Source organism: Streptomyces sp. NPDC028711 (assembly GCF_055565415.1).
The window spans coordinates 957358-1071827 of record NZ_JBVHUJ010000002.1 but is presented as its reverse complement, the minus strand read 5'-3'; the positions used below and the strand labels follow the sequence as shown (position 1 = coordinate 1071827).

Here is a 114470-nt window from a genome sequence, read left to right as displayed (position 1 = left end):
ACGTTGCTGAACACCAAGATAGATACCAGACAGTCTGTTCAGTAACTTGGAGTGGAGTGACGATGAACCTGGGGCGCTACATCCGCCGGACAGCGGGCCACCAGCCCGGTGCCGAAGCCGTGGTCTGTGGCACGAGTCGGCTCACGTACGCGGAAGTGGACGACCACAGCGACCGGCTCGCGGTCGCGCTGCGCGGACTGGGCCTGCGTCAGGGCGAGCGCGTGGCGACACTCGCCGGCAACAGGGCCGAGTTGGTCGTGACAGAGATCGCCCTGTACAAGGCGGGGTTGGTGCGCGTCCCGATCAACGCGCGGCTCGGCGCCCATGAGGTGTCCCACCTCCTGCGCGAGTCGGATGCGCGGGTGCTGCTCACAGATGCCGCCCACCTGGAGGATGTACGCGTCGCCGTGCCCGACACGGGAACGAAGGCCGTCATCGGCTACGACGGCCCCAGCGACCTCGGGCCCGCCTACCTGGACATGCTGTCTGGAAATGCTCCGGAACCTGTCGACGTCGAGTGCGCTGAGGGCGACGCCGCCGTTCTGCATTTCACCTCAGGCTCCACCGGCAAGCTCAAGGCCGCGATCCAGACGTACGGCAACCGTCTGGCCCTGCTGCGCAAGATGGTGATGAGCGCCGACACCCGGGTCGGCCCCGGCGACAAGAAGATCCTCGCCGGCCCCGTCACGCACGCCTCCGGCATGCCGCTGCTCGGCATCTTCTTCACCGGCGGCTGCGCGGTGATCCTGCCGCGCTGGGACCCCGAGGAGTTCCTCGCCACCGTCCAGCGCGAGCGTGCCACCCATGCGTTCGTCGTCCCGACGATGGTCAACAGCGTGCTCGCGCTGCCCGACGCCCGCACCTACGACACCTCCAGCCTGCGCCAGCTGATCTACGGCGCCGCACCCATGTCCGCTCAACGCATCCGCGAGGCATGGGAGTTCTTCGGCCCGGTGCTGTCCCAGGGCTACGGCTGCGGCGAGACGACCTCCGGGGTGCTGTTCCTGTCGACCGACGACCACCGCCGAGCCATCGAAGGCGAGGACGAGGAACTGCTGCTGTCCTGCGGGCGCCCGCTCGCCGAGGCCGAGGTGGCGATCCTCGACGAGGACGGAACCCCCCTGCCCGACGGGGAGATCGGCGAGATCGCCGTGCGCGGACCGGACGTCGTCCCCGGCTATCTGGGCGCGCCCGACCTGACCGCCGCGTCCTTCCGTGACGGCTGGTTCCTCACCGGCGATCTCGCCCGTCGCCGAGCGGACGGCTATGTCTTCATCGTCGACCGCAAGAAGGACATGATCGTCTCCGGCGGGTTCAACATCTACGCCGTCGAGGTCGAGTCCGCCCTGCACCAGCACCCCGACGTCTACGAGGCGGCCGTCGTCGGCGTCCCCGACGAGCAGTGGGGCGAGGCGGTCAAGGCGGTCGTCGTTCTGCGCGACGGAGCCACGCCGACCGAGTCCGACCTCGTCGACTTCTGCGCCGACCGGCTGGCCCGTATGAAGAAGCCGCGCTCGGTCGACTTCGTCGCCGCGCTGCCCCACAACCCCAACGGCAAGATCGACCGCCGCGCGATCCGCGACCCCTATTGGGCGGGCGCCGACCGCCGCGTCAACTGAACAGAAAGCACCCTCATGACCTTCACCCTCGAACCCTCCTACGACGACAACCCCCGCCTTCAGGACCTCATCGTCCGCCTGCGTTCCTACCTGCGTGACGAGCTCATCCCGTACGAGCGCGAGCACGGCATCACCGCCGAGACGAAGCTCGACCGCACCACTCTCGAACACGTCTGGAAGCGCAGCGCGGAGCTCGGCTTCTACGGGATCAGTCTGCCGCCGGAGCTGGGCGGCCAGGGCCTGAGCTTCTCCGAACTGTGCGCGCTCAAGGAGGAGCTGACCGCCTCAGGAGCCGCCCTCTCCCACTCCGTCCTCGGCGACATGGGCGGCCCGCTGCGCGTCGGCGCGATCGTCAAGTACGCCACCGAGGAGCAGCGGGAGCGCTACCTGATGCCCGTCGTCCGGGGCGAGCGGGCGTGCTGCTTCTCCATCACGGAGGAGGACGCGGGCTCCGACGTGCGCCGGATGACGACCACCGCCACCCCGGACGGCGACACGTACGTCCTCAACGGCAGGAAGGTGTTCAGCTCCGCCGCCCCGTTCGCGGACTTCGCCATCGTCGTGGCCCGCATGGCCGGCACCGAGGAGGCGTACAGCGCCTTCCTCGTCGACCTGGACACCCCCGGCTGCCAGGTCCTGGACGGCGAGGTCCCCATGTCCGGACAGCAGATGGAGGGCGACCTGCTCTTCGAGGACTGCCGGATCCCGGCCGCCAATCTGCTGGGTGAGATCGGGCAGGGCCTGCGCATCGGCATCGGCCGCATCACCCTCAACCGCCTCCTGCACTGCCCGTCCCTGATCGGCGCGGCCCGTCGTGCCTGGGACCTGTCCCTGGACTACGCGATGAACCGCGTCGTCTTCGGTCAGCCCCTGCTCGCCCACCAGGCCATTCACCACAAGATCGCCGAGATGGCCACCGAGATCTACGCCGCGCGCTCGATGGTGATGGCGACGGCGGCGAAGGCCGACCGGGGCGACAACGTCTCCGTCGAGGCGAACATGTGCAAGCTGTTCACCTCCGAGGCGTGCTTCCGCGTCGCCGACCAGGCCGTCCAGATCCACGGCAAGGCCGGGCTGACCCGGGGCAACGAGGTCGAGCAGATCTTCCGCAGCCTGCGGATGTTCCGGATCGTCACCGGAACCACCGAGATCCACAAGAACGCGATCGCCAAGGGTCTGATCTGACCCCATCCCCTTGGTGTCCCAGGACGGTGCCGCAGACCCTCGCAGCCGGGGGCTTGCGGCCACGGGATCCGCCCCTGTTCGCACGGCCCCCTGCCCCACCCGCACCCGCACCCGCACCCGCAGGAGTCGCCCATGACACCCAACCCCTTTGCGCCCTCGGCCCGGCGCGAGAACGCCGCCCCCACACCCGTCGGCCGCAGGGCGTGGCTGATCACGGCCATGATCGTGACCTTCATGGTCATCAACTTCGCCGACAAGTCCGTCCTCGGCCTCGCCGCCGTACCGATCATGGAGGAGCTGGACCTCAGCAACAGCACCTACGGACTGGTCTCCAGCTCCTTCTTCTTCCTGTTCAGTCTCTCCGGACTGCTCGTCGGATTCCTCTCCACCCGGATCTCCAGCCGCATCCTGCTCTTCGGCATGACGCTGCTGTGGGCCGTGGCCCAGCTTCCGGTCCTGGCCGTGGCCTCGATACCCACCTTCATGGCCGGCCGCATCCTGCTGGGCGCCGCCGAGGGACCAGCGGCCTCGATGTCGATGCACGCCCTGTACAAGTGGTTCCCGCCCGAGCGCCGCGGCCTGCCCTCGGCCCTCCAGATCGGCGGAGCGGCGCTCGGCATGCTCATCGCGGCACCCCTGGTCACCTGGCTGATCGAGGGCTTCGGCTGGCGCTCGGCCTACGCCGTCCTCGCCGCGGTCAGCGCGGCATGGGCGCTGGCGTGGTGGCGGATCGGGCACGACGGACCCTACGGCCACACGCGCGCCGGCTCCGCGGGCGGCGCCGGCCTCAGACTGCCGTACCGCAGGATCCTGCTGACCGGCACCGTCCTCGGCAGCGTCTCCAGCGCCTTCGGCGCGCAGTGGGCGCTGTCCCTCAGCCACGCCTGGCTGCCCGCCTACTTCAGGAACCAGCTGGACATGTCGGCCGAGACCACGGCCACCGTCATCAGCGTCATCTCCGGTTTCGGCCTGGTGCTTCTGTTGGCGGTCTCGCCCTTCGTGGACGCGCTGAAATCCCGGGGCGTAAGCAGTCGTTGGTCCAGCGGGGCGGCGCAGGGCATCGCCGTGTGCGTGTCGGGCTGTGCGATGGCGGCGTTCCCGCTCGTCGATGCGTCCGGTCTGCGCCTCGCCCTGATCGCGCTGGCCTTCGGCGGCACCGCGATCGCCATCCCCCTGCACTACATGACGACGGCCGAGGTCGTCCCGCCCGCACAGCGCGGCGCCGTCTTCGGCATCGTCGCCGCCACCGGCACCCTGCCCGGCCTCATCGCGCCGTTCCTGACCGGGCACTTCATCGACGCGGCCGACAGCCCGGCCGCCTGCTACACCACCGCGTTCCTCACCGCCGCCGCGGTGATGGTCACCGCCGGCGCCCTCGCCCTGACGGCCATCCGGCCGGAGGGCGACGCCCACCGCCTCGGCCTGGAGCACGCCGTGGCGGACACCGCGCACTGACCCAGCGGACCCCGCCACACGTGTGGGACCACCGCATGCTCGTATCACGGACCCGTGACCTGCGGCGCTGCAGACCGCCTCACAACGGTGGCCAGGCCCCTGTCTCAGGCCAGGGGCCGCGTGCGGTCAGGCGGGGGTGCATCCGGTCCCAGGCGAATGCCTCGGCCCGGCCGTAGCGGGTGGTGTCGCAGGTGGTGGCCTGGTCGGGGGTGTGCCAGGAATCGGGCTTGGAGAAGGTGAGGGCCCCGCCGTGCTTGCGGGGCTGCCCGCCGCGTGGGGTCGAGCGGCGCGGGCCGGCGTCCCGGAGCATCACCCGGTCCCAACGCAGTCGGCCGACCAGCTCGACGGGCAGGTCGGCCAGGACGTAGGCGAGGCGGATGACGTCGTAGCCGGAGTCCAGGACGATGAGGATGTGCTCGTCGCCCGGCCGCCACAGCCCGGCCCGCACGAGGCGGGTGAAGACCTCGCGGATCTGTGTGGCGGTCACCGCGGTGGCGTCGTCGGCCGGGCCCAGCCGGATCGCGTCCAGGACGTGCGGCCGGTCTCCAGGGCGGCGACCAAGGAGTACGGCCAGCCAGGGATGAACTGATCCGCGCAGCGGCCGTTCTCTCGCGCTTCCTGACTCGACATCTCGAAGCGTGGAGAACGGCCACCTCCGCAGTCCCGGGAAGAATCGCAGATCAGCAGGTCGAGTGACGTGCGAGGTCAAACGCCAAGCTCAGAAGCAGTAGCCGGGACTGGGGCTCACCAACGCTCGTAGGCGGTGAAGGCGCGGTCACCGCCTGACCCGGCGACGATGATCCGCCCGTCGTGCTCGAAGAAGTACGGGCCGGGCGCTTCGTCGCGGAAATGGCGCTCGTCGAGCTCCTCGCCGTCGCCCGCGTCGTACACGTACAAGTCCGTGATGGCGCTCGCCTGGGTCGACCACTCGCACAGGACGGTGATCCGGTCGCCCTGAATGTTCAGCCCGGCCGCCGGCTCGTCCAGCTTCTTACTCCACTGCTCTTCGCCGGTCTTCAGGTCGAAGGCCACGAGGCGGGAGTTCCGACCCTTCTGCCAGTGCCACACCAGCGCGTACATCCGGTCGCCGACGAACGCCGTCTGCGTCCGGTCAGCCGGGTCGATCTTGCCCTTGTCGCCGGTGGACTCGATGAGCGGCCGGGACTTCCCGTCCGGGCTGAAGGGGACGTACACGCCCGAGTCCTCGGTCGAGGGCCGCTTGACCCGGAGCACCAATGGGTCGGCCGACTCGATGACCACGGTGGAATCCAGCGCCACGGGGCGGCGGGCATCGATGGGGACGTTCCACTTCAGAACGCCGGTGGCCCGGTCGAACGCCGCCGCCATCAGCTCGGCGTCGCCGCCGCTGCCGGAGTCGGTGTCGTCGGAATCATCGCCACCGCAGGCCAGGACGGCGTGGATCTGCTCCTTGCCCACCGCGGCCTCCCACACGCCGCACGCGCCGGGTACGGCCGCCGTCCAGTGGGCCTTGCCCGTGCGGAGGTCGAGGGCGCGCAGGGAGCGGTTGCCGCCCGGGGCGAGCGCCTCCTGCTTGGTCCGCTCATGGAGGACCAGGGCCAGGCCGCCGCCCGCGTCCAGGAACCCGCCGCCGGGGAACCGGCCGTCCGAGACGGTCCGCGGGGTGGTCCACAGCTCCCGCCCGTCTTTCACGTCGAGTGCCAGGACGGTCGAACAGCCCTCACCCTTACCCGGGACGACGGGCTTGCCGCTGCTGTCCGTGGTCTCGCGCCTCTCCGTGCCGTACGCGACCAGGAGGACCGACTCGTCGGCGCTGCGTGCGCTACCGCAGATCTGGGTGCGGCCGGGCGGTACGAACTCCCAGAGCCTCTTGCCGTCGTGACCGTCGGAGATGCCGAAGCCGGTCACGGCGTCGAACCGGCTGCGGACGGCGACGTCCCCGACGACCCACCGGCCGTTCTCCTTGCCGTCGCCAGGCCGGTCCTTCGCGGTGGCCCAGGTCCGCACCATGGCGTCGCCCGGCAGGTAGCCCTCGGTCGACAGGAAGAAGGCCACGATGGACCCGATCCCTCCCAGTACGACCACGGCCGCCGTCAGGCACCCCGCCAGGCCTCTCCCAGACATCACGCATCCCCCGTACCGTGCATGGTGCAACCCCCTGCGGGCGGGGCCCTCGGCCCGGCCCGAAATCGTTGATCTTCGAACGACGGCCAGGGTAGGTCAGACGTCCCCCCTGGTCCATGGAGAGCCGGTGGACCGGCCCGGGGCTCCGTGCCCTTGGAAGGCACGCCCTCCGGGACTCTGGGCCCGGACTGTATCGGCACACGGACCGCGTGGCTGCATCACGAGCGACATCGACGTTCGCATGCAACGACGTCCACCGGGACGCAAGAACACCAGGCCCACCCCACGACATGACGTCCACACACCCCGTGGGCACTACAGCGTCCGGGAAAGCGAAGACGCCCCCCGGTCCCCGCACAGGTCCCCGCACAGGTTAAAGATCAAGCTCGGAAGCCGTTGCCATACCGATCATGGAGTCTGTCGATCGAACGGGAGTCTCGATCGGGTGATCGCGGGCCCAGCCCGGCATGAGAGCAGGGCCTGGCTACACACGGGGAAAATCCAGGGGGAGCGGACGGCCGCGCGCTGCTACGGTCGGGCACCATGAGCTGGCTTCCCGATGACTTCGTCCACCCCGTCCTGGTACCGCTGCCGGGCGGTGGCCATCACCTGCGGCCGATCCGGGAGGCGGACACCCCGCTCGACTACCCGGCTGTGATGGGTTCGCGCGAGCGGCTGTGGACCATCTTCGGCCCGGCCTGGGGCTGGCCCGCGGCCACCATGACCTACGAGGCCGACCAGGCCGACCTGTTGCGGCACGAGAAGGAGATCGCCGCACACCAGTCCTTCAACTACGCGCTGTTCGACGGGGCAGAGACAGCTCTGCTCGGCTGCGTCTACATCGACCCACCGGAGAAGTCCGGCGCGGACGGCGAGATCTCCTGGTGGGTGGTGGACGAACTGGTGGGCAGCAAGGTCGAGCAGGCCCTCGACGCGCTGGTGCCGCAGTGGATCGCCGCCGACTGGCCGTTCGAGCAGCCGCGCTTCCTCGGCCGCGAGATCTCCTGGTCGGACTGGCTCGCCCTGCCGAAGCATCCCGACACGTAAGAACTTTTCGATCTTGAGCGGTGGTGGTCGACCGTGCGTTCCCGGTCGGGTGATCCTGTCGAGGCCAGAGCATGAAAGCGGGGCCTCCTGAACAGCTCGTGGGTATCGAATCCATAGAGCAACAGGAGGCCCCTGTGCTGCACTTTTCCGTGCCGATCGCCGGGCGGTCCGACTCGGCCGCTCCAACGTGTGGTGCCTCGCGCTCGTGTACGGCAACGCAGCTGACCGGCTCGCCCTCCTCGCCGTGGTGGCCCTCGTGTGCTTCGGGCTCGCCGGATACGGCTTCGGCCGGCTCGGACGGATCGGGGTGTTCCGGGCCGACCGTCGGACCCTGCTGAGGTGCGCGGCCGCGCTGGCGGGTGCGGCTGCCGCGGCCGTGTACGGGTGGGGTCTGCTGAATCTGGGCTTGGCAGTGCTCGTCACGGACGACAGCGGCACCGATTCATTCCCGGTCCGGCCCTGCCGGGTGACGGGTGTTCCTGAGGCGGCGGACGTCGTGGGCCATCGGGTCGAGTACCTACCACCCCGGTACGTCTGTATCCGGCAGGGCGGTGGGAGCTACGCGACCGACGACGTGCCCGGCTTTGTGGGCCCAGGGGCGCTGGGCCTGGCGGCGACCGCAGGCGCCTGCGCTCTTGTCGCCGGCGCGATGTCACCGGCCTCACATCGGAGAGTCTCCCCAGGCTGACGCGGGCCGACCGGCGGACCGCCGTCGTACTGGTCCACGTCCTTGCCTCGGCTCGTGCCGGCCAGCACGTCGCGCGTTGCCTGGTTTCGCGCGGAGATCTTCCTCGTACGGCAGCCAGAGCCGTTTCGGGTGGCGGGGCGAGCAGCTGCGGTCGGTGCGTGCGTTCCCCCTTCCGGCGCCTACCTGCACGCCCTTGCGCTAGCCGCGTGATCAGAGCAGCCCCCCGCGCCCGGCTCTGGCCTTGCGCGAAACGAAGGCTTCCGCAACGCACGCTTCAGGTCAGGGCCGGATCGAAGGGCTTGGGCGGAACTGGGTTCCGTGTCCGGCTCGTCAGCAGCACTGGAAGAAGAACTCGGCGCTCTTGCCGTCCGGCGAGAGGAACAGGTAACCGACCCCCGTGTCGCCGAAGTTGACGTCGAAGGGCAGGTCGCAGGAGTCGAGCTGGGCCACCAGCTGCCAGCCCTCGCCCGGCAGCTCGTCGCGCTGCAGCCAGACCGGCACCACATCGGGGCCGCCGAGCTGGTTCATCCGGATGCTGCCTTCGGCGTCCTTCTGGCGCTCGGCGAGCAGTTGCTCCACCTGCTCCTCCCGGTCGTCCTCGTCCTCAACCGGCCCCAGCTCCCGCTCGACACGGGAGAAGTCGATCTCCTCCTCCACCCGGAGCAGGTGGACCCGTTCCAGGTCGGTCGGCCCGGTGGCCGTGCCCCGTGTCTCGAAGGACGCGGTGACCTGCCCGTCCGGCTGGACGACGGTGGCATGTTCACCCGAGAACCCGATGGCGAACAGGTACACCATCCGGTCCCCGTCCCCGCTTCCGTCTGGCGCCGGCACCCGGAACTGACCCATGAACGGCGCCAGTTCGTCCTCGTACGGGTCGACCGGCCACTGCGGCTCCTCCAGCCAATGCGGCTGGCCGCCCAGCCTGGTGCCGTCCGTGACGGCTGCCTCGGCGTCACTCGCCGGGTGGTAGGACGTGAAGCGGTACCGCATAGGGATCCCCCGTTGTCGATCGATCTTCCGTGCTGCCGCACAAGTTATCGGCCAGCACCGACAGCGGGGACCTCGCATCGAGTAGACCCGTCAGGGCCGGGCTCCGGGCCAAGAGCGTCCAGGCGCCGGTGAGAATCTGCAGGCAGAGCTGGGATGCCGTGGATCTGTCGGCTGCCAGGGGACGCGGACATACTTGGCACGGCACGGCACGGTACGGCACGGCAGAGGCTACGGCTCCTCGACGCTGGTCGGCGCAGTCGGTTGGTCGCTCTTCAGCCGCCGGGAACCAAGCGACCGGCCTGGGGCGCAGACCCGAGCCGGGGGTGCGGTACGGCCCGTCGAAGGCCGCCTGCGAGATTCGGCAAGGCCTACCAGCCGCGTCTGGTGCGCCTGCCGCCGGAACCCCCGAGCGTGCGTCCGGCCCACGCCGGGCACGCGCTGTCAGATCGGCACCCATCCGGGCCCCGAGCCGTCGCCCCCTCCCGTTGAGCTCCAAGGCCCGCGCCCCTTCGGCCTTGCCCTCGCCGTGAACCCTCATCGGGGCACGAGTGCGCCTGCGGTACGACACGACGCACCGCAGGAGGCGACGGCCGGCCGACGGTAGTCAGGCGCGGACGAGGGCGGCGGCGCCGAAGGAGACGTCGAAGCGGTCGCACCAGATGCTGACGCTCGGGTACTTCGACCAGTCGATTCCGGAGGGCAGCAGGTAGTTCTGGTTGCCCTTGTTTCCCTTGAGCTTGGCGAGGTTGACATACCGGCCGTCGTCGAAGACGCCCCAGCCCGCCCGTCCCTCCTTGACCGGTGCGTCGCTCAGCCAGACGCGCAGATCAGGGCCGTTGCTCGTGTCGAGTCCTTCCAGGCGGAGGGTGTGGCTCCCGTCGGCCAGGCGGACGACCTTCACGGTGCCCGTCGTCGCGTGCTCGTGGCTGATGAAGGAACCCTGGGCCAGCGTCACCGGTCCCGTGGGCGCGGACGTCGCGGCAGCCGACGGGCTCACGCCCGTCGACGGAGCCGCGGATGTGGCGGCCGGAGCGCTCGCGGCGGGCAGCGCTTCGTCAACGGTCTCGTCCACCCACAAGGCCCAGGGCTTGAACCACACCAGCCCCGCCGCCGCGACCACCACGGCGGCCACGACCAACCCCGCCCACAGCTTCTTCCGGCCCCCGCGTTCCACAGGACGTTCCCCTCTCACTCGTCGTCGGCTCCGACCGCTGCCCCGTGTCCGCCCTCAGCCTCCTCGAAAGAAGGGCCCCAGGGCCATACGGTCTCCGTCTCGGAACGCGGCAGGGCATTCCGAGACAGTATGAAGGTCGGTCGGTCGCGTGTGACAGCACCTGGCCCCGTCGCCTCCGGCGCGGGGCCCGCTCCGTGGGTGCCGGGCCGTGGAGATTGGGCCATCCTGGGGGTATGGGTGCCGAACAGAGCAGGGCCCTCCCCCAGAGCCCGCGCGGAGGGCCGAGCTCACGCTCCGCTCGGGTCGCCGCCACCGTCGCCGTCGTCACCGCAGTGATCATGGGCCTCGCCGCGCCGGCCGGATGCTCGGGCAGCAGCGGTGCCTCCCCGGGATCCCACGGCCCGACATCCGTGATCCCCTCCGCCACGACCCCTCCCGCTACTCCCGCCACGTCGCCGGCCCCCTCGCCACGGGGACCCGTCGCCGCCGAGATGTCCATACCGTCCATCGGCATCGAGAACCTGGACATCGTGCCGTACGAGGGCACGACCGACGACCGGGCGGGTACCCGCATCCAGGACCGTGGCGTGGCCGCGAGTCCCTACGGCGAGCGCGGCGGCGTGGGGCCCGGCGAGATCGGCAACTATCTCGTCACCGCCCACCGCCTCTCCGCCGGCGGGCCCCTGCGGGAACTGCCCTCGGTAAAGGCAGGCGACCGGATCCACGTCACCACCGAGGACACCGTCTACACCTACGAGATCACCGAGACCCGGACCACGTCCTTCCGCTCGGCCCGCTCGCTCGCCGAACAGCGCGCCCCGGTGCCGGGCGAACCCGGCGAGAAACCCACCCGGGCCATGATCACCATCTCCACCTGTGCCACACCCGAGGACAACGCCGCAGGCAACTTCTGGCGAGACGCCCAGAACAACCCCGAGCACCGCATCGACAAAATCGGCGTCCTTGTCTCGACACGGCCCGCCTAGAGCCGGAACCCGCCTCCGGACCCCAGTCGGCCATGGCCGAGTACTCCAGTGCGGTTTCGTCGTCTATCCAGTGGGGTTCGTCAGGCGATCGTCGTCAGTAGTGGCTACGGCGGGCTGTTGCCTGGTGGTGTCCCGATCACGCCGTGGCCGCGCCTGGTCCCAGCCGGGTCCGTCACAAGATCGCGACATCAGAACGGACTACCGGCAGCCCCGTTGCCCTCGACATTGGCCACCATCTTGCGCAGTACCTTGAGCGCGGCCACGTACTCCTCGTCGCTGATGCCCTGGTGGACCACGGCGCGTACCTCGGTCGCCAGCTCACGGAGCCGCGCTCTGGCGGCCTCCCCAGCGTCCGTGAGGTGCAGGCGCTGCCCGTCGTCGATCCTGAGCCACTCGCGGTGGAGCAACTGGTCGATGACCCTGGCGATCTCATGCGGCCCGTCGGCAAGGTGCGTCAGCTGAGCGACGACCTCCTCGCGGCTCGGCGCCGCAGGGCCGCCGTTCACGCGGTTGAGTACCCAGTACTGCGGCTGCGTGACGTCGATCTTGGCCATCGCGTCACGCAGATGCCGGGTGACGGTGGTATGGGCAAGGCCGCTCCAGTAGCCGACCGGCTGAGTGGCCAGCATGTCATCGGTGGTGGCCGGGTTCGCCGGCGCCTGGTCGGTGGTGTTTCCGATCAGTGATTCCATGATCGCGACGCTACATTCCCCCGGCGCGCCGGGCTATCGGAATGAGTAAGGGGCGATACGCAATCGCCCCTTCCCTATACGCGACACCGGGGTAGGGGCAGCGACGTGCGTGCCCGCGCCGGGGAGGAGTCTGACCTCGTGTGCGATTCTGCTTGCGCGCTACACGTCGCGGTCGTTCGTCATCTGGCTTTCACCCTCACGTTTCCTTCGTTCAGCCCGCTCTACCCTCAACGCCTCCCTCGCCTCGGCCGCCTCCCGCTCCAGCCTTTCCGTCAGCAGGCGTACGCGGGCTTCTCGCTCCGCGCCCGTCAGACCTGTGAGGCCCAATCGCGCATCACGTTCCTCCTGGGACACAGCGCCCTCCTCCACTTCCCGGGACCACCTCATCCTCCCATCGGCGGCGAACCGTGCTGCGGTGGTTTCGGGACGTTCCGCTGCCTAAGGGCTGTCCCGTAAAGATCTCGAAGCCACCTCGGGCATGGTGGTAGCCGCCTTGCAGCCCGCTGGCCTATCCGGCGAGGGCGAGGTTGTGCATGTGGGCGATGCCGAGCATGGCGTGGTGGACGCCGTCGCCTTTGAGGCGGCAGTCGCGGAGGATCTTCCAGGTCTTCATGCGGGCGAAGACGTGCTCGACGCGGGCGCGGACCTGCTTGTGGGACTTGTTGTGCTCCTCTTTCCAGTCCGGGAGTTCTCTCTGGCCGCGCTGTCGGCGGTGTGGGATGACGAGTCCGGTGCCCGGGTAGCCGCCGTCGGCGATCGTGACGGTGTTACCCACGGTGGCCTTGGCGCCTCACTCCTCCCATGCCTTGCAGTCGTTGCGGTTCCCGGCGAGCGGCCGGCCGACCACGACGACCAGGCGAGTGTCGGCGTCGATGACGACCTGGTGGTTGATGGAGTACCGGTAGTTCTAATAGGTCACCGGTGGCCTCGAGCGCGTAAGCGCAAGAGGCACCATGCGAGGCGGGAAGTTGCTTACCTTCCAGGACTGGTTCCACCTCGCACCTTGCCCTGCCGGGCGGAGACCTTCGGTAGTTCCGGGACCTTGATCTCTCGTCTAAGACCGGTCCCGTCCGGCAGAAGCTCGGATCAGCGGTTTTCATGTCCTCAGCCCGCCGACAGGGGCCACCTCTCAGCAGTTCGCGAGCCCCATGAGCTCTCCAGCAGACCGAGGTCCCTGTCGGTCGCTGGAGACACGAACGGCTCATGAGATGGCGTGCCTGGAGCACTTCTATTAGATCGCCGCGTGCTCCGCACGGGACTGACCTGCAGATTCGTACGGAGGTAACCGACTTGAAAAAGATCTTTTGCGGCATCGACTGGGCGGAGGGCCACCACGACATAGCCCTCGTCGACCAGGACGGAACCCAGGTGGCCAAGCTGCGGATCAGCGACGACAGCGCGGGCTTCCACGCACTGATAGAGCTCCTGACCCAGCACGGTGACAGCGCAGAGGATCCGATTCCTGTCGCCATCGAGACGCCGCGCGGGCTCCTCGTCGCCGGCCTGCGGGCCACCGGCCGCCAGATCTACGCGATCAACCCACTGGCCGCAGCCCGCTATCGCGATCGTGGCAGCGTCTCTCGAGCCAAGTCCGACGCAGCGGACGCCCGGGTGCTGGCCAACATCCTGCGCACCGATCGACACGCCCATCGTTCCTTGCCCGAGGACAGCGAGGCCGGACAGGCCGTCGCCGTTCTGGCCCGCGCTCATCAGGATGCAATCTGGGACCGGCAGCAGATGATCAACCGGCTCCGGTCACATCTGCGCGATACTATCCAGCCGCCCTTGCCGCTTTCCACGGCGCCGGCAAGCCCGGACTCGACTCACCACGCGCCCGCGTGATCCTGACTGCCGCACCCACGTCGGCCGACGCCGCCAGGCTGACCCGCAGCCAGTTGCGCGCGCTGCTCAAACGGGGCGAGCGCCCACGCTGCGGAATCGAAGCCGAAGCCGAGCGGCTTCGGGCAATCTTCCGAGCCGACTACCTGCGGCAACTGCCGCAGGTCGAAAAGGCTCTGGGACATCAGACAGTGGCGCTCGTCCGACAGGTGGACGCTGCCTGCCTCAGCGTCACTCAGCTCGCGGCGGCGACGGAAGAGGCATTCCTCGTACACCCTGACGCAGACATCATCACAAGCTTCCCGGGGCTGTCTGTGCTGTCCGGGGCACGCGTCCTCGCCGAGATCGGAGACGACCGCGAACGCTTCGCGGACGCCAGAGCCATGAAGGCATACGCCGGCGCGGCACCCGTGACGCGAGCCTCCGGTCGAAGCCATGTGGTCGTGGCCCGGACCGTCAAAAACCAGCGACTGGCCTCAGCCGGGCACATGTGGGCCTTTGCAGCCCTCCGAACGCAGGCTCCACGAGCCCACTACGACCGACGGAGAGCTGGTGGAGAACGCCATACCGCAGCTCTCAGAAACCTGTTCAACAAGCTGCTCGGCTGCCTCTACCACTGCCTGCGAAACCGCATGCCCTACGACCCCGAACGGGCCTTCGCCGCACCCGTCGCGCTCGCTGCCTAAAGCCGCGGGCCCACGAAGATGTCGACTGCGGCCGCGCTCCAGCCAGGCTCGTCAACAGCAACACGGATTTGCCGCCTGCCCCCTTCACCGATGAGGCTCACGAAGCGCGTCATACCCATGACATCACCGATGACCAACCGTCCGTCAGCCAACGAGATCGGCCCCTCGAAGACGGTCGCGAAGGAAGGATCCGGCCCTGGCGCCTCGTCGAGCGGATCGGTGAAGAGCCGGACCTTGATGAGGCGAACCTGAGCCTGAACCCGGATTGCCACATGAGTGTCACACCCGACCGCGGCCTCGCCTCTCAGCTCCAACACCGGCAGCCAGTCGGTCGACCCCAACGCCAGAACAGGATGATTTACCCGAATCTCCACGCCGGCGACCTGCATATTCGACCCTCTCTGGTGTCCGCCTTACGACGCGCCGCGATGTTATCGGGTGGCTCCGACAGACGAGGCACCTCACCTCCGACCACTGGGGTCGGAGGTGAGACTGCCACACACTGAGTTGACCTCCGACGACATGAGATGTCTTCGACCGTTCGGCCACGGTGTGGTCGCGAGTGGAAACCAGGGTTCCGTCCACGATGAGGACGGTGCTCTTGCGGAACCTTCTGCGGGGCTTGAGCGCGAGCAGCGGGCCGAGGTGGCTGATGATGCGGTTGGCCGCGGACTTCGAGACGCCGAACAGCGGTGCGAGCTGCCGTAACGTCAAGTTGGTGCGCCAGTACGCCGTGACTGACAGCACCCGGTCCTCCAGCGGCAGGCGCCACGGCCGGCCTCTGCGGACCGCGTTAGCTCCTTCATGCCGCAGCTGTGTCACCAACGTGCTGAAACAGCGAGGGCTCAACCCGGTGAACGGGGCTATCCAGGAAGGCTCCGACGCCGTAATCACACCAGACACCGCGAGATCTTTTCACGGGCCGCGGTGCCGGTCTGCGGGCAGTCAGGATGGACGTCGCTGCGGTTCCACAGCCCTGAGCAGGCACTCGCGGTCATCCACGCTGATCAGTCCGTCCGGAAGGGTCCCGTCCTCCAGCAACGCGCGCAAAGCGGAAGCGTGTACGGCGAAGGCGGCCCTGCACCACTCGCGTTCCGGGTGATCGGAGTCCTTGCCGAACAGCAGCACCTGGCGTTCATCGTCGGCGTCGACGGACGAAGACAGTTCCGCGGCGACGACCAGGAAGTCGACCAATCCGGGCCGCACCGCGATGTCAGGGACGGCTGCCAGGCGGATCAGGAAGGGCAGGACCGCCGGCATCACGGCGCTCACGTGGAAGACACTGTTCATCAGGACGTTCTCCAGCACGGGCAGAGCCGCAGGGCCGGCTACCTCATCCAGGAGACCGCGGAGCAGGACCGGGATCCCGGCAGGGCACCCGGGAATCTGCGACCAGTCGACGTCAGCGCAGCCCAGCAGCGCGGGGTGGTCGCATGCAGCTTGCTCCATCTGCGGATATTCGCGGAGGAACCGAGCAACGGCAGCCTCTTTGACCGCCGCGTCCATCACACACATCTCTCTACCCCTGCTCCCACGCCCCGCCCCGAACGACGTCCGCAGGACGGAACCCTTCCCGGGGCGGGCGTCGAACGCAAGCGTCAGGTCAGTAGCCGCCACCTCCCGCTCTGGGGTAGCGGCGCCCCAGCCCCGCACTGGATTCCGGGACAGCCCTTAGGTACGTGCCGCCTGTGCCCCTGCCGCTTCCCGTCCCAACTGCCTTCGCCCGCTCAGGTGGAGACCCTGTCCTGTAGCGCCGACTGCCAGGCGGGGGCCGGAGCGCTGGGCCGTCTCTCGGGGCGGCGGCCGCCCTGGGCGAAGAAGTCGACCAGGGGCAGCAGGGCCGCGCCTACCGTGACCGCCTCCGGGCCCAGCGTGCCCAGGCCGATGCCGGTGCGGCTGGCCGGGTACGTGAGCGCGTACTCCTTCGTGTAGCTCTTCACCGTCTCCAGGAAGCGGGTGCCGAGCTGGAGGCCGGCCCAGCCGCCGACGAGGATGCGTTCGGGCTGGAAGAGGTTGATGAGGTCGGCGAAGCCGGCGCCCAGGTACTCGGCCGTCTCCTCAAGCACCGTGCGCGCGGTCGCGTCGGGGGCCGCCGCCGGGTCCGCCGGATATGCGGCGGCGAGCATCGCCGTCAGGGCGGTCTCCTCGTCCGCCCCGGCCGGTGCCCGGCCCCCGGCCTCCCGCCACCGTTCCAGGAGGGCTTCCGCGCCCGCGTACGCCTCCAGACATCCCCGGGCCCCGCAACGGCAGCGGCGGCCCCGCACCCGTACCGTCAGATGACCCCACTCCACGGCCCGCCCCGGCCCCAGCGGATCGGTGACCACACAGGCGCCGACGCCCGAGCCGAACAGCACGATCACCGCGTTCTGCGCGCCCCGCCCCGCCCCGAACCACATCTCCGCCTGCCCCAGGGTCTTCGCGCCGTTGTCAATCCAGTACGGCACCTCGACCGGCAACTCGACCGCCCCACGCAGCAGACGCTCGAACGGGACCGCGTCCCAGCCGATCGTCTGACCATGAACGACCGCGCCGCCGTCCCCGGAGTCCCGGGCCACGATCCCCGGCACGCCCACGCCGACACCGAGGAGGCGCTCCGCGGGGACGTCGGCGGTGTGGAGTACCTCCGCGATGCCCTCGCGGAGGTGGGCTACGACGAGGTCCACGTCGTAGCGGGCCGTGCGCGGACCCGAGCTGGCCAAGGGGCGTTCCGTGCGCGCCAGTTCGGTGAGGGTGAGGTCGAACAGCTCGATCCTGATCCGGGTCTCGCCGATGTCGACGCCGATCATGAAGCCGCTGGCGGGGGTGATCCGTACGAGGGTGCGGGGGCGGCCCCCGGCGGAGTCGACGCTGCCGGCCTCCTCGACCAGGCCCTCCGCCACGAGTTCGGCGACGACGTTGCTGACCGAGCCGGAGCTGAGACCGGTGGCGGGGCCGAGCATGAGGCGGCTCATCGGGCCGTCGAAGTACAGCCTGCGCAGCACGGCGGTGCGGTTCTCGCGCCGCAGGTCACGCACCGTACGGCCAGTTCTCGCGTGCACGTGGGTCCCCGTCTCTGAAGTCGTTCGTCGCAACATACCCGCACGACAAGCCTTGACGCGACCTTCTCATGGGGTTTAACTCACATCCTAAATTAAGCCGGTGTGACGGCGAGGCTTCCAGACGCTCACCGCACCGGCCCCCCGTCGTCGTCCCCGAAAGGGCCCACGAGCCATGCGCAGAGTCAGAGCCGCTGTCACCGGTGCCGTCACCCTCTCCCTCGTCCTCACGGCCACCGCCTGTGGCGGCGGTGAGGGGAGCGAGGCGTCGCCGAAGACCCTCACCTACTGGGCCACCAACCAGGGCTCGAGCCTCGAGGTCGACAAGAAGGTCCTGCAGCCCGAGCTCGACCGGTTCGAGAAGCAGACCGGGATCAAGGTCAAGCTGGAGGTGATCCCCTGGTCCGACCTGCTCAACCGGATCCTCGCCGCGACCACGTCCGGCCAGGGCCCCGACATCCTCAACATCGGCAACACCTGGAGCGCCTCCCTGCAGTCGACGGGGGCGCTGCTCCCCTGGGACGAGAAGAACTTCGAGGCCATCGGCGGCAAGGGCCGCTTCGTCGACTCCGCGCTCGGCTCCACCGGCGCGGCGGGCAAGGACCCGGCCGCCGTGCCGCTGTACTCCATGGCGTACGCGCTCTACTACAACAAGAAGATGTTCAAGGACGCCGGCATAGCCAAGCCGCCGACCACATGGGACGAGTTGATCGCCGCCGGGAAGAAGATCAGCAAGGACGGGAAGTGGGGCATCGGCGTCGAGGGCGCCAACCTCTCGAACAACATCCACCAGGTCTTCGTGCTCGGCAAGCAGCACGGCGCCGACTTCTTCACCGCCGACGGCAGGCCGGACTTCACCTCCGACGGAGCCGTCGCCGCCGTCAAGCAGTACGTCGATCTCATGGCCGCGCAGAAGATCGTCGCCCCCGGCAACGCCGAGTACGCCCAGAACCAGTCCCTCAGCGACTTCGCCAAGAACAAGACGGGCATGGTCCTGTGGCAGACGCCGTCGCAGACCTTCGAGTCCCAGGGCATGACCCCGGAGGAGTGGGGCGTCGTCCCCGCCCCCGTCCCGTCCGGCAAGCCCGGCGCGGGCCGGCAGACCAACTCCATGGTCGCCGGCATCAACATGGCCGTCTTCAAGAACACCAGGAACCTCGACGGCGCGCTGAAGTTCGTGAAGTTCATGACCAGCGACGACGAGCAGATCCTCCTCAACAAGGCCTACGGCTCGGTCACGCCCGTCAAGTCCGCGCAGGACGACCCGGTGTTCGCCGACCCGTGGCTCGCCGTCATCCGTGACACCCTCGCCACCAGCGCCGCGGCCCTGCCGCAGGTCCCCGAGGAGTCGCAGTTCGAGACGGTCGTCGGCACCGCCGTCAAGGAGCTGTTCGCCGACACCGCCGCGGGCCGCGCGGTCACCACGGAGTCCGTACGGGCCAAGCTCGAAAAGGCCCAGCAGCAGATGCCCAAGAAGTAGGCCGGCCCCCTCATGACCGAAACCGTCGTCACTCCCCCGAGTGAGCGGACGGTGCGCAAGGCCACACCCGGAGAGGCGCGCGCACCACGCCGCTCCGGGCGTCGCCGCATCGCACTGCCGTATCTCCTGCTCCTGCCCGCCCTGCTCCTCGAACTCCTCGTCCACCTCGTCCCGATGCTCATGGGCATCGCCATGAGCTTCAAGGAGCTCACCCAGTTCTACATCCGCAGCTGGTCGGACGCTCCCTGGTCGGGGCTCGACAACTACACCGTCGCGATCGACTTCGACGCCCCCGTCGGCGAGGCGCTCCTGAAGTCGTTCCTGACGACGTGTCTGTTCACCGTCCTGTCCGTGGGGCTGTGCTGGCTCCTCGGTACGGCCGCCGCGATCTTCCTCCAGGAGAACTTCCGGGGCCGCGGCTTCCTGCGGACCCTGTTCCTCGTCCCGTACGCGCTGCCCGTCTACGCCGCCGTGATCACGTGGGCGTTCATGTTCCAGCGGGACAACGGCCTCGTCAACCACGTCCTCCATGACCAGCTCGGCATCGGCGAGAGCCCGGCCTTCTGGCTCATCGGGGACAACAGCTTCTGGGCCCTGCTCGTCGTCTCCGTCTGGAAGGGCTGGCCGTTCGCCTTCCTCACCGTCATGGCGGGACTGCAGAACATCCCCCGGGACATGTACGAGGCGGCCTCCCTCGACGGGGCCGGCGTCTGGAAGCAGATCCGCCACGTCACCCTGCCGTCGCTGCGGTCCGTCAACCAGGTCCTCGTGCTCGTCCTGTTCCTGTGGACGTTCAACGACTTCAACACGCCGTTCGTGCTCTTCGGCAAGGCGGCGCCCGAAGCCGCCGACCTGATCTCGCTCCACATCTACCAGTCGTCCTTCCAGACGTGGAACTTCGGCACCGGCTCGGCCATGTCCGTGCTGCTCCTGCTGTTCCTCCTCGTCGTCACGGGCGTCTACCTCCTGCTCACCACCCGCGGAAGGAGGACCTCCGATGTCTGAGCACGCTCACGGCCGTGGCCGGCGGGGGACCCCGCGCTCCCCCATGGCCGCGTCCCGGTCGTTCCTCTGGACCCGGCGGATCTTCCTCACCCTGCTCACCGCCTTCGTGGTGCTGCCGGTGTACGTGATGGTCTCCAGCTCGCTCAAACCCCTTGAGGACGTCTCGGGGACGTTCGAGTGGGTCCCGTCGGGGCTCACCCTGCGCCCGTACGTCGACATCTGGGAGACCGTCCCGCTCGCCGACTACTTCGTGAACTCGATCGTCGTGGCGGGCGCGGCCACGGTGTTCTCGGTGGTGGTCGCGATCTTCGCCGCGTACGCCGTCAGCCGCCACACCTTCCGGGGCAAGCGGGCCTTCACGGTGACGGTCCTCTCCACCCAGATGTTCCCCGGCATCCTCTTCCTGCTGCCGCTCTTCCTCATCTACGTCAACATCGGCAACGCCACCGGCATCGCCCTCTTCGGCTCCCGCGAAGGGCTGATCCTCACCTATCTGACCTTCTCACTGCCGTTCTCCATCTGGATGCTGACCGGCTACTTCGACTCGATCCCGCGCGAACTCGACGAAGCGGCCAAGGTCGACGGCTGCGGGCCGATCAGCGCGCTGTTCCGGGTCATCGTCCCGGCCGCCTCCCCCGGCATCATCGCGGTCGCCGTCTACGCCTTCATGACGGCGTGGGGCGAGGTGCTCTTCGCCTCCGTCATGACCAACGACTCCACGCGCACGCTCGCCGTCGGTCTCCAGGGGTACGCCACCCAGAACGACGTGTACTGGAACCAGGTGATGGCCGCCTCCCTCGTGGTGAGCGTCCCCGTCGTCGTCGGCTTCCTGCTCCTCCAGCGCTACCTCGTCGCCGGCCTCACGGCGGGTGCGGTCAAGTGACACCCCTTCCCATGCCGGCGCGCCTCCCCGCACCGGCACGCCTCCCGCCGTCGACGGCGCCCTTGTCCCCACCGACGACGTCCCCACCGACGACGCCCCTCTCCCGACCGAACACGAAGAGGTTCCCTGTGTCCGAATCCACCGATGCCGACTCCCTCGCCTCCCTCGATCTGGAGGCCTTTCCCCCGGACTTCGCCTGGGGCACGGCGACCTCCGCCTATCAGATCGAGGGCGCCGTCGCCGAGGACGGCAGGGCTCCGTCCATCTGGGACACCTTCTCCCGTGTCCCCGGCGCGATCGACAACGGCGACCACGGTGACACCGCCTGCGACCACTACCACCGCTGGCCCGAGGACATCGCCCTGATGAAGGAGCTCGGCACGGACGCGTACCGGCTGTCCGTCGCCTGGCCGCGCGTCGTCCCCGGCGGCGACGGGCCCGTCAACGCGGCCGGGCTCGACTTCTACGACCGGCTCGTCGACGGCCTCCTCGACGCCGGGATCACCCCGTCCGTCACCCTCTACCACTGGGACCTGCCGCAGGCCCTCCAGGACCGGGTGCGCGACAGCCACGGCGGCTGGACCGAGCGGGCCACGGCCGAGCACCTCGCCGCGTACGCCTCCGTCGTCGCGGAGCGCCTCGGCGACCGGGTCACCCGCTGGGCCACCCTCAACGAACCCCTCTGCTCGGGGTGGATCGGTCACCTGGAGGGCCGGATGGCCCCCGGTCTCACCGAACTCACGGCCGCCGTGCGCGCCTCGTACCACCTTCTCCTCGGGCACGGCCTCGCGACGCGGGCCATCCGCGCCGCCGTCCCCGGCGCCCGGGTCGGACTCGTCACGAACCACTCGACCGTCACACCCGCCTCCACCCGGCCCGAGGACATCGCCGCCGCGGCGCGCATGGACGGCCACACCAACCGCTGGTGGCTCGACCCGGTCCACGGCCGGGGCTTCCCCGCCGACATGCGGGAGCTGTACGGGGTCGAACTCCCCGAGCGGCAGGGCGACATGGAGACCATCGCCGCCCCTCTCGACTGGCACGGCCTCAACTACTACTTCCCGGTCACCGTCGCCGACGACCCGGCGGGCCCCGTCCCGTACGCCCGCGAGGTCCGTCTCCCCGACGTGCCCCGCACCGGCATGGACTGGCAGATCGACGCCGGCGGCCTGGAGGCCTTCCTGCTGCGGCTCACGGAGGAGTACGGCATCCAGGAGCTGTACGTCACCGAGAACGGCTCGGCCTTCCCCGACAGCGTCGGCCCCGACGGCGAGGTCCACGACCCGGAGCGTGCCCGCTACCTGGAGCAGCACCTCGCGGCGTGCGCCCGCGCCCTGCGCAAGGGCGCCCCGCTCGCCGGGTACTACGCCTGGTCGCTGCTCGACAACTTCGAGTGGGCCTACGGCTACGACAAGCGCTTCGGCCTCGTCCACGTCGACTACGCCACCCAGCGCAGGACCGTGAAGACGAGCGGCCGCCGGTACGCGGACCTCATCCGCGCGCACCGGGAGGCGACGGCGCGCTGACTCGGGGCCGCCCGTCGCGGGCGCGGGCCCTCGGCCAGGGTGACCTTCCGGGAGGGCGGCGGCGCTCCTTGCCCGCCCCCCTCCCACCGGCATGCGCACGCACCGTGGGCGGCTCGCCCGTTGAGGTCGACACTTAATGAAAGACAAAAGAAAAGCCATGTCCTATGCCTTGACCGTCAACTCGCCGCGCAGGCAAGGTTTCGGGGAGCGCGAGAGCGCTCTCCACCCTTCCCCCTGCATCCAGAGGAGACCCATGTCCTCCCTCGGGTCCCCGCCGGTCCCCCGGCGTCCCGCCTCAGCCGTCCGACGGGCCACCGTCGGCGCGCTCGTCTCGTCGCTTGCCGGCAGCCTGCTCGCCCTCGCCCCCGCCACCACGGCACACGCCGCCCCCACCCTGCTCTCGCAGGGGAAGACGGCCACCGCCTCCTCCACCGAGGGCCCCGCCTTCGCCGCGAGCGCCGCGGTCGACGGCAACCTCACCGGTACCCGCTGGGCCAGCTCCTGGCAGGACGCCCAGTGGCTCCAGGTCGACCTCGGCAAGAGCGCCACGCTCAGCCACGCCGTCCTGACCTGGGAGAACGCCTACGGCAGGAGCTACCAGATCCAGTCCTCCGAGAACGGCACCGACTGGCGGACCGTCACCTCCGTCGCCGCCGGCGACGGGGGCACCGACGACGTCACCCTCTCCGGAACCGGCCGCTACATCCGGATGAACGGCCTCACCCGGGCCACCGGATACGGCTTCTCGCTCTGGGAGTTCCAGGTCTACGGCTCCACCGACGGCGGCGGCCCGACCCTCCCCGGCGGCGGCGATCTCGGCCCCAACGTCCACGTCTTCGACCCGTCCACGCCCGGCATCCAGGCCAGGCTGGACCAGGTGTTCAAGGAGCAGGAGTCGGCCCAGTTCGGCTCCGGCCGGCACGCCTTCCTCTTCAAGCCGGGCACGTACAACGGCCTCAACGCCCAGCTCGGCTTCTACACCCAGATCGCCGGTCTCGGACTGCGCCCCGACGACACCACCATCAACGGTGACATCACCGTCGACGCCGGCTGGTTCAACGGCAACGCCACCCAGAACTTCTGGCGCGGCGCCGAGAACCTGGCCGTCGCCCCGGTCAACGGCACCAACCGGTGGGCCGTCTCGCAGGCGTCCTCGTTCCGCCGCATGCACGTCAAGGGCGGTCTCAACCTCGCCCCCAACGGCTACGGCTGGGCCAGCGGCGGCTACATCGCCGACTCCAAGGTCGACGGCCAGATCGGCAACTACTCGCAGCAGCAGTGGTACACCCGGGACAGCTCGATCGGCGGCTGGTCCAACAGCGTCTGGAACCAGGTCTTCTCCGGTGTCGAGGGCGCTCCGGCGACCTCCTTCCCCGAGCCCCGCTACACCACGCTCGACACGACGCCGATCTCCCGCGAGAAGCCCTTCCTGTACCTCGACGGCAACGAGTACAAGGTGTTCGCGCCCGCCAAGCGCACGAACGCGCGCGGCGTCAGCTGGGCCGGCACCCCGCAGGGCGAGTCCATCCCGCTGAGCCAGTTCTACGTGGTCAAGCCGGGTGCCACCGCCGCCACCATCAACCAGGCGCTGGCCCAGGGCCTGCACCTGCTCTTCACCCCGGGCGTCTACCACGTCGACCGGACCATCGACGTGAACCGGGCGAACACCATCGTGCTGGGCCTCGGCCTCGCCACGATCATCCCGGACAACGGCGTCACCGCGATGAGGGTCGCGGACGTCGACGGCGTCCGGCTCGCCGGCTTCCTGATCGACGCCGGGCCGGTCAACTCCCCGACCCTGCTGGAGATCGGGCCGCAGGGCGCCGGCGCGGACCACGCCGCGAACCCCACCACCGTGCAGGACGTGTACATCCGCATCGGCGGCGCCGGCGCGGGCAAGGCCACCACCAGCATGGTCGTCAACAGTGACGACACGATCATCGACCACACCTGGGTCTGGCGCGCCGACCACGGCGAGGGCTGGGGCTGGGAGACCAACCGCGCCGACTACGGCGTCCGCGTCAACGGCGACGACGTGCTCGCCACCGGCCTGTTCGTCGAGCACTTCAACAAGTACGACGTCGAGTGGTACGGCGAGCGCGGCCGCACCATCTTCTACCAGAACGAGAAGGCGTACGACGCCCCGAACCAGGCCGCCATCCAGAACGGCACCACGAAGGGATACGCCGCCTACCGCGTCGACGACTCGGTGAACACCCACGAGGCGTGGGGCCTCGGCAGCTACTGCAACTACAACGTGGACCCGACCATCGTCCAGGACCACGGCTTCAAGGCACCCGTCAAGCCGGGCGTGAAGTTCCACAGCCTCCTCGTGGTGTCCCTCGGCGGCATGGGCCACTACAACCACGTCATCAACGACACCGGTGCGTCCACCATCCCCGCCGGCTCCTCGACCGTGCCGTCCACCGTCGTCTCCTTCCCCTGACGGTCCCGCCGGGACGCGCCTCCGTCCGGCGCGTCCCGGCCCCCACCCCTTCCCTCCTCCGTCCAGGAGCCGCCATGACCGCGACCACCGTCCCGACGACACGAAGGCGTGCCCGCGCCCGTACAGCAGGCTCACTCATCTCCCTGGGTGCCCTGCTCGCCACCTCCACCACCCTGCTGACCTCCGCGCCCGCCACCGCGGCGGAGACCCTCCTCTCCCAGGGGAAGCCCGCCACCGCCTCGTCGACCGAGGGCGCGGCCTGGTCCGCGGCCGCCGCGGTCGACGGCGACCTCACCGGCACCCGCTGGGCGAGCCAGTGGACCGACGCCCAGTGGCTCCAGGTCGACCTGGGCGGCCGCACGGACGTCAGCCGCGTCGTACTGCACTGGGAGGGCGCCTACGGCAAGGCGTACGACATCCAGCTCTCCGACAACGGGACCGACTGGCGCACCGTCAGGTCCGTGACCGCCGGCGACGGCGGCACCGACGAGCTCGCGGTCACCGGTACCGGACGCTACGTGCGCCTCCAGGGCGTGACGAGGGGCACCGGTTACGGCTACTCGCTGTGGGAGTTCCAGGTGTACGGCGGCGGCGCCACGCAGCCCGGCCCGGGCGCGGTCAAGGTGGCCGGCTCGCAGGGCGACTGGCAGCTGACCGTCGGCGGACAGCCGTACACCGTGAAGGGCCTCACCTGGGGCCCGGCCATGGCCGACGCTCCCCGCTACCTGCCGGACCTCAGGTCGATGGGCGTCAACACCGTCCGGACCTGGGGGACGGACGCCTCCAGCAAGCCCCTGCTCGACGCCGCGGCCGCCCACGGCGTCCGGGTGATCAACGGCTTCTGGCTCCAGCCGGGAGGCGGACCGGGCTCCGGCGGCTGTGTGAACTACGTGACGGACACCGCGTACAAGAACACCATGCTCACCGAGGTCGCAAAGTGGGTCGACACCTACAAGTCCCACCCGGCCACGCTGATGTGGAACGTCGGCAACGAGTCCGTCCTCGGTCTGCAGAACTGTTACGGCGGGACCGAGCTTGAGGCCCAGCGCAACGCGTACACGACGTTCGTCAACGACGTCGCCAAGAGGATCCACTCCCTCGACTCCGACCACCCCGTGACCTCGACGGACGCGTGGACCGGTGCCTGGCCGTACTACCAGCGCAACGCGCCCGACCTGGACCTTTACTCGATGAACGCCTACGGCGACATCTGCGGTGTGCGGCAGGACTGGATCGACGGCGGCTACACCAAGCCGTACATCATCACCGAGGGCGGCCCCGCCGGCGAGTGGGAGGTGCCCGACGACGCGAACGGCATCCCCGACGAGCCCACCGACGTCCAGAAGGCCGACGGCTACACCAGGGCGTGGGGGTGCGTCACCGGACACCAGGGCGTCGCCCTGGGCGCCACCCTCTTCCACTACGGCCTCGAGCACGACTTCGGCGGCATCTGGTTCAACCTCGTGCCCGACGGGCTCAAGCGCCTGTCGTACTACGCCGTCAAGAAGGCGTACACCGGCTCCACGGCGAGCGACAACACCCCGCCGGTCATCACGAACATGACCGTCAATCCGGCTTCCGCGGCCCCGGCGGGGCGCGAGTTCACGGTGCGCGCCGACATCCGTGACCCCGACGGGGACCAGATCACCCCCAAGATCTACCTCAGCGGGAACTACGCCAACGGCGACAAGCGTCTCGTCGACGCGCAGTGGCGTTCCACCGGCAACGGCACGTTCGCCGTCACCGCCCCCGAGAAGCTCGGCGTGTGGAAGGTCTACATCCAGGCCGAGGACGGCCGTGGCAACGCCGGCATCGAGACGAAGTCCGTCAAGGTCGTCGCCCCGCCCGTCGCCGGCACCAACATCGCCCTGAACAGGCCCACCACCGCCTCCTCCGCCCAGGCCTCCTACGGCGACTGCCCCTGCCCCGCCACCAACGCCACCGACGGCAACACGGGCACCCGCTGGGCCAGCGACTGGAGCGACCCGCAGTGGATCCAGGTCGACCTCGGCTCGGTCCGCTCCTTCAACCGGCTCCAGCTGGTCTGGGACCCGGCGTACGCCCGCGCCTACGAGGTGCAGGTCTCCGACGACGGGACCAGCTGGCGGACCGTCCACTCGACCACCACCGGCAACGGCGACATCGACACCGTCGAGACGGCCGCCACCGCCCGGTACGTCAAGCTCCGGCTCACCGCCCGCGGCACGGGCTGGGGCTACTCGCTCCACGAGTTCGGCATCTACAGCTGACCCCCTGAGGAGAACGAGGAGTTCACGATGAGAATCCGTGGCCGGACCCTGTCCGCCTTACTGCTCGCCACCGCCCTGGGCGTCTCCGCCCTGACCGTCGACACGTACAGCGGCGCCACCGCGGCGTCCGCCTCCGCCCACGGCGGACACGCGGCCGGCACAGCCCCCGTGGCGCACGTGAGGGGCGCCTCCGCCCTCCCGTCGGGCGACGACCCCGACGGCGACGGGTACATCCCCGCCGACCCGCCGGTCACCGGCGTCACTCCGTCCCAGGCGGTCCCGCCCCCGGCCTACCACCACGAGTTCCAGGCCGGCTGCTCCGTCACCCACACCGCGGCGGACGACCCGATCGTCTACCCGGGGCAGTTCGGCACGTCCCACGACCACACGTTCATGGGCAACACCTCCACGAACGCCGCCAGCACCACCGGCTCGCTCTACGGAGGGAACACCACCTGCAAGGCGCCCGCGGACTCCTCGGCGTACTGGATGCCCTCGCTGTTCAAGGGCGACCAGAAGATCCTGCCCGTGGGCCCGCAGGTCATCTACTACAAGGCCGGCGTCACCGACTACCGGAGCGTCCGTCCCTTCCCCAAGGGGCTGCGGTTCGTCGTCGGCAACCCGATGCAGAGCGCCCAGGAGTTCCGCGGCCACAAGGGCTTCGTCGAGGGCTGGGAATGCGGTGACAGCTTCTTCAACACCGACTTCCCGGCGAGTTGTCCGAGCCGGCCCGACGTACAGCTCAACCTGCGTATGCAGGCCCCCAGTTGCTGGGACGGCAGGTACCTCGACACCCCCGACCACAAGAGCCACATGGCTTACACGGTCGTCAAGCCCGGCACCAACGACAACATGTGCCCGGCCTCCCACCCGGTCGCCCTGCCGATGATCGAGTTCAAGATGGCGTGGCCGGTCAACGGCGACATGTCCCAGGTCCGGCTCTCCAGCGGCCGGGGCTACTCCTTCCACTACGACTTCTTCAACGCGTGGGAGGAGCGCACCCTCAAGGCCCTGGTCGACCACTGCATCGTCGGCGGCCTGCAGTGCGACACGCGGGGCTTCGACCTGTACCGCCCCGAACGCGGTGCCGCGCTGACCGCGGACCACCGACTGCCCTGACCCGCATCCCGTACGGCCCGGACGCCCGGACGGCGTCCGGGCCGTACGCGCGCCGCGGCCCAGAGCTGTTCCGCCCGCCCACCGACCGAGGAGAAGGCCCCTCATGATCACCACCGCCGACCACGACGCCCTCATCGACCTCCTCCCCCCGGACTTCCGTTTCGGTGCCGCCACCTCCGCCTTCCAGATCGAGGGCGCCGCCGACGAGGACGGTCGCACGCCCTCCATCTGGGACACCTTCTGCCGTGTCCCGGGGGCCGTCGACAACGGCGACACCGGTGACGTGGCCTGCGACCACTACCACCGCATGCCCGAGGACGTCGCTCTGCTGGCCGCGCTCGGCCTGGACACGTACCGGTTCTCCGTCTCCTGGTCCCGTGTCCAGCCCCACGGGCGCGGTCCGGTCAACCCGGCCGGCATCGCCTTCTACGACCGCCTGGTCGACGAGCTCCTCGCGCGCGGCATCACGCCCTGGCTCACCCTCTACCACTGGGACCTGCCCCAGGAGCTCCAGGACGCCGGCGGCTGGCCCGCCCGTGACACCGCGTACCGCTTCGCCGACTACGCCGACCTCGTCCACGCGCGGCTCGGCGACCGCGTCACCCACTGGACCACCCTCAACGAGCCCTTCTGCTCGGCCGTCCTCGGCCATGTCGAAGGCGTCCACGCCCCCGGCGGCCGCTCCCCGGCCGACGGTGTGAGGGCCGTGCACCATCTGCACCTGGCCCACGGCCTCGCGGTCCAGCGGTTGCGCGCCGCCGCCCGCCGACCGCTCGACCTGGCCGTCACGCATCTCCTCGGCACCAGCGGGGCCGCCACGGACAGCGCCGCCGACCGCGAGGCGGCCCGCAGGGCCGACGCCCTGGGCTTCCGCTTCTACCTCGACCCGATCCTGCGCGGCCGCTACCCCGAGGACCTCGTCGAGGACCTGGCCGTGCGCGGCATCGAGATCCCGGTCCGGGACGGCGACCTCGCCGTCATCGGCAGCCCCATCGACACCCTGGGCGTCAACTACTACCGCTCGATGCGCACCTCCGGGGTCGACGAGCACGGTGCCACCGCCGATGCCCGGGGAGTCCCCGTCACCCGTCACCTGCCGCACGGCGGCCTCCCGGTCACCGGTCTCGGCTGGGAGGTGATGCCGCACGACCTCACCGAGCTGCTGCTCCGGGTCTCCCGTGACTATCCCGGCGTCCCGATGGTGGTGACCGAGAACGGCGCGGCGTACGAGGACCGTCCCGACGCCGACGGCTTCGTCGAGGACACCGAGCGGACCGCGTACCTCGCGGCCCATCTGGCCGCCGTGGCCCGGGCCCGGACGCTCGGTGCCGATGTCCGCGGCTACTTCGCCTGGTCGCTCCTGGACAACTTCGAGTGGGCGTACGGCTACGACAAGCGCTTCGGCCTCGTGCGCGTCGACCACGCCACCCAGAGCCGTACGCCCAAGCGCAGCGCCCTGTGGCTGCGCGACACCGCCCGCCGCGTCCGCGTCACTCCCGGTGGGTGACGCGGCCACGCGGACGGAGGTGCGTCAGGAGGGGAGCCACGTCCGCCAGGTGGATTCGTTCTCCTTCACCCAGCGGCCCGCCGCCTCCTCCGGGGACAGCTTCTGCTCGGCGATCATCAGCGCGACGTCGTTCTGCATCTCCGTCGTCCACCGGAACCTCTTCAGGAAGTCGGCGGCGTCACCTCCGCCGTCCGCGAAGCGGGCGTTGAGAAACTTCTGCAGCGGGGTGTGCGGGTAGGCGCAGGCCACCTTCTCCGGTTCGGCGTCGCAGCCCTCCTTGTAGGCGGGCAGCTCCACCTCCGTCATCGGGACCTTCTCGAAGAGCCACTGGGGCTTGTACCAGTAGCTCAGGAACGGCTTCCGTTCCTTGGCGAACTGCTTGATCTGGGTGATCTGCGCCGCCTCCGAGCCCGCGAACACGACCTGGTAGTCGAGGTCCAGGTTGTCCACGAGCGCCTTGTCGTTCGTGACGTAGGACGGGGAGCCGTCGAGGAGCTGGCCCTTGCCGCCGCTCTCCGCCGTACGGAAGGCGTCGGCGTACTTGTTCAGGTTCTTCCAGTCGGTGACGTCCGGGTGCTTCTCGGCGAAGTACGTCGGCACGTACCAGCCGATGTGGCCGGTCACCCCGAGGTCGCCGCCCCGGGTGATCGTCCCCTTGTCGTCGATGTACCGCTTCTCCTGTTCGGGGTGGCCCCAGTCCTCCAGGATGGCGTCGACCCGGCCCTGGCTGAGGGCGTCCCAGGCGGGCACCTCGTCGATCTGGACGGTGTCCACCCGGTAGCCGAGCTCGTGCTCCAGGAGGTACTGGGCGACGGCGACGTTGGCCTGCGCGCCCACCCAGGACTGGACGGACAGGGTCACCGTACGGGAGCTCTTGGCGTCGGCGTACGGGGAGGCCTGGCTGGTCATGTCGGCGGCGCCGCAGCCGGTGAGCCCGGCCGCCAGGGCGGCCCCGGTCACGAGTGCGACGATGCGTGTGCGAGCCATCTCAGGCCCCCTTTCCCGCGCGTGCGCGGCGTTCCGTCGGCTGGGTGATCCGGTCGAGCGTCAGTCCGAGGCAGACGATCGCCGCACCGGCCACGAGACCGGTCGCGAGGTCGCCCTGGGCGAGGCCGAAGACCGCGTCGTAGCCGAGGGCGCCGCCGCCCACGAGGCCGCCGATGACGACGACGGCGAGGACGAGGACCACGCCCTGGTTGACGGCGAGGAGCAGCGCGGGCCGTGCGAGGGGAAGCTGGACCTGGAGGAGCTGCTGCCGTCCGGTGGCGCCGAGCGAGCGGGAGGACTCCATCGCGGCCGGGTCGACCGCCCGTACGCCCTGGGCCGTGATGCGTACGACGGCGGGCAGCGCGTAGACGACGGCGGCGGCGACCGCGGGGGCGCGGCCCACACCGAAGAGGGCGACCACGGGGATCAGGTAGACGAACTGCGGCATCGTCTGGAAGACGTCGAGCACCGGGCGCAGGGCGCGTCCCAGGCGGGTGCCGCGGGCCGCGGCGACGCCGAGGGCGACGCCGAGCAGGAGCGTCACGGCGACGGCGGCCAGGACCTGCGACAGCGTGTCGAGTGCCGGGTCCCAGACACCGAGCGCGCCGATCGCGGCCATGGCGAGGACGGCGGTGGCGGCGGTGCGCCAGGTGCCGATGAGCAGGGCGAGTGCTCCGACGGTCAGCAGGACGGCCCACCAGGGCAGCCACTGGAGGCCGTCGCGCAGGGGGTTGAGGATCCAGGTGGTGAACCGTGCGGCCCAGTCGGCGGTACCGCCGACGAGGGGCACGCCGGAGTAGAGGTGGGCGGTCATCCAGTCCACCGTCCCGTTGACGGGTCCGGCGATGTCCACCGTCCACCCGGCGGGCCAGGAGAGGCGGTCGGTCAGGCGGCCGGCCACGGCGACGGCGGCGGTCGCCGCGAGGGCGACGGTCCAGCCGAGCCGGGCCCGGGGGGCCGGGGCCGTGCCGACGCGCTCCCCGGCCGCGGCGGTGACCCGGTCGAGGACGACGGCGAGCAGCACGATCGGCACGCCGGCGGCGAGAGCGGCACCGACGTCGACGGAGGCAAGGGCCTGGTAGACACGGTCGCCGAGGCCGCCCGCGCCGATGACGGAGGCGATCACGGCCATGCCGAGGGCCATCATGATCGACTGGTTGACGCCGAGCAGCAGTTCCTTGCGGGCCAGGGGAAGCCGGGCCGAAAGGAGCCGCTGCCTGCCGGTGGCGCCGAGGGAGGCGACGGCCTCCATGACGCCGGCGTCCGCGCCGCGCAGTCCGAGCGCGGTGAGGCGGGCCATGGGCGGGGCGGCGTAGACGACGGTGGCGAGGACGGCGGCGGGCACGCCGATGCCGAAGACCAGGACGACGGGGAGGAGGTACGCGAAGGCCGGCAGGACCTGCATGGTGTCGAGGACCGGTCGCAGGATCCGGTGCATGCGGTCCGACAGGCCTGCGGCCAGGCCGAGGAGCCCGCCGAGCAGGACGGACGCGGCGACGGCGACGACCATGAGGGCGAGCGTCTGCATGGTGGGCACCCACATGCCGAGCAGCCCGCACACCGCGAAGGCGGCGACGGACGTCAGCGCGAGCCGGACGCCCGCGACCCGCCAGGCCAGGAGCCCGGCGGCGGCGGTGACGCCGGCCCAGCCGAGAGCGAGCAGGACGAGGTAGACCGCGCGGACGGAGAGGACGACGGCGTTGCTGACGTGGCCGAGGAAGTAGAGGAACAGCGGGTGGCTGTCGCGGTTGTCGATGATCCAGTCGCTGGTGCGGTCGAGCGGTCCCGACAGGTCGACGGCGAGCGACGCCGGCCAGCTGCCGCCGCCCAGGAACAGGGCGCCGAGGAGGAGCGCGACGACGGTGACGGCTCCGATGAGCCGGCCGCGGTGGCGCGTGAGCGCGCGGAGCACACCGGGCTCGGCCTTGACCGGGGTCGTGGCCTTGTCCGCGGCGGTGGTCTTGCCGGCTGTCGTGGGGCCGGGCGGGGCGGGGGTGAGGGTGACGGTCATCGGCCCCACCGCCCGGGGGCGGGGGCACCGGTCGTGCCGCACGGCGGCGGCCAGGTCGTATGGGAGTACATCAGGCCACCGCCTTCCCGGTCACGGCCGGGACCCCGGCGACGACGCCGAGGAGTGCCGCGTGGTCGACGACGCCGAGGCACCGGCCGTCCTCGACGATCCGCGCGTTGGCTCCCGTACGGGCGACGGCCTCGATGGCCTCGTGGACGGTGGCGCTCGGGGCGAGCGCGGGGCCGGCGCCGTGTTCGCCGGCGAGCGCGGGGCGCATCGCCGAGCGGACGGTCAGTACCTGCTCGCGCGGCACGTCCCGGACGAAGTCCCGCACGTAGTCGTCGGCGGGGGCGCCCACGATCTCCTCGGGTGTGCCGAGCTGCACGACGCGGCCGTCGCGCATCAGGGCGATGCGGTCGCCGAGTTTCAGTGCCTCGGTGAGGTCGTGGGTGATGAACACCATCGTGCGGCCCTCCTCCTGGTGGAGGCGTACGACCTCTTCCTGCATGTCGCGGCGGATCAGCGGGTCGAGGGCGCTGAACGGCTCGTCGAACAGCAGGACTTCGGGGTCGACCGCGAGCGCGCGGGCCAGCCCGACCCGCTGCTGCTGGCCGCCGGACAGCTGGCTCGGCCTGCGGTGCTCCATGCCGTCGAGACCGACCTTGGTGACGAACTCCGCTGCCCGCTCACGCCGTTCGGCGCGTCCCAGGCCCTGGATCTCCAGACCGTAGGCGACGTTGTCGAGCACGGTCCGGTGCGGCAGGAGCCCGAAGTGCTGGAAGACCATCGACGCTCGGTGCCGGCGCAGCGCGCGGAGCCGGCCGGAGTCCATGGAGAGGACGTCCTCGCCGTCGATGGTGATCGTGCCCGAGGTCGGTTCGATGAGCCGGGTCAGACAGCGGACGAGCGTCGACTTGCCCGAGCCGGACAGGCCCATGACGACGAAGACCTCGCCCTTGCGGACGTCGAAGGAGACGTCGCGGACGGCGGCGGTGCAGCCGGTGCGTTCGCGCAGCTCGGCGGCGTCGAGGCCGGCGAGCTCCGGGTCGCCGGGCACGCGGTCGGCCTTCGGGCCGAAGACCTTCCACAGGTCACGTACGGAGAAGACGGGTTCGGTGGTGTCCAGCGTCAGGTCGTTCATCGTCGGGTGCCTCCCAGCAGGTCCACGCATTTCTCGCCGACCATGAGGACGCCGATCATGGGGTTGACGGCGGTCATGGTCGGGAAGACGGACGCGTCGGCGATCCGGATGTTGTCGAGTCCCCGGATCCTGAGATCGGGTGTGACGACGGCGAGTTCGTCGTCGGCGGCCCCCATCCGGCAGGTGCCGGCCGGGTGGTAGACGGTGTGCGCGACGTGACGGGCGTACGCGCCGAGCTCCTCGTCGGAGGTGATCTTGGGCCCGGGGCACACCTCGCGCTTCAGCCAGCCGGCCAGCGGCTCGCTCGCCGCGATCCGCCGGGCGATGCGGATCCCGTCGACGAGCGTGCGGCCGTCGTAGTCGTCCTCGTCGGTGAAGTACCGGAAGTCGAGCGCGGGCTTGTCCTCGGGGTCGGCGCTCGTCAGGTAGAGGCGGCCCCGGCTGCGCGGCTTGGGGATGTTGGGGGTCATCGACACGCCGTGCGCGGGCCGTTCGTAGCCCAGGCGCTCGGGGTTGTCGGTGAAGGGGATCTGGTAGAAGTGGAACATCAGGTCCGGCCCCTCCGACTCCGGGTCCCGGCGGACGAAGAGTCCGGCGTCGGAGTCCATGGCGGAGTTCTCGGGGATCGGTCCGTGCGTCTCCCACACGATGACCGACTCGGGGTGGTCGAGCAGGTTCTCCCCGACGCCCGGCAGGTCGTGCGTGACGGGTATGCCGAGCTTCTCCAGGTCGGCTCGCGGCCCGATGCCGGAGTGCAGCAGCAGACGCGGGGTGTCCACGGCGCCCGCGCAGACCAGGACCTCGCGTCGGGCGCGCACGACGTGCTCCGTGCCCTCCTTGGTGCGGATGTGCACGCCGGTGGCGCGGGTGCCTTCGAGTTCCAGGCGGAAGGCCCAGGTCTCCAGGGCGATGTGCAGGTTCGGCCGGTCCAGGAAGGGGTGGAGATAGGCGACGGAGGCGGACGACCGCTTGTTGTTCTCCGGGTGGTAGGCGAGGTCGAAGAACCCGGCGCCCTCGTGGAAGGGCTGCTTGTTGAAGCCCTCGACGCGCGGGACACCGAGCGCGGCCTGGGCCGCGTCGACGAAGTCACGGGCGATGGCGTTCCTGTCGGCCTCGTCGACGGGGACGATGTTGTTGCGCAGCCGGGCGAAGTACGGGTCCATGGCCGCCGCGTCCCACCCCTCGGCCCCGGCCTCGGCCCACTCGTCCCAGTCGGAGGGGAGGGGCTTGAACGCGATGAGGGTGTTGTGCGAGGAGCAGCCGCCGAGGACCCGCGCGCGGCTGTGCCGGATGTACGAGTTGCCCCGGGGCTGCTCGGTCGTGGGGTAGTCGTAGTCGAGCTCGCCGCCGAGCAGGCCCATCCAGCGGCGCAGGGTGAGGACGTCGTCGCGGCCGACGTCGCTGGGGCCGCCCTCGATGACGGCGACGCTGACGTCCGGGTCCTCGGTCAGCCGGGAGGCGATCACGGACCCCGCCGTGCCGCCGCCGACGACGACGTAGTCGTACACGTGCTGGTCGTTCATGCCTGGTCCTTCTGCGTCTCGCCCGCGAACCAGCGCACGGGGCGCGGAGCGAGGTTCTGGTAGATGTGCTTGGCCTCGCGGTACTCGGCGAGGCCGCTGGGGCCCAGTTCCCGGCCGATGCCGGACTTCCCGAATCCGCCCCACTCCGCCTGCGGCAGGTAGGGGTGGAAGTCGTTGATCCAGACGGTGCCGTGGCGCAGCCGGGCCGCGACCCGTCGGGCACGGTCCTCGTCGGAGCTCCACACCGCTCCCGCGAGGCCGTACTCGGTGTCGTTGGCGAGGGTGACGGCCTCCTCCTCGGTGCGGAAGGTCTCCACGGTGAGGACGGGGCCGAAGATCTCCTCGCGGACGACCCTCATGCGGCGGTGGCACCGGTCGAGGACGGTGGGCCGGTAGAAGTAGCCGGGGCCCTCGGGCTTCTCGCCGCCGGCCCGCAGGACCGCGCCCTCGCCGAGGGCGGAGGCGACGTACTCCTCGGTCCGTGCCAGCTGGGCGGCGGAGACCAGCGGGCCGCACTCGACGCCCTCGTCGGTGCCGCGTCCGAGCCGGATCCGTCCGGCGCGGCGGGCGAGTTCGGTGACGAAGCGCTCGCGCAGGGACTCCTCGACGATGAGGCGGGAGCCCGCGGAGCAGACCTGGCCGCTGTGGATGAAGGCGGCGTTGAGCGCCTGGTCGACGGCGGTGTCGAAGCCCCCGGGCGTGGCGCAGGCGTCGGCGAAGACGACGTTGGGGTTCTTGCCGCCCAGTTCCAGGGCGATCTTCTTCACGCTGTCGGCGGCTGCCCTGGCGACCTTCGTGCCGCTGACGAGTCCGCCCGTGAAGGAGACGAGGTCGACGTCGGGGTGCTCGGCGAGCCGGGCGCCGACGGTGTGGCCGGGACCGGTGACGATGTTGGCCGCGCCCAGCGGCAGTCCGGCCTCCAGGAGCAGTTCGATCAGCACGACGGTGGTCAGCGGGGTGATCTCGCTGGGCTTGATCACGAACGTGTTGCCGGCGGCGAGGGCGGGTGCGATCTTCCAACTGGCCTGGAGGAGCGGGTAGTTCCAGGGGGTGATCAGGGCGCAGACGCCGACCGGTTCGTGCACGACGACGCTGTGGATGTCCGCCGAACCGGCGTCGACGACCCGTCCGCCGTCCTCCTTCTCGACGAGGTCGGCGAAGTAGAGGAAGGCGTCGCGGACGCAGTCGACGTCGACGCGGCCCTCTTCCAGCGTCTTGCCCGCGTCCTGGCTCTCCAGGGCCCCGATCCGTTCGCGGTCGCGTTCGAGCAGGGCGGCGACGCGTCGCAGCAGGGCGGCCCGGTCGGCGACCGGTGTGCGCGGCCAGGCGCCGTCGTCGAACGCGGCGCGCGCCGCGGCCACGGCGTCGTCGGCGTCCTGGGCACCGCCCTCGGCGACGACCGCGAAGACGGTCGCGTCGACGGGGTCGATGATGTCGCGCGCGTCGCCGGAGAGTGCTGAGCGCCACTCTCCACCGACATGGATGGTCTGTTGTACTGCGGTCACGTCGTGCACGGCCTTTCGTTCCTTCGAGTCCCCCTGCCGGCAGCACCGGCGGTTCGGCCGCCTGCCCTGGGCCTGGGGATCCATGCGCAATACCTTGCGGAGAGTGCTGTGCCTCACTCCCAGACAGGGAGTTAAGGGCACATAACGGACATGACTTCGTGGGCTGCCGGGCGACGGCGGGCCTCCCGGAAGCACCCGCGTGGGGAGGCCTGAGACGTGGGCCACTCGGCCGACATCCCGGGTTGATCCTTGGGCGGCGGGGTAGCGAAGCGGCATGGCCTCCGACAGCGCGACCACCCCTGCGACCGGCTACGTACGGCCCGAGATCGACGTCCGGACCCTGGCCTCGGTGCTCGACGGCGAGTACGCCGGGATCCGCGGCCTCGTCCGGACCAATCTGACGACGTACGCCTCCGTCCTCGCGGAGGCCGACGACCTCGGCATCGACGCGTTCCGCGAGCGGGTGCGCGAGGTGGTCGTCGAGATGGCCGCGACGGGCCAGACCGGCATGGGCTTCCCGGAGGCGTACGGCGGGGGCGGCGACGTCGGCGCCTCGATCGCCGCGTTCGAGACGCTGGCCTTCGGCGACCTGTCGGTCCTGGTGAAGGTCGGTGTGCAGTTCGGGCTCTTCGGCGGCGCGATCCTCCACCTGGGCACCGAGCGCCACCACGACGCCTATCTGCCGGACCTGATCACCGGGGAGCTGATGGGCTGCTTCGCGATGACCGAGACCGGACACGGCTCCCATGTGCAGGCGCTCGGCACCGTCGCGCGGTATGACGCCGCACGCCAGGAGTTCGTCGTCACCACCCCTGACGACCAGGCGCGCAAGGACTACATCGGCAACGCGGCCCGGCACGCCGAACTGGCCGTCGTCTTCGCCCAGCTGGAGGTCGGCGGCCGGTCCGAGGGCGTGCACGCCTTCGTCGTACCCGTCCGGATCGGCGGCGAGCCGGCGCCGGGCGTCCGTATCGAGGACGACGGCCGCAAGATGGGGCTCAACGGCGTGGACAACGGCCGCATCTGGTTCGACGGGGTGCGCGTGCCGCGCGAGGCGCTCCTCAACAGGTTCGCCGACGTCAGCCCCGAAGGCGTCTACACGAGCTCCATCGACAACCCCGACCGGCGCTTCTTCACCATGCTCGGCACGCTCGTGCAGGGCCGGGTCAGCGTCGGCGGCGCCGGGATCAGCGTCGCCAAGGTAGCCCTGGCGGTGGCCACGAAGTACGCGGTGCGGCGGCGGCAGTTCGCGGCGGCCCCGGGCGCCGAGGAGCAGGTGCTCCTCGACTACGGCCTGCATCAGCGCCGGCTGCTGCCGCTCATCGCCCGGACGTACGCCCTGCACTTCGCGCAGGACGTGGTGCGGGCGCAGCTGCACGACGTCTTCTCGGGCGCCGAGGAGGACGCGCGGGCGCGGCGGCGGCTCGAGTCACGAGCCGCCGGCCTCAAGGCGCTCGGCACCTGGCACGCCACCCGGGTCGTCCAGGAGTGCCGCGAGGCCTGCGGCGGCGCCGGCTATCTCGCGGTGAACCGGTTCGCGGCGCTCAAGAGCGACAGCGACGTCTTCACGACCTTCGAGGGTGACAACCACGTCCTGCTGCAGCTCGTGGCCAAGGGGCTGCTCACGGATCACGCGAGCGAGTTCGAGGGTCTCGACCAGCGCGGCATGGTCCGGTACGTCACCGGCCTCGCCGTCGAGACGGTGATCGAGCGGACCTCCGCCCACAAGCTGCTCGAGCGGGTACGCGATCTGCTGCCCGGCGGGGAGGAGTGGGACCGGGAGGCCGGTCTGCTCGACCCCGAGTACCAGCTCGCCATGGTCCGCTTCCGGGAGGAGCACATGCTCGCCGGCGTGGCCCGCCGGATCAAACGCGGGATCGACCAGAAGCGCGATCCCGGCGCCGTCTTCTCGCAGGTGCAGGACCATGTCATCGCGCTCGCCCGCGCGCACGTCGAGCGGCTGGTGACGGAGGCCTTCGTCGACAAGGTGCGCGCGATGCCCGAGGGCGGCGAGAAGGCGGCGCTCGCCCTGCTCCGCGACCTGTTCACCCTGTCGACGATCGAGGCGGACCGGGCGTGGTTCATGGAGCACGGCCGGCTGACCGTCCAGCGTTCCAAGGCGATCAGCCGTGAGGTGAACGACCTCTGCCGCAAGGTCCGGCCCCTCGCGGTCGACCTCGTCGACGCGTGGGGCATCCCGCCCGAGCTGCTGCGGGCGCCGGATCTGGTGGGCTGATCCGGCTCGGGCATTCCCCCTGGGTGCGGAAGCCCGGGGCCTCGTCTTCTGAAACCGAAGGCCACTCCGGCCACGCCGGCTCCTGGTCAGCGCCGCAGCAACGCGCAGACGAACTCCTCCTGGACGGCGCGGACCTTGGCCAGGAGCTCCGGCTTGACGCTCTTGCTGGTCTGGGTGTTGATCGAGAACGTGAGGGCCCGCTCGCCGTCCGCCGTGCCGACCGCGAGCTGGGTGTAGCCCGGGAAGTTGCCGGTGTGGCCGTAGACCGTGCCGCATCGTGTCGTGTAGCGGAAGATCGCCAGTCCGCCCGCGTTGACGCCGGGGCCGGCGGGCTCCGAGGCCGCGCCGGGGATGAAGCTCCGCTGCCGGCGGCGGATCTCGTCCGACAGGAAGCCACGGCCGCCGGCCCAGGCGCGGGCGAAGGCGCTGAGGTCCTCGGGTGTCGAGACGATCCCGCCGGAGGCCCAGACGCCCGACGCGCCGAGGACCTCGCTGATGTCCTCCGGTGGGGCGGGCGGCGTCACGTCGTAGCCGTGCAGATACGGTCTCGGCAGTCGGTGGCCCTGCGGCAGGCTGGTCTCCCTCAGGTCGAGCGGCCGGTACACGAGCTTCTCGAGCAGCTTTTCGTACGGCTCTCCCGTGACCGCCTCGGCCATCAGCGCGACGGCGATGTTGTCGGAGTTCGAGTACTGGTACCGCGATCCCGGCGGGAAGAGCAGGTCCTCGCCGGCGATGAAGTCGAGCAGGCGCCGCGAGTCGAACCGGTGCCTGGGGTCCGCCTGGACGATCTCGACGAACGCCGGCGCCCTCGAGAAGTCGGGAAGACCGCTGGTGTGGGCGAGAAGCTGGCCGAGCGTCACACGATGCCACGCCGCGGGCAGCGACGGCAGCAGCTTGCCGATGGTGTCGCCGAGGTCCAGCTTGTGCCGGTCCACCAGGCGCAGGGCGACCGCTCCGCTGAAGGCCTTGGCGACGCTCGCGATCCGCATGTGGTCGGTCGTACGGGGCGGGCGACCGGTCCGCGTGTCGGCGACGCCCGCCCGGTGGGCCACCATCCGGTCGCCCAGCCGCATCAGCGCGATCACTCCGGGCGGTCCTCCGGGCGTACGAACGAGGTCGTCCAGCCGCTTCTGCAGGGCCTTGTCCGGGGCCGGGGGCGTGCCGCCGGCCTGGACGGGCTGAACGAGGACGGCGAGCGCCGCGGACGCGGCCAGGGCGGCGACGGCCAGACGCGGACGTACGCGCGAGCGGGAGCGGACTCCAGAACGTGCCGACACAGGGGCTCCTTCACGGTGACACGGGCGGGCGGGTACCCCTGTCCAAGGGGTCCGCACCAGCATCTGCCGCACCGCGGGGACCCGCCCTTCCGATGCTCCAACCGGCCCAGGGGCACGGTTGCGGTGTATCGCGGGCGTATCGAAAACCTCATACGTCACCGCAACGCCGCTCCGGCTCTCATGGGTGCATGAACGACAACGCATCCCTGTCGGCTCCGCCTCGCCGCACGCGCGGGACCGTCCTTCTCGGCCTGGCGGTCCTCGGCCTGGTGAGCACCCTGTTCGTCCTGCGGGGGCCGCTGCTGATGGCCGCTCCGAGGTGCATGGCCGGGCGGTGGCACGGGTGCTACGACACGTTCAACGGCGTGGTACTCATGACGCTGGTCACGATCCCGTTGGCCCTGCTCGTGACGTGGGCCCTGGCGCGCCGTCGGCGTGCCGCGGGTGTCGCGTCGGCGTGGCGGATGTCGCTGGCCGAGGTGGGCATGGTCCACGGGACGGTGCCGTTCGTGTGGCTGACGATGATGCCGGGAGGCGGGGCCGGCGTCGTCCCCGCCCGGGTGAGCCTGGTGCCGCTGCGGGACCTGGTCACGATGGGTCCGCTCGGGATCGGCGGCAACCTGCTGGTCTTCGCGTCGCTGGGGTTCTTCGCTCCGATGCGGTTCGCGGCGCTCGCGTCGCTGCCGAGGGTCCTCGCGCTCGGGGCGGGCTGCTCGATCCTGGTGGAGACGGCACAGTACGTCCTCCGGCTCGACCGGGTGTCCTCGGTGGACGACGTGCTGGTCAACGCGGCCGGCGCCGTACTGGCCGCGCTGGCGTCGCGCCGCTGGTGGCGCGCGACGGAGGAGACGCCGTCGGACCGGCTGCGCCCTGTGCCTGCACGGGCGGGCTGAGTGGCGTCGGTCCGGCGGGCCGAGTCGCGTGTCAGGCGGGTCGGGTCGCGTGTCCGGTGTGCGTACGTCTTGTTGCATACGTCGGCGATATGCCGTGCTGCTTAGGCTTCGGTCATGCGCGTACTGATCGTGGAGGACGAGCCCTACCTGGCCGAAGCCGTCCGGGACGGCCTGCGGCTCGAGGCGATCGCGGCCGACATCGCCGGCGACGGCGACTCCGCCCTGGAACTGCTCAGCGTCAACTCCTACGACCTCGCGGTCCTCGACCGTGACATCCCCGGCCCCTCGGGCGACGAGGTCGCCCGGCGTATCGTCGCGTCCGGCAGCGGCATCCCGATCCTCATGCTCACCGCCGCCGACCGGATCGACGACAAGGCCTCCGGTTTCGGGCTCGGCGCCGACGACTACCTCACCAAGCCGTTCGAGCTGCGGGAGCTCGTCCTGCGGCTGAGGGCGCTCGACCGCAGACGCGCGTACGCCCGGCCCCCGGTGCGCGAGATCGCGGGCCTGCGGCTCGACCCCTTCCGCCGGGAGGTCTTCCGCGACGGGCGCTACGTCGCGCTCACCCGTAAACAGTTCGCCGTCCTGGAGGTCCTCGTCGCCGCCGAGGGCGGGGTGGTCAGCGCCGAGGAACTCCTCGAACGGGCCTGGGACGAGAACGCCGACCCCCTCACCAACGCCGTACGCATCACCGTCTCCGCCCTGCGCAAACGGCTGGGCGAACCGTGGATCATCGCGACGGTGCCCGGCGTCGGCTACCGGATCGGCGCCGACCCCGCCGCCAACCGTCCGGGCAGCACCCATGCGTAGACGTTCAGGGCTCAGCGCCCGGCTGAAACTCGCCCTCAGCTATGCCGGGTTCCTCGCCGTCGCCGGTGCTCTCATGCTGGCCGTGGTGTGGATGTTCCTGCTGCGCTACGTACCCGACAACTCGCAGGGACTTCTCTGGACCTCCCCCAACCGCTTCCTCCTCGTGCGTGCCTTCGCTCCCGCCGCTGCCGTGGCGATGGGGTTCCTGCTCGTGTTCGGCCTCGTCGGGGGCTGGATCCTCGCCGGGCGGATGCTCGCGCCGCTCACCCGGATCACGAGCGCGGCGCGGACGGCCGGGACGGGATCGTTGTCCCACCGGATCCGTATGGAGGGCCGCCAGGACGAATTCCGTGAACTCGCCGACGCGTTCGACACGATGCTCGAACAGCTCGAGTCGCACGTCGCCGAGCAGCAGAGGTTCGCGGCGAACGCCTCGCACGAACTGCGCACCCCGCTGGCGATCTCGCGGGCGCTGCTCGACGTCGCCCGCAAGGACCCCACGCGGGACCGGGGCGAACTCCTCGAACGCCTGCACGTGGTCAACACGCGGGCGATCGACCTCACCGAGGCCCTCCTGCTGCTCAGCCGTGGCGACCGCGGACACTTCAGCCGCGAGAGCGTCGAGCTCTCCCTCGTGGCCGAGGAGGCCGCCGAGACGCTGCTTCCCCTGGCCGAGCGGCGCCGGATCACGCTCGACGTCACCGGCGGGGCGGCTCTGACCAGCGGGTCCCCGGAGCTCCTGCTGCGGATGGCGACGAACCTCGTTCAGAACGCCATCGTCCACAACATCCCCGACGGCGGCACCGTGACGGTCCACACCGGGGCGCACGGCGCCACGAGCTCGCTGCGGGTCGAGAACACGGGCCCTCTGCTGACACCGGAGCTGGTAGCGACCCTCACGGAACCCTTCCAGCGCGGAACGGAACGCGTCCGCACCGGTGAGCACGCGGGCGTCGGCCTGGGCCTGGCCATCGTGAGCAGCATCGTCCGGGCCCACGACGGAACCCTCGACCTCGTCCCCCGCCCCGGCGGCGGTCTCGTCGTCACGGTCCGGCTTCCCGGCGCGCCGGCGTAGGCGTCGTCGCGTGCGCATCGTGCCCGCGGAGCCGGACCCGTTCGTGGCAGGATGACGTCATGCTGATCAGAAAGGGCGATGCCGCGTAGGCGCCCCAAGGCCGTCCGCGCCGAGCGATGGCGGCCTCGCAGACATGTCGTCGTGCGGCGGATCCCCGGCGTCTCCGCGAGGACGCGTGCCGCTGTCCGCCGCGTCGAGCACGAGCGGCTGTGGCCCGACGCGGTGGCCCACGCCTTGGCCCGCATCAGGGAGGCGTTCGACCAGCCCGGCCGCTATCTGCCCGCGCCCCAGGTCTGGCAGCCCGGACTCGAGATCGAGTACGCCCGCGACGACCTGGCGGAGGCCATGCTCCACCTCCCTCGGGGTGCCCGGCGTGATCTCGGCCGGCTGATCGCTCGCCTCGACGAGGAGTTCGAGCGGCGTACTGTCCAGGCCCCTGGGGCGGTCAGCGGACGGACGGACGACGGCTTGTGGTGGTCGAGGCTCCGCGAACACTGATGCCGTCACCTCTTCCAGCCCGTGACGACAGGGCCTCGGCCGGTCGGGCGGAGGCGATACTGATCCTGACCGTCGCCTTGCCACCGAGCCGGCTGCCGGTATGAGCCGGACGCGGTCGGCGGGGACGTACCCATGTCGATGTCTCCGAGAAGGAGCCGTTCATGACCACGGCGAAAGACCTGTTCATCATCTCCATGGAGCCGAGGCCGGAGCCTGCCGTGGTGGGGCAGGGCGACCTGTCGCTCGCGCTCGCGGGAGCCGAGCTGATCGACCTCCTCGGCATGGGGGCCGTCTCCCTGGACGGCGACCGCATCGTGCCGGGCGGGCCGCCGACGCCGGACGATCGGCTCCTCGGCGAGGCCGCGGCGCAGGTCACTCGGCAGCCGCCGTACGAGCGGATCGAGGACTGGCTGTGGCGCCGGGGCCGCGATCTCTCGGCCACGTACCGGGCCGTGCTGGAGGAGGACGGTGAGCTGACGCGGAAGCGCAGCGGCCTGTTCTCCTTCGGCTCACAGCGCGTGGAGCCCGTCGACACGCCCACCCGCCGCCGGGCGGTCGAGCGCCGGGACGCGCAGGAACCCGTCCTGGCCGCCCTCGCCTCGGCCGTGGGCATCGACAACGGACGCCCCGACGACGAACCCGGCCTCGACGACGAGGCGGTGACGACCGTGGTGGCCGCCGTCCATGACGCGGTGATGGAGCTGGAGGCCGTACGACAGAGGCGGAACATCGAGAACGCCGCCTTCGCCAACCTCTGGCGCGGACCCTGAGTCGAATTCGGCGTACGCCCTGCGCCGCCCCCACCTCCCGGCCCGGGCCGTTCGGCGTCCGCCGCATACACTGCGCCCGCGGGCCCGCCGCTCAGGTGCGGTCCGCACCCGTACCGACGCAGGTCAGGAGCCACCCCATGCGGCACTTCGATGTCGAGACGCTGACGGCGGGCCGGTGGCGCAACGGCGGTGGTGCGACCCGGGAGGTCGTCTCCCGGCCGGTGGACAGCCAGGCGTTCGGGTGGCGTGCGAGCATCGCCGACATCGACAGGGACGGGCCGTTCTCCACGTTCCCCGGCGTCGACCGGACGCTCACCCTCCTCGCGGGCAACGGCGTCCGTCTGACCTGCCCCGGTGTGTTCGACCAACTCCTGACAGAGGCGGGCGAGCAGGCGGCGTTCTCCGGTGACCTCGCACTCGACGCCGAACTCCCGGCGGGTGCCTGCCGGGTGCTCAACATCATGGTCAGGCAGGGGCGTTGGACGGCCCGGGTGGAGCAGGTCGTGGGCGCGCTCGTCCCGCCGTACGGACACGCCGGGGTGTTCCATGTGCTGCGTGGCCGCTGGCAGGCCGGTGTCGGCGGGCGTGTCCTGACCTCGGGTCAGGGCATGTGGTGGGACGAGGACGAGCCCGCGTCGGGCGAGCGACTCGTACCGCTCTCGTCCGACGCCTCGGCCTTGTGGGCGGATATCGCACCGGCGGGATGATGTGTGGTCACCCGCCCGTCGGCACCGCAACGGCCCCCGTCTGAATAATCGTTCGACCGACCGCGGTGGGCCGCTCTAAGGTCGGCGACGTGGCAACGAAACTCAATCAGATCATCGCAGTGGAGAAGGGCGTCAAGTCCCGGGCGCACCAGGACCTCACGGCGGCCCATCACGGCCTGCAGAAGCCCGCGTTGCTCGCCGGCATCTCCCGTACGTACCAGCCGAAGGACGAGGAGGGCGAGCAGCTGCCGCCCGAGTCGACGCTGGTGCAGGTGAAGGCGGAGGACGTACTGCGCGACACCGCGCGGGCGCTGACCCGCCTCTTCGATGTGACGGCCACCAAGGACTGGGCGAACTGCGAGGCGCGTGCCGACGTCACGGTCGACGGGCGTGTGCTCGTGGGGCAGGTGCCCGTCGCGTACCTCCTCTTCCTGGAGAAGCAGCTGACGGACATCAACACGTTCGTCCGCAAGCTTCCGGTGCTCGACGCCGCCGAGTCGTGGACGCAGGACCCGTCGACGGACGCGTGGAAGACCGAGGTCGTCCGCACGGTCCGTACGAAGAAGGTGCCGCGCAACCACGTCAAGGCGGAGGCGACGGACAAGCACCCGGCTCAGGTCGACGTCTACTACGAGGACGTGCCGGTCGGTTACTGGACCACGGTGAAGTTCTCGGGCGCGCTGCCGGCCCGGCGGGTCAACGAGCTGCTGGAGCGGGTGGAGAAGCTCCAGCAGGCGGTGAAGTTCGCCCGTGAGGAGGCGAACAGCGCCGAGGTCACCGACCAGCGGGTCGGCGACGCCGTCTTCGGCTACCTCTTCGGGTAGCCGGGACACCACAGACTCCCCGGCCACAGAACACGGCCGGGGTGCGCGAGGAGCGCAAAGCTGAAGCTGAGCCTTGTCGTGACATCCGCGGTTCCAGTGGAGGTTCGAGTCCTCCTCCCGGCTCTTCCCGCCGGGATGGCCCAACCAGGCAGAGGCAGACCGCGGTCAATCTCAGACTATTGCTCCAGACTCAGCATGCGCCGCTCATCGCCGGATCAACCGGGCCCGGGCCCTGGTGCGTCGAAATGCCAGTTCGAATCTGGTCCGCCGAGCTCGATCGGCGGTGGTCCAACGGCAGGACGCGACGCCATGACGAATGACCCGGGTCCTCAAGCGTGCCGGCGTGTGATGTGAGCGGCATCGACAGGGTCCGGGGGCAGGCTACGCCCTCGGACCCGCTCCTTTTTCCTCCCTCGCGGGGCTTCGCGAGGCCCCGTTCGAAGCCTCGGGTCGCGGAGCCACAGCAGCGCGTACGAGGGCATGGCCCGTGAGCCGGTACGAGCCTCGCGCCGCCGGCTCCGCTTCCCGTCACGGCTCTGTGCTGCCGGAGCGGCGCTGGTCGCTCTCGTGGCGGAGGTGGGCCGTGCGGCTGGTGAGGGTGCCGACCCGCTCGGCCAGGTCGGGATGCGGGCCCGCGAGATGGGTGAGGCTGTGGGCGAGCGGCTCCAGGAGGAGGGCCGCGTCGCTGTCGGCCAGGGCCTCGGACAGGGCGTCCCTCGTGGGTGCGGGAAGGGTGTCGAGGGCCGTGATCTGTCCTGCCAGCTGACGCAGTTCGGCGGCGTTACCCCGGGCCCACGCGGTCACCGACCGGTCGGCGGCGCGGCGGTCCCGGGTGGCCTGGACGCGCTGCTCCGCGGTGGTGCCGGAGCCGCCCGGACGTACCCGCAGGTAGCGCCGCTCGGCGGCCTGCCGACTGGTGACGCCGAGCGGGTGGGCGAGTTCGGCCCAGCTGGCGCCGGCGTCCCGGGCGGCCTCGATGAATCCGGGCTCCCATTCGGCGAGCTGTTCGCGGAGCTCGCGCAGGAGGAGGAGCGCGGTGAGCGCCTCCTCCGGGGAGGCGTGCGGCGCGGCGTCGGGGGCCGTGGCGGTGCGGGCCGTCCGTACGGCTTCGTCGATCGCGGCGAGGGCCGCGAGGGCCGCACGGAAAGCGACCGGCTGGTCCGCTTCTGTCACGGATCGCATCCTCTCCGTCATGTCGTCCATTCGTTGACACACAACTTGTCGTCGTTTGGATGACATGCTACAACGGAGTCAGATGAAGCGCATTGGCAGTCACTGCCCGACTCGACTGGAGGTGTTTCGCGATGTTGATGCGCACCGACCCGTTCCGCGAGCTCGACCGCCTCACTCAGCAGCTGCTGGGTACCACGGGGACCTGGTCACGGCCTTCCGCGGTACCGATGGACGCCTATCGCGAGGGTGACGTCTACGTCATCGCCCTCGACCTCCCCGGCGTCTCGCCGGACGCGATCGACATCGACGTCGAACGGAACATGCTGACGGTCAAGGCCGAGCGCCGACCGGTCGCGAAGGCCGACGACGTCCAGATGGAGCTGTCCGAGCGGCCCCTCGGCGTCTTCTCCCGGCAGCTGATGCTCGCCGACACCCTCGACACCGAGAGGATCGCGGCCGACTACGAGGCCGGAGTGCTCACGCTGCGCATTCCGATCGCCGAGCGCGCGAAGCCCCGCAAGATCACCATCGGCAGGGGCGACGACCACAAGCAGATCAGCGGCTGAGTCCTCAGGAAGAGGAAGCCGGGAGCGGAGGGCGGAAGCCCTCCCCCTCCTTCGCCCTCCGCTCCCCGCCACCCCGTATCCCTCCCTGTGAAGGGAACCGTGATGAGACTGCGATGGCAGGCGTTCCTCGACAAGGTCATGGAACGCGGCGACTACAGCACACCCCACGAGGCCGAACGCGCCGCCCGCACCGTGCTGGCGCTGCTCGGCGCGCACCTGGTCGGTGACGTACGGGCCGCGCTCGCCGCCCGCCTGCCGGAGACCTTCGCCATCGTGCTCCTCAACCCGCTCCAGGCGGCCGAGCCCCTCCCGCCGGAGCGCTTCGTGCGCGCGACGGCCGCCTGGATCGAGGGAGCCACCGAGCAGACCGCGGCCTGGGACGTCAGCGCCGTCCTCAGCGTCGCCGCCGACGCGGCCGGCGAGGAACTCACCGGCCGGATCCTCCTTCAGCTTCCCCCCGGCTACGACCTCCTCTTCGGCCGGCCGCAGCACCCCGCGTCCGCCGACACGCCTTGACACATGTTCGCTCCGCCCGGTCAGCGGACCGGGCCCGAAGAGAACGGCGATCACCAGCAGCATGACTCTTCAGACCGAGACCCTGGCAGCCCCCGCGTCCCACGGCATCACCGTCGCGGCGTCCTACTCCGACCTGCTCGAGCGGGTGCGCTACGAGGGCGCCTACCCGACGCGTGAGCGCGCCGAGGAGGTCGTCCACTCCGTACTCGCCGCTCTGGGACGACAGCTCGTCGGCGACGAACGGGTCGACCTCGCCGCCGTACTCCCCACGGAGGCCGCCCTGGTCTTCACCGCCCAGGTCCCCGCCGTCACTCCCCTCACGGGGTGGGAGTTCGTCAAGGACCTCGCCCAGCGCACCGGCGGCACGCCCGCCACCGCCCGCTGGAACGTCGGCGCCGTCCTCGCCGCCGTGTCCCGGCTCGCCGGACCGGAACTCGTCGACCGCGTCATCGGCCGACTCCCCTCCGGCTACGCCCTCCTGTTCGGAAAGGCCGAACTCCCCCGGCCGTGGCGCGGCTCCGGCGCGTCGTCAACCTGACGCCCGGCTCGGTGACGTGTCGCCGGTGAATATGGCGACGCGTCGGCGTCCGCACCCTCGCAGGAACCATTCGCCACACAACGGGCACGAGATGATCCGCTTCGGTGGAGCGCTGCGGAGTCGCAGCTGCTTCCCCTCCCCCGACGCGAGACCACCTCGGAGCCTGACCATGAGTTACGGGAACACACTGCGCGACGTCATCGCCGAGCCGGGCACCACGCCCTTGATCGGCGTGTACGACATGTACTCGGCGTCTGTGGCGGCCGGGCACTACGACGGACTGTTCGTGTCCGGGTTCGGCTTCGCGGCCTCCCACTACGGGCTGCCCGACATCGGGTTCATCGCCTGGCCGGACATGATGGCGTTCGTACAGCGGCTGCGCGGATCCTTTCCGTGCCACCACCTCCTGGTCGACATCGACGACGGGTACGTCGACGCCGAAGTGGCCTGCCACGTCGTGGAGGGCCTCGAACGGATGGGGGCCTCCGGCGTCATCCTCGAGGACCAGAAGCGGCCCCGCCGTTGCGGGCACGCCGACGGAAAGCAGCTGCTGCCGCTGCCGGAGTACCTGGAGAAGCTCGAGAGGGTTCTCGCGACACGCAAGGACCTGGTCGTCGTCGCCCGCACCGACGCCACGGAAGAGGCCGACATCATCGCCCGGGCCGGGGCGCTGGCCGCCACCGACGCCGACGTCGTCCTGGTCGACGGCGTCCGCAGCGTCGAGTGGATCGAGCGGATCCGCGAGGTCGTCGGCGGAAGGCCACTGCTCTTCAACCAGATCGCCGGCGGCAGGTCCCCGCTGCTCTCGCTCAGCGAACTCGACCGGCTCGGAGTCGACGTCGCGATCTACAGCACCCCGTTGCTGTTCGCCGCGCACCGGGCGATGGACACCGCCCTCACCGAACTCCGGCTCGCGGACGGGCGCCTGCCCGCCGCCGACGGAGGCGACGAGGTCGGCGTGGCGGAGTCCACTCGACTGCTTGCCGGGAACATCGCCCGGCACCACACGGTCCCCGCGGGGTCCGGGACAGCACGACCGTGAGCGCCTGACCGGTCCGTGGGACCTCGCCGGTCGGTCGGACGGGTTCCGCCCGACCGGCGCCGGGCCTCTCACCTGCCGAGGAGCGGTGGTGCCCACGGCCGAGGCCGTTGCGGCTGGTGTCCGTGACGTGGTGCTTCAACCGGGACCGCGCTGGTCGCGTACTGCCCGGTGCCCACTGCCACTGCCGTACGTCGGCGTTTCGGCCACCCACCCGTCAGGGCACGACCCTCGCGCCGCAAGGGTCGGTGCACCCGGCACGAACGTGCTTTCGCTCCGGCACGGGGTTCGTACGGCGTCCGAAACACGTGTGTTCGACAGGCCGGGCCTCGTCGTTGAGCTCTCCGACACCCCGAATCGGCCGTCCTGGAGAACGCCATGCACCCCCTTCCCGACCGTCTCTCCGCTCCCCGCCCCGCCGGTCCTCCGCGGCCCCGCGGCGCTCGGAGCAACCCTGCGAGCCGCCGCCAAGGCCCCGGAGCGTCCCGTTCGCCACGTTCGAGTACGAGGTGGGGGGCATGACGACCACGCCGCACGACACGTCCCCGACGGCCGGGGCGGAGACGCTCTCGGCGTCCGAGAAGTTGCTGTTCGGCGGTGAACTCGCCTTCGACCACGGCTGGAGTACGCACCGCGGCACCTGGGTGAAGCTGGGCATGTGGAGCATGGCGGTGAGCTTTCCCCGGCAGGTCGGGGTCGCCGTACGACTGGCCCGGCGGGCCGACCGGCGCGCCCTGTACACCGTGGCCGTCAGCGAGGTCGGCCGGGGCGTGGCGCAGGCGTTCTCCCTCGTGGCGGTGAACTCGCTCCTGACCGAGCTCCTGGCGGCGGGCACGCTGGTGGACCGGCTGCGCGCCTCGGTGCCCTCGCTGGTGCTCGTAGCGGTCATGGGGGTCGTCGCCTCCCTCCTGAAGTCGGCGTCGACCGCCTCGACGGGAGTCCTGGAACCGAAGGTTCAACGGGTCGCGACCGAGCGGTATCTGGGTCTCGTCGCCCGGGTGGAGATGGACGCGATCGAGGACGACGCCTTCCACAAGCTGATGGACTCGGCGCAGTGGGGCGCCGAGGGGGCACGGCGGATGGTGGGTTACTGCACGGCCGTGGTCGCCTCGGCGATCTCGCTGATCGCCGCGGCGAGCGTGCTGACGGTCCTGCACCCCGCGCTGCTGCCCCTGCTGGTCGCGATGGCGCTGCCCAGCGCCTGGGGATCCCTGACGATGGCCCGGGCGCGGTACGAGAGCTGGCACCGGTTCATCCAGCACGCGCGCGCCGCGCAACTGCTCAGTCGGTTGCTGATCGACCAGCAGGCGGCGGGCGAGGTGCGGGTCCATGACGTGGGCCCCTTCCTGCTCGAGCACTTCCGGGGCATGGCGGAGACGAGCGAGCGGGAGCAGACCCGGCTCGCCTGGATCGGGGCGCGCACGGGCCTGACCGCCGACGGGGCCCGTGGTCTGGCGACGGCCGCCGCGTACGGGGTGCTCGGTCTGCTGCTGTGGAACGGGCAGATGGCGCTCGCGGTCGGCGGCACCGCCGTGCTCGCGATCCGCGCCGGGTCGGCGAGCATCACGGACCTCGTGCTACGGGTCGCCGACATCCAGGAGGAGTCCCTCTTCGTCGCCGACCTGGAGCGACTGTGTGCCGAGGCGGAGCGGCGGGCCATCCCCGACGAGGGACGGGATCTGCCGGAGGACTTCGACGCGATCCGGTTCGAGAAGGTCACCTTCTCCTACCACGGCGCCGACACACCCTCCCTGAGGGAGGTGGACCTGGTCATCCCCCGCGGCAGGACGGTGGCGCTGGTGGGCTCGAACGGATCGGGGAAGACCACGGTGTCCAAGCTGCTGTGCGGCCTCCACATGCCCGCCTCCGGGCGGGTGACGTGGGGCGGGGTGGACGCCGCCGAGATCCGCCGCGCCCAGCTCTTCTCGCAGGTCGCGATGGTCGCGCAGAACTTCCAGCGGTGGCCCTTCACCGCGCGGGTGAACATCGGGATCGGCCGCCCCGGCCGGGTGATCGACGACCTCGCCGTCGGCGCCGCGGCCGCCTACGCGGGCGCCGACGCGGTCCTCGCGAAGCTGCCCCGCGGCCTGGACACCCTGCTGGCCCGCGGCTACCGGGGCGGCCAGGAGATCTCCGGCGGACAGTGGCAGAAGGTCGGCCTGGCCCGGGCGAGATACCGCGACGGGCAGGTCCTGGTCGTCGACGAGCCGACGAGCGCCCTGGACCCGGTGGCCGAGCAGCGGGTCTTCGACCAGATCCACCGGCTCGCCGGCAGCGGCCAGACCACTGTCCTGATCACCCACCGGCTCCACAGCGTCCGGCACGCCGACCTCATCTACGTACTGGAGGACGGGCGGGTCATCGAGCACGGCTCGTTCGAGGAGCTCATGGACCCTGCCACCGGCGTCGGCGCGTTCCGCGAGGCGTACGAGCTGCAGGCCCGACAGTTCCATGTGCCGCCCGCTGTTCCGGGGCAGGCGGGGCCCGCCGACGAGGAAGCCGCGGCGGAGGCGACGACCGCATGACCGACGCCATGTCAGGCTCCGCCGGCGCGTTCGGCTCCACCGACGTTTTCGGCTCCGCCGACATCTCCGGTTCCGTCGACATCTCCGGTTCCGCCGAAGTCTCCGGCCGCGCGTCGGGCGAACCGCGGATCGTCAGCCTCCTGCTGGCCTCCGAGTTCGGCATCGTCCCCACGGCGGTCTCCCGGGGGCCGTCGGGGACCGCGACCCGCAACTACGTGGCGACGACGGACGCCGGAGACACCTGGTTCCTCAAGACCTATCCGGCCGGCGCTGACGTGAGGGCGGCCGAGAGCGCCGCGGCGCTGAGCGAGTACGCGCGCCTGTGCCGTGTACCGGCAGCCCGCGCGCGCTACACGGTCGACGGGGAACGGCTGGTCGTCTCCGGCAGCGGGGTGACGATGTCGGTGACCTCCTGTCTGAGCGACACGGTCACCGCCGACGGACGGCTCACCGGGGCGCGGTGGGAAGCGGTCGGCGAGGCGATCGGCCGGCTCCACCGGAGCCTCGCCGACCACCGGTTCGGGCCGCCCCGGCTCGACGCCCGTGACAGGGCGGTCGACCCCGTACGCAGCCGCGCCCGGCTCCACGAGCTCGTACGCCGCTACGAGGCGGACCCTCCCCGTACCGGGTTCGAGCGGTGGGCGCTGGAGACGGCGCGGGAGCGGCTGGCGGGGCTGCCGGCCGTGGAGCGGCTGCTGGAGAAGGCGCCGGAGCGGACGGTCTCCCAACTGGTCCACGGGGATTTGTCGGGTCCGAACGTCCTGCTGCGCGGCGACCGGGTCGCGGCGGTGATCGACTTCGCACCGCCGGGACGGCGCAGTCCCCTCTGGGAGCTGGGCCGGCTCGCCCTCGATCCCCGCACGGTCCTCGGCCATCCGGACTGGCCCGACGGACTGGGCCGCCTCGCGGCCGCCTATCACCGGCTCCATCCGACGGTTCCTGTCGAGGAGTTGGTGAGCCTGGTGCGGCTTACGGCCGCGTACCTGGGATGCACGGTGTACCCGCTCAACACCGTTTTGGACGGTCTCGGGCCGGTCACCGAGTCAGTGGAGTGGTATGCCCGAGCCCGCGTCCAGGCCGCCGTCGTACTGCGTGAGCGGCTGGACGAGGCGGAGGAGGTGCTGCGTGAGCACCTCCGGTGACCGCCCGGCTGCCGATCCGTACGGGACGAGGCACACGGTACCGGTGGACGTGCACCTGATCGCCGTCCGCGACGGGGAGAAGGGCCCGGAGGTGCTGCTGTCCCGGCGGGCCGGTGACGTCTACGCCGCAGGGCACTGGCACTTTCCGTCCGGTCACGTCGACGGGCCCTTCGAGGACGTCGTCACCGCGCTCGTACGCGAGGCTCGGGAGGAGACCGGCCTGGTCGTGGATCCGGACGACGTACGCGGCGCGGTCACCGTGCATCACCGCTCGCCGGCCGGAGGGGCCCGCGTCGGCTTCTTCTTCGAGGTCCGCCGCTGGACCGGGACGCCGAGGGTCATGGAGCGCGACGTGTGCGACGGCATGGGCTGGTTCTCGCTCGACGCGCTGCCGGAGCCGATGGTGGCCTACTGCCGCGCCGGACTGGACGCGTACCGGGCAGGTGTCGGGGTCGCCCTGCACTTCCAGGAGCCGGGGGACCCGATCGGCTACGACCCGTCCGTGGACCGGCTTCGGCCGACGCCCGCAGGCGGTTCCGCCGGGCGTCGACCGGGGCCGTGAATACGGGAGTTCGTATCTGACGTCCCGGCGACGAGGAGCACGTGCGGGCGGTGGTGGGGCGGTCCAGGCCGCTCCACCGGTCGGGGCGGTCGTGCCCCACGGCGACTGCCGGCTCCGCGGCCTCCTCCTCGCCGACGACGGACCCCTTCGGGTCACCGACTCCGAGCGCAGCGAACCGCAGCCCGATGACGCGCGGCCCGGTCCCCACCGCGAAATACCCCCGCCTGCGCCGCGCCGGTCCGGTCCGGTCCGGTCAGGTCAGGTCAGGTCAGGTCAGGTCAGGTCAGGTCAGGTCAGGTGGTCGGCGACCAGTTCGGCGAAGGCCTCCGGTGTCAGGACCTCGACGCCCAGTTCGGTGGCCTTGACCGCCTTCGAGCTCGGCTTTCCGTTCGCGGACGGTGCCGCGACGAGTATGGATGTCCTGGCGCTGACGCCGCTGCCCGCCCGTCCGCCGGCCTTCTCGATCAGCGCGTTCATCTCGGACCGGCCCAGGCCCTCCAGCGGCCCGCTCATCTTGCCCGTGACCACGACCACCTTGCCCTCCAGCGGCCCCCCGCCCGGCGCCGCCGCCGGGTCCGTGGGCTCGGTCATGTTGACTCCGGCCGCGATCAGTTTGTCGATGACGGAGGACAGCGCGGCGACCTGCTCGATGACGACCGGCGCCTTCTCCGGCCCGATCCCCTCCACGTCCTGCATCCCGGCCGCGTCGGCCCCGCGGATCGCTTCCATCGTGCCGAAGTGCCTGGCGATGCGGCGGGACATGCTGCGGCCGGTGCCGAGCACGCCGAGGGCGCAGAAGACACGGTTGAGGGGGCGGGACTTGGCGGCCTCGATCTGTTCGGCGAGCTTGGCGGCACGCTTGGCACTGCCCGAAGCGGCGGTGAGCTGGTCGATCGTCAGGGTGAAGAGGTCGGCGACGTCGCGGACGTCTCCGGACTCGACCAGGGCCGCCACGTACGTCTTGCCCAGACCGTCGATGTCGAGCATCTCGCGGCCGGCGGCGTACTCGATGAGTGCCGGGAGCGCGCAGGAGGTGCCCTGGGCGCACCGCCACCGCTCCTGCGCCATGTTGATCTCGCCGCCGCAGCGCGGGCACTCCTCGGGCAGGGGCACGGGCGTCGCCCCGGCCGGACGGAGCTGGACCACGGCCGCCTGGACGCGCGGGATGATGTCGCCGGCCTTGTACACCGTCACGGTGTCGCCGAGGTGCAGGTCCCGGCGGCGGATGTCCGCCGGGTTGTGGAGGGTGGCCCGGGTGACGGTGGACCCGTCGATCTCCACGGGCGCGAGGATCGCGGTGGGGGCCAGGACTCCGGTTCGGCCGACCTCCCAGACGACGTCCTGCAGCACCGTCTGCCGCTCGACCGCGGGCAGCTTCACCGCGATGGCCCAGTACGGGAAGCGGGAGCCGAAGCCGATCTCCTCCTGCTCGGCGGAGTCGTCCAGCTTGATGACCACGCCGTCGATCCCGACAGGGAGTTCCGCACGCATCGCGGCGATCGCGTCGACCCGCGCCTGGGCCTCCGCGAGGTCGGGAACGACGAGGAGCCCGGCCGCGGTGGCCGCAGTCGTCTGCACCCCGGCCGCGGCCACCGCGGCCAGCGCCTCGGAGTGCGTCGCGCCGGCGGGCAGGAACGGCACGCCGTCCAGCTCGACCACGCCGTAGGCCCAGAACGTCATCCGGAGCCGGTACGGGCGGTCCTTGGCCCTCAGGGTGCCCGCCGTGCCGTTGCGCGGGTTGACGAAGACCTGTGCCCCGTGGGCCGTACGGACCTCGTTCGCCGCCTCGAACTGCCCCTGGGTGAAGGCGACCTCGCCGCGCACCTCGACGGTAACCGGCTCGGCGAGCTTTTCGGGCAGGCCGTCGATCTGGCCGATGACATGGCTGACGTCCTCGCCGTGGCTGCCGTCGCCCCGGGTGATGATCTGCACGAGGCGGCCTTCGCGGTACCGGGCGGCCACGGCCGCGCCGTCGATCTTCGGCTCGACGGTGAAACCGCCGGCCGGAGCACGGCCGAGACGGCGCTGGACGGATGCGCCCCAGGCCACCAGGCCCTCGGCGTCGAAGACGTTGTCCAGGCTCAGCAGCCGCGTGGTGTGCGCGACATCGCCGACCGGGGCGGCGCCGTCCGCGACCAGACCGGTGGGAGAGTCGGGCGAGACCTCGGCCGGGTTCTCTTCCTCCCAGGCGAGGACGGCCAGCCGGAGCCGGTCGTACGTGGTGTCGTCGCAGACGCTGTCGCCGTCTCCGTAGTACGACCGGGAGGCGTCGTGCAGACGCTGCAGCGCGGCCTCGTACGCGGCACGGGTGGACAGGCTGGTCAGCGCCTCATCGGCGGGAGAGATCGTCATGTGGAGATCCTCTCGCGAGGGTCTGACAATGGCCCTGGAGCGCTCGTGGCCAACCCTTGCCGTGCCGCAGCGCTTGCCCGAACGCGGTCCTTGCCGGGGCCTGCGCTTGCCGTGGCGCCGTCGCTTCCCCGGCTCCCGCGTCAGAGATGTGCGTAGGCCCGGGCGAGGCTCTCCACCGTGGCGGCCATGGCCCGGCGCAGTTCGGGGGGCGCCATGACCTCGACGTCCGCACCGAGTCGGAGCAGCTCGCCGAGGGCGTGATCGGTGCTCTCGGTGGGGATGACCGCCTCGATCCATCCGAGGTCTCCGGTGGGGGTCGCGGTGGACTCGACGGCCCGCACCACCTCTTGGGGGACGTTGTCGGCGAGACGTCCGCGTCCCGCCGGGGACAGGCGGATGGTGGCGGTTCCGGTGTAGCGGCGTGCGTGGAAGTCTTCGAGGTAGGCGGCCCAGTACGCGCCGAGGTCGAAGTCCTCGGGCCGGTCGAACCGCTCGTCGCCCAGGGCCGCGTCGAGGACCTGGGCGACGCGGTAGGTCGCGGTCCCCCGTTCCGTGGCGGCCACGACGTACCAGGTGCCGGATTTCAGGACGAGGCCGTACGGGCGCAGGCGGCGGTCCACCTCCTGCGGGGCGCGCCAGCGGCGGTAACGGACGTCCACCACACGCCGGGTGAGCACCGCGTCGACGAACACGGCGAGGTGAGGCGTCTGTTCGGGATCCCGGTACCAGCCCGGGGCGTCCAGGTGGAACATCTCCGCGAGCCGTGACGCCTCTTCCCGCAGTCCCGCGGGCAGCGCGGCGAGCAGCTTGAGCCGGGCGGCCGTCGCCTCGGCGGCGAGGCCCAGGTCGGCCGCGGGGCCCGGCAGTCCGGCGAAGAACAGAGCCCGGGCCTCACCCTCGTTCATCCCGGTCAGGCGGGTGCGGTAGCCGTCGACCAGCTGGTAGCCGCCCCCGGGGCCGGGCTCGGCGTAGACCGGAACGCCGGCGGCCTGCAGGCGAGCCAGGTCGCGGTAGGCGGTGCGTACGGACACGTTCAGTTCGTCGGCGATCGTCCCCGCGGACACGCGGCCACGCGATTGCAGCAGGAGAAGGACCGAGAGGAGACGACCAGCGGGCATGCGCGCATTCTCCTCGAAAACCCTGACAGAAACTGTCACACGATCCTCCTATCGTCGGACCAGGCCCGGATCCGACCGAACGAACCGGGACACTCACCCCTGAATGCCGAACAGGAGTCCCGCTGTGCCCACCGACCTCTCCGGTCCGTCGCTCGCCGTGATCGAACTCCGTCAGTACACGCTGCGGCCGCGCCGCCGCGACGAGCTCATCGAGCTGTTCGACCGGGAGTTCATCGAAACGCAGGAGGAGGCCGGGATGAGCGTGCTCGGCCAGTTCCGCGACCTCGACGACCCGGACCGCTTCGTGTGGCTGCGCGGTTTCACGGACATGGCGGCACGTCACCGCGCGCTCACGGCCTTCTACGGGGGTCCCGCCTGGTCCGACCACGGGCCCCGGGCGAACGACACCATGATCGACTCGGACGACGTCCTGCTGCTGCGCCCCGTGACGGCCGGCAGCGGCTTCGCCGTGTCCCCGGCCGCCCGGCCGCCGGTCGGCGCCACGCCACCGGACCGGTTCATGGCCGCCACCCTGTGGGCGTTCCCTCCCGGACGGAACGACGGCATCGCACTGATCCGGGACGGTGTCCTGCCCCTGCTCGCGGAGACGGGGCCCGCGCCGCTCGCCCTCCTGGCCACCGAACCCGCGCACAACACGTTCACCAGGCTGCCGGTCCGTACCGGCGAGAACGTCGCCGCGGTCTTCACCGCGTATCCCGACGAGGCCGCGCACCGTCGGCACCTCGCCGACATGCGGGCCCATCCCCCGCTGCGGGACGAGATCCTGCCGGCCGTCGAGCGCGAACAGACGGCGCCGCCGCAGATACTTCGACTGTCGCCCACCGGCCGCTCGCTCATCGCCTGACGCCCGGGCCCCGACCTCATCCCCGCCGAGGCGGTGCCCGGTCCCGGCGGGAACGGCTCAGGCAGCGGGCCCGGTATCCGGAGGGCCTGTCGTACGAGGTGGACGCCACCCCTATCTGCACCGGCCCGGGCCACGGAAGTGCGCCTTCGGCCTGGACGCCCGGAAGAGAGGTCCGGCCTCCGCCCCGCGTTGACGACTGAGCGTCGCCGCCGACCGGGCACGCAGGCCGCAGAACCGGCTCCGTCCGCCTCGCCGCTCTCGACCTCGCGGGCGTCATCGGCTGGTGCGCGCGGTGACACGACAGGAGCCGTCTAGATGTCCGAGCCGGTGGCCGACGGAGGTACCTCGACCACGAAGAACAGGAAGCAGGGCTTCGTCGACAGGGCCTCGAAGTCGTCGGGGAACAGCTCACGGGCCGCCGGGTCGGGCTGTGGCTCGCTGATGGCGGTGAGGCGGAAGCCGGCGGTGGTGAAGGCGTCGGTCATCGCGTGCAACGGCCTGCGCCAGAACCTCATCGGGGTGGACCGGCCGTTGAGCCTCCAGTCGAACGTGTAACTGGTGGTCGCGGAATAGTCGGGGCGGGGTTCACTGAACGTATAGGCCACGAACGGGTGGTCCACCGACGCGATCAGGCGGCCGCCGGGCTTGAGTACCCGCCGTATCTCGGCCAGTGTCGGGCCCCAGTCCTCCAGGTAGTGCAGCACCAGCGACGCGACCACGTCGTCGAACGCGGCGTCGGCGAACGGCAGGGGGTCGCTCAGATCGACCACCTGCAGGGCCGCGTCGTCGCCCAGCCGCCGACGGGCCAGCTCCAGCATCCCTGCGCTCGCGTCGATGCCGGTGACGACCGCACCCCGGTCACGGAGCGCGGCGGACAGGGCGCCCGAGCCGCATCCGGCGTCCAGGATCCGGCGTCCGGCCACCTCTCCGGCGAGGGCCAGCATCGCGGGCCGCTCGTAGTGCGCGTTCACGACGCTTCGCTCGTTCACCGCGGAGTACGCCTCGGCGAAGCTGTCGTAGTCGTTCGCCCGGACCGGTGCCAAGGGCCGGGTGCGGCTCTCGGGCGTAGCGGATAGGTGTTCCATCGTCGCAGTCTAAAACGTGTTGCAGAAGCCTGCGAAGCGAGCATCTTTCTTGCGCGCGTGGGGTGTTGAGGGCCGATCTGTTGTGGGCGGAGGCGTTCACGGGTCTGCGGGTGCGGCAGTTCGAGCGGCTGGTGAAGGTCGTGCGGGAAGGGGGCGGAAACGGGCCCGGTGGCGGTCGGCCGTGGTGCCTGCCGCTGGCCGCCCGAGTGCTGCCGGCGGCCGTCTACTACCGCACGAACCTCACCATGCGGCAGCTCGCGCCGCTGTTCGGCGTCTCGCCTGCGACGGTCTGCCGCGTGATCCAGCGGCTGCGGCCACTGCTCGCGATCGAGCCGGCCCCCGCCCCACCGACGCGGTCGACCGGCTGTGGATCGTGGACGGCACGCTGATCCCGGTCCGCGACCGCACCACCGGCGCGTCCTCACGCACCTACCGGTTCTCGGCGAACGTGCAGGTCATCATCGACGCCGACACCAAGCTGGTGATCGCGGCGGCCCGGACGGTACCCGGCAACACCGCGGATACGAAGGCCTGGGGGGACTCCGGCCCGGCCGCTGTCTGCGAGGGCATGACCGTGCTGGCCGACGGCGCCTACATCAACACCGGTCTCGTCATCCCGCACCGCAAACGCCCAGGCCGGGCCCTCCTACCGGGAGAGGAGGAGGACAACGCCGAACACCGGAACCTCGCCCTCGCCGCATGACCAGACCGGCACCAAAACCGGCCCTGACCTGCCCGGACACAGCCCGACCCCACGCTGGGAGCCGGTGATCCGTTGCCGTCGGCCATGGCGGGCCATTCCCGGGTGCGCACGGCACGGGCGTAGCAGACGGCGTCGGCCTGGACACGGGCCCGCTCGGCCGCCGGGGCGTATTCGGCGGTCTCGACGAGCTGGTCCAGGGCACGGGGCTCGCCCCGGGAGGCGACCTCGGCCTTGCCGTAGGAGCCGTTGGCGGTGACCAGGACGAAGGAGAGCAGCAGGACCGTCATCGTCAGCAGCGGCCCGACGAGATCCTGCCGATGCTGGGCGTACTTCGGCCTCAGACACCGAGCTTCGGCTCGAGACCACAGAAGTTGTGCCAGAGCCGATTACGGGACAGAGCCAGAACCAGAAACGGTGTAACTCCGATTATCGAGATTGCAGCTGGGGCCAGCGCGGCAACACGTCCCGCGGTGACGGCGACCGACCGGCCGCGGAGTTTCCAAACCTCCCGGGACGAAGTATTGGGATCCTCGCAGGTGGGGGGGCTCAGGATCACTCGGATGGCTCCGTTCGGGGGAGTATCGGGCGGGTGGGGCTGACAATCGAGAGGGCTTCGTCCCAGCTTCCGTCGGACGAGAGGACAGTCATGTCATCTGCAGCGATCCCTCGGTCTGTCATCGAACGGGATCTGCGCGGCATCGTGAACCGGCTCGGCCCGGCCCCAGGTCCGGAGCTGCCCGAGCGGGTGGTGCGGCTGGTGCTGTCGCGTGTCGCAGGCCAGGTGGCCGAGGACCTTGCCGCGTTCGCGGGGCGCGATGCCGCGGCGCACGGCGATCAGTGGTACATCTACTCCGGCTACCTCAGTTTCCGGTCGGTGATGGCCCACCGGCTGGCGCACGCCGTGGGGACCCTGCGCATACCCGGGCTGCCGGCCGGCCTCCTGGCGGCGCAGGCCCGCCGGATCTCCGAGGAAGCCCGGCGCGCCACCGGGGTAGAGATCCATCCCGGTGCCGCGATCGGCCGCCGCTTCGTGGTCGACCACGGTTCGGGGACGGTCATCGGCGAGGACTGCGAGATCGGCGACGACTGCTACTTCCTGCAGAACATCGTCCTCGGGGCGAGGGACATCGTCACGCGTTCCGACGGGTTCCTCCGCCCGCGCCGGCACCCGCGGATCGGCAGCCGCGTGCAGATCGGCGGCGACGTGTGCGTGTTCGGGCCGGTGTGCGTGGGCGACGACTGCGTGATCGACCCGGGGGCGCGGATCACCACGGACGTCCCGGCCGGGGCGAGGGTGCGGGTGGTGTCCACCACGCAGATCAGCCTGACGGACCGCGCACCGGTGGTCCACGGGGTGGCCGTGGTGGCGGGGTGCCTCGTCATCACCGGCTACCGGCTCCATGAGACGGTCCCGGTCATCCTGGACGAGGAACGCACCCCCTGCGGGTCGCTGACCGTGGTCAGGGCCGGTGACACGGAGATGCACTGCCGGCCGGCCGGCACCTGGCCGGCCCGGCCATCCTCCCTCGGGCTCCTTTCCCGGGGACAGCTGGCCTGCTACGTCCGGCCCGTCGCCGAGGTACTGAACCAGTGCCGCGCGGACGATCTGGGCCATGCGCGGGCGACGTCCCTCAGCTGAGATCCACCCGGGCGCACAGACGCCCGACCAGTGCCCGCCTTCGGCGGCGAAAGGGCGGTGTGCCGTGCCCACTCCTGACATCAGTCAACGGATCGAACTGTTCGAGCTGTACCTGGCCCGCCATCCACAGCTGCGGCTGCGGATCTCCTGTCCCTCCCAGGAGTTCTCGGACCTGGAGATGGCCCAGGGAGTAGGCCGCTGGTATTCCTGTGTTCGGGGACTATGGGAGTCTCTGGACGTCGGGACGCAGCCGGACCTGGCCCTGCTGATGTTCCAGGCACCAGCGGTGCCGCGGTCCGTCGAACAGTACGTGCTCGGACTCGTGCCGCCGGGCGGTCCCGGGTCCGGTGACCGGAGGCTTCGACACGCCCTCCTCGCCGTCGACGACGACTCCGACCGGCACCTGAGCGAGAAACTGCTGGAGCGACCGGACCTGCTGCGGCAGGTGCGGGACCTGCTCACGCGCACCAGGGAGCGCGGCCAGACGGTCGAGCCGCTGTCGTGCTACCAGGCCAGCGCCCGCATGGACGAACTCGCGAACCGCCTCGGCCTGGAATGCCGGGAGACTCCCACCCGGACCCTGGAGCTGGGATCCAAGGCGGGCAGCAGGCAACTCTTCCGCACTGCGGGTCTGGCCCACGCTCCCGGCACCTACACGGCCGCCTTCGAACTGCCGGAACTGGCCCGGCAGATAGCAGACCTGACCCGCTCCCACGGGCCCGGCAGATGGCTGCTGAAGATCAACGAAGGCTACGGCTCGGGTCACGGCCTGGCCGTCGTGACGGCCACCGAGGCCACCCATGCGGCAGCCCTGGCGGCACTGCAAGCGCTCAGACCACTGACCGGGACCATCTCACGCGGCCAGTTCCTCGCGGGTCTGTCGGCCAACGGCGCAATCATCGAGCAGTACCTCGACACCCCACCGGAGGGAGAGAAGAGATCCCCGAGTGCCCTGCTGTTCATCGGCCACGGCACAGACGGTGAATCCGGTGTACAGCTCCTGGGCACCCACGAGCAGACCCTCGGCGAGGACCTGCAGTACCTCGGCTGCCGCTTCCCGGCCTCCGCCGCCTACCGGGAGGCCATCAGCGCGATGTCCCTCACCGCCGCGAGCCACCTCGCCCGGGCCGGCGTGCGCGGGCACATCGGCGTCGACTTCCTCGCCCGTAAGGACCTCAGCGGCCAGTGGGACGTGCGAGCCGTCGAACTGAACCTACGTCAGACCGGCACCACCCACCCCCACCGCACCGTCCGTGCCCTCGTCCCGGGAACCTGGCACAACGACGGCCGACTGACCCACCGCGGTGCCGAGGTGCATTACACCGGGACCGACGGCCTGGTCTCCCCGGCCTACCGGGGACTCAGACCCTCCCACGTGATCCGCGCCCTCAACGGCCGGCCGGACCTGGCGTTCGACCACACGCGCGCCCGCGGAGTGGTCCCCCACTTCTGGACCGCCCTCGAACCCTTCGGCAAGCTCGGCGTCACCGTCCTGGGCAACTCGCCGGACGACTGCGCCTTCCTCCAGCACCGCTTCGTCCAACTCCTCGACGACCTCGCCACCCGCGCTGCCGAGGCCGGGCACCGGGCGCCGGGAGCGGCAGGACGCCACGACCCCGAGCCCCTGATCCCGAGCGCGTACCGGATCTAGACGAGGCGAATAGTAGCCGCGTGAGCTCCAGGCGCGACTCGTAGATCACGTGTTCCTGTGTCGTCGCCGACCAGCTCCCGTCGACTCTGGCACCTTCATCGAGGCGGGGAGCGTGCGCCGGACGTACGGGGTTGCTCCGTTCCCTGGTTGCACCACCTGCGGCGGGTTCCGTACGCCATGGTGGAGACAAGGGAGTTGACCGGGGGGAGCTTTCGTGATCGAGCAGGCGTACGTTCACGCCGGGGACGTGACCACCCCGGCGATCGCGACACTGCGGGCTCGGATCTCGCAGGCGATAGACGACACGGAGGCGGCGACGGTTCTCGACCGCCTCAAGGTCTGGCTGCAGATGCCGCGTGATGCCACAGGCAGGGCACCGGCTACCACGTGATCGTGGTCGGCAGCGCCTTCTCCTCCGGCAGCGCCGCCTCGTACCGGCAGGACGGCGAGCTGACCCTCGCCGGCGCCGGGGCGGAAACCGCGTGGCCTTCCCCTTCCCGCCGCCGGTATCGTCCCGCCTCACCCGCCACAGCGGTTTCACCATCCAGAGAGCGATGTACACACCATGACCAGCCGGCAAGCGACGACGACCCTCTGGCGCCCCACCGGGCCCGAGGAGCTGGACCTGGTCCGGCGGCTCAGCTGGCGTGCCTGGCCGCCTCGGCTCCCCGAGCAGCCGATCTTCTACCCCGTCCTCGACGAGGAGTACGCGATCCGGATCGCGAGGGACTGGAACGTGAAGCACGACGGTGCCGGCTTCGTGACCCGCTTCGAGGTCGACTCCGCGTTCCTGAGCCGTTATCCCGTCCAGCAGGTCGGGGGGCGGACGATCCTGGAGCTGTGGGTCCCTGCCGAGGACCTCGACGAGTTCAACGCTCATCTGGTCGGTGAGATCCAGGTGGTCCACGAGTTCCGCTGATCCACGTCGGCGTCGGCGCCGCCCTTCGCATCGGCCTCCGGTGAGCGGGTACTCCGCTCAGTGGAGGCCACCGTGAGGTACAGCGACTGGATGCTCACCGTACGTGAACGTGGGAACCGCTCGACCCGGCTCGACCGGCGCCATCCCGACCGGGCCGCATGGACCTGCGGCAACGACGTCCGGCCGTTGGTCCACGGCTCGGTCTACTTCGCCGAGCTCCTCCGGGCGGTCCGGGCGCAGCGCTCCGGTGACCTGATGCTCTTCACCGACTGGCGCGGCGACCCCGACGAACGTCTCGACGGCCCCGGTACGGAGATCAGCGCCGTCCTGCGTGAGGCGGCCGGGCGGGGAGTGATCGTGAAAGGGCTTGTCTGGCGCTCCCACCTGGACAAGTTCCAGTTCAGCGAGAGCGAGAACCGCCACCTGGGCGAGAAGCTGGAGGAGGCCGGGGCCGAGTGCCTGCTCGACATGCGGGTACGGCCGGGCGGCTCGCACCACCAGAAGCTCGTCGTCCTGCGCCACCCCGGGCGGCCCGGCCTCGACGTCGCGTTCATCGGCGGCATCGACCTGTGCCACAGCCGCAACGACGACGCCTCCCACCGCGGCGACCCGCAGGCGGTGCCGTTCGCTTCGGCCTACGCCCGCCGGCCTCCCTGGCACGATGTCCAGCTGGCCATCCGCGGCCCGGCGGTCGGCGACCTGGAGGCCACCTTCCGCGAGCGGTGGGAGGATCCCTCGCCCCTCAGCCGCAGCCCCCTGGTCCGCCTCCGGGAGATCGTGCACCACGAGGACACCGCCGCCGGGGAGCTGCCGCCCCAGCTGCCCGACCCCGAGCCGTGCGGCGACCACACCGTGCAGGTGCTTCGCACCTACCCGAACCGGCTCCTGCGGGGCTATCCCTTCGCTCCCGACGGCGAGCGCAGCATCGCGCGCAGCTACCTGAAGGCCCTGCGCCGGGCGCGGTCGCTGATCTATCTGGAGGACCAGTACCTGTGGTCGCCGAACGTCGTGGGGTTCTTCGCCCGGGCCCTGCACGAGAACCCCGGATTGCGTCTGATCGCCGTCATACCGAGCGTCCCCGAGCAGGACGGACGGCTCACGCTGCCGATGAACCTGGTCGGACGTGTCACGGCCCTTGAGCGGCTGCGTCGCGGGGGCGGCGGGCGGGTGGCCGTGTACGGCCTCGAGAACGCCGCCGGGACTCCCGTGTACGTGCACGCCAAGGTGTGTCTGATCGACGACGTGTGGGCCTCGGTCGGGTCCGACAACATCAACCTCCGCTCGTGGACCCATGATTCGGAGCTCAACTGCGTCGTCCTGGACGACCGTCCCGACCCGCGTGAGCCACGCGACCCCGGTGGGCTCGGGGACCAGGCCCGCCGTTTCGCGAGGGACCTGCGGCTTGAGCTCTCCCGCGAGCACCTGGGCGACCCGGGCGGCGGGGAGCCGTCTCCCGGCTCCGGCCCGGAGCAGCTCTGCGATCCCGCGCGGGCCTTCGACGCCTTCGCCGCGAGCGCCTCGGCCCTGGACGCCTGGTACGAGGGCGGCCGCCGCGGTCCCCGGCCGCCCGGCCGGCTGCGGGCCTACCGCCCGCCGGACATGTCCCGCCTGACCCGTGGCCTGGCCATGCCGCCGTACCGCCTCCTGGTGGACCCGGACGGACGCCCGGCCAAGCTCCGGCGACACAACGCGTACTGAGTGAGGCACCGCGGTCCTCGCCTCCCTTCACGGGCGCGGGCGGCTACCGTGGCCCGAGACACCACACGACGCAGGGCAGGGGAGGAACATGGACAGCTCGCTCTGGCTCGTGGTGGCCGTGGTGGTCGTGCTCGGGGTGGCGGCATGCGCGGCCGTGCTGCTCGTACGCGTCTTCCGGGCCCGCAAGCTGCTGCTCGACTCCGGTGTCCCCCTGCAGTCCAAGGCCCTCTTCTGGACAGCCGTGGTGTACACCGTCTCGCCGATCGACCTGATCCCCGACCCGGTCTACCTGGACGACATCGGCGTCCTCCTGGTGGCCCTCCGCGCGCTGCACGCGGCGGCCGCCAGGAGCGAGGACGCACGCAAGGGGCTCCCCGGCTGAGGCGAGGGCGGCCCGTTCCCGGGTCAGCCCGTCGGGTCCACGAGCGTGATGACCTCACGGCACACCCGGCGCGGGCGCTCCGAGGACACCTCCAGGATCCAGAGCCCCGGTCCGCCCACCAGCTCCACGCGCATGCCGCCGTCCCCGTCGCCGTCGGGGGCGAAGGAGACCGGTGCGGTGGGGGTGTGGCCCTCGCGGGTGAGGGTGGCCCGGAGGTTGCGTGCGGCGAGGTCCGGCCCGGTCGCGAACACCTCGAAGGGCTCCCCCGCGAGCGCGCACTCGGGCACTTCGAGGCCGAATTCCTCGTCTCCCGCCAGCATGTCGCGGGCCTGTCTGCCCTCGCGGATCACGGAGAGCTGGTGGCCCACGGAGCCGCCGCCCGCCATGTCGGCGTGGCGGTATCCGTTCCAGACGCCGTCCTCCTCGTAGTCCAGCGCCCACCCGGCGAAGGACGAGTCCCTCGGCACCGTCCCGTCCCCGGACCAGGGGCGGTCCGGGTCCAGCCGGGTGGTGAACCTCAGCTTGTCGGGCGAGAGGATGACGCCGTGCACCGTGGGGTGCGCCATGCCGCCGAGGCTGTGCACCCGGTACGGCAGCCGGCCGCCGGGGTCGGTGCGGCGGTTCGTCTCCCGCGCGGCCTCGAACTCGTCGTGGAAGGCGAAGGCGTCCCGGACGAGCGCCGTCGGCAGGTCCGGGACGGGGTGGCGGCGGTCGTCGAGGGTCCGCCGCCGCTCCTTGCCCGGGACGAGGACCGCTTCGTACACGGGGAGCAGCTGCGCCACGGACGGCAGGGTGAGAGCCAGTTCGCGCAGTGCCTCGTTCACCAGTCTCCCGGCCGCGCCGAGAGCGGCGCTCCGTATCCGGCCGTCGCCGACCAGGGGCCCGACGCCGTTGCCCGTGAGGAACGGGACGGCCTTCGCCGCGCCCCGGTGCGGGGTGCCGAGCGTGACCAGCGACCTTGCCGTCTCCCTGCCGCCCAGGCACTCCAGGTAGTAGCGGCCGACGAGGCCTCCCATCGAGTGGCAGACGAGCATGACCTTCGGCTCGTCGGTCCTGTCGGGGTAGTACGTGTCGACCCGCTCGCGCCAGCGGGTGAGTGCGCGGGTGACGTGTTCCTTGAGGTCGTGGGCGGTGAGCCGGTTGGAGAGCCGCCAGTCGTAGGCGAAGGGCGCGTACTGGCCGTCGGCGAGTTCCCCGAGGGCCGCGCGGACGTCGGGGTAGCCCAGGCAGGAGAGCAGGCCGGGCAGGGAGTCGGGGGACTTGAGCAGTCCTTCGGCGACCAGCGCGCTGCCGGGTTCGGGGCGTTCGTCGCCGATGTCCGGGGGCAGGGCGATGCCCACGAGGGCGCGGCCCGGGCGGCGGAGCGAGAACAGGGCCTGGCGGGACTGGTTCCAGACGTCCCTGCCGTCCCGGCTCAGCCTGCTGCCCAGGATGCCCGGGACGAACACCACGAGGTCGTGCTTCATCTCTGTCTCTCCTCCGTCACCCGTCGCGGGGTTCCTGCGTGTGTCGGAGGGCGCCGTCGGCGCCCCGGTCGAAGAAGGCGTGCGGCAGCCGGATGAGGTCGCAGCGGTGGTCGCCCTGCAGGGCCACGACGAGGCCCTCCTGGTCCGCGGCGGCGTCCGCGGCCCGTACGGCGTAGCCCCGTGGCGGGACCGCCGCCTCGCCGTCCCGCCAGGCCTTGGCCCGTACGTCCCACAGGCCTGGGGCGCGGCGCTCGTCGCAGACGAGCAGCAGCGGCCGTTCGGGGGGCCCGGCGAAGACCAACGAGGTGACGCCCCGGACCGGGCCGGTGAGACGGTGGCGTTTCCCCCGGGGCAGGCCCTCGGCGACGTGCACCGCGCCGGCGTCGACCCAGGCGAGCAGCGGGACGGACTCCTCGTCGTCGGTGTCGTACCACTCGCCGAGTGCGAGCCGGGTGCCCTGGTGGTCCTCGGCGCGGACGGGCAGCAGGTCCCACTCCTCCGGCCTGGCCGGCCGGGCGTCGCGGCCTCCGCCGGTCCCGTCCTCGCCCCGGCCGGGCAGGGCGATCCGAAGGGTCTGGTCGAACTGTCCGTCGCGGTGTTCCCAGAGCAGCAGTTCGTCGCCGAGGTCGGCGGCGAGCCAGCTCGTACCGTCGCGCATGGTCCGCGCGTCGACGGCGTGGGAGCGCAGTCCGGCCGGCAGGGGCTCGCCCCTGCGCCAGTCGCGTGCCGCGTCGAGGGGCAGCTCGGCGTGGACGATCCACTGCCGGTCCGGGGCGTACACCCGTATGCGGCCGGTGGTCTCGTCGACGACGAGGCCGAGGGACGGCACGCGCTCGCCGGCGTCGCCGCCGAGCCGGAGGTCGTGGGTGGCCCGTACGGTCAGGTCGTCGGCGAGCTCCCAGAGCCGTACCGTCCGCCGGGCCGCCGCGGCCACGATCCACGTGTCCCCGCAGCGCGCGGCCCGCACGGCGGACACCGGTGCGAGGTGGGTGAGGGTCTCGGCCGGTGCTGCGGCCGGGGCGTCCTGGGCGGGCCGTGAGACCAGGATCCGCTCGCCCCACACGCGGCACAGCAGCGGTGGGCCGCCGGGGGCGTCGGCGAGGGCCACCACCGGGCGCTGGTCGTGGGCGCGCTGGGGTACGCCGTGCCGGGACGCGAGCGCGGAGCCCACGTGGAGCATGCGGAGGTCGGGGCCGTCGGCCACGGCGAGGACGCCCTGTCCGTCGGGGTCGAAGGCCATCGCCTCGTCCCTCGGGTCGCTCACCGCGAACCGGGCCTCGCGGCTCGGGTCCAGGAGGTCGCGGACGCGGACGACGAACTCCTCGTGGACGGCGAGGAGCGTGTCGTCGCCGTGCCGGCCGAAAGCGAGGCCGCGGGCCGCCGAGTCGAAGCCGAGCACCTCGTGGACCTGGGGCGGCGCGGAGGGCGCCGTGCGGTTCGTCTCGCAGAGCCAGACCGTGACCCGGCTGCCGTCCGCGACGGCCAGCCAGCCCTGGGCGCGCCCGTCGGGGCCGCCGGGTGGGGCCGCCGCCGCGGCCGCCGCGTACGCGGGCGCCGTCAGCTCGCCGAGTTCGACCCCCGCGCCGAGCAGCCGGCCGGTGGCGCGCATGCCGCGGTCGATCTCGTGCAGCGTCGCCTTCCGGCCGGCCGCCAGGACGAAGAGGCGGGGTCCGAGGGTGAGCGCCGCGAGCCGTTCGGTGTCGGACATGCGGATGTCGACGAGGCTTCCGCCGCGTTCCCGTGCGGCTCCGCGTCGCCACCGCCACGCCCAGACGCGTTCGCCGTCGGCCGCGAGGACCACCGTCTCGCCGCGCCGTTCGGCCGCGGCGAGGGTCCGCACCGTTCCGCCCCACCGGTAGACGGACTCGGGCAGCCGGGCGCCGGAGCGCCAGAAGTACAGGGCCTGGTCGTCGCGGGCGACGGTGGTCCGGTCGGGGCCGGTGCCCACGTCCCGTACCTCGGTGAGTGCCTCGCCCCTGGCGCGGTCGGCCGTGCGGGTGCGCCGGGTGAGGAGCCGCTTGCCGGACTCCGCGTCGAGGACGAGCACCTCGCCGCGGCCCGCGGCCGTCAGGGTCGCGCCGGCGAGGAGGTCCGCCGCGCCGGAACCGCCGTGCCAGCTGAGGGCGCGGGCACCGCCGAGGGGGGCGGGTCTGCGCCATTCGAAGGGGTCGGGCGGCTGGTCCGTCCAGTACTCCTGCCAGGGCAGGAAGCCGGGGTCGCGGGTGAGTGCGGCGTATGCCGTGTCCCGGTGGCTCACGAACGCCGCCGCCCGCAGCAGCGCGCGGCGGGCCCGCTGGTCGCCGTCCTCGGGGAGGGCGCGGAACGCCGCGCCGACCCTGCCGTACACCGCCGCCCCCTCGCTCTCGCGGGCGAGACCCGAGGCGAGGGGCAGCATGACGTCAGGGTCGGTCCGCAGCAGGAACTCCACGTCGTCGAAGAGCGCCCGCAGTTCCTCGGGCCCCGCCTGGGCGGCGTGTGCGCCGAGGTAGTGCCGGGTGTACGTGTCGGCGTGCTGCCAGCCGTCGGCGGCGCGGGCGCGGAGGGCCGTCACCACCTTGCGGTGTGCCTCGGGGGCGTCGAACCCGGCGCGTCGCAGGAAGTGTGCCCCGTAGCTGGGGTGCGCCAGGTGGTGGGAGGTGTCCTGCGCTTCGGGCACGTGCTGGGCGGTGACGATGCCGCCGGCCGAGGTGAGGGCCACCCGGTGGAGGTCGCCCGTGGTCAGCTCGGGGGTCCCCTCGTCGCGCAGGGCGTTGGCGAGCGCGAGCCACGGTCCGCGCCGGGACAGGCCCGGCTCCTGGCAGACGGCGAGGGGGCGCAGGATCTCCTCGGCGCGCTCGGCACCGGGCTGGGAGGTGAGGTGCTCGATCTCCTCGGCGAGCCGCTCGTCCAGGCCCATGCCGCCCTGGGCCATCCAGTCGGCGAGTTCGTTCTCGGTCACGGGGCGGGGGCGGCGGGCGAGTTCGCGGGCGGTGAGCCGGGCCACCAGGAAGGATCCCCTGCTGTGGGCGGCGACGAGGCGGGCGGTCCAGCGGCGGTCGTCCTCGGGGGCCGGGTCGGAGGTGTCTGTGTCGGAAGCGTCTTCGGAGCCGGGGGCGGGGGCGTGCTGCTGCCCGTACGGTGACCCCGGCGCCGAGAGCAGGGAGTGCACCATGGTCTCGATGCTGCGGCCCGCCTCCTCGTCGTCGCCGAGGACGAGCGGCGCGGCCGACTGGTCGAGCGTGTCGAGCAGTGTCTCCTCCAGGACGCGGACCGTGGTCCGGCGGCGCGGTTGGGGGCGGGTGCCGACGACCACGCGGACTCCCCACAGCGCCGAGAGCGGGTTCAGCAGGTGGCGGGCGATCTCGTGGGCCTGCTCGGGCATCGCCTCGTCGAGGGCGTCGAAGAGCAGGTTCAGGGAGCCGGCGCGGCCGACGAGCCGGTCGACGGCGTCGCGGCACTCCTCCGGTGTCGCCGTCCCCCGAGGCGGCGGTTCCATGCCGTCAAGGCGGGCGAGCACCTGCCACAGGGCCGCGGTGAGGGAGTGGAGCGACCGGCCCCGGCAGGACAGCGCCGCGTGGACGGTGCCGGTCCTCGGCAGGGTGGCGGGCGGCAGGTCGGGGCCGAGGGCGTCGCGCCACTCGGACAGCGAGGTCAGGGCGAGCCGGCCGAGCAGGGCCGTCTTGCCCGTGCCCGCGGGGCCGGTGACGGCGAGCAGTCCCCTGGGGTGGGTGTCCATCCACCGGACGATCCGGCTGAGGGCCCCGGTCCGCCCCGCGAAGTGCTTTCGTACATGGCCGTCGTCCTCGAGACCGAACTCCTCGGTGCCGAACCAGGGGGTGCGGTCGCGGAGCACGGCGGGGGTGTGGATCGTGCGGCGGGGGTCGACGAAGTACGGGTTGGCGAGGAAGTTGTTGGGCAGCGCGCGCACCTCGATGTGATGGGGGCGCTGTGCGGCCTCGTCGATGCCGGAGGTCTCGGCGGCCGCGTCGACGGCTTCGAGCAGGTACGGCACGGGGAGGTAGAGCGCCGCCGGGTCGAAGGGGCGGGCGTGGTCGGCTGCGGTGAACTCGGGTGCGCCGAGGACCTGTTCCAGCCATTCGACCCAGCGGCCCTCGGGGGCGGAGGCGTCGAGGCCGGAGGTGCCGACGACGACGAAGCCGTTCCTGCGGTGCCGGCGGGCCCGGTCGACGCTCTCGCGCTGTACGGCGAGTGCGCGGTCGAGGGCGGCGGGCAGGTGGCCGTGGGAGAAGCAGGCGTCGACGACGAGGAGGGTGTCGGTGTCGGTGTCGGACCGCAGCAGCCGGTCCACGAGGTCGGTGAGGGCGACGGCCCGCGCGGGGTCGAAGGGGCCGTCGGCGCAGGAGTCCTCGCAGGCCAGGTAGTAGCCCTCGCGGCCCCGGTCGAGGCCGTGGCCGGTCCAGTAGAGGATCTTCCGTTCGGCGTCGTGGGCGAGGAAGCTGTCGAGGCCCTCCCAGACGGCGCGCCGGGTGGCGCCCTCGCCGTCGATACGGACGTGGTCGCCGAATCCGAGCTTCGCGCGGGTGACGTCGGCGAACCGTTCCCGGACCTCGGCCACGTTGCGCAGGTCGGGCAGGAGTCCGCGGGTGCCCGGGGGGTGGGCGTGGCGGGCGACGGCCACCGTGCCGACCAGCGCGGCGGAGGCCCGCTCGGATCTGATCATCGCCAGGTGCTCGACCACATCACGTCCGTATCATGTCCGGGTCACCGTGCCGACCTCTGCACAAGTCCATGTGAAGACAGCTTATTTAAGGGGTAGTTGATGAGTCGAGACAGATTCACGCTGCTTGGCCGGGAGACGGACTGCCACATCTTCGAGGGTGAGGGCGTCCGCCCCATCAAGGAGGACGACGTCCGCATCCGCTACCGTCCGGTGAGCGTCGGACTCCCGGCCGAGATCGCCGGGTGGCGGCATGCCGTACAGGAGGCCGAGGAGCGCAAGGAGGCGCTCGGGCAGCCGTACCGCTGGAACAACAAGCGGTTCGCGGTGGACCGGATCGTGGTGACGCGGACCCATCTCGCCGAGGACCCCGTGGTCACGATGACACTGCAGGACGCCGACTACTACGACTTCCTCACGACGTCCATCAACCTCGACCGGCGCCAGGAGAACGGCCTGACCCTGCGTCAGCAGTACATGGAGGGCCGGGATCCGGTCGACGCGCCCGCCTTCATGAACTGCAGCTTCGGGGTGAACGTGGCGGTGGAGACGGGCCGGGACGGCAGGATGCTCTTCTCCCACCGCAGCGTCAAGGTCGTCGGTCTGAACAGCGACCGCTGGAACTCCTCCGCCAACGAGGGCCTCGCCCGCGATCACGACCTGCCGGCCGACGGCGGTCCGATCAGCCTCCACGCGGTGGCCCGCCGGGCGCTCTTCGAGGAGCTGGCGATCCACGCCTCCGACGAGGTCGACCTGGAACTCCTGGGGTTCGGGCTCGACCTCGGCAACAACCAGTGGGCGGCGTTCTTCCGGGCGGTCCTGCCGGACCTGGACGAGGAGACCCTGCGGCGGCGCTGGTCGCGCGGTGTCGCCGACAAGTGGGAGCACGACCGCTTCGCCTTCGTCCCCGCGGACCCGGAGTCCGTCCTCGGCTTCATCGCGGACCAGCCGGCGGAGGCCTGGACGCCGTGCGCTCCGGCGCTCTTCTACCTCGCTCTCGTACGCGGCGCGGTACGGCGCGCGGGCGGTGACGCCGCCGCGCGCTTCGAGGTGGAGGAGGCCGAGCAGCGGGTGATGGAGAGCCGGGGCCTGTAGGACGTCGGCGGCGCTTCGGGGCCCCGCCTTTTTGGCGGGTCCGGTAGTCGCGGGCGGCGCTTCGGGGCCCGGTGTGTTTGGTGTGGGGCACGGCGGTGAGGCGGTCAGGAACGACCACGTTCCACTCATCGACTGGGGAGCCATGGAAAGCGTTGTTCGACTGGCGATCGTCCTCGGCGGCTCGGCACTGCTCGCCCTCGCCGTCGGCCGCGCGGCGGACCTCTTCGCGGGGTACGCGGACGCGCGTCACCCCGACACCCCGCTGTGGGGGCTGCTGCGGCGCTGCCGTACCCCGCTGTACGTCGTCCTGCTGACCGCGGCGTTCCGGTGGACCTACCGTGCGACGGAGTGGCCCGCGCTCCTCGACCACACGGAAGGGGTGGACCGGTTCCTGCTGTTGTGCCTGATCGGCGGCGGCGCCTGGCTGACCGTGCGGTTCGTCTCGGCCGTCGTCGAGTCCTCGTTCGCGCGGTACGCGGCGCGTGCGCGGGACGCGGCGCGGCTGCGGCGGGTGCGTACGCAGGTCACGCTGCTCACACGGGTGATGGCGGTCGTCATCGGCGTGCTAGCCACCGCCTTCGCCCTCGTCACCTTCCCGTCGTTCCGGGGGCTCGGCACGTCCCTGCTCGCCTCGGCCGGGATCATCGGCATCGTGGCCGGTGTGGCGGCGCAGTCCACGCTCGGCAATCTCTTCGCCGGTTTCCAGATCGCCTTCGGCGACATGGTGCGCCTGGGTGACACCGTGGTCGTCGACGGGGAGTGGGGCACGGTGGAGGAGGTGACCCTCACCTTCCTCACCGTCCGGACCTGGGACGAACGCCGGGTGACCCTGCCCGTCTCGTACTTCACCTCGCGGCCCTTCGAGAACTGGACGCGGGGCGGCAACGAGCTGACCGGGTCGGTGTTCGTCCACTGCGACCACTCCGCGCCCGTCGCGCTGATGCGGGCCCACCTGCGGGAGTTCCTCGGCACCCACGCCGCCTGGGACGGGCGGGGATGGGACCTCGCCGTCACGGATACCTCGCCCACCGGCATCACCGTGCGCGGCATCGTGACCGCCAAGGACGCCGACGATCTGTGGACGATCCGCTGTGCCGTACGGGAGGAGCTCGTCGACTGGCTGACGCGGGAGCACCCCGGGGCCCTCCCCCGCATCGTCACGGCGCCGGCGGCCGACGTGCCGCGGCGCTGACCCGGGGCCACGGCGCCGATCCCGGCCACGGCACCCACCCGGTCCTCCCGACGGACGGCTACGCGGACCTGGTGGCGCTGCCGATGAGCTTGGTGGGGGTGATACGGACGATGACGCGGACGTGCTCCGCCGGGGCCTCCAGGTACTCCTTGCCGCCGCCCGGGCCGAGGTACTCCTCGGCGACGCGGACGGCGAACGCGCGGCCGGTGTCCTCCGTGACGGCGGCCGTGCCGCGGATCTCGACGTACAGGTCCGGGTCGGCCGGGTCGAAGACGGTCAGGCCGACGCGGGGGTCGCGGAGTATGTTCCGCTCCTTGCGCCGGCCCCGTGTGGTGGAGATCAGCAGCTCGCCGCCGTCACGGCTGACCCAGACCACCGAACTCTGCGGAGCGCCGTCGGGGTTGAGGGTGCACAGGACGCCGGGGTGGGGGGCGTCGAGCAGGCCGCGAACGGCGTCGTTCATCTCAAGAGGCATGCGGGGAAGGCTAGTCGGACACTCCTGTCCACGCACCGGAATAACCGCTGGTGAACAGCGCCTCACCGCCGCTCGCCGACGGTCGCCATCGCGTCGGGCGTCTCCTCTTCCTCCACCGCTTCCCCCTCCTCCTCCGCCTCCCAGCGCAGCAGGTCTCCCGGCTGGCATTCCAGTGCTTCGCAGAGGGCCGCGAGGGTCGTGAAGCGCACTGCCTTCGCGCGGCCGTTCTTGAGTACGGCGAGGTTGGCCGGGGTGATGTCCACGCGCTCCGCGAGCTGCCCCACGGACATCTTGCGCCGGGCCAGCATCACGTCGATATCCACGACGATGGGCACTCAGATCACCTCGGAGAGCTCGGCCCGCATCCGGGCCGCCTCGACATCGCGGTCCACGGCCTGGGCGAGCAGCATCCTCAGGACGAGCACGATCAGCGCGATGCCGAGCACCGCGAGGCTCGCGCCGCAGATCAGGAGGACGATGCCGGGGGCGACCGCCTCCCCCGGTGCCAGGACGACAGCGAAGGCGAACACCAGGACCGCGCCCACGGCGAAGGCGCCGGTGATGACGTCCACGTACCGGAAGGCGGCGGGCGAGAACACCGTTCCGCGCCGCACCATCGTCACGAGGCGCCACACGGAGACCAGGATGGTCTGGGCCGTCAGCAGGCCGAGGACCATGATGACGAGGAACGGCGTGCGCAGATACGCGTACTCGGGCCTCAGCCCGTTCAGGTCGCTCGCGAGCAGCGGGACCATCACCGCCTCCACGAAGACCGAACCGGCGAACAGCATCGCGAGCACGGCGCGCAGGGCGAGCACCTTCAGTTTTCCCATGACGTCTCCTTCTATCGACCAGCGATAGCAATCTATCGATATTCGATAGGTCCGGCAAGCCGCACACCCGTCAGGGCCGGCCGCGGAGGAGGAGCAGAGCCACGTCGTCGGTGCGGTGCGCGGCGTCCTTGACGTGGCCGATCAGGCCGTCGGCCAGGGCTTCGAGGTCCTCGGTCCGCGACCGGGAGAAGCGGTCGGCCAGCCGGGCCGTGGTCGTCCCGATGTCGAGACCGGGCCTCTCCACGAGTCCGTCGGTGTAGAGGGCGAGGACGGAGCCCGGCTCCCAGGGCACCTCGGTGGTCACGTACTCGATCTCCGGGGCGATCCCGAGCAGGAGGCCCGGCGGCACGTCCACCAGCCGGGTACGGCCGTCGGGGTGGCGCAGGAGCGGTGGCGGGTGGCCTGCGGTGGCCAGCCGGAGCCGGTGGTGAGCGAGGTCCAGCTCCGCGATCAGGCAACTGGTGAACCGGTCGGGGTCGAGGTCCTTCAGGAGCCGGTTGGTGCGGGCGAGGATGTCGCCGGGAGACGCGCCGGCCGTCGCGTGGGCGTGGACGGCCGTGCGGACCTGCCCCATGAGGGCGGCGGCGTTGGAGTCGTGCCCCTGGACGTCGCCGATGACGGCGATGACGGCGGCGGGCGTCGCCTGGATGAGGTCGTAGAAGTCCCCTCCGACGTCCATGCCGTGCCCCGCGGGCAGGTAGCGGGCGGCGACGGAGACGCCGGGGAGCGGGAGCAGGCTGTGCGGGAGGAGACTCGTCTGGAGGCTGCGCGCGAGGGAGTGCTTGGCGTCGTAGAGCCGGGCCCTGGCGACCGCCTGCGCGATCAGTCCCGCCAGGGAGGTGAGCAGCGCCCGCTCGGCCGCGGGGAAGGGACGCGGCCGGTCGTACGACAGGATGAGGGAGCCCACGGGACGGCCGGAGGCGATCAGGGGCAGGAACGCCCAGGCGTTCCGCCCTGGATAGCGCGGGGAGTTCGGGTGGGCCCGGAGGAGGTCGTCGGGCGTCGGGAAGAACGCCGGCAGGCCGGTGGAGAGCACCTGCGCGTCGGCGACGTCCGCCGTCAGGGGCGTACCGTCGAAGCGGTCGATGAACGCCAGGTCGTAGCCGCGGTGACCGATGATGCGCAGCCGCCCCTCGTCGGCGCTCATCAGGACGAGGCCCTGCGGACCGAAGGCGGGCACGATCTGGTCGGCGACGAGTTCGACGACGTCGTGGACACCGGCCGCCTCGGCGAGGGACGCCGCCAGGTTCATGAGCTGGTACACGGCGGCCGCGCCGATGGATTCGGCGTACCGGGGGGCTTCCACCGCGGCGCCGGCCGCGACGACGGCCTCCCCGGCGGCGTCCGTCGCCGCCGGTCCGGGCACACGGGTGATGTGGAGGCTGATGCCGGTGTTGTCCGGATAGAGCGTGAAGAGGAGCGAGGTGTGCGGTCGCCCGACCGTGAACGACGTCGGACGCCGGGTGACCACGGCCGCGCGGTAGCGGTCCTCGAAGACGGGGTCGTTCAGCCACAGCAGCACCTCCCACGGCCGCCGCCCGAGCAGCGCGGCCGCCCCGGCGTCCACGAGTTCGGCGGCGGCGGTGTTGATGAAGGTGATGCGGCCGTCGAGGTCCAGGGCGCAGCAGCCAACGGGCAGCCGCTCCGCGAAGTCGACGGCGGCCACCGCCACGGCGGGGTCCTCCTCGGCGGGCCGGGAGGCGTGCACGACGCGGGGCTCGGCGGGGTCGAGCGCGAGGCCCTGGTCGGCCGCCTCCCGGAGGGCCCGCGCCGCCCGGCGGCAGTAGCCGTCGAGCATGGCGCGCTCGTGTTCGTCGAGATGGGGCGCGTGCCAGACCGGCCACAGGAGGACGAAGCCGCCCCAGGTGGTCGTGGCGTCGGCGATCGGGGCGGCCGCCAGCATGAAGTCGTACGGCAGCACGATCCCGAGGCGCGGGTAACGGTGGGCGACCTCCTGCCGGCCCCCCAGCCAGACGAGTCTCCCGTCCCGCATGGCGTCCGCCACCGGGATCGGGGCGTCGGCGGGAATGCGTACCCAGGGAGCGGCGATCGCCCGGGAGACGCCCGACACGAGTGCGAGGCGCAGCATCCGGTCCCCGGGAACCCGGAGGTAGACCATTCCGATCGAGGCTCCGGTGCCCGCCATCACGTCCGCGAGGACGGCGTCCATGCGCCCGGAGCCGAAGGCGTCCCCGGCGTCCGCATCCGTGGGCTCAGCCACGTCGCTCACCCACCCGCGTCGGCCGACGTCGGTGCGTGCGGGCACGGGTACCGGGAGCCGACGGCCGGACACCATGGCGGCGGCGGGGGTACTGACCCATATGCGGACCATACGTCCGCCCGCGCACGACCGCCCGACGAGCTCCGGACGAGCTCTGGACGACCGCCCGACGAGCTCCCGACGGACTCCGGACGACCGCCCGACGAGCTCCCGCCGAGCTCCGACCGGGCGGAACGGTCCGCGGAGCGGCGCGGGAGACCCTGGAGCGGTTCCGCCGGACGGCTCCCGGCGAGCTCGACGGGCCCGGCGCCGGGGGTGTGAACCCGCCTCCTCGTGAGGAAAGCGCCGCCCCGTGCGCATGAAGTGCCCGGGAAGGGGTCAGACGCGGCTGCATGAGACTGCGTGGCACGGTCCGCAGGCGGCGCCCCCCGGTCGTCGTGGTCACCGGCGCTTCCAGCGGGATCGGACGCGCGGTGGCCCTCGCCTTCGCCGGGCAGGGTGCCCGGGTCGTGCTCGCCGCGCGCAGCGCGGCCGTCCTTGACGAGGTGGCCCGGCAGTGCGCGGACGCGCACCGCGCGGCCGACGCGCTCGCCGTTCCCACCGATGTCACCGACGCCCGGGCCGTGGAGGCTCTCGCGGCCGCGGCGACGGCGCGGCACGGCCGGATCGACGTCTGGGTGAACGCCGCGGGCGTCGGCATCCTCGGCCGGGCCGACCGGACGCCGCCCGAGGACGTACGCCGACTGTTCGACATCAACGTGATGGGGGTGGTCCACGGGGCCCGTGCCGCCGTCCCCGTCATGCGCGGCCAGGGCAGCGGCGTCCTCGTCGACATCTCCTCGGTCCTCGGCGGCGTCGTGCGGGCGCCCTACATGTCGGCGTACGCGATGTCCAAGGCCGCCCTCGTCACGTTCGACGACGTGCTCCGTCAGGAGCTGGCGCTCGCCGGGGAACGCGGTGTCTCCGTCTGCAGCGTCCTGCCGGCCGGGGTGGACACGCCCTTCTTCCGGCACGCCGCCAACGTCACCGGTCGCCGGGTGCGGGCACTGCCCCCGCTCATCCGCCCCGAACGCGTGGCACGGGCCGTCGTCCGCGCCGTTCGGCACCGCAGGAGGCGCGTCACCGTCGGCGGCTCCGGGCGCCTCCTCACCTGGGGGTACGCCGTGGCCCCCGGCCTCGTCCGTACGGCCATCGGCCTCCGTACGGAACACCGCTATCTGTCACCACCCGGCGAGACCCCCGCCACGACCGGCATCCTCTACGCCCCGTCCGGCACCACGGCGGCGCCGGACGGCGGTCGTGGCGGGTGAACGGACACCGCTCACGAGTCACAGGAGGCCTCTCATGGCCGTGCGCCATCAGCTCATCCGCAAGTCCCCCGCCGAGGTCTGGTCGGTCCTGCGCGACGGCGACCTCTACACCCGGTGGGTGGTCGGCACCGACGACTCCTGGAACCGGGACGGGCGGTGGCCCGCCGAGGGTTCGGAGATCGGGTACACGGTGCGGTTCGGGCCGCTGGAGTACCGCGGCCGTACCGTCTCCCGCGTGTACGAGCCCGGCGAGCGCCTCGAACTGGAGTCGATGGGCGGCAGGTCGGGGAGCGTCCGCATCGCCCTCTCGGTCCAGGCCTGGGGAGAGGACACCCTCGTCATCGTGGACGAGCACCCGCTGAGCGGGCCGGCGGCACGCTGGCACAACACGGTCCTGGACGCCGCGCTCCAGCTGCGCCACCGCACCATGCTGACCCGGCTGGCCCGACTCGTGGAATCGGAGTCCGCGTCCGGGCCGGAGGCGGACCCTGACACCGAGGCGGGGCCGGGGAGGAAGGGTCCCCGTGTCGACGCCTGACGCGGTGGTCGTCGGCGCCGGTCCCAACGGTCTGGTGGCGGCCAACGTGCTCGCGGACGCCGGGTGGCGGGTCGTCGTCCTGGAGGCCCAGGACGAGCCGGGCGGAGCGGTGCGCAGTGACCGCGGTGTCCATCCCGACTACACCCACGACCTGTTCAGCGCGTTCTACCCGCTGGCCGCCGCCTCCCCGGTGATCCGGGACATGCGGCTCGAGGACCAGGGGCTGCGCTGGACGCACGCCCCGACCGTCCTCGCCCATCCGCTGCCCGACGGCCGGTGTGCGCTGCTCTCCCGGGACCTCGAGAGGACGACCGCGTCCCTGGCGGGCTTCGCGGCGCCCGACGGTGACGCCTGGGAACGGCTCCACCGCCTCTGGCGCCGGGTCGGCGACGATCTGGTCGGCTGCCTCTTCACCCCGTTCCCGCCGGTCCTGCCGGGGCTGCGGCTCGCCGCCCGCACCGGCGCGTCCGACGGTCTCCGACTCGCCAGGGCCATGCTGCTGCCGGCCCGGCGGTTCGGCGAGGAGCACTTCGCCGGCGAAGGCGGCAGGCTCCTGATCGCGGGCAACGCGCTCCACTCCGACCTGGGGCCCGAATCCGCCCTCGGAGGCGGCTTCGGCTGGCTCATGTCCATGCTCGGCCAGGCCCACGGCTTCCCCGTGCCGACCGGTGGAGCGGCCGCTCTCACCCGTGCGCTCGTCCGGCGGCTCCAGGCCCGCGGCGGAGTCCTGCACTGCCGTCGTACGGTGACGGGCGTCGTCGTGCGCGCCGGCCGGGCCGTCGCCGTCCGCACCGAGGACGGCATGGAGGTCCCCGCACGCCGCGCCGTCCTCGCCGACGTGCCCGCACCGCTGTTGTACGGGCAGCTGGTCGCGGAGGAGGACGTACCGCCGCGGCTCCGCGCGGATCTGCGGCACTTCCAGTGGGATCTGTCCACGGTCAAGGTCGACTGGGCCCTCGCGCGTCCGATCCCCTGGACGGCCGAGGGAGCGCACGGCGCCGGGACCGTCCATGTCGCCGACGGCGTCGACGCTCTCACCCGGTACTCCGCCCAGCTCGCGACGGGGCGGGTGCCCGATGTGCCGTTCACCGTCCTCGGCCAGATGACCACGGCCGACGCGACCCGCTCCCCGGCCGGCACCGAGTCGGCCTGGGGCTATACGCATGTGCCGCAGGAGATCAGGGGCGACGCGGGCGACGACGGTCTCCGGGGGCGGTGGGACGAGCGGGAGAAGGACATCGTGGCCGCGCGCGTGGAGGCGGGCATCGAGCGCCTCGCGCCCGGGTTCCGCACCTCGGTCCTCGCCCGGCGCGTCCTCGGTCCCCCCGACCTGGAACGGCTGAACGCCTCCCTCGTCGGAGGCGCCGTCAACCAGGGCACCGCCAGCCTGCACCAGCAGCTGTTCTTCCGTCCCGTGCCCGGCACGGGACGCCCCGGGACGCCGATCCGCGGTCTCTACCTCGCCTCGGCCACCGCCCATCCGGGCGGCGGCGTCCACGGCGCGCCCGGCGCCAACGCCGCCCGCGCCGCCCTTCGCTCCCACCGGCCGGTCCGGGCTCCCCGCCGGCTCAGGGCCCGGCCCTTCCGCTGAGAGGTCCCGAATTCGCTCACCCACTGCCTACCTCGACCCGATTGGCTCAATTCCGCACACTCTCCCATTTTCAGGGCATTTGTGACGGGGCAGGCGTGAAGAGCGAGACACCTCATCGGACCATCGCAACAGGAGCGGCCCCACCATGACAGCGAATCCGACCCCGGACCCGTCCCCCGAGCCCGACGTCCCCGGCCGGCCCGGTGCCAAGCCCTCGTCGCTCGAGGAGCCCACTCAGCCCCACGGCCCTCTGCCGCCCAAGCCGGACCAGAGCGGCCCCGAGACCGTCAGCCCCACGGGACAGGCCACGGGTGAGGACCCCGCCAGGTCGGCGCAGAGCGGCGCGTACCTCACGACGGCGCAGGGCGCCCGGCTGTACGAGACGGATCACTCGCTCAAGGCCGGCAGCCGGGGACCCGTACTGCTCCAGGACCACCACCTGCGCGAGAAGATCACCCACTTCGACCACGAGCGCATCCCCGAGCGTGTGGTGCACGCGCGCGGCGCGGCGGCCCACGGAGTGTTCCGGAGCTACGGGACGGCGAGCCGGCTGACGAAGGCCGCGTTCCTCGCCGACGACGTCGAGACGCCCGTGTTCGTACGGTTCTCCACGGTCCTCGGCTCACGCGGCTCGGCCGACACCGTCCGCGACACCCGCGGCTTCGCGACGAAGTTCTACACCGAGGAGGGGACGTTCGACCTCGTCGGGAACAACATCCCGGTCTTCTTCATCCAGGACGCCATCAAGTTCCCCGACATCATCCACGCCGGCAAGCCGCACCCCGACCGGGAGATCCCGCAGGCGCAGAGCGCCCATGACACCTTCTGGGACTTCGTGTCCCTGCACACGGAGGCCACCCACCACACGCTGTGGAACATGTCCGACCGGGGCATCCCCCGCTCGTACCGGATGATGGAGGGCTTCGGCGTCCACACCTTCCGTCTCGTCGACGGCGACGGCGGGACGACGCTGGTCAAGTTCCACTGGAAGCCCCGCCTCGGCGTGCACTCGCTGGTCTGGGAGGAGGCGCAGCTCATCGGCGGCATGGATCCGGACTTCCACCGGAGGGACCTGTTCGACGCCATCGAGGCGGGCGCCCATCCGCAGTGGGAGCTCGGCATCCAGACGTTCCCCGACACGCCGGAGCAGACCTTCGAGGGCATCGACCTGCTCGATCCGACGAAGATCGTGCCGGAGGAACTGGCCCCCGTGCAGCCGATCGGTCTGCTGACGCTCAACGCGAACACGAAGAACTTCTTCGCCGAGACGGAGCAGGTGGCCTTCCATCCCGGCCATCTGGTGCCCGGTATCGACGTCACCGACGACCCGCTGCTCGCCGGTCGTCTCTTCTCCTACCTGGACACCCAGATCAGCAGGCTCGGCGGCCCCAACTTCGGCCAGATCCCCATCAATCGCCCGCACGCGCCGGTCAACGACATGCTGCGTGACGGCATGCACCAGACGGCCGTCCACACCGGAGTCGCCCCCTACCACCCCAACTCCCTCGACGGTGGCTGTCCGTTCCTCGCCGGGGCGGACACCGGCGCGTACATCGAGGCGCCCGTCCCGGTCCCGCACTCGACGAAGGGACGCGAGGCGCCCCAGTCGTTCTCCGACCACTTCGGGCAGCCCCGTCTCTTCTGGCTGAGCATGACGCCGACGGAGCGCGAGCACATCATCGCGGCGTACACCTTCGAGCTGAGCAAGTGCTACGAACAGGCCGTGAAGGAGCGCGTCCTGACGGTCCTCGCCAACATCGACCCCGTCCTCTGCGAAGGCGTCGCCGCGGGCCTCGGTCTCTCCGTGCCGCCGGCGACGGAGCCGTACGCCGAGGTCCGTCCCAGCCCGGCGCTCTCGCAGCTCGGCGAGGCGTGGCCGCTCGACGGGCGGGTCATCGGCATCGTCGCCGACGAGACCGACGCGGCGGGCATGGAGGCCGTACGGTCGTTCCGCGAGGCCGCCCTGAGCGCGGGCACGGTCCCCCTGGTGATCGCCGCGGCCGGGGGCGTCCTCGACGCCGAAGGGGACGCGGTCACGGTGCAGCGGACGTTCGCCGCGGCGCGCTCCACCGAGTTCGACGCCCTGTACGTCGCCGCGTGCCCCGCTCCGGGGCTCGACGCGCAGGGGGTACGGGACGCGAAGGCCGGCCATGTCGCCACCGACGCGCCGCTCCTCGACCCGCGGGTGGCGCTGCTGCTCACCGAGGCGTACCGCCACGGCAAGGCCGTCTGCGCGACGGGCGAGGGGGCGACGGCGCTGGAGGCGGCCCGGCTGCCCGCGGACGCGCCGGGGGTCGTCCTGGGCGAGGACCCGGGTCAGGTGTTCTCCGAGCTGACCGGGCTGCTCAGCCGCCACCGGGTGTGGCAGCGATTCCCCGCCTCGGTCTGACGCACACACATACCACGCGCACGCACGCAGGAGGGCAGGCACAGTCATGGACACGCACCACGGAGAGACGGGGGCGGGCTCGTCCGCCGTACCGGACGGGCTCGCCTTCCGCCCCCTCACCGCCCTGGTCACCGGTGCGGACTCCGGCATCGGGCGGGCCGCCGCCGTCCGGCTCGCCCAGCAGGGCCTGGACGTCGGCATCACCTGGCACAGCGACGAGGAGGGCGCCCACGCCACCGCCGAGGAGGTACAGGGGCACGGCCGCCGTGCCGTGGTGGAGCATCTGGATCTCACCCGGCTCCCTGAGGCGGCGGATGTGGTCGACCGGCTCGCGGACGCGCTCGGCAGGATCGACGTCCTCGTCAACAACGCCGGGACCGGCACCGCCACGGCCTTCCTCGACCTGGATCTGGCGACCGTCCGGCAGGTGCTCGACGTGGACCTCGTGGGGCCGTTGCTCTGCTCCCAGCGCGCGGCCCGGCGCATGATCGCCCAGGGCGGCGGTGGCCGGATCGTGAACGTGACGTCCGTCCACGAGCACCAGCCGCGCGTGGGTGCGGGGCCGTACTGCGCGGCCAAGGGCGGCCTCGGGCTCCTCACCCAGGTCATGGCCCTGGAACTGGCCGAGCACGGCATCACGGTCAACGCCGTGGCCCCCGGCGAGATCGCCACGCCGATGACCGGGCAGGAGGACACCGACGTACGACGGGAGTCCCGGCCCGGCGTGCCGCTCGGGCGCCCGGGGGACGCGCGTGAGGTCGCCGCCGTGATCGCCTTCCTGGCCGGCCCCGACTCCTCGTACGTGACGGGCGCGTCCTGGGCCGTGGACGGCGGCATGCTGCGCATGGGTCCCATGGCCGGATCGCATCTGCGGGAGGACGACTGGCGGCGCCCCTGACCCCCTGCGGATGGGGCGATGACGGCAAGGTCCGGGCCGTGGCGCAGAATTGACGGCCCGGACCGGAACACGTATCGAACAGGGGGTCGCGACGTGCGGGTGTTGTCGGTGACGTACGGGTCACGCGGAAGCGTCGAACCGATGGTGGGGCTCGCGGTGCGGTTGCGGGAACTCGGTGCAGAGGTGCGGGTGTGCGCGCCGCCGGACGAGGAGTTCGGAAAGCTGCTCGCCGGTGCCGGCGTGCCGACGGTGCCGATGGGGCAGCCGGTGCGCCCGCTGGTGTCCACGGTGAAGCCGGGGTCCGCGGTCGGCCTGGCCCAGCGGGCGGCCGACCTGATCGCCGCCCAGTTCGGCACGGTGGCCGCTGCCGCGGAGGGGTGCGACGCGATCGTGGCGACCGGCCCGCTGCCCGTCACGGCCGGCGCGCGGTCGGTGGCCGAGAGGCTGGGCATCCGCTACGTGCACGCGAGTCACCAGCCGGTCATCCTGCCGTCGCCGCACCAGGCGCCGCCCGCGCGGCGGGGCAGGCCGCTGCCCGAAGGTGTGGACGACAACCGGGTGCTGTGGGAGCAGGACGCGCGGAACGCGAACGACATGTTCGGTGCGATGCTCAACGCGTTCCGGGCGTCGGTCGGACTGCCCGATGTGGACGACGTCCGCGACTACGCGTTCACCGAACGCCCGTGGCTGGCCACCGACCCGGTCCTGAGCCCGTGGCGGCCGACGGACCTCGACGTGGTGCAGACCGGCGCCTGGCTCCGCTCGGACGAACGCCCGCTCCCCCCGGAGGTGACGGCGTTCCTGGAGGCCGGAGCGCCTCCGGTGTACGTGGGTTTCGGCAGCATGCCCCTGGCCGCTCTGCGGGATGTCGCCCGGGTGGCTGTCGAGGCGGTCCGCGCGCGGGGTCTTCGCGCGATCGTCTCCCGTGGCTGGGCGGGGCTCGACCTGGCCGACGACCGGGACGACTGCCTCGTCGTCGGCGAGGTGAACCATCAGCAGCTGTTCGCGCGGGTGGCCGCCGTCGTGCACCACGGCAGCGCGGGCACCACGACCACGGCCGCTCGGGCGGGGGCACCCCAGGTGGTGGTGGCGCAGGGGGCGGATCAGCCGTACTGGGCGGAGAGGGTGGCCGACCTCGGTGTGGGCGTGGCGCACGACGGCCCGGTGCCGACCGTCGCGTCCCTGTCGGCGGCGCTCGAAACGGCTCTGGACACCGAGACCCGGGCGCGGGCCACCGCCGTGGCCGGCACGGTCCGCACGGACGGGACGACGGTGGCCGCGCGCCTGCTCCTCGACGGGGCGGGCTGAGGGGGAGGTGGCGGCCTATTCCGAGGGGGTCCGCCGGGGCTGAAGGGGAACAAGAGCGGCGAGTTCGCGCCACTCCCGCTCCGGCAGCGTGGTCGGATCCGCGCTCAGCACCTGAAGACAGACGTGGTCCGCTCCGGCATCGAGGTGCTCCTGCACACGGCGGCGGATCGCCTCCATGTCTCCGTAGGCGACGATCGCGTCCACCAGCCGGCGGCTCGGGCCGCCGGTGATGTCCTGGTCGCCGAAGCCCAGCCTCCGGACGTTCGCCCGCTGGTGCGGTGCCGCCGCGACATACATGGCGACGTGCGCCCTGGCCACCTCCCGCGCCCGCCCGAGGTCGGTGTCGAGCACGACGGCCTGCTCGACCCCGAGGAACGCGTCCGGCCCCATGATCCGGCGCGCCTGCTCGGTGTGCTCGACGGATACGAAGTAGGTGTGCGCGCCCCAGGTGCTCTCGCCGGCCAGTTCGAGCATCTTCGGGCCGAGGGCCGCGAGGACGCGGCGCGGAGCCGGGTCGGGGACGGGGCCGTGGGCAGGGGTGGCGTCCATGGCCCGGAGGTAGGCGCGCATCGTGGTGAGCGCCCTGCCGCGGGCCGGGACGGGATAGCCGTCCACCTCGTGGACGGTGTCGTCGACCCGGTGCCCGCCCAGGCCGAGTACGTACCGTCCGGGGAAGGCGTCGCCGAGCGTCCGTGCCGCGGCGGCGGTGGCTATCGGGTCCCGGAAGGCGATGTTCGCGATGCCTGACGCGACGGTGATCCGGCGGGTCGCCGAGAGCAGTAACCACGCCTGGCCCACGGTGTCGCGACCGAACCCCTCTCCGTACCAGATCGCCCCGTAGCCCAACTCCTCCAGTTCCGCGGCCGATTCCCGCACGCGTCCGGCGGGCTGTCCGTCGTAGGCGAAGGTCCAGATACCGACGCGGCCGAGCCCGGCCGGTGTCCCCTTTGTCATCCGTACTCCTCAGATAGGCGGTTCGGGCGGGCGATCCGGAGAGGTTCTCCGGTTTCCCGGCCGCTACGATACGGAGAACCTCTCCGGTTGGCTATCCCGGGAGTCGACCGAAGGACACGACGATGACGATCACGCAGGGCCGCACCCCCGCCGAGCCCCCGCGGCGCACGGACGCCCGCCTCAACCGGGAACGTCTGGTGGCGGCCGCGCGGGACGTGTTCGCGGAGGCCGGTCCCGGCGCGTCCCTCAACGAGATCGCCCGCAGGGCAGGGGTGGGCCCGGGGACCCTGTACCGCCACTTCCCGAGCCGAACGGCCCTGCTGACCGCCGTACTCGAAGACCGGATCGAGACGTTGTGCGCGCAGGCGGAAGGGCTGCTCGCCTCGGAGAGCGCCGACGACGCCCTGGAACGATGGCTGCGCGCCTTCCTCGCGCACGCCCGGGTGAACCAGGGCATGGGCAGCGCCCTGATGGTGGAGACGGCGGGTCCACCGGGCCTCGACTGTCACCGGCGCATCCTGGAGGCGGCGAGCGGTCTGCTCACCCGGGCTCAGGAGCGGGGAACGGCCCGCGCCGACCTGACCGCCGGCGAGCTCGTTCACCTCGTCGTCGGCGTCGCGCTCTCCACAGCCGGCGACGAGCACACGGGGCCGCGGCCCGACCGGCTCCTTGATCTGGTCCTCGACGCGGCGCACGGGATCCCACGCCGGAAGAGGTGACGGGGTGCCGCACGGAGGCCCGGGCGGGCGTGCGTCCACGGGTCGAACAGCCGCGTCCCCTCGCCATGTCCGGCGCCGGAGCGGGTAGTCGCCTCCTCGGCCGGGCTTTCGTGCGGGTCCCGGCGGGTGGTGCCCGGCCGCGTAGAAGGAAGGATGATCTCCGATGCGGTTCCACGATCACCGACAGGCCGGCCAGGAACTGGGCGCCCGGCTCGTCGAGCGGGCGGCCCACGACGGCCTCGCCGATCCCGTCGTTCTCGCCCTGCCGCGCGGCGGGGTACCCGTCGCGGCCGAGGTCGCACGGGCGCTCGGCACCACGATGGACGTGCTTGTGGCACGCAAGATCGGCGTGCCGGGCCGGCCGGAGGTCGGTGTCGGGGCCGTCGTGGGCGAGGATCCGCCCGTGTTCGACGAGGAGAGCCTGGCCATGCTCGGAATGAGCGAGGACGAGTTCGCCTCCGAGGTCGCGCGCCAGCGCACCGAGCTGCACCGTCGCGAGGATCTCTACCGGCAGGGCAGGCCCGCGCCGGAGACGACCGGCCGGACCGTCGTCCTCGTCGACGACGGGCTCGCCACGGGCGTGACCGCGCGCGCGGCCCTCCGCCATCTCCGGAGCACGCGCCCGGCCCGGCTCATCCTCGCCGTACCGGTCTGCTCGTCGGAGGCTCACGCCGCCATGCTCCGCGAGGCCGACGAGGTCTTCTGTCTGTACCGGCCGGATTCCTTCCGGTCGGTCGGCGAGTGGTACGAGGAGTTTCCGCAGATCACCGACAACCAGGTGATCTCCACTCTGCGCACCCCACGGATCAGCCCCGCCGGGCCGACCGGACGTTGATCCGGTCGCCGGTACGGGGCGTGTCGATCACTCGCCCTTCTTCTCCCGACGGCCCTTCTTCTCCCGGCCGCTCTTCTTCCCCCGGCCGGGGGCCTGCTCGGTCGTCTCGTCCACGAGCGGTTCGGGGTCGTGCCATTCCTCCACACGCGTGGGCCGGCCGGACCTGACCATGCCCTCGACTTCCTTCTTCCGTTCGTCGTCCAGCTTCGGGCCGGACTTGGAGCTTCCTCGATCCGGGCTGTTCATCTCCGGTCTCCGTTCGCACGCGTACCCATCGAAAAACGGATCGGACGCGACGCGCGGGTACGCGGTGTGCGCTCGCGCCGGTCGGCGCCTGCCCTGCCGGGGGCGCCGTAAACGGTCGGGGCGGCGGCCCCCGCCCCCACCCCGTTTGGGGCGCGGTCGCGGGGGCACCGCTGGGGGTGGTGCACCCCGCACCGCCATGTCCGTTCGTCACCGGAGGTGACCCATGCCAGGGCGAGAGGAGCTTCCTTCGACGCTCGAGCGTTCCCCCGCGCATGCGCGGCGCACCTGGATCGAGGCGCACGACTCGGCCGTTGAGCAGTACGGGGAGGGCGAGCGGGCCCATCGGGTGGCCTTCAGCGCGCTCAAACACTCGTACGAGAAGGTCGGCGACCACTGGGAGCGCAAGGAGCACGGCCGCAGGGGGCCTTCCGACCCCCGCGCCACGACACCCCGGGAGCGGCCGGCCCGCAGCGGTGAGGGCGTCGACGAGCAGGCCACCAAGGAGCACCTGTACGAGCTGGCCCGGCGTCTGGACATCCACGGCCGTTCACGGATGAGCAGGCCGGAGCTGCTCGAAGCGATACGCAAGGAGAACCGTTCGAGGACGCGCGAAGCCCGTTCCCGGTAGCGGTCGGCGCGCTCCGGGCCACCGTTCGCCGGAGTGCTCCGTCCGGGGCGGTACGGGCCGCCCCTCGGACCCGTGTGAAAGGACCCCCTCATGACCGCGTCCGCCACGACCACCGCGCTCGGCCCCGACAGCGATCTCGCCCAGGTGTTCGAGCTCGCGCAGCAGCTGCGGGTGGACTCCGTACGGGCCAGCACGGCCGCGGGGTCCGGGCATCCCACGTCCAGCCTGTCCGCGGCCGACCTGATGGCGGTCCTGATGACCCGCCACCTGCGCTACGACTGGGACGCGCCCGACAACCCGGCGGCCGACCACCTCGTCTTCTCGAAGGGGCACGCCTCGCCACTGCTGTACGCGATGTTCAAGGCGGCGGGCGCGATCGGGGACGACGAGCTGATGACGACCTACCGCCGCTTCGGTCACCGCCTGCAGGGCCACCCGACGCCCGTGCTGCCCTGGGTGGACGTGGCCACGGGTTCGCTCGGCCAGGGCGTGGCGTACGGCGTCGGGATCGCGCTGGCGGGCCGTGACCTGGAGAAGCGCGACTACCGGGTGTGGGTGCTGTGCGGCGACAGCGAGATGACCGAGGGCTCCGTGTGGGAGGCCCTCGACAAGGCGGGGCACCACCGGCTGACCGGCTTCACCGCCCTCGTCGATGTGAACCGCCTCGGTCAGTGCGGTCCCACCGAGCTGGAGTGGGACACCGACGCCTACGCCCGCCGTGTCGAGGCGTTCGGGTGCCGGGCGCTCGTCGTCGACGGCCACGACCTCGAAGCGATCGACGGGGCTCTGACCACCGCCGCGGACGGGCGGGCGCCCACGGTCGTCGTCGCGAGGACCGTCAAGGGGCAGGGCGTCGCCGAGGTCGCCGACAAGAACGGCTGGCACGGGAAGCCGCTGCCCGAGGACATGGCGGAGCGAGCCGTCTCCGCGCTCGGGGGCGTACGCGATCTGAGGGTGCGCGGCCCCCGGCCGCCCGCCACCCCGCCCGCGACCGAGCGCACCGGCGGCGTGGCCGCGCGGACCACCGACGGCGCCGAGGGCCGGGGCGCCGAGTCCGCTCCCCCGCCCCGCTTCGACGTCGGCGACAAGGTCGCCACCCGCGTCGCCTACGGCAGCGCTCTCGTCGCTCTCGGCGCTCGCCCCGACGTCGTCGTCCTGGACGCCGAGGTCGGCAACTCCACGCACACCCAGGATTTTCGGGACGCCCACCCCGAGCGGTACTTCCAGACCTACATCGCCGAGCAGCAGATGATCGCCGATGCCGTCGGGATGGCCGTGCGCGGCTTCCGTCCGTACGCCACGACCTTCGCCGCCTTCCTCACGCGCGCGCATGACTTCATCCGCATGGCCGCCGTCTCGCAGATCAGCATGGCCCTGTGCGGCACGCACTGCGGCGTCGAGATCGGCGCGGACGGCCCCTCGCAGATGGGTCTTGAAGACCTGGCCATGATGCGGGCCGTCCTCGGCTCCACCGTTCTCTACCCCAGCGACGCGACCTCGGCGGCGGCCCTGACCGTCGCCATGGCGGATCTCGACGGCATCTCCTATCTGCGCACCACCCGGGGCGCCCACCCAGTGCTCTACCCGGACGGCGAGGCCTTCCCCGTGGGGGGCTCGAAGGTCCTCCGTCGGAGCGAGCAGGACGAGGTCACCCTGGTCGGCGCCGGTGTCACCCTCCACGAGTGCCTCGCCGCCGCCGAGCGGCTGGCCGACGACGGTCTCCACGCGCGCGTGGTCGACCTGTACTCGGTCAAGCCGGTCGACACGGAGGTTCTCGCCCGCGCCGCGCGGGAGACCGGTGCTCTCGTCGTCGTCGAGGACCACCACGCCGAGGGCGGAATCGGTGAAGCGGTGCTGTCCGCCCTCGCCGAGGCCGGACAGTGTCCCGACTTCGCCCATCTCGCCGTGACCGGTCTGCCGGGCTCCGGCATGACCGAGGAGCTCCTCGACGCCGCCGGGATCTCGCGCGGGCATGTCGTAAGAGCCGCGCGCCGGCTCATCGGAGGGTAGCCCTCGTCGCCCCGGTGCCGTGCGCCGGAGCACGCACCGGTGCCGCTGCCCGGCAGGGAGGGGAAGCATCCGGGCAGCGGCACCGGGCGGCTGCCCGGACGCCACCCACCCATGCGCAATCGTTTCTCCGGAAATATCCGTATCCGGTGAGTAGCGCTGCTCGGCGCGGGTAACCGCACGACCGGACTCCAGGGGGACGCTCCGGGACATCTGGCCCGGCCCGGGAAACGCCCGGTGGGCGCCCCCGATCCGTCCCCGACCTCTCACTCCGCTCCGCGTACCGGGACAAGCCCGTCCGCCGACACCGGAAAGGTCTCCCATGCGTGTTCTCGGCGTCAACGCCCTCTTCCACGACCCCGCCGCCGCCCTGGTCGTCGACGGCATCACCGTCGCCGCGGCCGAGGAGGAACGGTTCTCGCGCCGCAAGCACGGCAAGCGGCCCGTACCGTTCTCGGCCTGGGAGCTGCCCGAGCAGGCCGCGCGATGGTGCCTGGACCTGGCCGGGCTGCGCCCCGAGGATCTGGACCTGGTCGCCTACTCGTACGACCCCGCTCTGGCCCGTCCCGCCGAGGAGATGGCCCTCGACGACCCCTGGGACAGCCTGCGCCAGGCATACGCCCGGCACGCCCCCGGGTTCCTGGCGACCGCGCTGCCGGGCCTCGATCCGGCGCGCGTCCGGTTCGTCGGCCATCACCTGGCACACGCCGCGTCCGGCGCGTTCGGCGCGGAGGCAGCCGAGAGCTCGTCGGCCCTGGTCCTCGACGGACGCGGGGAGTCGGCCTCCCACCTGGCCGCGCGGCGGCTCGGCGACCGCCTCGAACCGCTGCGCGCGCAGGCGCTGCCCGATTCGCTGGGGCTCGTCTACGAGGAGCTGACCGAGCACCTCGGCTTCCTGCGGTCGTCCGACGAGTTCAAGGTGATGGCGCTCGCCTCGCACGGGACGCCCCGGATGCTCGGGGAGCTCCGGCGGTACGTCCACCCGACGGGTGACGGCGGGTTCGTGGCCCATGGGGTGCCCTGGGCGGAGCTGTGCCCGCCCCGGAGGGCCGACGAGCCGTGGACCGGCGCGCACGCCGACGTGGCCGCCAGTACCCAGGCGGTCCTGGAGGAGACGCTGCTCGACCTGGTGCGATGGCTGCACGGCCGGACCCACGACGAAGTGCTGACCCTGGCCGGCGGCGTCGCCCTGAACTGCGTGGCGAATTCACGTATCGCCCGGGAGGGCCCGTTCTCCCGCGTCTGGGTGCAGCCGGCCGCCGGTGACGCCGGTACCGCCCTGGGCGCCGCGCTGCTGCTCGCGGCGGAGGCGGGCGAGGACCCGGCCCCGATGCCGGGCGCCGCCCTGGGCAGGGAGTGGACGGACGCGGAGCTCGCCGGGCGGCTCAAGACGGCGGCCGTTCCCTTCGAACGTCCCCCCGACATCGCCGTCACCGTGGCGGAGACCCTGGCCGCGAACGGGGTCGTGGCCTGGTTCCAGGGGCGTTCCGAGTACGGGCCGAGGGCCCTCGGCCACCGTTCGCTGCTCGCGCACCCGGGGCACGCGGGGAACCTGGAGCGGCTCAACGACATCAAGGGCCGCGAGCAGTTCCGGCCGGTCGCCCCGATGGTGCTGACGGAACGGTCCGCGGAGATCTTCGACGGTCCGCTGCCGAGCCCGTACATGCTGTTCGTCCACGACGTGGCGCCGGCCTGGCGTGAGCGGATCCCGGCGGTCGTGCACGTCGACGGGACCGCGCGGATCCAGACGGTGGACCGGCTGCTCGAACCGCTGGTGGCGCGGATGCTGGAGGAGTTCGAGCGGCGGACCGGGCTGCCCGTCGTGGTCAACACCAGCCTCAACACGGCGGGCCGGCCGATGGTGGACGATCCCAGGGACGCCCTTGAGTGCTTCGGTTCGACCCCGGTCGACCTGCTGGCGATCGGCCCGTTCGCGGTCCGCAGGGCCGACATGTTCCAGGCCGGCCGCCAGGAGTGGAACGCCGGGACCGGCGAGGGCGGTGTCCGGTGAACGGCCGCGCGCCGTCCCCGCGTTACGCGGTGGTCATCCCGACCACCGGGCGCCCCAGTCTCACCCGCTGCCTCGACGCCCTGGCGAGGTCGACCGGCCGGCCGCCGTCCAGGGTGGTCATCGTCCACGACCGGCCGGACAGCGGCGGTGCCGTGCCCGAGCTGTCCGTGCCCGAGGCGCTGCGCGCGATCACCACGGTCGTGCCCGGGCGGGCCAGGGGCCCGGCCGCCGCACGGAACACCGGCGCCCGCCGGGTGGGGAAGGTGCCCTGGATCGTCTTCCTCGACGACGACGTCGTGCCGTCCGCCACCTGGGGCGAGGACCTCGCCCGCGACCTGGCGGCCGCTTCCCCCCGTACGGCCGCGGTGGCGGCCCGTATCGAGGTGCCGCTGCCCGCGGGGCGGCCGCCGACCGACGGGGAGCGGAACACCGCCGCCCTTGCGACGGCCCGCTGGATCACGGCCGACATGGCCGTCAGACGACAGGCCCTGAACGCCGCCGGAGGATTCGACGAACGTTTCCGCCGTGCCTTCCGTGAGGACGCGGACCTCGCCCTGCGGCTGCTCGCCGGAGGCTGGGAGCTCGCTCAGGGGACACGGCTCACCGCCCATCCCCCGCGCGAGGCCGACCGCTGGATCTCGGTCCGTCAGCAGGCGGGGAACGGCGACGACGTCCTGATGCGCTGCCTCCACGGTCCGCACTGGCGTGATCTGGCCGGAGCGCCCCGGGGCCGGCTGCCCCGTCACCGGGCCGTCACGGCCGCCGCCTGCGCGGCCCTGGCCTGTGCCCTGGCCGGACGGCCACGCGCCGCCGCGCTGTTCGGGGCCTGCTGGTCGGCCGGTACGGCCGAGTTCACCCTCGCGCGCGTCCTGCCCGGCCCGCGTACGCGCGCCGAGATCGTCGACATGGTCCTCACCAGCGCCGTCATTCCGCCGGTCGCCACCTGGCACTGGCTGCGCGGGTCCGTCGCGCACCGGGCGGAGCGCCCCCGCGGCCCGGCCCGTCCACCGGTCGTGCCGGTCGGGCTTCCCCACCCCAGCGAGCGGCCGGAGGCCGTCTCGTGAGCCCGGGGCGGCCCCTGTCATCGGCCACGCGCGCGCGTACGGCGGTCGGCGGCGGGCCGGTCGAGGGCCCCTGGGTGTCCGCCGGTCCCCCGGCGGCCGCGGTCGGGAGCCCGGCCCCGTCGGTACGCGCCCGCGTGACGGGCCCCGACGCCGTGCTGTTCGACCGGGACGGCACGCTCATCGCGGACGTGCCGTACAACGGGGATCCGCGCCGGGTGCTCCTCCTGCCCGGGGCCGAGGAGGCGGTGGCGCTGCTGCGGTCGCTCGGGATCGCCGTCGGAGTGGTCAGCAACCAGTCGGGGGTGGCGCGCGGTCTGCTGACCCGGGGTCAGGTGACGGCGGTACGCCGGCGCGTGGACCGGCTCCTGGGGCCTTTGGGGGTATGGGCGGTGTGCCCGCACGGCCCCGGGGACGGCTGCGGTTGCCGGAAGCCCGCGCCGGGACTCGTCCTCGCCGCGTGCGACCGGCTGCGGGTACGGCCCTCGCGTTCCGTCGTGATCGGGGACATCGGCAGCGACATGGAGGCCGCCCGCTCGGCGGGGGCCCGGGGAATCCTCGTCCCGACGGAGGCGACACTGGCCGACGAGGTCGCCTCGGCCCCCCGGACGGCGCCGGACCTCGTCGCGGCCGTACGGATCGCCCTCGCGATGCGGTTCTCGGACGCGGGGGCCACGGGCGGTGGCCCGTGAGAGCCGCCCCGCGCACGCTCGTCGTGCGGCTCGACAGCGTCGGCGACGTGCTCCTGGCCGGGCCGGCCGTGCGGGCCGTCGCGGCGGGTTCCTCGTGGACGGCGATGCTCTGCGGCCCGGCGGGCGTCCCCGCCGGGCGGCTGCTGCCCGGCGTGGACGAGGTCCTTGAGCACGAGGCGCCGTGGGTGGGCCTCGATCCGCCGCCCGTCTCACCCGAGGCCTGCCGTGCGCTGATCGACGCGCTGGCCGCGCGCCGCTTCGACCGGGCGCTGATCCTCGTCTCGTACCACCAGAGCCCGCTGCCCGCCGCGCTGCTGCTCCGGCTCGCGGGCGTTCCGTGGATCGGCGCCGACAGCGAGGACTACCCGGGCGCGCTGCTCGACCTGAGGCACCGCCGCGGTGACGGGCGGCACGAGGCGGAGGCGGCGCTCGACCTGGCACGGGCGGCGGGCTTCGACCTGCCGCCGGAGGACGACGGCGGGCTCCGGGTCGCGCACCCGCCGGACACGGCGGGGCTCACCGGCGCCGGACCGTACGTCGTGGTGCATCCCGGGGCCGCGGTGCCCGCGCGGGCGTGGAGCCCGGAACGGGCGGCGCAGGCCGTGGCGGCCCTGCACGAGGCCGGGCACCGGGTGGTGGTCACCGGGGCCCCGGCGGATCGCGCGCTCACGGCCCGCGTGGCGGGCCGCCACGGCCTTGACCTCGGGGGTGCGACGGTCGGCCTGGGCGCCCTGGCGGGCGTCCTCGCCCGGGCCGGCGCCGTGGTCGCGGGGAACACGGGTCCCGCGCATCTGGCCGCCGCCGTACGGGCCCCTGTGGTGTGCCTCTTCGCACCGGTCGTGCCGGCCGAGCGCTGGCGCCCGTACGGCGTCCGGCACGTGCTGCTCGGCGACCAGCGGGCGCCGTGCGCGCTGACACGGGCGCGTGTCTGCCCCGTACCGGGACACCCCTGTATCGACGGGGTGCGGGACGAGGACGTGGTGGCCGCGGTGGCCTCACTCGTGGGCGCCCCCGGACCGAGGGGTCCGGAGGCGGCCGGCGACCCGGACGACACCGACGCCGGGCCGCGCCGGACCGAGCCGACGCTCGACGAGCGGGGGCGGCGCAGCCCCGAGCCGACGCTCGACGCGCACCGCGCGGGAGGGAGCGTCCGCATGTGAACAGCCCGCTCCTCGAAGGCCCTTCTCCCCCACGGAGGCCCGCTCATGTCTTCCCTCGCCCCGCACCCCCTCTCCATCGCGCTCGTCTCGGAGCACGCGAGCCCGCTCGCCACGCTCGGCGGCGTCGACGCGGGAGGCCAGAACGTGCACGTCGCCCAGCTCGCGGGTGCCCTCGCCGATCGGGGACACCGCGTGACGGTGTACACCCGGCGCGACGACGCCACGCTGCCGACCGTCGCCCCGCTGCGCGACGGGGTCCGTGTCCACCACGTCCCCGCCGGTCCGCCGGAGCAGCTGCCGAAGGACGAACTCCTGCCGCACATGCGGGCGTTCAGCCGGTATCTGGCCGATCAGTGGCAGGCGGAGGCCCCCGACGTGGTCCATTCGCACTTCTGGATGTCGGGGCTCGCGACCCTGTGGGCGACGCGGGGATCGCCGGTCCCGTTCCTGCACACGTATCACGCCCTGGGCACCGTGAAGCGACGTCATCAGGGCGCGGCAGACACGAGTCCGCCGACGCGCATCGCGTACGAGACCGACGTCGGCATGGGGTGCGACCGCGTCCTCGCCACCTGCCGGGACGAGGTCGAGGAGCTGGCCGCCATGGGGATTCCCCGTGCCACGTGCGACATCGTGCCCTGTGGCGTCGACCCGGCCGCCTTCCGGCCCGACGGACCGGCCGTGGCCCGTGGCCCGCACCGCTACCGACTCCTGCACCTGGGGCGTCTGGTGCCCCGCAAGGGCGCGGCGGTCTCCGTGGCCGCCCTGGGCAGGCTGCCCGACACCGAGCTCGTGGTGGCCGGCGGTCCGCCGCCGGGTGAGGTGGACGCCGATCCGGAGGTCCGGCGGCTGCGGGCCGTCGCCGAGGAGGCCGGTGTGGCGGACCGCGTACGGTTCACCGGAGCCGTGCCGCCCTCGATGGTCCCGACGCTCATGCGGGGCGCCGACGTCGTGCTGTGCCCCGCGGACTACGAGCCGTTCGGCATCGTGCCGCTCGAGGCCATGTCCTGCGGCCGGCCCCTGGTGGCGAGCGCCGTGGGCGGCCAGCTGGACTCGGTCGCCGACGGCGTGAACGGGCGGCTCGTCCCGCCGGGGAACCCGCCCGCCCTCGCGGCGGCGGTACGGCTCCTCCTCGCCGATCCGGCGCTGCGCGCGGAGTACGGGAGGGCCGGGCGGCGGCGCGTCCTCGAACGGTTCACCTGGTCGCGCGTCGCGGCCGCGACGGAGGAGTCCTACCGGGCGGTCATCGCCGCCCACGCACCGATGGCCGCGACGCTGTGAGGCACCCGGCGCGGCGGGAGACGGGAAGGTGGCAGCGATGAAGGCGGTCACGTGGCAGGGCCGGCGGAAGGTCTCGGTGGAGACGGTGCCGGACCCCGTGATCCAGGAACCCACCGATGTGATCGTACGGATCACGTCGAGCGGGCTGTGCGGATCCGACCTCCATCTGTACGAGGTGCTGGGGCCGTTCCTCGATCCGGGGGACGTGCTCGGGCACGAGCCGATGGGCGTCGTCGAGGAGGTGGGTCCCGAGGTGAGCCGGCTGCGGCCGGGCAGCCGTGTCGTGGTGCCGTTCAACGTCTCGTGCGGCACGTGCGCGATGTGCGCGCGGGGGCTGCACTCCCAGTGCGAGACGACGCAGGTGCACGCCTACCACTCGGGTGCGGCACTGTTCGGGTACACCAAGCTGTACGGGCAGGTGCCGGGCGGGCAGGCCGAGTACCTGCGCGTCCCGTTCGGGAACAGCCTCCCGATCCCCGTGCCCGAGGGGCCGCCCGACGACCGTTTCGTGTACCTCTCGGACGTGCTGCCCACGGCGTGGCAGGCGGTCGAGTACGCGGACGTGCCGCCCGGCGGTTCGGTCGCGGTCCTCGGCCTCGGGCCGATCGGGGACATGGCGTGCAGGATCGCGCTCCTGCGGGGCGCGGACCTCGTCATCGGCATCGATCCCGTGCGGGAGCGGCTCGACCGCGCGGCGGCCCGCGGCGTGCACGTCCTGGATCCGTCCGAGGCCGGTGGCGAACTGGTCGACCGCATACGGGATCTGACGGACGGCCGGGGGCCGGACGCGGTCATCGACGCGGTCGGCATGGAGGCCCACGGAGCGCCGGTCGCCAAGGGGCTGCAGACGCTGGTCGGCCATCTGCCCGACGCGCTCGCCGGGCCCCTGATGCGCCGCTACGGCGTCGACCGGCTCTCCGCGCTGCACCTGGCGGTCGAGCTGGTCCGCCGTGGCGGCACGGTGTCGCTTGCCGGGGTGTACGGGGGTGCGGCCGACCCGATGCCGCTCCTGGCGATGTTCGACAAGCAGCTCCGGCTCCACATGGGGCAGGCGAACGTCCTGCGCTGGGTCGAGGAGCTGCGGCCGCTGCTCACCGACGACGACCCGCTGGGCGTGGACGACTTCGCCACGCACCGACTTCCGCTCTCCGTGGCGCCGGACGCCTACGAGATGTTCCAGACCAAGCGGGACGGGGCCGTGAAGATCCTGTTCACGCCGTGAGGCCGCGGTGAGGACCGCGCGGCGGCCCGCGCGCCCGCTCGGGAAGCAACCACTCCGCGGGCGAGTGCGGGCCCCCGCAACGGGTACCCGCCGCGGCGAGACGACCGCGCACGAGAGGCGCGTACCGAGGAGGTGGTGCGTGATGCCCCCGAGGACCGTACGAAGGGCCGTGGGCCGGTGGCGCCGGACGGCACCGGGCGTCCTGGTGGCCGCGAGCGCGGCAGTCGTGCTCGCGCTCGCCGGTTGCTCCGACGGCGACGGCGGGGACGGCGCCGCCGAGGAACGGGCGGACGCCAACGCGGCCGTCTGCGAGGAGCTGACCGACCTCCAGGGCCACAGCAGCGAGATGCGGAACGTGGACAGATCGGAGACCGTTCAGGGCATCCAGGACATCAGGGCCGACATGACGGACGACATGGGCGGCATCCGGGACGCCGCCGAAGAGGCGGGGGTGAACACGGACGCGCTCCAGGCCGCCTTCCGGGAGCTGGACGTCAGCATGGACCGCCTGGACCGGAACATGAACGCTCCGGCCGTGCTCGACCAGGTCCGGCCGCACCTGGACAAGCTGGACAAGGAGATCATGAACACGGAGGATCTGGCCGGCTGTGTCCGGGAATGAGATCCGGCGATCGTGACCGACGACAGGACGGCCGGCCCCGAGGGGGCCGGCCCGCTCCGTCACGTCGTGCCGTTCGTCCCTCCCGGTCCGGCGAGGACCACGTTCAGGATGAGTAGGAGCGTGCTACCTCCTTCTTGAGCCGCAGCCCGCAGAGACCAAACGAAGTATCGGCGGCACCGGTGAGGCATGGCCCGGCATGCCGTGGGTAGCGGCAGGAGGCGTCAGGAGACGTAGCTCCCCGTGAGCGGTCTCCGTGAGGACGCCACCGGCAGTGCGCCGGTCCGGGCCGCGGGGCCGTCGTCCCCGGTTTCCCCCGGCGCGGCCCATCCCTCCCCGCTCCCCCTCGGAGGAGACACCATGGCAATGTCCTTCCCGCCCCGCTGGCAGCACGCCGTCGTCACCGGCGGCGCCGGTTTCGTCGGTTCCCACCTGTGTGCCGCGCTGCTCGACTCGGGTGCGACGGTGACCTGCGTCGACGACTTCAGCACCGGTCGCGTGGCGAACATCGCCGGCTTCCTCCCCCACGGCGGTTTCCGCCTGCACGAGGCGAACGTCTCCGAGCCGTTCCGGGTCGACCCGCCGCCCGATCTCGTCCTGCACTTCGCGTCCCCCGCCTCCCCCGCCGACTATCTGCGGCTTCCGCTGCACACGCTGGAGGCCGGCAGCCTGGGCACCCGTAACGCCCTGGCGCTCGCCCGCGCCGCGCGGGCCCGCTTCGTGCTCGCGTCGACGTCGGAGGTGTACGGCGATCCGCGGGAGCACCCGCAGAGCGAGCGCTACTGGGGCAACGTCAACCCGGTGGGTCCACGCAGTGTCTACGACGAGGCGAAGCGTTTCGGTGAGGCGCTGACGACGGCGGAGGCGTCGGAGCACGGCACCGACACCTGTGTCGTGCGCCTCTTCAACACGTACGGGCCGCGGATGCGCGGATACGACGGCCGCGCCGTCCCGACCTTCATCCGTCAGGCGCTGGCGGGAGAGTCACTGACGGTCACGGGCGACGGGCTGCAGACCCGGTCCCTGTGTTACGTCGACGACACCGTGCGGGGCATTCTCGCGGCGGCTGCGCACGGGATGAGCGGTCCGGTGAACCTCGGCAACCCGACCGAGATCACCATGCTGGACCTGGCCCGCTGGATCGTGGACCTGACCGGTTCCCGCTCGGAGGTCCGGTTCATCGAGCGTCCCACGGACGATCCGGCGGTCCGCTGCCCCGACATCACCCTGGCCCGGGACAAGCTCCAGTGGGAGCCGCTGATCCCGGCCGAGGAGGGTCTGCGGCGCACGATCGCGTGGTTCCGGGAGCTGCGGGACGGCTGAGCCGGCCGCCGTGTCGCGCAGGAACGTGCCGGATCTTTCCGGTTCCTCCCTCTTCTTCCGCACCCGAGCATCCCACCCGAGGTTCCCGAGGAGCGCCGCATGAACATTCTTCTGTGGCATGTACACGGTTCCTGGACCACCGCCTTCGTGCAGGGTCCGCACACCTACCTGGTTCCCGTCACCCCGGACCGGGGGCCGGACGGGCGGGGCCGCGCGGAGACGTTCACCTGGCCGTCGTCCGTGCGGGAGGTGACCCCGGCCGAGCTCGCGGAGACCCCGGTCGACCTCGTCGTGCTCCAGCGGCCGCACGAGGAGGAGCTCGCCACCCGTCTGCTGGGCGGCCGCCGGCCCGGCCGTGAGGTCCCCGCCGTCTACCTGGAGCACAACACGCCACGCGGGGACGTGCCCGACACCCGCCACCCGGTGGCGGACCGGCCGGATCTGACCCTGGTGCACGTCACCCATTTCAACCGGCTGTTCTGGGACAACGGATCCACCCGCACCGCCGTCATCGAGCACGGCATCGTCGACCCCGGCCACCTCTACACCGGCCGGCTGCCCCGCGCGGCGGTGGTCGTCAACGAACCGGTGCGGCGCCGCCGTTACGTCGGTACGGATCTGCTCCCCGGGCTTGCGGAGGCCGCGCCGCTCGACGTCTTCGGGATGCGGACGGAAGGTCTCGCCGAGGAGCTGGGGCTTCCCGCCGACCGGTGCCGGTCGGCCGACCTGCCGCAGAGCCGGCTGCACGCCGCCATGGCCGAACGGCGCCTCTACCTGCACCCGGTGCGGTGGACGTCGCTCGGTCTCTCGCTCCTCGAGGCCATGCACCTGGGGATGCCCGTGGTGGTGCTCGCCACGACGGAGGCCGTGGAGGCCGTCCCCGCCGGGACCGGCGTCCTCTCCACCCGCCCGGAGGAGCTCGCGCGGGCCGCCCGGCACTATCTGGCCGACCCGGAGGCCGCGGCGCGGGACGGCGCCCGGGCCCGGCAGGCGGCGCTCGAACGGTACGGCCTCAAACGCTTCCTGGACGACTGGGAGCGACTCATCGCGGAGGTGCGGTCATGACGTCATCGTTCTCTTCCTCGTTCTCGTCCCCGACGTCGTCCTTTCCCGACGGCCGCCCCCTGGACCTCGCCCTCGTATCCGAGCACGCGAGCCCGCTCGCGACCCTGGGCGGGGTCGACGCCGGCGGCCAGAACGTGCATGTCGCGCAGCTCGCCGGGGCGCTCGCCGACCGGGGTCACCGGGTGACCGTGTACACCCGGCGCGACGACCCCGGCCTCCCGGTCCGGGTGCCGCTGCGCCCCGGGGTGACGGTGCACCACGTCCCCGCCGGACCGCCCGAGCCCGTACCGAAGGACGAACTCCTGCCGTACATGGAGGAGTTCGCCCGCCATCTGGTCGCCCAGTGGCGGTCCCGCCCCCGGAGCACCGCACCCGACCTGGTGCACGCGCACTACTGGATGTCGGGGCTCGCGTCGCTGTGGGCGACCCGCGAGACGGGTCTTCCACTGCTGCAGACGTACCACGCGCTCGGCACGGTGAAGCGCCGGCACCAGGGCGACGCCGACACCAGCCCCGTGGGGCGCGTCGGCTGCGAGACGGACGTGGGCCGGGGGTGCGACCGGGTGATCGCCACCTGCCGGGACGAGGTGGACGAGCTCGCCGCCATGGGCGTCGACCGTCGCAAGGTGGACGTCGTCCCCTGTGGGGTCGACCCGGAGGTGTTCCGGCCGGACGGCCCGGCGGCGCCCCGCGGCCCGTACACGTACCGACTGCTGCATCTGGGCCGGCTCGTGCCGCGCAAGGGCGCCGGGGTCGCCATCGCGGCGCTGCGGCGGCTGCCGGACACGGAGCTCGTGGTGGTGGGCGGACCGCCCGCCGACCGGGCGGGCGGCGACCCCGAGGTACGGCGGCTGCGCGCCCTCGCCAGGGAAGCGGGGGTGTCGGAACGCGTCAGGCTCCTCGGCGGCGTGCCCGCCGCCCGGGTGCCCGCCCTGATGCGGGGCGCGGACGTGGTGCTCTGCCCGGCGGACTACGAGCCCTTCGGCATCGTCCCGCTGGAGGCCATGGCCTGTGGGCGTCCCCTCGTCGCCTCCGCCGTGGGCGGTCAGCTGGACAGCGTCGCCGACGGCGTCAACGGTCGCCTCGTACCGCCCCGGAACCCGGAGGCCCTCGCGGCGGCGGTGGCGGACCTGCTGGCCTCGGCCGAACTCCGCGCGGTGTACGGGGCCGCGGGGCGGCGGCGGGTCCTCGAACGGTTCTGCTGGACGCGGGTGGCCGCCGCCACGGTGGCGTCCTACCTCGGTGTGCTCGGCGACCGCGCCGGGCAGGCCGCCGGGACCGCCGGCGACCGCCGTGCCGACCACGCCGACCGGAGCCCCGTGGGCCCGGCGGGCCGTACCCCCACGGGCGTCTGACCCGTCCCGAAGCCGGAAGGAGGTGGGCCGGGCCGTCCACCGGACGCCCGACCCGCGCACCATGAGCGAATCACTCACGTACGGGAGCGCCGAGCGCCACTGCCGGTCGCTCCAGGTCGCCCTGGAACAGCTCCGCGGCCACGGTCTCGAACGCCTGGAGCGCTGGGGCGGACGACTCGCCGAAGTGCTGCCCCCGGGCGCCCGGCTGCTCGCGGCGGGGAACGGCGGCAGCGCCGCGCAGGCCCAGCATCTGACCGCCGAGCTCGTCGGGCGCTATCTGCGCGAGCGGCCCGCCTACTCGGCGATCTCCCTGCACGCCGAGACGTCGAGCGTCACCGCCATCGGGAACGACTACGGCTTCGAGCAGGTCTTCGCCCGTCAGGTCGCCGCCCACGGCCGCGCGGGGGACGTGCTGCTGCTGCTCTCGACGTCGGGGCGCAGCGCCAATCTGCTCTCCGCGGCGATGACGGCGCGTTCCGCCGGTATCGCCGTCTGGGCGCTGACCGGCCCGTCGCCGAACCCCCTCGCCGAGGCCGCCGACGACGCGCTGTGTGTGGACGCGGACACGACGGCGACCGTCCAGGAGGTCCATCTCGTGGCGGTCCATCTGCTCTGCGAGTTCTTCGACGCGGCCATCGCCGACGGTGCGGGCGCCCAGGACCGGCCGGCCGGCACGCGGGCCGGGACGGAGACCGCCGGACGCGGGGCCCGTACGAGGACCGGGGCGGACGCCGGTCACACGGCGGAGCCCGCCGTGCCGACGGGCGTACCGGCGCGGCCCTCGGTCAACGGTGCGCCGCATCCGGCGCCGCTTTCCTCGATCCACGCCCTGAGGAGGTCCTCGTGACCGTGAACGGACCGCTCGTCGTCGTAGGAGACCTCCTCCTCGACAGGGACATCACGGGTGACGCCACCCGCCTGGCCCCGGACGCTCCCGTGCCCGTGGTGGACGTCGGAGAGGAGCGCGCGCGGCCGGGAGGCGCCGGGCTCGCCGCCCTCCTCGCCGCGCGGCACCGCTCCGACGTCGTCCTCGTCGCCGCCCTCGGCGACGACGAGGCCAGCGCGGCCGCCCGCCGGCTCCTCGGTGACCGGGTGGGCCTCGCGCCGGTCCCGCTGGCCGGGACGCTGCCGGTCAAGACCCGGGTCCTGGCGGGCGGGCGCCCCGTCGTGCGGTTCGACCAGGGCGGCGGCATCCCGGGCCGCCCCGACGCCCGGACCCTGGCCGCGCTCGCCGGGGCCGGTGCCGTCCTGGTCGCGGACTACGGGCGGGGGACGGCGGACTCGCTGCGGCCCGCGCTCGCGGCGGCCGCCCAGCGGGTGCCCGTCGTCTGGGACCCGCATCCCAGGGGCGGTCCGCCGGTGGCGGGGACGCGGCTTGTCACCCCGAACGCCGCCGAGGCGTGCGGTCCGGACGATCAGCGGACCTCTCTGCGGGCGCATGCGGAGCGCGGCGCCGAGCTCGCGGCCCGCTGGGGTGCCGTCTGCGTCGCCGTCACGCTCGGCGAACGGGGTGCGCTCCTCACCCGGCCGGGTGGTACGGCTCCGGTGCTGGTCCCCGCGCCCTACCGCGCCGACGGCGACCCGTGCGGGGCCGGTGACTGCTTCGCGGCGACGGCGGCGACGGCGCTCGCGGCCGGGGCCCTGCCGGAGGAGGCGGTGGAGCGGGCGGTGGCCGAGGCGGCCGCGTTCGTCCGGGCGGGCGGCGCGGGGAACCGGTTCCTGTGGGAGGGGGCACCCCCTGCGGAGGAGGAGGAGCCGGCGCCGAGGGACGCCTTCGAGCTCTCCCGCCGCGTCCACGCGCGCGGGGGCACGGTCGTCGCGACCGGCGGCTGTTTCGATCTGCTGCACGCCGGCCATGTGGGGCTTCTGGAGAACGCCGGGCGGATCGGCGACTGCCTGATCGTCTGCGTGAACTCCGACACCTCCCTGGCCCGGCTCAAGGGCCCCGGCCGGCCGCTGAACCCGCTGTCCGACCGGATGAGGGTCCTCTCCGCCCTGGGCAGCGTCGACGCGGTCGTCGCCTTCGACGAGGACACTCCCGTACGTCTCCTGGAGTCGCTCCGGCCCGACGTGTGGGTCAAGGGCGGCGACTACCGGGCCGACGGCCTGCCGGAGGCGCGGGCGCTGCGCTCGTGGGGCGGCCAGGCGGTGGCCCTGCCCTATCTCGACGGCCGCTCCACGACGACCCTGGCCCATCGTGCCGCCCGCTCCCTCCCGGCCCGGGAGGCGGTGTGACCGGCCCTCGCGCGGCGGGCGGGGAAGCCGGAGGCGGACGGTCGCCCACGGGCCGCGGGAACGGCGCGCGGCCCACGGTCCTGGTGCTGCGCGCGCTGGGGCTCGGGGACGCCCTTACGGGACTGCCCGCGCTACGGGCGCTGCGCCGGGGGCTGCCCGGCCATGAGCTCGTCCTCGCCGCTCCGGCGGGTCTCGCGCCGGTCGTGCGGGCGACGGGCGCCGTGGACCGGCTGCTGATCACCCGCGCCCCCGGGCGTGAGGTTCCGGCGGTGCTGCCGTGGGCGGGGCGCCCGCCGGACCTCGCGGTCGACCTGCACGGCCGGGGGCCGCTCAGTCACCGGCTGCTCGTCCGCCTCGGGCCCGGCCGGATCTGGGCGTTCCACCATCCGGAGGTTCCGGAGGTCACCGGGCCGGAGTGGGACGCCGGGGAGCACGAGCGGGACCGCTGGTGCCGCCTCCTGCGCTGGTACGGGCTCGAAGCGGACCCGGGAGACCTGCGGCTGGCGCCGCCCCCACGGCCCTCCCCCGCGCCGGACGCCGTGGTGCTCCATCCGGGGGCGGACGCGCCCGCTCGCCGCTGGCCCCCCGACCGGTTCGCGGCCGTCGCGCGGGCCCTGCGCGCCGCGCGGCTGCGGGTCGTGGTGACGGCGGGCCCCGGCGAGGAGGCGTACGCCCGTGACGTGGCCCTGCGGGCGGGGCTGCCGCCGGGGTCGGTACGGGGCGGACGGCGTGGGGTGCCCTTCGGGGAGCTGTGCGCACTTGTCGCGGGGGCGCGCTGCGTGGTGGTGGGCGACACGGGCCTTGCGCATCTGGCCTCGGCGTTCGGCACGCCCTCGGTGGTGCTGTTCGGCCCGGTGTCGCCGCTGCTGTGGGGGCCGCCGGCCGAGGGGCCGCACCGGGCGCTGTGGCATCCGGCCGCGGGCGACGGCGAGGTGCTGAGGCCGGGCGACGCCCATGGCGCCGTGCCCGACCCGCGTCTGCTGCGGGTGACGGTCGACGAGGTGCTCACGGCCGTGGGCGACGTGGCCCGCGGCTCCGCTCCGGGGCGCCCCGCGGCCTTCGGGAGCGCCCCGTGAGCCGCCGCGCTCCGGAGCTCCGTGGGCCGGGCGCCGGGGTGGCGTCCGGGTCAGACGGCCGTGCCGAGCTCCGCACGGCCGGCCGGACCGACGGCGGGAGCCGTCAGGGATTCGGGCACGCGGGCCGCCGGAACCAGGGGCCGTACGGCGGAGCGCCCGACGACGACCGGAGCCGGGAGGTCCATGACGGCGACCGGGGCCGTGTGGGCCCCCTTGACGGCGACCGGAGCCGGGAGGCCCCTGTCCGCGACCGGGGAGGCCGCGACCACCGGCGATCCGCTCTCACGGACGTCGGAGACGGCCGGGGCCTCGGCCCGCGCCGTGCGGCGGGCGTGGGTGAGGAGGCCCGAGGCGACGAAGGCCGACACGAGCAGGCCGCCCGCCACCAGGGCTCCACGGGCCCCGAGCAGCTCCATGAGCAGGCCGAGGGTCGGGGGCGCGGCGAGCCCCCAGAGCGTACGGATGCTGCTCCAGGCCCCGAGGACCCGTCCGCGCATCGCGGGCGGGGGGTCGGTCTGCAGGACCGTGTTCTGCGCGGTGTCGGCGACGGACTCGGCGACCGCCATGGGCAGGACGAGGACGAGCAGGACCGCGACCGAGGGCGCCAGGCCCGCGAGGACCTGGAGCAGCGCGCCGGCGAGGGTGAGCAGCGCCACGAGCCGTACGGCGGGACGGCGCAGCCGGGCGCCGAGCACAGCACCGAGGATGCCTCCGACGGCGAGCACGGTGGAGACGGTGCTGAAGGTGCCCGCGTCGCCGGCGAGCGGGCCGGTGACGAGCACCACGAGGGTCAGCGAGTAGTTGCGCCCGAAGAGGGCGCTGACGCCGTTGAGGCCGGCGAGGGCGACGAGACGCGGGCGCCGTGCGAAGAACGTGAGCCCCTCGCGCACCCCCGTACCCGTGGATTCCGGTGCCTTCGGGGTACCTCCGACGGCCTTTCCGGCACCGGCACCGGCGGCGACGACGCGCGCCGCGGCCGTGCGGGCCGGCTTGAGGAAGGGGATGACGCAGGCGACGAAGAGGAACGAGAGTCCGTTGACGCCGTAGGCGGCGCCCGTGCCGAGGAGCGAGACCGTCACACCGGCGAGCGCGGCGCCCGCGAGCCGTCCGCCGCTGTGGGCGAGGGAGCCGATGCCGATGGCGGAGGGCACGTCGTCGGTCTCGACGAGGTCGTTGCCGAGCAGCGCGCAGGCGGGGCCGTCCACGGTGGCGATGATCCCGGTGAGCGCGGCGAGCGCCATCAGGAGCGGCAGGTCGAGGCGGTCGGTCGCCACGAGCACGGCGGTGACGACGGCCACGACGGCGAGGAGGACCTGTCCGGCGGCGGCCGTCAGCTTCCGGGGCCAGCGGTCCACGGCCGCTCCGCCGAGCGCCCCCATGAGCAGGCCGGGAGCGGCCTGCACGGACATGGAGAGGCCGGTGGCGGCGGCGGAGCCGGTGATCTGGAGCACCAGCAGGTTCTGGACGGTGAGCTGCATCCAGGTGCCGGCGTTCGAGACGAAGTTGGCCACGGCCCACCAGCGCATGCTGCGGTGACGCAGCGCGCGCCAGGGAGACCGGTCGGCGGACGGGGCGTTCGAGGGGGCGCGGGTGAGCCCGCGAGCAGAGAAAAGAGGCACAGGAGGGATACCGGGGAAGAGCGCGGCAGCGCGGAGGGTGGGGTCGGACGGGGCCCTGAGAGGCCTCCGCGCGCCGGAGAGGTGATGCACGAGGGCGGGGAGACGGTGGCTGTTCTGGCCCGGCGCCCATCGTGGCAGACGGTTCCCGGGAAGAGGGGGGAGCAGCGCGCGGAGGCGCGTGCCAGGAGCCCCTGAATCCCCCAACTCCTCGGCCGGGAGGAGGACTTGGACTTCTGGTGTGCTTGCTCACACGCGGCGAGGAGGACACCCGCACAGGGTCGGACAGTGGCACGGCAACGGAAGGGGATGTCATGAACAGCGGGATTCAGGTCGGACTCGAAGGCAGGCGGGCCCTGGTCACCGGCGGCGGCCGGGGGCTGGGCGCCGCGATCGTGCGGAGGCTCGCCCGCTCCGGTGCCGGGGTCGTCGTCGCCGATGTGCGCGAGGACCTCGCCAAGGAGCTGTGCGAGAGCCTGACCGCCGAGGGGTGCCGGGCCGTGCCCGTCGTCCTGGACGTACGGGATGCGGAGGCGGTGGCCGAGGTCTTCCGGGACCTGGACGAGACGGGGCAGCCCGTGGACATCCTCGTCAACAACGCGGCGGTCGACGTCACGAAGGCGGTGAAGGAGCTGACGGCCGAGGAGATGACCCGGGTCGTCACCACCAACCTGCTCGCCCCGATGTACCTGTGCCGGGAGGGCTACGGGCGCATGATGGCGCGAGGCGGCGGCCACATCGTGAACATTCTCTCCACGGCGGCGCTGCGGACCTGGACGGAGGCGGGCCCGTACGCGGCCGCGAAGACGGGGCTTCGGGCCTTCACCCACACCCTCTTCAAGGAGGCGCAGCGGGACTGCCCGGGCATCGGCGTGACCGGTGTCGTCGCGGGCGGCATGGAGACGCCGTTCATCATGGACCGCTTCCCCGACACGGACGTGGCCGTCCTGCAGAGCCCGGAGATCGTGGCCGACACCGTGATGTACGCCCTGTCGGTGCCGCCCGGCAGCGCGCTCGCCGAGCTCGTCGTCGTACCGCGCCGGGAGACGTCCTGGCCCTGAGGGCCGGCAGAGGACGAGGACGGTGGAGGGGGCGCGGGGCCGGTGGGTGGCCGGCGTCGTCAGCCCTCCACGCCGGTCGCGGTGTGGGGGGCGCCCACCGGCTTGGACTCCGGGGAGCCGCGCTGCCTGAGATAGACGGCGAGGATGACCATGGAGGCGACGGCGAGCAGCTCGGACTGCCAGTTCTGGAGCGTGCGGTTCCAGAACTCGGCCGAACGGACGTACGTGCTCCAGCCGACCGGGTCCTGGAGCTGGCGGAGCTGATCCTCGTTGTAGGTGACCACGCCGGTGACGGACTGGGCGAGCCACGACATCAGGAAGATCAGGCACATGACGATGCCGAGGGAGTTCGAGTAGAGGGTCTGCCGGAGTCCGCCGGCAGAGGCCGGGCGGGGCGACTCGGGGATCGCGTACGCGCCGGTCTTCTGCTGCTCGTCCGTCTCCCGGCCGATCCGGTCGAGCGGCTTGGACTCCGGCGAGCCGCGCTGCACCAGCCAGACGGTGCCGAACACGAAGAGGAAGAACTGCAGGAACTCCGACTGCCAGTTCTCCGTGACGTCGACCATGAAGTCGGAGGTCAGCACGTACGCGCCGCACCCCATCGGGTGCAGGTCGGCCGCGGTGAGAACCGTGTTGAGCTCCGCGCACCCGGCGAAGGCCTGGCCGACGAGCGTCAGCAGGAACGCCGTGCCGAAGGCGAGGGTCAGTCCGTTCCGGCGGAGGAACCTCGCGAGGCCGCTCATCGGTGCGTCAGCCCCGTCGTGACCGCGAGCGCGAGGCCCGCGGAGACCAGTACCAGACAGAGCACGAACAGCACACGCATCTCAGTCCCCCTTCACTTCGCAGCGGGCCGGGTGTCCCGGCCTCGGCGTGCAGCCGGCCGCCGTCACTCTCCAGCCGTCCGGGAAGGAGGCGAGGAAGACGCTGTCGTGCGCGAACACGACCCGGGCCTGCTCCCCGTAGACGTCCGTGGCGACCGGTTCGCCGGAGGCGGTCGCGGGGTCGAGGCCGGCCAGGACGGTGGGGCAGGGCCCGTCCTCCTCCTCCACCTCCTCGCGGGTGCCGGGCGCCAGCGCCTCGCACGCGCGCCCGGGGTCCGCGCCGCGCAGTGCCGCCCCGAACTCCACGGCCGCCGACCGTGCGGCGGCCTCTCTCTGTTCGACGTCACCGCATCCGGCGAGCCCGAGGGCCAGGGCGCTCATCAGGAGGAGAGCGGTGGTCGCACGCATGCGACGAGGATGACCCGCCGGGCGGCGCCCACCACGATCAGGTGGCCTGACACGCGCGGGGTTGACCCATGCGGCGTAGGGGCCGCGTGAGGACACGTGTCAGGCGGGGTGCGCCGGGTAGACGCAGAGGGCAGCCGACCCGACCCCCACAGGGCCGGATCTTCGATCTCAGGAGGTGTCGGTCGTGGAGAACGTCAGGAACGCCATCCGCTCGGGAGGCGTCGAGGAGGCGGGCGCGGGGCGTATCAGGACCTGTAGACCCGCGTTCCGTGAGCTCGACATGGAGAGGTCCCGCGACGCCGAGGGGCAGGAAGGCGACCCGGAGCCGCAGATCGTCCGCGGCGAGGACTGACCGGACGCCGCGGACCGCCTCGGGCCCGCCGGAACGTTCCGGCGGGCCCGAGGCGGTCCGTGGACGTGGAGGAGACGTGGAGGACGGGGTTCGCGGGCTGCCGCGAACCCCGTCCCCCATCACCGGGGGGCGGCGGGGGACGGGGTTCGCCACCGGGGGCGGCGTCAGGCCGTGGTCGCCGGAGAGGACGGCCGCCCCGGAGTCCAGCGAAGCACCGCGCCGAGTCCGCCGGCCGGTCCCCGCATGTCCTCGGGGATCACGAGCACCTCGGAGTCGGCTGCCACACAGGCGCGCAGCAGCGCGTCGTCGGCGCGGGCCTCCTCGGGCCCGCCGTATCCCCAGCTCCTGGCCTCGGTGCGGCCGAGGGCGATGTCGGACGCGCCGGAGCCCACCCACACGGACCGCCCCGCGTCGGAGGCCTCGCGGCCGAGCAGCAGGGTGGCCACCTGACGTTCCCTCGCGGCCTCCACCACCGCCGGTACGCCTTCGGCGGCGGGGCCGGGGCCGGTGTCGACGGTCGCCTCGCGGTGCTCGCCGGGCCGTCCGCGACCCGCGCGGAAGGCGTCGAGCGCGCGCCGTACCCGTTCGCGGGCGAACTGCGCACGCGCCTCCTCGACCTGGCGGGCGAAGTGCTCGGAGGACGCCCCGGGGGCCCGGCTGCCGTGGTCGACCTCCACGGCGATGCTCTTCAGCGGCTGCGGAAGCCGTTCCCGTACCGCCTTTCGTTCACGTGCGTCCCCGGCGAGGACGAGGAGCGTCCCGCCGTCCTGCGGGCAGCGCCGCGCGAGTTCGGCGGCGATGATCTCGGCCGTCTCCTCCCACGCGTCCTCGACCTTGTTGCTGTAGTGCCATTCGTACCGGTCCTGGGGGATGCTGCGGTGGCCGCGCCCCTGCCACTCCTCCCCCTCCACCTGCCCGACCTGCTGCTCCCTGCCATGGGGTCCCCACATCTCCAGATCGGCGCCGGTACGGTCGATCAGGGCCACCTGGCACCGCGGTTCGTCGTCGCGCAGGAACATGAGCGGGGCGATGTGCGGCAGGCTCGACCAGGTCACCTCGGCAGCGGGCGGGGCCGCCGCGAGGGGGAGGTCGAGCACGACTTCCCCGGCGGTCGCGAAGAGGGCACGTCCCGGCGGCGCCCCGGAGGCCGGAGCGGCGCCCAGCCGTTCGGCGATCACGCCGACCGTGGCCGGATCGACGCCCGCGTCGACGAGCTCCCCGAGGACGGCACGGTCACGCAGTCTCTGGATCTGCGCCGCGTCCTCGGTGGCCCTGCTCGTCTCGATGAAGACGGAGGCCCAGGGGCCGGGCCGTTCGAGGAGCGGTTTGAGGAAATCGAGGTCCATGGTGTCCACCAGAAATGTCGGAACGGACAGAGCGCCTCACCGGGGCCTTCGCCCGGCGTCACATTCCGTGGCGCCCCTTCATCTCCTGCTGTTCGTCCTCCTCCTTCCCGCGCTCCCCCTCCGCCTGGGAAGGCGTGGTCTGTCGCATCACGTCGTCGCCGTCCCCCTGGAGCTGCGCCTGCCGGGCACGTTCGGCGTCGCGGTCCGCCTGACGCTGCCTCGCCGACGCGTCCTTGTCGGGCGTGTTCATGGGGTTCCTCCACCTCGTCAGGGTCTTCGCAGTGCGAGTGCCCCGGCGTGCGCCCGGCATGCGGTACGCGCGTCCGCTACGACTCGCGCTCTTCCTCGGTCCCGGCCTTGTCGGCGGCCGTGTCGACGTGCATCGCCGCCTCCTCCGCGGGCGCGGCCCCGTCGTCCAGGCCGACGTCACGGGCGACGGCGTGGTCGTCGCGGCCCGGGGGCGTGTCGACCGGGGCGAGGCGTCCGGCTCTGGTGGCGCCGGCCTGCTCGTCGACGGGTTCTCCGGCACCTTCCGGGAGGTCGCCGATGCCGTCGCCCTCGGGGGCCGCCTCTTCGGGGACCTCCTGGGCGAGCCGTTCGTCGAGCGATTCGCCCTCCCGCTGCTCGCGCTGGGTGGTGCCGTGCCGGGTGACGCCCCGCGGCCGCTCGGGCGGGGAGTATCCCGGTGCGGACAGGTCTTCGAGGGGGTCCGTCACGATCGCGTTGTCCGGGTCGAGATCCCCGGAGGGGCGGTTGGCCGCGTCGGAGTGGGTGGGCTGGTACACGTCGTCGCCGCGGGCCTCGTCCGGCCCCGGCAGGTCACCGGAGGCGTCCGTGTCGGACTCGTTTCGGGCCATGGCCGGTTCCTTTCGTCTCGGTGGTACGGGGGTGGGGGCGGGGGGCTGTCAGTCGGTGGCGAGCACGAGGGCGTACACGAGGAAGAACAGGGCGCACACGACGACCAGCACCCACAGGATCAGGAGGGGGCCCTTCCCCCAGCCCTTCCGGAGCGGCCGGTACGGACCGGTGCCCGTGCTCGTACCCGACTCCGCCGGCGGTGTCTCGCCGGGCCGGGCCGCACCGCCGGTGAGGTTCCGGGGGTCCTGGCCGGACATGCTCCGGGACTCGGGATCGGGGATGCTCCGGGGGTCCTGGTCAGGGAGGTCCCGGGGGTCGGGGTCGGGGTTGCTCGGTCTGGTCATGACGTTCATCTCCCTGCGAGGTGCGGAAGGGCGACGGCCCGCACGGCGGCGACCTGACGTGCCCGGGGAGGCCCCTAGAGTGCGCGGAGCGCGGGCAGGAGGGTCGTCTCCGCCCAGCGGAGGAAGGACGCCTGGTGGGCGCCGCCGACCTGGACGAGGGCGAGTTCGGTGAATCCCGCGTCGGCATAGGCGCGGGCCGCTTCCACGACGGCGTCGACGTCGTCTCCGCAGGGAATGCTCTCGGCCACGTCCTCCGGGCGGGTGTGCTCGGTCGCCTGGACGAACCCGGCGGGCAGGGGGAGTTCGGCGTTGAGGCGCCAGCCGCCGAGGGACCAGCGGAACTGTTCGTGGGCGCGGGCGACCGCCGCCTCCCGGTCGGTGTCGTAGCAGATGGGCATCTGCCCGATGCGGGGCTTCCCCGCGCCGCCCCGGGCGTCGAAGGCGTCCAGCAGCTCGCGTTTCGGCTCCGTGGCGATCAGCACGTCCCCGTGCCGCCCCGCGACGGCGCAGGAGCGGGGGCCCGAGACGGCGATGCCCACGGGCGGGGGTGTGCCGGGGACGTCCCACAGCTTGGCGTCGTCGACCTGGAAGTGCCGTCCGTGATGGGTCACGTGGTCCCCCTTGAAGAGGGCGTGGATGATCTCGGCGGCCTCGTCGAGCATCGCGAGGCGGACGCGGGCCGAGGGCCAGCCCCTGCCGACGACGTGCTCGTTGAGGTTCTCGCCCGAGCCGAGGCCAAGGCGGAACCGGCCTTCGGA

Annotated in this window: 97 protein-coding genes and 6 pseudogenes (1 of these 103 running past the window's edge); 66 read left to right on the top strand and 37 right to left on the bottom strand. The window is 72.2% G+C overall.

The annotated features are described in order from the left end of the window. Positions 1–62 precede the first annotated feature (62 nt). The 3 genes from ACZ4VK_RS10610 (at position 63) to ACZ4VK_RS10600 (ending at position 4259) form a co-directional block, all read left to right on the top strand. Positions 63–1619, top strand: coding sequence for an acyl-CoA synthetase (locus ACZ4VK_RS10610; RefSeq protein ID WP_468350602.1), 1557 nt, complete (start codon positions 63–65; stop codon positions 1617–1619). A gap of 15 nt (positions 1620–1634) precedes the next feature. Next, a complete protein-coding gene (locus ACZ4VK_RS10605; protein WP_468350600.1) occupies positions 1635–2804 on the top strand; it encodes an acyl-CoA dehydrogenase family protein in 1170 nt (389 codons plus the stop codon). Positions 2805–2936: 132 nt separating this feature from the next. Next, positions 2937–4259, top strand: coding sequence for an MFS transporter (locus ACZ4VK_RS10600; RefSeq protein WP_468350598.1), 1323 nt, complete (start codon positions 2937–2939; stop codon positions 4257–4259). Positions 4260–4353: 94 nt separating this feature from the next. Here the strand turns inward: ACZ4VK_RS10600 and ACZ4VK_RS10595 are convergent. Together ACZ4VK_RS10595 and ACZ4VK_RS10590 are read right to left on the bottom strand one after the other, a co-directional pair. Further along, positions 4354–4859: pseudogene (locus ACZ4VK_RS10595) on the bottom strand (transposase); the annotation flags it as partial. A 144-nt stretch (positions 4860–5003) separates the two neighbouring features. Then, positions 5004–6293: an outer membrane protein assembly factor BamB family protein gene (locus ACZ4VK_RS10590; RefSeq protein ID WP_468350595.1), complete on the bottom strand. Its 1290-nt coding sequence runs from the start codon at positions 6291–6293 to the stop codon at positions 5004–5006. A gap of 612 nt (positions 6294–6905) precedes the next feature. Here ACZ4VK_RS10590 and ACZ4VK_RS10585 point away from each other — a divergent pair. Continuing rightward, positions 6906–7409: a GNAT family N-acetyltransferase gene (locus ACZ4VK_RS10585; RefSeq protein ID WP_468350592.1), complete on the top strand. Its 504-nt coding sequence runs from the start codon at positions 6906–6908 to the stop codon at positions 7407–7409. A 205-nt stretch (positions 7410–7614) separates the two neighbouring features. Next, complete coding sequence (locus ACZ4VK_RS10580; protein ID WP_468350590.1) at positions 7615–8097, top strand: hypothetical protein; 483 nt, start codon at positions 7615–7617, stop codon at positions 8095–8097. Positions 8098–8427: 330 nt separating this feature from the next. Here ACZ4VK_RS10580 and ACZ4VK_RS10575 read toward each other — a convergent pair whose 3' ends face one another. Together ACZ4VK_RS10575 and ACZ4VK_RS10570 are read right to left on the bottom strand one after the other, a co-directional pair. Then, on the bottom strand, positions 8428–9087 hold the full coding sequence (locus tag ACZ4VK_RS10575) for a YwqG family protein (protein WP_468350588.1): 660 nt from the start codon (positions 9085–9087) through the stop codon (positions 8428–8430). Positions 9088–9691: 604 nt separating this feature from the next. Then, positions 9692–10261, bottom strand: a complete 570-nt coding sequence (locus ACZ4VK_RS10570; protein WP_468350586.1) for a DM13 domain-containing protein — start codon at positions 10259–10261, stop codon at positions 9692–9694. 233 nt (positions 10262–10494) lie between these two features. On the opposite strand from ACZ4VK_RS10570, the gene ACZ4VK_RS10565 reads away from it, so the two are divergent. Continuing rightward, positions 10495–11247 (top strand): class E sortase, encoded by a 753-nt coding sequence (locus ACZ4VK_RS10565; RefSeq protein WP_468350583.1) that lies wholly within the window; start codon positions 10495–10497, stop codon positions 11245–11247. Positions 11248–11435: 188 nt separating this feature from the next. On the opposite strand, the gene ACZ4VK_RS10560 is transcribed toward ACZ4VK_RS10565, so the two are convergent. Further along, complete coding sequence (locus ACZ4VK_RS10560; protein ID WP_468350581.1) at positions 11436–11939, bottom strand: MarR family winged helix-turn-helix transcriptional regulator; 504 nt, start codon at positions 11937–11939, stop codon at positions 11436–11438. 508 nt (positions 11940–12447) lie between these two features. Beyond that, positions 12448–12846 (bottom strand): annotated as a pseudogene (locus tag ACZ4VK_RS10555) (transposase); the annotation flags it as partial. A gap of 383 nt (positions 12847–13229) precedes the next feature. On the opposite strand from ACZ4VK_RS10555, the pseudogene ACZ4VK_RS10550 reads away from it, so the two are divergent. Next, positions 13230–14464: pseudogene (locus ACZ4VK_RS10550) on the top strand (IS110 family RNA-guided transposase). On the opposite strand, the gene ACZ4VK_RS10545 reads toward ACZ4VK_RS10550, so the two are convergent. From ACZ4VK_RS10545 to ACZ4VK_RS10530, 4 genes and pseudogenes are all read right to left on the bottom strand, one after another. Then, a complete protein-coding gene (locus ACZ4VK_RS10545) occupies positions 14461–14853 on the bottom strand; it encodes a hypothetical protein (protein WP_468350579.1) in 393 nt (130 codons plus the stop codon). The pseudogene ACZ4VK_RS10550 and the gene ACZ4VK_RS10545 sit on opposite strands and share 4 nt — an antisense overlap. Before the next feature lie 142 nt (positions 14854–14995). Beyond that, a pseudogene (locus ACZ4VK_RS10540) lies at positions 14996–15367 on the bottom strand (transposase family protein); the annotation flags it as partial. 42 nt (positions 15368–15409) lie between these two features. Further along, a complete protein-coding gene (locus tag ACZ4VK_RS10535; protein ID WP_468350577.1) occupies positions 15410–15973 on the bottom strand; it encodes a hypothetical protein in 564 nt (187 codons plus the stop codon). Positions 15974–16191: 218 nt separating this feature from the next. Next, entirely contained in the window at positions 16192–17538 is a 1347-nt protein-coding gene (locus ACZ4VK_RS10530) for an ROK family transcriptional regulator (protein ID WP_468350575.1), read from the bottom strand. A 136-nt stretch (positions 17539–17674) separates the two neighbouring features. Here ACZ4VK_RS10530 and ACZ4VK_RS10525 point away from each other — a divergent pair, with 136 nt between their 5' ends. From ACZ4VK_RS10525 to ACZ4VK_RS10490, 8 genes are all read left to right on the top strand, one after another. Further along, the gene (locus tag ACZ4VK_RS10525) at positions 17675–18979 is read left to right on the top strand and encodes an ABC transporter substrate-binding protein (RefSeq protein ID WP_468350573.1); all 1305 of its coding nucleotides are present in this window, start codon (positions 17675–17677) and stop codon (positions 18977–18979) included. 12 nt (positions 18980–18991) lie between these two features. Further along, the gene (locus tag ACZ4VK_RS10520; protein ID WP_468350571.1) at positions 18992–19984 is read left to right on the top strand and encodes a carbohydrate ABC transporter permease; all 993 of its coding nucleotides are present in this window, start codon (positions 18992–18994) and stop codon (positions 19982–19984) included. A 43-nt stretch (positions 19985–20027) separates the two neighbouring features. Next, positions 20028–20867, top strand: coding sequence for a carbohydrate ABC transporter permease (locus ACZ4VK_RS10515; RefSeq protein ID WP_468350826.1), 840 nt, complete (start codon positions 20028–20030; stop codon positions 20865–20867). A gap of 128 nt (positions 20868–20995) precedes the next feature. After that, a complete protein-coding gene (locus tag ACZ4VK_RS10510) occupies positions 20996–22393 on the top strand; it encodes a GH1 family beta-glucosidase (RefSeq protein ID WP_468350569.1) in 1398 nt (465 codons plus the stop codon). A 253-nt stretch (positions 22394–22646) separates the two neighbouring features. Continuing rightward, complete coding sequence (locus ACZ4VK_RS10505; protein ID WP_468350567.1) at positions 22647–24839, top strand: discoidin domain-containing protein; 2193 nt, start codon at positions 22647–22649, stop codon at positions 24837–24839. Positions 24840–24913: 74 nt separating this feature from the next. Continuing rightward, positions 24914–27088, top strand: coding sequence for a discoidin domain-containing protein (locus ACZ4VK_RS10500; RefSeq protein WP_468350565.1), 2175 nt, complete (start codon positions 24914–24916; stop codon positions 27086–27088). 27 nt (positions 27089–27115) lie between these two features. After that, the gene (locus ACZ4VK_RS10495; protein WP_468350564.1) at positions 27116–28207 is read left to right on the top strand and encodes a DUF1996 domain-containing protein; all 1092 of its coding nucleotides are present in this window, start codon (positions 27116–27118) and stop codon (positions 28205–28207) included. 103 nt (positions 28208–28310) lie between these two features. Continuing rightward, complete coding sequence (locus ACZ4VK_RS10490) at positions 28311–29714, top strand: GH1 family beta-glucosidase (protein WP_468350562.1); 1404 nt, start codon at positions 28311–28313, stop codon at positions 29712–29714. 24 nt (positions 29715–29738) lie between these two features. Here ACZ4VK_RS10490 and ACZ4VK_RS10485 read toward each other — a convergent pair whose 3' ends face one another. From ACZ4VK_RS10485 to ACZ4VK_RS10465, 5 genes are all read right to left on the bottom strand, one after another. Next, positions 29739–30701, bottom strand: a complete 963-nt coding sequence (locus ACZ4VK_RS10485; protein WP_468350561.1) for an ABC transporter substrate-binding protein — start codon at positions 30699–30701, stop codon at positions 29739–29741. Position 30702: 1 nt separating this feature from the next. Next, complete coding sequence (locus tag ACZ4VK_RS10480; protein WP_468350559.1) at positions 30703–32712, bottom strand: ABC transporter permease subunit; 2010 nt, start codon at positions 32710–32712, stop codon at positions 30703–30705. Between the two features lie 70 nt (positions 32713–32782). After that, positions 32783–33853 (bottom strand): quaternary amine ABC transporter ATP-binding protein, encoded by a 1071-nt coding sequence (locus tag ACZ4VK_RS10475; RefSeq protein WP_468350557.1) that lies wholly within the window; start codon positions 33851–33853, stop codon positions 32783–32785. Beyond that, positions 33850–35376 carry a GMC family oxidoreductase gene (locus ACZ4VK_RS10470; protein WP_468350555.1) on the bottom strand — a complete coding sequence of 509 codons (1527 nt, stop codon included), beginning with the start codon at positions 35374–35376 and terminating at the stop codon, positions 33850–33852. The genes ACZ4VK_RS10475 and ACZ4VK_RS10470 overlap by 4 nt, the downstream gene beginning before the upstream one ends. Further along, positions 35373–36881 carry an aldehyde dehydrogenase family protein gene (locus ACZ4VK_RS10465; protein ID WP_468350824.1) on the bottom strand — a complete coding sequence of 503 codons (1509 nt, stop codon included), beginning with the start codon at positions 36879–36881 and terminating at the stop codon, positions 35373–35375. Before ACZ4VK_RS10465 ends, ACZ4VK_RS10470 begins: the two co-directional genes overlap by 4 nt. Positions 36882–37155: 274 nt before the next feature. On the opposite strand from ACZ4VK_RS10465, the gene ACZ4VK_RS10460 reads away from it, so the two are divergent. Further along, positions 37156–39117 (top strand): acyl-CoA dehydrogenase family protein, encoded by a 1962-nt coding sequence (locus ACZ4VK_RS10460; RefSeq protein WP_468350554.1) that lies wholly within the window; start codon positions 37156–37158, stop codon positions 39115–39117. A gap of 86 nt (positions 39118–39203) precedes the next feature. On the opposite strand, the gene ACZ4VK_RS10455 is transcribed toward ACZ4VK_RS10460, so the two are convergent. Beyond that, positions 39204–40394: a serine hydrolase domain-containing protein gene (locus tag ACZ4VK_RS10455; protein ID WP_468350552.1), complete on the bottom strand. Its 1191-nt coding sequence runs from the start codon at positions 40392–40394 to the stop codon at positions 39204–39206. Positions 40395–40582: 188 nt separating this feature from the next. On the opposite strand from ACZ4VK_RS10455, the gene ACZ4VK_RS10450 reads away from it, so the two are divergent. The 8 genes and pseudogenes from ACZ4VK_RS10450 to ACZ4VK_RS10415 all read left to right on the top strand — a co-directional run bounded on the left by ACZ4VK_RS10450 (position 40583) and on the right by ACZ4VK_RS10415 (position 46094). Continuing rightward, positions 40583–41287, top strand: coding sequence for a VanZ family protein (locus ACZ4VK_RS10450; protein WP_468350550.1), 705 nt, complete (start codon positions 40583–40585; stop codon positions 41285–41287). A gap of 114 nt (positions 41288–41401) precedes the next feature. Then, positions 41402–42097 (top strand): response regulator transcription factor, encoded by a 696-nt coding sequence (locus tag ACZ4VK_RS10445; RefSeq protein WP_468350548.1) that lies wholly within the window; start codon positions 41402–41404, stop codon positions 42095–42097. After that, entirely contained in the window at positions 42090–43172 is a 1083-nt protein-coding gene (locus ACZ4VK_RS10440) for a sensor histidine kinase (protein ID WP_468350546.1), read from the top strand. The genes ACZ4VK_RS10445 and ACZ4VK_RS10440 overlap by 8 nt, the downstream gene beginning before the upstream one ends. 141 nt (positions 43173–43313) lie before the next feature. Beyond that, positions 43314–43670: a hypothetical protein gene (locus ACZ4VK_RS10435; RefSeq protein WP_468350544.1), complete on the top strand. Its 357-nt coding sequence runs from the start codon at positions 43314–43316 to the stop codon at positions 43668–43670. Between the two features lie 161 nt (positions 43671–43831). Further along, positions 43832–44440 carry a GOLPH3/VPS74 family protein gene (locus ACZ4VK_RS10430; protein WP_468350542.1) on the top strand — a complete coding sequence of 203 codons (609 nt, stop codon included), beginning with the start codon at positions 43832–43834 and terminating at the stop codon, positions 44438–44440. A 137-nt stretch (positions 44441–44577) separates the two neighbouring features. Next, positions 44578–45147, top strand: a complete 570-nt coding sequence (locus tag ACZ4VK_RS10425; protein ID WP_468350540.1) for a HutD/Ves family protein — start codon at positions 44578–44580, stop codon at positions 45145–45147. Positions 45148–45236: 89 nt separating this feature from the next. Next, positions 45237–45971: a DUF7873 family protein gene (locus ACZ4VK_RS10420; RefSeq protein ID WP_317592917.1), complete on the top strand. Its 735-nt coding sequence runs from the start codon at positions 45237–45239 to the stop codon at positions 45969–45971. A 35-nt stretch (positions 45972–46006) separates the two neighbouring features. Continuing rightward, positions 46007–46094: pseudogene (locus ACZ4VK_RS10415) on the top strand. A 405-nt stretch (positions 46095–46499) separates the two neighbouring features. On the opposite strand, the gene ACZ4VK_RS10410 reads toward ACZ4VK_RS10415, so the two are convergent. Next, complete coding sequence (locus ACZ4VK_RS10410) at positions 46500–47153, bottom strand: type III effector protein (protein WP_468350538.1); 654 nt, start codon at positions 47151–47153, stop codon at positions 46500–46502. Between the two features lie 122 nt (positions 47154–47275). On the opposite strand from ACZ4VK_RS10410, the gene ACZ4VK_RS10405 reads away from it, so the two are divergent. From ACZ4VK_RS10405 to ACZ4VK_RS10375, 7 genes are all read left to right on the top strand, one after another. Beyond that, complete coding sequence (locus tag ACZ4VK_RS10405) at positions 47276–47710, top strand: Hsp20/alpha crystallin family protein (RefSeq protein WP_468350536.1); 435 nt, start codon at positions 47276–47278, stop codon at positions 47708–47710. A 102-nt stretch (positions 47711–47812) separates the two neighbouring features. After that, positions 47813–48226, top strand: a complete 414-nt coding sequence (locus tag ACZ4VK_RS10400; protein WP_468350534.1) for a DUF2267 domain-containing protein — start codon at positions 47813–47815, stop codon at positions 48224–48226. A gap of 61 nt (positions 48227–48287) precedes the next feature. Beyond that, complete coding sequence (locus tag ACZ4VK_RS10395) at positions 48288–48764, top strand: DUF2267 domain-containing protein (protein WP_468350532.1); 477 nt, start codon at positions 48288–48290, stop codon at positions 48762–48764. Positions 48765–48933: 169 nt separating this feature from the next. Beyond that, the gene (locus ACZ4VK_RS10390) at positions 48934–49806 is read left to right on the top strand and encodes an isocitrate lyase/PEP mutase family protein (RefSeq protein ID WP_468350530.1); all 873 of its coding nucleotides are present in this window, start codon (positions 48934–48936) and stop codon (positions 49804–49806) included. Between the two features lie 515 nt (positions 49807–50321). Then, positions 50322–52328: an ABC transporter ATP-binding protein gene (locus tag ACZ4VK_RS10385; RefSeq protein WP_468350528.1), complete on the top strand. Its 2007-nt coding sequence runs from the start codon at positions 50322–50324 to the stop codon at positions 52326–52328. Continuing rightward, positions 52325–53470: a phosphotransferase enzyme family protein gene (locus ACZ4VK_RS10380; RefSeq protein WP_468350526.1), complete on the top strand. Its 1146-nt coding sequence runs from the start codon at positions 52325–52327 to the stop codon at positions 53468–53470. The genes ACZ4VK_RS10385 and ACZ4VK_RS10380 overlap by 4 nt, the downstream gene beginning before the upstream one ends. Continuing rightward, positions 53454–54032 (top strand): NUDIX hydrolase, encoded by a 579-nt coding sequence (locus ACZ4VK_RS10375; protein ID WP_468350524.1) that lies wholly within the window; start codon positions 53454–53456, stop codon positions 54030–54032. Before ACZ4VK_RS10380 ends, ACZ4VK_RS10375 begins: the two co-directional genes overlap by 17 nt. A gap of 288 nt (positions 54033–54320) precedes the next feature. Here the strand turns inward: ACZ4VK_RS10375 and ligA are convergent, their stop codons facing one another. Further along, positions 54321–56384, bottom strand: coding sequence for an NAD-dependent DNA ligase LigA (gene ligA, locus ACZ4VK_RS10370; RefSeq protein ID WP_468350523.1), 2064 nt, complete (start codon positions 56382–56384; stop codon positions 54321–54323). A 140-nt stretch (positions 56385–56524) separates the two neighbouring features. Beyond that, positions 56525–57502, bottom strand: coding sequence for a helix-turn-helix transcriptional regulator (locus ACZ4VK_RS10365; protein WP_468350521.1), 978 nt, complete (start codon positions 57500–57502; stop codon positions 56525–56527). A 124-nt stretch (positions 57503–57626) separates the two neighbouring features. On the opposite strand from ACZ4VK_RS10365, the gene ACZ4VK_RS10360 reads away from it, so the two are divergent. After that, entirely contained in the window at positions 57627–58367 is a 741-nt protein-coding gene (locus tag ACZ4VK_RS10360; protein WP_468350519.1) for an NIPSNAP family protein, read from the top strand. Between the two features lie 311 nt (positions 58368–58678). Here the strand turns inward: ACZ4VK_RS10360 and ACZ4VK_RS10355 are convergent, their stop codons facing one another. Next, positions 58679–59452: a class I SAM-dependent methyltransferase gene (locus ACZ4VK_RS10355; RefSeq protein ID WP_468350517.1), complete on the bottom strand. Its 774-nt coding sequence runs from the start codon at positions 59450–59452 to the stop codon at positions 58679–58681. Positions 59453–59481: 29 nt separating this feature from the next. Here ACZ4VK_RS10355 and ACZ4VK_RS10350 point away from each other — a divergent pair. Continuing rightward, a pseudogene (locus ACZ4VK_RS10350) lies at positions 59482–60140 on the top strand (transposase family protein); the annotation flags it as partial. On the opposite strand, the gene ACZ4VK_RS10345 reads toward ACZ4VK_RS10350, so the two are convergent. Next, a complete protein-coding gene (locus ACZ4VK_RS10345; RefSeq protein ID WP_468350823.1) occupies positions 60044–60496 on the bottom strand; it encodes a bestrophin-like domain in 453 nt (150 codons plus the stop codon). The pseudogene ACZ4VK_RS10350 and the gene ACZ4VK_RS10345 sit on opposite strands and share 97 nt — an antisense overlap. 305 nt (positions 60497–60801) lie before the next feature. Here ACZ4VK_RS10345 and ACZ4VK_RS10340 point away from each other — a divergent pair, with 305 nt between their 5' ends. The 6 genes from ACZ4VK_RS10340 to ACZ4VK_RS10315 all read left to right on the top strand — a co-directional run bounded on the left by ACZ4VK_RS10340 (position 60802) and on the right by ACZ4VK_RS10315 (position 66444). Next, a complete protein-coding gene (locus tag ACZ4VK_RS10340) occupies positions 60802–61794 on the top strand; it encodes a serine O-acetyltransferase (protein WP_468350515.1) in 993 nt (330 codons plus the stop codon). Between the two features lie 64 nt (positions 61795–61858). Further along, positions 61859–63445, top strand: coding sequence for a hypothetical protein (locus tag ACZ4VK_RS10335; RefSeq protein WP_468350514.1), 1587 nt, complete (start codon positions 61859–61861; stop codon positions 63443–63445). Between the two features lie 214 nt (positions 63446–63659). Then, positions 63660–63836, top strand: coding sequence for a hypothetical protein (locus ACZ4VK_RS10330; RefSeq protein ID WP_468350512.1), 177 nt, complete (start codon positions 63660–63662; stop codon positions 63834–63836). A gap of 174 nt (positions 63837–64010) precedes the next feature. Then, positions 64011–64364, top strand: coding sequence for a hypothetical protein (locus tag ACZ4VK_RS10325; RefSeq protein ID WP_468350510.1), 354 nt, complete (start codon positions 64011–64013; stop codon positions 64362–64364). A gap of 72 nt (positions 64365–64436) precedes the next feature. Further along, a complete protein-coding gene (locus ACZ4VK_RS10320; protein WP_468350508.1) occupies positions 64437–66062 on the top strand; it encodes a phospholipase D family protein in 1626 nt (541 codons plus the stop codon). Positions 66063–66150: 88 nt separating this feature from the next. After that, complete coding sequence (locus ACZ4VK_RS10315; RefSeq protein ID WP_468350507.1) at positions 66151–66444, top strand: YkvA family protein; 294 nt, start codon at positions 66151–66153, stop codon at positions 66442–66444. Positions 66445–66467: 23 nt separating this feature from the next. Here ACZ4VK_RS10315 and ACZ4VK_RS10310 read toward each other — a convergent pair whose 3' ends face one another. Together ACZ4VK_RS10310 and ACZ4VK_RS10305 are read right to left on the bottom strand one after the other, a co-directional pair. Continuing rightward, positions 66468–67910 (bottom strand): lipase family alpha/beta hydrolase, encoded by a 1443-nt coding sequence (locus ACZ4VK_RS10310; protein ID WP_468350505.1) that lies wholly within the window; start codon positions 67908–67910, stop codon positions 66468–66470. Positions 67911–67926: 16 nt separating this feature from the next. Next, positions 67927–72588 (bottom strand): peptidase C14 caspase catalytic subunit p20, encoded by a 4662-nt coding sequence (locus ACZ4VK_RS10305; RefSeq protein ID WP_468350504.1) that lies wholly within the window; start codon positions 72586–72588, stop codon positions 67927–67929. Between the two features lie 81 nt (positions 72589–72669). Between ACZ4VK_RS10305 and ACZ4VK_RS10300 the strand changes: the two genes are divergently transcribed. Both ACZ4VK_RS10300 and ACZ4VK_RS10295 read left to right on the top strand, forming a co-directional pair. After that, on the top strand, positions 72670–73662 hold the full coding sequence (locus ACZ4VK_RS10300) for a translation initiation factor 2 (protein WP_468350502.1): 993 nt from the start codon (positions 72670–72672) through the stop codon (positions 73660–73662). A gap of 142 nt (positions 73663–73804) precedes the next feature. Next, positions 73805–74854: a mechanosensitive ion channel family protein gene (locus tag ACZ4VK_RS10295; RefSeq protein WP_468350501.1), complete on the top strand. Its 1050-nt coding sequence runs from the start codon at positions 73805–73807 to the stop codon at positions 74852–74854. Positions 74855–74912: 58 nt separating this feature from the next. Here the strand turns inward: ACZ4VK_RS10295 and ACZ4VK_RS10290 are convergent, their stop codons facing one another. From ACZ4VK_RS10290 to ACZ4VK_RS10275, 4 genes are all read right to left on the bottom strand, one after another. Further along, positions 74913–75329: a PPOX class F420-dependent oxidoreductase gene (locus tag ACZ4VK_RS10290; protein ID WP_468350499.1), complete on the bottom strand. Its 417-nt coding sequence runs from the start codon at positions 75327–75329 to the stop codon at positions 74913–74915. Between the two features lie 62 nt (positions 75330–75391). After that, positions 75392–75664 carry a helix-turn-helix domain-containing protein gene (locus ACZ4VK_RS10285; RefSeq protein ID WP_468350497.1) on the bottom strand — a complete coding sequence of 91 codons (273 nt, stop codon included), beginning with the start codon at positions 75662–75664 and terminating at the stop codon, positions 75392–75394. After that, on the bottom strand, positions 75665–76162 hold the full coding sequence (locus ACZ4VK_RS10280) for a DUF2975 domain-containing protein (RefSeq protein ID WP_468350495.1): 498 nt from the start codon (positions 76160–76162) through the stop codon (positions 75665–75667). A 70-nt stretch (positions 76163–76232) separates the two neighbouring features. Further along, positions 76233–78383 carry a SpoIIE family protein phosphatase gene (locus ACZ4VK_RS10275; RefSeq protein ID WP_468350493.1) on the bottom strand — a complete coding sequence of 717 codons (2151 nt, stop codon included), beginning with the start codon at positions 78381–78383 and terminating at the stop codon, positions 76233–76235. Between the two features lie 392 nt (positions 78384–78775). Here ACZ4VK_RS10275 and ACZ4VK_RS10270 point away from each other — a divergent pair, with 392 nt between their 5' ends. The 6 genes from ACZ4VK_RS10270 to ACZ4VK_RS10245 all read left to right on the top strand — a co-directional run bounded on the left by ACZ4VK_RS10270 (position 78776) and on the right by ACZ4VK_RS10245 (position 86417). After that, positions 78776–79693, top strand: a complete 918-nt coding sequence (locus tag ACZ4VK_RS10270) for an SDR family NAD(P)-dependent oxidoreductase (protein ID WP_468350491.1) — start codon at positions 78776–78778, stop codon at positions 79691–79693. A gap of 34 nt (positions 79694–79727) precedes the next feature. Continuing rightward, positions 79728–80231 carry an SRPBCC family protein gene (locus ACZ4VK_RS10265; RefSeq protein ID WP_468350489.1) on the top strand — a complete coding sequence of 168 codons (504 nt, stop codon included), beginning with the start codon at positions 79728–79730 and terminating at the stop codon, positions 80229–80231. Continuing rightward, a complete protein-coding gene (locus ACZ4VK_RS10260; protein WP_468350486.1) occupies positions 80218–81822 on the top strand; it encodes a phytoene desaturase family protein in 1605 nt (534 codons plus the stop codon). The genes ACZ4VK_RS10265 and ACZ4VK_RS10260 overlap by 14 nt, the downstream gene beginning before the upstream one ends. 145 nt (positions 81823–81967) lie before the next feature. Next, on the top strand, positions 81968–84211 hold the full coding sequence (locus ACZ4VK_RS10255; RefSeq protein ID WP_468350484.1) for a catalase: 2244 nt from the start codon (positions 81968–81970) through the stop codon (positions 84209–84211). A 46-nt stretch (positions 84212–84257) separates the two neighbouring features. Then, positions 84258–85109, top strand: coding sequence for an SDR family oxidoreductase (locus tag ACZ4VK_RS10250; RefSeq protein ID WP_468350482.1), 852 nt, complete (start codon positions 84258–84260; stop codon positions 85107–85109). A 141-nt stretch (positions 85110–85250) separates the two neighbouring features. Further along, the gene (locus ACZ4VK_RS10245) at positions 85251–86417 is read left to right on the top strand and encodes a glycosyltransferase (RefSeq protein ID WP_468350480.1); all 1167 of its coding nucleotides are present in this window, start codon (positions 85251–85253) and stop codon (positions 86415–86417) included. 15 nt (positions 86418–86432) lie between these two features. On the opposite strand, the gene ACZ4VK_RS10240 is transcribed toward ACZ4VK_RS10245, so the two are convergent. Continuing rightward, positions 86433–87371, bottom strand: a complete 939-nt coding sequence (locus ACZ4VK_RS10240) for a TIGR03620 family F420-dependent LLM class oxidoreductase (RefSeq protein WP_468350478.1) — start codon at positions 87369–87371, stop codon at positions 86433–86435. A 122-nt stretch (positions 87372–87493) separates the two neighbouring features. Here ACZ4VK_RS10240 and ACZ4VK_RS10235 point away from each other — a divergent pair, with 122 nt between their 5' ends. Together ACZ4VK_RS10235 and ACZ4VK_RS10230 are read left to right on the top strand one after the other, a co-directional pair. Beyond that, positions 87494–88090: a TetR/AcrR family transcriptional regulator gene (locus ACZ4VK_RS10235; RefSeq protein ID WP_468350476.1), complete on the top strand. Its 597-nt coding sequence runs from the start codon at positions 87494–87496 to the stop codon at positions 88088–88090. A 163-nt stretch (positions 88091–88253) separates the two neighbouring features. Further along, a complete protein-coding gene (locus ACZ4VK_RS10230) occupies positions 88254–88925 on the top strand; it encodes a phosphoribosyltransferase (protein WP_468350474.1) in 672 nt (223 codons plus the stop codon). 27 nt (positions 88926–88952) lie between these two features. Here the strand turns inward: ACZ4VK_RS10230 and ACZ4VK_RS10225 are convergent, their stop codons facing one another. Then, positions 88953–89171, bottom strand: a complete 219-nt coding sequence (locus ACZ4VK_RS10225) for a hypothetical protein (protein WP_468350472.1) — start codon at positions 89169–89171, stop codon at positions 88953–88955. Positions 89172–89394: 223 nt separating this feature from the next. Here ACZ4VK_RS10225 and ACZ4VK_RS10220 point away from each other — a divergent pair, with 223 nt between their 5' ends. The 15 genes from ACZ4VK_RS10220 to ACZ4VK_RS10150 all read left to right on the top strand — a co-directional run bounded on the left by ACZ4VK_RS10220 (position 89395) and on the right by ACZ4VK_RS10150 (position 106906). Further along, positions 89395–89799 (top strand): ChaB family protein, encoded by a 405-nt coding sequence (locus tag ACZ4VK_RS10220; RefSeq protein WP_468350470.1) that lies wholly within the window; start codon positions 89395–89397, stop codon positions 89797–89799. A gap of 90 nt (positions 89800–89889) precedes the next feature. After that, on the top strand, positions 89890–91809 hold the full coding sequence (locus tag ACZ4VK_RS10215; protein WP_468350468.1) for a transketolase: 1920 nt from the start codon (positions 89890–89892) through the stop codon (positions 91807–91809). Between the two features lie 319 nt (positions 91810–92128). After that, positions 92129–93817 (top strand): carbamoyltransferase family protein, encoded by a 1689-nt coding sequence (locus ACZ4VK_RS10210; protein WP_468350466.1) that lies wholly within the window; start codon positions 92129–92131, stop codon positions 93815–93817. Beyond that, on the top strand, positions 93814–94881 hold the full coding sequence (locus tag ACZ4VK_RS10205) for a glycosyltransferase family 2 protein (protein WP_468350464.1): 1068 nt from the start codon (positions 93814–93816) through the stop codon (positions 94879–94881). Before ACZ4VK_RS10210 ends, ACZ4VK_RS10205 begins: the two co-directional genes overlap by 4 nt. Positions 94882–94955: 74 nt before the next feature. Next, positions 94956–95570: a D-glycero-alpha-D-manno-heptose-1,7-bisphosphate 7-phosphatase gene (locus tag ACZ4VK_RS10200; RefSeq protein WP_468350462.1), complete on the top strand. Its 615-nt coding sequence runs from the start codon at positions 94956–94958 to the stop codon at positions 95568–95570. After that, positions 95567–96730 carry a glycosyltransferase family 9 protein gene (locus tag ACZ4VK_RS10195; protein WP_468350460.1) on the top strand — a complete coding sequence of 388 codons (1164 nt, stop codon included), beginning with the start codon at positions 95567–95569 and terminating at the stop codon, positions 96728–96730. The genes ACZ4VK_RS10200 and ACZ4VK_RS10195 overlap by 4 nt, the downstream gene beginning before the upstream one ends. Before the next feature lie 45 nt (positions 96731–96775). Continuing rightward, complete coding sequence (locus tag ACZ4VK_RS10190; RefSeq protein WP_468350458.1) at positions 96776–98011, top strand: glycosyltransferase; 1236 nt, start codon at positions 96776–96778, stop codon at positions 98009–98011. Positions 98012–98048: 37 nt separating this feature from the next. Next, positions 98049–99233 carry a zinc-dependent alcohol dehydrogenase gene (locus ACZ4VK_RS10185; protein ID WP_468350456.1) on the top strand — a complete coding sequence of 395 codons (1185 nt, stop codon included), beginning with the start codon at positions 98049–98051 and terminating at the stop codon, positions 99231–99233. Between the two features lie 142 nt (positions 99234–99375). Then, positions 99376–99855 carry a hypothetical protein gene (locus ACZ4VK_RS10180; RefSeq protein WP_468350454.1) on the top strand — a complete coding sequence of 160 codons (480 nt, stop codon included), beginning with the start codon at positions 99376–99378 and terminating at the stop codon, positions 99853–99855. Positions 99856–100212: 357 nt separating this feature from the next. Then, positions 100213–101175, top strand: a complete 963-nt coding sequence (locus ACZ4VK_RS10175) for an NAD-dependent epimerase/dehydratase family protein (RefSeq protein ID WP_468350452.1) — start codon at positions 100213–100215, stop codon at positions 101173–101175. A 99-nt stretch (positions 101176–101274) separates the two neighbouring features. Then, on the top strand, positions 101275–102240 hold the full coding sequence (locus tag ACZ4VK_RS10170) for a glycosyltransferase (RefSeq protein WP_468350450.1): 966 nt from the start codon (positions 101275–101277) through the stop codon (positions 102238–102240). Next, positions 102237–103595 carry a glycosyltransferase gene (locus tag ACZ4VK_RS10165; protein ID WP_468350448.1) on the top strand — a complete coding sequence of 453 codons (1359 nt, stop codon included), beginning with the start codon at positions 102237–102239 and terminating at the stop codon, positions 103593–103595. Before ACZ4VK_RS10170 ends, ACZ4VK_RS10165 begins: the two co-directional genes overlap by 4 nt. Before the next feature lie 61 nt (positions 103596–103656). Further along, positions 103657–104442 (top strand): D-sedoheptulose-7-phosphate isomerase, encoded by a 786-nt coding sequence (locus ACZ4VK_RS10160; protein ID WP_468350446.1) that lies wholly within the window; start codon positions 103657–103659, stop codon positions 104440–104442. Continuing rightward, the gene (locus ACZ4VK_RS10155; RefSeq protein WP_468350444.1) at positions 104439–105830 is read left to right on the top strand and encodes a PfkB family carbohydrate kinase; all 1392 of its coding nucleotides are present in this window, start codon (positions 104439–104441) and stop codon (positions 105828–105830) included. The genes ACZ4VK_RS10160 and ACZ4VK_RS10155 overlap by 4 nt, the downstream gene beginning before the upstream one ends. Next, entirely contained in the window at positions 105827–106906 is a 1080-nt protein-coding gene (locus ACZ4VK_RS10150) for a glycosyltransferase family 9 protein (RefSeq protein WP_468350442.1), read from the top strand. Before ACZ4VK_RS10155 ends, ACZ4VK_RS10150 begins: the two co-directional genes overlap by 4 nt. Before the next feature lie 50 nt (positions 106907–106956). Here ACZ4VK_RS10150 and ACZ4VK_RS10145 read toward each other — a convergent pair whose 3' ends face one another. Further along, positions 106957–108432 carry an MFS transporter gene (locus ACZ4VK_RS10145; RefSeq protein WP_468350440.1) on the bottom strand — a complete coding sequence of 492 codons (1476 nt, stop codon included), beginning with the start codon at positions 108430–108432 and terminating at the stop codon, positions 106957–106959. 404 nt (positions 108433–108836) lie between these two features. Here ACZ4VK_RS10145 and ACZ4VK_RS10140 point away from each other — a divergent pair, with 404 nt between their 5' ends. Further along, positions 108837–109583, top strand: coding sequence for an SDR family oxidoreductase (locus ACZ4VK_RS10140; RefSeq protein ID WP_468350438.1), 747 nt, complete (start codon positions 108837–108839; stop codon positions 109581–109583). A 59-nt stretch (positions 109584–109642) separates the two neighbouring features. Here the strand turns inward: ACZ4VK_RS10140 and ACZ4VK_RS10135 are convergent, their stop codons facing one another. Both ACZ4VK_RS10135 and ACZ4VK_RS10130 read right to left on the bottom strand, forming a co-directional pair. Continuing rightward, the gene (locus ACZ4VK_RS10135; protein ID WP_468350436.1) at positions 109643–110326 is read right to left on the bottom strand and encodes a DUF6766 family protein; all 684 of its coding nucleotides are present in this window, start codon (positions 110324–110326) and stop codon (positions 109643–109645) included. Positions 110327–110407: 81 nt separating this feature from the next. Continuing rightward, positions 110408–110812: a hypothetical protein gene (locus tag ACZ4VK_RS10130; protein WP_468350434.1), complete on the bottom strand. Its 405-nt coding sequence runs from the start codon at positions 110810–110812 to the stop codon at positions 110408–110410. A 184-nt stretch (positions 110813–110996) separates the two neighbouring features. On the opposite strand from ACZ4VK_RS10130, the gene ACZ4VK_RS10125 reads away from it, so the two are divergent. Then, positions 110997–111164 carry a hypothetical protein gene (locus ACZ4VK_RS10125; protein WP_468350432.1) on the top strand — a complete coding sequence of 56 codons (168 nt, stop codon included), beginning with the start codon at positions 110997–110999 and terminating at the stop codon, positions 111162–111164. A gap of 164 nt (positions 111165–111328) precedes the next feature. Here ACZ4VK_RS10125 and ACZ4VK_RS10120 read toward each other — a convergent pair whose 3' ends face one another. The 5 genes from ACZ4VK_RS10120 to ACZ4VK_RS10100 form a co-directional block, all read right to left on the bottom strand. Beyond that, the gene (locus ACZ4VK_RS10120) at positions 111329–112510 is read right to left on the bottom strand and encodes a baeRF2 domain-containing protein (RefSeq protein ID WP_468350430.1); all 1182 of its coding nucleotides are present in this window, start codon (positions 112508–112510) and stop codon (positions 111329–111331) included. A 58-nt stretch (positions 112511–112568) separates the two neighbouring features. After that, positions 112569–112760 (bottom strand): hypothetical protein, encoded by a 192-nt coding sequence (locus tag ACZ4VK_RS10115; RefSeq protein WP_468350428.1) that lies wholly within the window; start codon positions 112758–112760, stop codon positions 112569–112571. Between the two features lie 76 nt (positions 112761–112836). Then, entirely contained in the window at positions 112837–113367 is a 531-nt protein-coding gene (locus ACZ4VK_RS10110; protein WP_468350426.1) for a DUF5709 domain-containing protein, read from the bottom strand. Positions 113368–113415: 48 nt separating this feature from the next. Beyond that, on the bottom strand, positions 113416–113712 hold the full coding sequence (locus ACZ4VK_RS10105) for a DUF6480 family protein (RefSeq protein ID WP_468350424.1): 297 nt from the start codon (positions 113710–113712) through the stop codon (positions 113416–113418). 74 nt (positions 113713–113786) lie between these two features. Beyond that, positions 113787–114470, bottom strand: the 3' portion of a protein-coding gene (locus ACZ4VK_RS10100; protein WP_468350422.1) for a TIGR03557 family F420-dependent LLM class oxidoreductase. 282 nt of this gene lie beyond the right edge of the window; only the last 684 of its 966 coding nucleotides appear in the window; the start codon falls outside the window, past its right edge — the gene reads right to left on this strand; it ends in the stop codon at positions 113787–113789.

Coding starts and splice junctions, on each gene's coding strand:
- ACZ4VK_RS10605 (WP_468350600.1), top strand. CDS start 1,635: ATGACCTTCACCCTCGAACCCTCCTACGACGACAACCCCCGCCTTCAG.
- ACZ4VK_RS10215 (WP_468350468.1), top strand. CDS start 89,890: ATGACCGCGTCCGCCACGACCACCGCGCTCGGCCCCGACAGCGATCTC.
- ACZ4VK_RS10425 (WP_468350540.1), top strand. CDS start 44,578: ATGCGGCACTTCGATGTCGAGACGCTGACGGCGGGCCGGTGGCGCAAC.
- ACZ4VK_RS10270 (WP_468350491.1), top strand. CDS start 78,776: ATGAGACTGCGTGGCACGGTCCGCAGGCGGCGCCCCCCGGTCGTCGTG.
- ACZ4VK_RS10300 (WP_468350502.1), top strand. CDS start 72,670: ATGAGTCGAGACAGATTCACGCTGCTTGGCCGGGAGACGGACTGCCAC.
- ACZ4VK_RS10480 (WP_468350559.1), bottom strand. CDS start 32,712: ATGACCGTCACCCTCACCCCCGCCCCGCCCGGCCCCACGACAGCCGGC.
- ligA (WP_468350523.1), bottom strand. CDS start 56,384: ATGACGATCTCTCCCGCCGATGAGGCGCTGACCAGCCTGTCCACCCGT.
- ACZ4VK_RS10520 (WP_468350571.1), top strand. CDS start 18,992: ATGACCGAAACCGTCGTCACTCCCCCGAGTGAGCGGACGGTGCGCAAG.
- ACZ4VK_RS10530 (WP_468350575.1), bottom strand. CDS start 17,538: ATGTTGCGACGAACGACTTCAGAGACGGGGACCCACGTGCACGCGAGA.
- ACZ4VK_RS10525 (WP_468350573.1), top strand. CDS start 17,675: ATGCGCAGAGTCAGAGCCGCTGTCACCGGTGCCGTCACCCTCTCCCTC.
- ACZ4VK_RS10365 (WP_468350521.1), bottom strand. CDS start 57,502: ATGCCCGCTGGTCGTCTCCTCTCGGTCCTTCTCCTGCTGCAATCGCGT.
- ACZ4VK_RS10450 (WP_468350550.1), top strand. CDS start 40,583: ATGAACGACAACGCATCCCTGTCGGCTCCGCCTCGCCGCACGCGCGGG.
- ACZ4VK_RS10290 (WP_468350499.1), bottom strand. CDS start 75,329: ATGCCTCTTGAGATGAACGACGCCGTTCGCGGCCTGCTCGACGCCCCC.
- ACZ4VK_RS10170 (WP_468350450.1), top strand. CDS start 101,275: ATGAACATTCTTCTGTGGCATGTACACGGTTCCTGGACCACCGCCTTC.
- ACZ4VK_RS10235 (WP_468350476.1), top strand. CDS start 87,494: ATGACGATCACGCAGGGCCGCACCCCCGCCGAGCCCCCGCGGCGCACG.
- ACZ4VK_RS10245 (WP_468350480.1), top strand. CDS start 85,251: ATGGTGGGGCTCGCGGTGCGGTTGCGGGAACTCGGTGCAGAGGTGCGG.
- ACZ4VK_RS10495 (WP_468350564.1), top strand. CDS start 27,116: ATGAGAATCCGTGGCCGGACCCTGTCCGCCTTACTGCTCGCCACCGCC.
- ACZ4VK_RS10160 (WP_468350446.1), top strand. CDS start 103,657: ATGAGCGAATCACTCACGTACGGGAGCGCCGAGCGCCACTGCCGGTCG.
- ACZ4VK_RS10585 (WP_468350592.1), top strand. CDS start 6,906: ATGAGCTGGCTTCCCGATGACTTCGTCCACCCCGTCCTGGTACCGCTG.
- ACZ4VK_RS10355 (WP_468350517.1), bottom strand. CDS start 59,452: ATGGAACACCTATCCGCTACGCCCGAGAGCCGCACCCGGCCCTTGGCA.
- ACZ4VK_RS10175 (WP_468350452.1), top strand. CDS start 100,213: ATGGCAATGTCCTTCCCGCCCCGCTGGCAGCACGCCGTCGTCACCGGC.
- ACZ4VK_RS10250 (WP_468350482.1), top strand. CDS start 84,258: ATGGACACGCACCACGGAGAGACGGGGGCGGGCTCGTCCGCCGTACCG.
- ACZ4VK_RS10390 (WP_468350530.1), top strand. CDS start 48,934: ATGAGTTACGGGAACACACTGCGCGACGTCATCGCCGAGCCGGGCACC.
- ACZ4VK_RS10295 (WP_468350501.1), top strand. CDS start 73,805: ATGGAAAGCGTTGTTCGACTGGCGATCGTCCTCGGCGGCTCGGCACTG.
- ACZ4VK_RS10575 (WP_468350588.1), bottom strand. CDS start 9,087: ATGCGGTACCGCTTCACGTCCTACCACCCGGCGAGTGACGCCGAGGCA.
- ACZ4VK_RS10430 (WP_468350542.1), top strand. CDS start 43,832: ATGACCACGGCGAAAGACCTGTTCATCATCTCCATGGAGCCGAGGCCG.
- ACZ4VK_RS10315 (WP_468350507.1), top strand. CDS start 66,151: ATGGACAGCTCGCTCTGGCTCGTGGTGGCCGTGGTGGTCGTGCTCGGG.
- ACZ4VK_RS10190 (WP_468350458.1), top strand. CDS start 96,776: ATGTCTTCCCTCGCCCCGCACCCCCTCTCCATCGCGCTCGTCTCGGAG.
- ACZ4VK_RS10220 (WP_468350470.1), top strand. CDS start 89,395: ATGCCAGGGCGAGAGGAGCTTCCTTCGACGCTCGAGCGTTCCCCCGCG.
- ACZ4VK_RS10165 (WP_468350448.1), top strand. CDS start 102,237: ATGACGTCATCGTTCTCTTCCTCGTTCTCGTCCCCGACGTCGTCCTTT.
- ACZ4VK_RS10565 (WP_468350583.1), top strand. CDS start 10,495: ATGGGTGCCGAACAGAGCAGGGCCCTCCCCCAGAGCCCGCGCGGAGGG.
- ACZ4VK_RS10470 (WP_468350555.1), bottom strand. CDS start 35,376: ATGAACGACCAGCACGTGTACGACTACGTCGTCGTCGGCGGCGGCACG.
- ACZ4VK_RS10505 (WP_468350567.1), top strand. CDS start 22,647: ATGTCCTCCCTCGGGTCCCCGCCGGTCCCCCGGCGTCCCGCCTCAGCC.
- ACZ4VK_RS10120 (WP_468350430.1), bottom strand. CDS start 112,510: ATGGACCTCGATTTCCTCAAACCGCTCCTCGAACGGCCCGGCCCCTGG.
- ACZ4VK_RS10515 (WP_468350826.1), top strand. CDS start 20,028: ATGGCCGCGTCCCGGTCGTTCCTCTGGACCCGGCGGATCTTCCTCACC.
- ACZ4VK_RS10600 (WP_468350598.1), top strand. CDS start 2,937: ATGACACCCAACCCCTTTGCGCCCTCGGCCCGGCGCGAGAACGCCGCC.
- ACZ4VK_RS10185 (WP_468350456.1), top strand. CDS start 98,049: ATGAAGGCGGTCACGTGGCAGGGCCGGCGGAAGGTCTCGGTGGAGACG.
- ACZ4VK_RS10180 (WP_468350454.1), top strand. CDS start 99,376: ATGCCCCCGAGGACCGTACGAAGGGCCGTGGGCCGGTGGCGCCGGACG.
- ACZ4VK_RS10115 (WP_468350428.1), bottom strand. CDS start 112,760: ATGAACACGCCCGACAAGGACGCGTCGGCGAGGCAGCGTCAGGCGGAC.
- ACZ4VK_RS10280 (WP_468350495.1), bottom strand. CDS start 76,162: ATGGGAAAACTGAAGGTGCTCGCCCTGCGCGCCGTGCTCGCGATGCTG.
- ACZ4VK_RS10240 (WP_468350478.1), bottom strand. CDS start 87,371: ATGACAAAGGGGACACCGGCCGGGCTCGGCCGCGTCGGTATCTGGACC.
- ACZ4VK_RS10475 (WP_468350557.1), bottom strand. CDS start 33,853: ATGAACGACCTGACGCTGGACACCACCGAACCCGTCTTCTCCGTACGT.
- ACZ4VK_RS10255 (WP_468350484.1), top strand. CDS start 81,968: ATGACAGCGAATCCGACCCCGGACCCGTCCCCCGAGCCCGACGTCCCC.
- ACZ4VK_RS10105 (WP_468350424.1), bottom strand. CDS start 113,712: ATGACCAGACCGAGCAACCCCGACCCCGACCCCCGGGACCTCCCTGAC.
- ACZ4VK_RS10410 (WP_468350538.1), bottom strand. CDS start 47,153: ATGCGATCCGTGACAGAAGCGGACCAGCCGGTCGCTTTCCGTGCGGCC.
- ACZ4VK_RS10445 (WP_468350548.1), top strand. CDS start 41,402: ATGCGCGTACTGATCGTGGAGGACGAGCCCTACCTGGCCGAAGCCGTC.
- ACZ4VK_RS10225 (WP_468350472.1), bottom strand. CDS start 89,171: ATGAACAGCCCGGATCGAGGAAGCTCCAAGTCCGGCCCGAAGCTGGAC.
- ACZ4VK_RS10610 (WP_468350602.1), top strand. CDS start 63: ATGAACCTGGGGCGCTACATCCGCCGGACAGCGGGCCACCAGCCCGGT.
- ACZ4VK_RS10500 (WP_468350565.1), top strand. CDS start 24,914: ATGACCGCGACCACCGTCCCGACGACACGAAGGCGTGCCCGCGCCCGT.
- ACZ4VK_RS10135 (WP_468350436.1), bottom strand. CDS start 110,326: ATGAGCGGCCTCGCGAGGTTCCTCCGCCGGAACGGACTGACCCTCGCC.
- ACZ4VK_RS10400 (WP_468350534.1), top strand. CDS start 47,813: ATGAGACTGCGATGGCAGGCGTTCCTCGACAAGGTCATGGAACGCGGC.
- ACZ4VK_RS10385 (WP_468350528.1), top strand. CDS start 50,322: ATGACGACCACGCCGCACGACACGTCCCCGACGGCCGGGGCGGAGACG.
- ACZ4VK_RS10340 (WP_468350515.1), top strand. CDS start 60,802: ATGTCATCTGCAGCGATCCCTCGGTCTGTCATCGAACGGGATCTGCGC.
- ACZ4VK_RS10405 (WP_468350536.1), top strand. CDS start 47,276: ATGTTGATGCGCACCGACCCGTTCCGCGAGCTCGACCGCCTCACTCAG.
- ACZ4VK_RS10325 (WP_468350510.1), top strand. CDS start 64,011: ATGACCAGCCGGCAAGCGACGACGACCCTCTGGCGCCCCACCGGGCCC.
- ACZ4VK_RS10545 (WP_468350579.1), bottom strand. CDS start 14,853: ATGCAGGTCGCCGGCGTGGAGATTCGGGTAAATCATCCTGTTCTGGCG.
- ACZ4VK_RS10140 (WP_468350438.1), top strand. CDS start 108,837: ATGAACAGCGGGATTCAGGTCGGACTCGAAGGCAGGCGGGCCCTGGTC.
- ACZ4VK_RS10130 (WP_468350434.1), bottom strand. CDS start 110,812: ATGCGTGCGACCACCGCTCTCCTCCTGATGAGCGCCCTGGCCCTCGGG.
- ACZ4VK_RS10560 (WP_468350581.1), bottom strand. CDS start 11,939: ATGGAATCACTGATCGGAAACACCACCGACCAGGCGCCGGCGAACCCG.
- ACZ4VK_RS10310 (WP_468350505.1), bottom strand. CDS start 67,910: ATGAAGCACGACCTCGTGGTGTTCGTCCCGGGCATCCTGGGCAGCAGG.
- ACZ4VK_RS10490 (WP_468350562.1), top strand. CDS start 28,311: ATGATCACCACCGCCGACCACGACGCCCTCATCGACCTCCTCCCCCCG.
- ACZ4VK_RS10485 (WP_468350561.1), bottom strand. CDS start 30,701: ATGGCTCGCACACGCATCGTCGCACTCGTGACCGGGGCCGCCCTGGCG.
- ACZ4VK_RS10440 (WP_468350546.1), top strand. CDS start 42,090: ATGCGTAGACGTTCAGGGCTCAGCGCCCGGCTGAAACTCGCCCTCAGC.
- ACZ4VK_RS10210 (WP_468350466.1), top strand. CDS start 92,129: ATGCGTGTTCTCGGCGTCAACGCCCTCTTCCACGACCCCGCCGCCGCC.
- ACZ4VK_RS10460 (WP_468350554.1), top strand. CDS start 37,156: ATGGCCTCCGACAGCGCGACCACCCCTGCGACCGGCTACGTACGGCCC.
- ACZ4VK_RS10145 (WP_468350440.1), bottom strand. CDS start 108,432: ATGCGCTGGTGGGCCGTGGCCAACTTCGTCTCGAACGCCGGCACCTGG.
- ACZ4VK_RS10110 (WP_468350426.1), bottom strand. CDS start 113,367: ATGGCCCGAAACGAGTCCGACACGGACGCCTCCGGTGACCTGCCGGGG.
- ACZ4VK_RS10380 (WP_468350526.1), top strand. CDS start 52,325: ATGACCGACGCCATGTCAGGCTCCGCCGGCGCGTTCGGCTCCACCGAC.
- ACZ4VK_RS10265 (WP_468350489.1), top strand. CDS start 79,728: ATGGCCGTGCGCCATCAGCTCATCCGCAAGTCCCCCGCCGAGGTCTGG.
- ACZ4VK_RS10230 (WP_468350474.1), top strand. CDS start 88,254: ATGCGGTTCCACGATCACCGACAGGCCGGCCAGGAACTGGGCGCCCGG.
- ACZ4VK_RS10395 (WP_468350532.1), top strand. CDS start 48,288: ATGACTCTTCAGACCGAGACCCTGGCAGCCCCCGCGTCCCACGGCATC.